Source organism: Polaromonas sp. JS666, assembly GCF_000013865.1.
Taxonomy (GTDB): domain Bacteria; phylum Pseudomonadota; class Gammaproteobacteria; order Burkholderiales; family Burkholderiaceae_C; genus Polaromonas.
Genome location: NC_007948.1, coordinates 450,806 through 560,387 on the forward strand (window position 1 = coordinate 450,806; position 109,582 = coordinate 560,387).

Consider the following 109,582-nt stretch of genomic DNA (forward strand, 5'->3'; position numbering starts at 1 on the left):
GTCCTTCATCGAGTTGTATTTGAGGTTCGCGTCCAGCCCGTGCGCCACGGCGTTCTGGCCCACGCCGGTCTGGATCAGCGTGTAGCCGTCAGGTGTCAGCCTGGAGGCGCGGTCGGTACCGATGGTGCCGCCCGCACCGGCAACGTTCTCGACAATGAACGGCTGCTTGAGGATTTTGGTCAGCTCGTCAGCCAGCATCCGGCCCATCACGTCGCTGGTTCCGCCTGGCGGAAACGGCACAATGATCTTGACCGGTTTGGTCGGGTAGTCTGACTGGGCGTGAACCACCCCGGTCATTGCTGCAAAACTGATAGCTGCCTGTGCAATCAGGGCGAGGGCCAGACGGCGATTTTTCATGTCATTGTCTCCTTGGTCGGGTTAAAAACTCAGTTATCCGGTGCTGTGATTTCGGGTGGGTAGCCCAATACTGTTCATTTAAGTTATTCACCCTGAATCGGAATGTCGGAATGACCAAAACCTTGACTTGTCATTGCGGGCCTGACCCGCGATCCATGGATCCCGGATCAAGTCCGGGATGACAAACCAGGGGCAAGGGCTTAACTGAACCATATTGTGGGTAGCCTGGCAAGACCTGCATTCAATGTCGCGAATGGCCGTTCGCACGCTACGGGCGTGTGCCGACTTGCGCTTCTTCTCGGGTCCAGGCCTTGACCTGCCCGCTCAGGGTGAGGCCCAGGCCAGGCCTGGTCGGCACCAGCATCCGCCCATCCCTGATCTCGATGCGCTCATTGAACAGCGGCTCCAGCCACTCGAAATGCTCGACCCAGGGTTCGCGCGGGTAAGCCGCGGCCAGATGCACATGCAACTCCATCGCGAAGTGCGGCGCCAGCATCAACCCCGCGTGTTCGGCCAGCGAAGCGATCTTCAGGAAGGGGGTGATGCCGCCGACCCGTGGCGCATCGGGCATCAAATAGTCGGCCGCCCGATGGCGGATCAGGTCTCCGTGCTCGGCCGCGCTGGTCAGCATCTCGCCGGTCGCAATCGGCGTGTCAAACTGCAGCGCCAGCGCCGCATGGCCTTCATGGTCGTAGGCATCCAGCGGTTCCTCGATCCAGACCAGGTTGAACGGCTCGAAGATGCGGCACATGCGCTGGGCGGTTGGCCGGTCCCATTGCTGGTTGGCATCGACCATGAGGGGCACGGCGTCACCCAGGTGTTTGCGCACGGCCGTCACGCGGGCGATGTCCAGCGCGCCGTCCGGCTGGCCAACCTTGAGCTTGATGCCACCGATACCGCGCTCAATGGATGCCGATGCATTGACCATGAGCTGGTCGATGGGTGTGTGCAGAAAACCGCCCGAGGTGTTGTAGCAGCGCACCGAGTCGCGGTAGGATCCGAGCAACTTGGCCAGCGAGAGACCGGCGCGTTTGGCCTTCAGGTCCCACAACGCAACGTCAAAGGCGCCGATGGCCTGCGTCGACAGACCACTGCGTCCCGCGGAGGCACCGGCCCAGCAGAGCTTGTCCCAGAGTTTGGCGATGTCGCTGGGGTCCTCGCCGATGAGCGCCGGTGCGATCTCCCTGGCATGGGCAAACTGGCCTGGCCCGCCGGCCCGCTTGGAGTAGCTGAAGCCCAGACCCTGATGGCCACCTGCTGTCTCGATTTCCGCGAACAGGATGGCAATCTCGGTCATCGGCTTCTGGCGGCCGGTCAATACCTTGGCGTCGCTGATGGGTGTGGCGAGTGGCAGGTAGCAGGACGATATCCGGACCCAGGTGATGCGGTCGCTGGGCGTGGAACTGGTTGTCGTCTTCATGGACTCTTCAGGGGTGAGCGGGAACGTTCATTCGGCGTTCAGGTGTCAGTCGAGCTTCAACCCGGCTGTGGTCACCACGGCCGCCCGGTGCTTGTGCCCGGTCTCGAAGAAACGGGACATCAGGGTTTTCTCTCTTACAAAATGATAACGTTATCATTTTGAAGCGTGTTGATGAATGTATAAAACTCAAAACCGTGATCCCCGTTAACTTTTTAGCCTTGGCACTCCGAAATTTTCGAAGAAAAAGCACGCAACATGAATTAATGATAACGTTGTCATTTTTGGCCGTCAAGCACTCACTTTACCGGTTTATGAGGCTTTTCTGTGTTTAACCTGGAAACAGCAGTTGACCGCTCGCAAACTTCAGGAAAGCCGCATGCCCATTGACTTTCCCCTCTTCGATGGCGTTTACCTTCCGGGTGACAGCGCTATGCGCCCGATGGCACCATGCTCGGCGCGCCATGCTGCGTTGCTCCGCCTTGTGGGCAGCAGCCCACTGCGTTGTCACGCCTTGCCTGGCACGCCGATCACGGCGCACTCGGACGCATCCAACTGCCGTTTCCAGGTTTAATCGGACAATCGCCTGGCCATGCCTGCCCCTGCCCTGACTCACTCTCCTGGCTTTAAAGCCGCCACCCTTCATGATGTCGCCCGGGAAGCCGGCGTCTCGCTGATCACCGCATCGCGAGCGCTGAGCAACCCGACGCTGGTGTCCGACAAGACGATCGAACGTGTGCAGAAGGCCGTCGAGGCCACGGGCTACATTCCCAACCTGCTGGCTGGCGGACTCAAGTCCAGGCGCAGCCTGATGGTGGCCGGGCTCGTGCCCACGATCTCGGTCGCCCAATTCCTGCCCACCGTGCAGTCGCTGACCGAGGCGCTGGACGCCGACGGCTACCAGCTCATCCTGGGGCAGACCGGTTACAACCGTTCCCGCGAGGACGCCTTGCTCAACACCATGATCAGCCGCCGGCCGGATGGCATCGTGGTGACGGGTCTGGTGCATTCGCAGGCTGCCAGGGAAAGGCTGCGCCGCCTGGGCATCCCCATCGTCGAGACCTGGGACCTGAGCGATCGCCCCATTGACATGCTGGTGGGTTTTTCCCACCTGAAGGTTGGCAGCGCAGTCGCGGGCTACTTTCTGGGCAAGGGCTGGCATCGGCTCGGGATCGCCACTGGCGATGACCATCGCGGCTCGTTGCGGCGCGAGGGTTTTCTGGCAACCGTCGGCCATGAGGTGCCGACCGCAGTGGTGCCCGCCCCGAGCAACCTGGCGCTGGGACGGCGGGCGCTGGCCGAACTGCTGCAGCAGGACCCAAAACTCGAGGCCGTCTACTGCAGCTCGGACCAGCTGGCGCAAGGCGTGCTGGTCGAGGCGCAGGCACGGGGCCTGCGGGTCCCCGAGGACCTGGCGGTCTGCGGTTTTGGCGATGCAGACTTCGCGGCCCACCTGCAGCCCTCGCTGACCACGGTGCATGTCGACGGTGCCGCCATCGGCAGACTGGCTGCGCGGCTCATCGTTGCACGCTGCCGGGGGGAACCCATTGCAGAACGCGTCATCGATGTGGGCTTTCGCATTGTCGAGAGGCAGTCAACCGGGGGCGGTGCCAGCCAGGCTTGATGTTTTCTTCGGGTTGACGCCTCAGCTCAGTACAGGGAGGGCAAGCTGTGGTACGGATCAGGTCAGGCTCTTGCGCAGCCAGTCCGCGAAGGCCGCACATTCCCAGCGGTCCATGGTGCCGGTACGCCAGCACAGATAGTGGGCGTGCGGGCTCGGAACGTTGCGGCCGAAGACCGCGTTGTTGCCCAGGCGCACCAGCGAGCCATTGTCCAGCCAGGGTGCGCCCAGCTTGAGGCGGATGAGTGCGATGCCCATGCCCGCCGCGGCCGCATCGCACATGAGGCCGATGTCATTGAACTGGGAGCCGTCTTGCGGCTCGGGCCAGTCCAGGTTGTTGGCGACAAACCAGGTGCGCCAGGGCTCCAGCGGGGAGCGCAGCAGGCTCTCGCCTTCCAGGTCTTCCGCCGCTTCAAAGGGACCGTGCTCGCGTACAAAGGCCGGCGAGGCCAGCGGGGTGACGTCGTCATGGGCCAGGCACACATGTTCCATGTCGGCATAACGCCCGGTGCCGAAGCGCACGATCAGGTCGGCATCTTCGGCCACCACATCCAGCAGGGGAATCGAGACCTGCAGGGTCAGGTCAATCTCGGGATAGGCCTCGGTGAATTGCCGCAACCGTGGAATCAGAATCGAACGGGCAAACGTGGGCGTGATCGCCAGCCGCAGCTTGCGCTTGCCGGTTGTGCCATTCTGGCCGGCGGTGCCGGGAAACTTCTGCAGCGTGGCGAGGCCCTCGCGCACATGCGCCAGGTATTCGCTGCCTTCGGTGGTCAATGAAAAATCAGCCCGGCCAAACAGCTTGGTGCCGATGATTTGCTCCAGCTGCTTGACCCGGTGGCTCACGGCGCTGGGTGTCACGCAGAGTTCCTCGGCCGCCTGGGTCACGCTGCGCAGCCGTGCCAGCGCTTCAAACGTCAGCAGGCACTGAATCGGTGGAATTCTCGCCGGCGCGGCCATGGTGGTTACTTGAAAATCACGGTCTTGTGGCCGTTGAGCAGCACGCGATGCTCGCTGTGCCACTTGACGGCGCGCGCCAGCACCTGGCTTTCGGTGTCGCGGCCCATGGCCGTCAGGTCTTCGACGGTCTTGCTGTGGTCCACGCGCGCCACGTCCTGTTCGATGATCGGGCCTTCGTCCAGGTCGCCCGTCACATAGTGGGCGGTCGCGCCTATCAGTTTCACGCCGCGGTCATGCGCCTGGTAGTAAGGCTTGGCGCCCTTGAAGCTGGGCAGGAAGGAGTGGTGGATGTTGATCGCGCGGCCAGCCAGTTTGCGGCACAGGTCGTTGGAAAGGATCTGCATGTAGCGCGCCAGCACCACCAGCTCGGCGCCCTCCGACTCGATGATTTCCAGCTGCTTGTCCTCGACCTGGGCTTTGCTCGCGGCGGTCACCGGGAAATGGTGAAAAGGAATGTTGTAGCTGGCCGCCAGCTGGTAGAACTCCCGGTGGTTGGACACGATGGCGCGGACGTCCAGCGGCAGCAGGCCCGACTTGCAGCGAAACAGCAGGTCGTTCAGGCAATGGCCTTCCTTGCTGACCATGATGACGGTGCGCATCGGTTGCGTGGTCGCGTGCAGTTTCCAGTTCATCTGGAAGGGCTCGGCAAAGCCCTTGAGCTGCTGCGACAGCTCCTCGTGCGTCAGTTGGTCGCAGGCAAACTGCACCCGCATGAAAAACAGGCCCGTGTCATGGTCGTTGTACTGGGCGGCTTCTTCAATGTTGCCGCCGTTCTGCAGCAAAAAACCGGAAACGGCGTGAACAATGCCCCTACGGTCCGGGCAGGACAGGGTCAGGATATATGCGTGGTTCATAGGGGATGAATTGTCGCAGGCTCCGCCACCGATCGCCTGATCCGGCCGGAATCCCGGGTGCCGGGGAGGCGCAAAAGTACCGGATGCAAGATTACACCTTTACCCACCCACATCCCTCATCCCGACGCAGGAGACCCCGCATGGCTTGCCAGGGCTTCCACATGGAGCAGCAGTGGCTGCCATCATTGTGGAGCCGGTGTCGGGCAGCGCCGGCTGGTACCTGCCACCCAAAGGAGCCTCAATGGCTTGCCCAACGTGATCGGCATTCGCAGTCTCGGCCTGGCCGGCGCCGTGGAATCCTCGCGCATTGCACGCAGTGAGAAGCGTGGGGGTTAGTCACTCGCGCAGGCTGCGTAGCAGTCCGTATCCCCGTCGTTTTTCGTTTGTAAGATATTCTTGCATGACCACAAAAATAATTTGTTCACGCAGGGAGGCCAGATGCAGAACTTTTTTGCGAAAAAACTCCGGGAGCTATTGATCCTGTCATTTGCCTGTGCTGCATTCACTGTGCAGGCTGACGAATGGCAGGCCGAGCGCTATCCGTGGGATATGCGGCCATTTTTCTGTAGCTATAAGAAAAATGTCGAAACGGAATTATGTAAGGCGGACAATTGGCCCAGCTACGAGGTAACAAGAGAGCGCTTGAGATCTCTTCGATGGACTGGACGATTCGCGTTACTGGAGCGTGCTCTGACCGAACTTGCCACGTCGGAAGAACTACTCCCCAATGGTTTCAATAAGGCCACTGCTGTGCATTGGACCCTGGAAGAGCTTGTGCAGGATCACAGGAGGGCTGCAATTATTGGAGGGGATCCGCTTGCCTTGTGGAAGTCAGTAGTTCCACAATCCAAATTTTTGTTGCTTACCGATGCCATGTTGCTGCATAGACGGGCCTGGGAGCTCCGTGGAGGTGCCGCGTCAACGGTATTGCCAGAATCCGGGGAGCTCTTCGCACTGAGGCTGGGAGATGCTGAGAAAAAGCTCATGCAGGCACCACCGTCTTTGAAAGATACGGCGGTGTGGCACCTGATTCTTTTGAAGATTGCGATTGAGGGCCGTGGCGTGGAAAGCGACCCGCAAACTGTTTTCTTGAATGCAGTCAAGCGTTGGCCGAAATCTGCTGATTTTTACATGGAAATGATCTCGTACCTGAGTCCTGTCAGGGGTGGCAGTTGGGCGGCGGTGGAGGCATTTATCGACCATTCCAGCCGGCAATTGGAGTCGACCGAAGGCATGTCCTTTTACGCCCGGCTCTACGCTTCCATTGGTAATGAGGTTACGCGGGGACAAACGGCCATGGATTGGGTCAAGATGAGAAGAGGCTTCGACGACTGGATCGCTCGGGATTCACGTGCCAGCGTGAAAAATCTCTATGCGAGCTATGCCTGTTTTGCCAGGGACAAGTCAACCTTTGGCAAGGCGATAGGCCAAATACTCAAACAAGAATTACTACCAGGCCAATGGCTTGCAGGGCACTCATATGAGGCATGCGCTCGGTGGGCTGGAATTTAATGCTGATGCGGCCTCGGACAGGCTGGTGTATTCCGTTTTGGTGATCTCTCGCGATTCGGATCCAAGTGCTCCCAAGTGCTCATGAAGTTTTGTTGGACGCGATTCTGAGGTTGTTTGCTTCCAGATGGAATGGCGGTGTGCATTTCATTGGTATGCCGCTGGGTTAATGAATAAATCAAAAATAAGTCGTTCACGAGGGGAGTCCAGATGCCTAATATTTTCCTGAGAATAATCCGGGAAATTTTGATCCTGTCATTGGCTTGCGGGGCTGCCGCGGCGCAGGCCGAACGATTGCCGGCTGAGCGCTATCCATGGGATATGCGGCCCCTGAAATGTAATTTCGAGGAAGGCGTCGAATCATTTTTTTGCAAGGCGAACGATTGGCCTGATTTCGCGGTGACAAAGGATCGTTTACGGATGCTCGGCCAACAAGGTCAATTTGCTTTGCTGGAGCGCGCTCTGCGCGAGCTTGCGACCTCGGAAGAATTGTTTCCCGGTGGAGTTAATAAGGCTGCCGCCGTGTATGGGACCCTCGATGAGTTCGTGGATGATCACCGCGGCAAAATTGAGGAAAGCTCACTTACCAAGTGGAGATCTGCCTTCCCACATTCAGATTTCATATTGCTTGCGGATGCCTTGGCGCTACACGCAAAAGCTTGGAGTGCACGCGGAGAGGGGGTCGCATCGACCGTGTCGCCAGAATCTTGGGAGATCTTTGCGAAGAGCCTCGGAGAGGCTGAAAAAAAGCTTATGAGCGCACCACCGTCTCTGAAAGACACGGCGGTGTGGCACCTGATTCTTTTGACGGTTGCGCTTGAAGGGCGTGGCGTGAAAAGCGACCCGCGAACTGTCTTTTTGAATGCAGTCAAGCGATGGCCTCGATATCTCAGTTTCTACCGGCTGATCGCTTCGCGCCTGGTTCCCAAATGGGGGGGCAGTTGGGAGGCGGTGGACGCATTCATCGACCATTCCAGCCGGCAATTGGAGTCGACCGAGGGCATGTCTTTTTACGCCCGGCTCTACGCTGCCCTGGGTGACGCAGTTGTAAAGGAGAGGACGGCCATGAATTGGACCAGGATGAAAAGAGGTTTTGACGACTGGATCGCTCGGGATCCGAATGCCGTCCTGAAAAATCTGTATGCAAGTTATGCGTGTTTTGCGAGAGACAAGTCAACCTTTGGCAAAGCGATGAGCCTAATCCCCAAACAAGAATTAAGCCCTGACTCCTGGCTAGACGGGTATTCGTATGAAGCGTGCATTCGCTGGGCGGGAATTTAGGGTTTGTTCTGCCGGGACAGTTCGAATAGGCTGTTTCAGGAGGACCCCGTGGGCATGCCCGGTTTTATCCAGGTTAGGTAATCCGGCCGTCCCTCCGTGATGGTCGTTGCACGTGCGCAGATCGGGTCTGTCAACGCATCCTGAATTCGGCGCAATAGTCTTTCTCGGGCGCCGGCCGTGCGGGCCAAATCGCATCAAATTTTGCTATGTGTTCAGTGGCGTTCCGCAGTGTTTCGGCAAGGAGGCCGATAGACTTACTACTGAGGTTCGAGGGCAGGTGCTGCGGCACACCCAGGTGGCGGTCCACATGGCCGCTGCCGGCCAGCAACACCACCACCTTGCCGGGCAGTGCCGCCTGACTCAAGGTATGGGCCATGGTGATGTCCCTGGCAATCTGGACGCGCGTCATCGGCGTGATCTGGCTCTCGGGCAGCAGGTTGCAATGGCCAAGGCGAATCAGCTGCTGCTGCGCCTTCAGCGCCGGGCCGGGCAATTGAACGTCGAGCTTGCTGTCGTCCATGCTGCCTTGCATCTGCGCGCGCGGCAGGTTGGCGCCCAGCACCGGCACGCCGGCGCGCACGGCTGTCATCACGGCCGGTCCGTACGCCGTCCAGGGCCAGGCCTTGTCGTTCCATTTCAGCGCATGGCGTGTCTGTTCTTCGGAGGCGCTGGGCTGCAGAGCGGCGGTGCTCACCCCGGCATCGGCCATTTCCAGCGCCAGGGCCCCCAGCAGGCCGCGTGCCGCCAGGCGTGCGACGACCTGCTGCGCTATCTGCTGGTGTTCTGCGGCATCGTGTTGTTCGCCGATCAGCAGCGCATCGATGGGCAGCAATGCATCAAGGCGGGCGACCGTGGCTGCGGCAGCACTGCCACTGGGGGGCTGGAGGATGGGCGCTTCCGGCGGGCCGGGGCGGCTGGCGCAGCCACCGGCCAGCGCCATGGCGGCGACGCAGATCAGTGCACCGGGGAAGCCTGACAACGCTGACAAGGCTAGCAAAGGGACATGAAGCATCGGTGGATACTAATGCCTTCGGCCCGGCTCCGCCCGGCATGCTTCCAACTTGTCATTTTCCGCTTACACGTCCATGCTTCCTGACGCTGCCAAACGCCTATTGTCCTTGCTTCGATCTCCGCCGGTGTGCGTCATTGGGACGCTCCTGATCGCCTGGGCCGCGGCCGCTCTGTGCGTCATGTTGCGCACGCCCCTGCCGTGGATGATCGGGCCCTTGCTGGTGACTGCCATCATCTCCATGCTGGGCGGTGCCACGGCCAGCTGGACGCCGCTGCGCGATGCCGGCCAGTGGATCATTGGCTGCGCGCTGGGGCTTTATTTCACGCCGCAGGTGGTCGCGCTGGTGGCCGGTTTGTGGTGGGCGATTGCGCTCAATATTGTCTGGGCGCTGGCATTGGGATGGATCTTTGGCGCCTGGTTGCACCGTGTGCACCATGGGCCCGGGCCGCTTCATGTGTCGGGCCTGAGCCGCATCACCACCTACTTCGCCGCACCCATAGGCGCGGCCTCGGAAATGACCCTGATGGGCGAGAGCCACGGCGCGCAGACGGACTTGGTAGCGTCGGCGCACAGCCTGCGCGTGCTGCTGGTGACGCTGATCATTCCTTTCGGCTTTCAGTGGGCCGGGTTGCACGGGCTGGATACGACGCTCCCCGGTGTCCGGGACGTTCACTTCCCGGGGCTGGCACTGCTGGCCGGACTGACCGGCATCGGCTGCTGGACCATGCTCAAGCTCAAGCGCACCAACCCCTGGTTCATCGGTGCGCTGGTGGTGTCGTTGCTGCTGACCGCCTGCGGTTTCACGCTGTCAGCGCTTCCGCAGTGGATGACCAATGCCGCACAACTCGTGATCGGCATCAGCCTGGGCGTGCGCTTTACCCGCAGTTTTGTGCATCTGGCGCCGCGCTGGCTCGGTTCTGTGGCGCTGGCGACTGTCGGGATGATGGGCTTGTGCGCCGGCTTTGCGTGGATGCTGGCCCGGTTCAGCAACCTGCATTGGGCCACGCTGCTGCTGGGGACTTCGCCGGGCGGCATTGCCGAGATGGCTATCACCGCCAAGGTGCTGCAACTCGGCGTGCCGGTGGTGACGGCGTTTCACGTCACGCGGCTGGCGGCGGTGCTATTGCTGGCCGAGCCGATGTACCGCTGGATGTACCAGAAGCGACCGGCGGCGCAGGCTGAAAGCCCACCCGCTGAATGAGAAGAAAAGGGGACAGAGGGCGACCCTGAGGGCTCCTCAATCCAGCAGGGGCCGCGGAACCGGCTTCGCCGGGCCGCAGGCGCAGCGGCCCCCTCGGGGGGCAGGGAGCTACACGCAGTGAGCGACCGTGGGGGCCCTAGTGCAACGATATCGGCGTATTGGCCAGCCCGCTGTAGCCTTCGAGCGTGTCTTCGATTTCTTCCTGGGTCGGTGTTTTTTGCGCCCAGGCACTCAGGCGCTGCTGGAACATTTCTGCCCACGAGCCGTCGAGGTATACCTCTTTGCCCGACCGTTTGTCCACGATTTCAAAGCCGTGGCGCGCCAGCTGGGGAACGGCGGGTGCCGGCGCAGATTCTTCGGGCGCGTTTGCGTGAATCTGAACCACCACAAAAGAGTCGGAGTCGTAAAGCATGTGCATGGTGATGTCCTTTGCCCTTTTACATAGCAACGTTGGTGCCAGGTTTCAAGAGGACAGGGTAAGCCGCAATACGCCGCATAGGCAGGCAAGAAGTCACGCTACGGCGTTTTATGGCAACTTGCGCAGCGGTTTTCAGAATTTATTCACGGTATTGAGCTGCTGGTCCACAAAATCGCCGTTGTACTGGGTTATTTTGCTGCGCACCGGCAGGTAGCCCAGTGAGGGCGCGTACCAGACTTCCACTTTCTGATCGTATTCACGGCGCGGCTGGCGCGTGAGCCTGAGGGCGACGATGTCCCCAAAGGGCAGGCTCACGCTTTCCTCTGCCTCCACCAGAAAGGTCCAGGTATCCGCGTCGCGCGGGCCCACGGTATACAGCGAAATGCTGGAGCCCACCGGAAAGCTGGCCGGGCTGCCGGCCAGCATGCCGCCCAGCTGTAAAAACACGCTCACCCGGTCCTGGGCACCCTTGATCCAGGGGACGGCGGGCGTATTGGCGCTGAAGGTGATCCGGGCTTTGTCGGCCTCGAAATGGGCGGCGACTTCGCTTCTCGATTTGTCCGAAAAGCGCGTGGGCGCCAGCCCCCCGGCGTCTACCTGGCCAGTGCTGGCCATGCTGCGCGAGCCCAGAAACAGCGCGCTCACGGTCATGCGGGCGTCATAGCTGCCGCCCGCCTGATGCCAGCCGAGTTCGGCGTTCGCGTGGTAGGTCATGCCCTTGGCCTGACCGGTCATCTTGTAGGCCAGCCTGACGCTGGGCGGCAGGGCTATTGCGGTCACCGGTGTCTGGCTGGCGCCGGCGGGTGGCGGTGGCGCCGTGGCCTCCGGTGGTGTATTGGCCGTTGAATTCGATGCGGTGGCTGTATCGGCCGCCGGGAGCGGCACGCTGTCCGCGCTGGGCGCGGCAGGAGATTCGCTGACCGCGAGTGAGTCGGGAGCTTGAGGAGCGACAGAATCAGTAGCCGGCTGCGCAGGTGAATCAGCGGCTACGGCCTCATTTTCTTGAACAGGAACAGGAGGCCTTTTGGGTTTGACCGGGGCCTTGACCACGGGCTTGACCGCAGGAGGCGCTGCTGGCGGGGGAAGCACCTTGGACGGTGGCGGGACCTCAATGCTGCGTGTGACAAATGCCGGCGCGGCGCGGCTGCGGGTGGATGCCGGGTCCGTTTCCGGGCCAAACCGGTCGGGCGTCGTTCGCAGCAGCAGCGTGTGTACGGCGAGCACCAGCACGGCCAGCATGCCCAGCGCTCGCCGGGGGGGGGCAGTGCGCGAAACCCCCGAAGCCACCCCTGGTGCTGCCAGCACGCTGTTCATGCCCCTGTGAACCCCAGATCGCTGGAAAGTTGCCGGGCGGCTGCCGCCAGTGGTCGGGCCACCGCACCGTCCCAGGCCGGATCAAACGTGGCCAGCGAGCCCAGCGCCACCATGCCCAGCGCCAGATGGCCGTCGGCATCAAACACCGGCGCACAGAAACCGGCCACGCCGGGCAGCAGGGTGTCCACGACGCGTGCCAGGCCGCGCTGGCGCACCTCGTCCAGCAGCGCGGTCGCTTTGGCCATGCTGGTGGGCAGATCCTTGCGCCCCAGCTTCTGGGTGCGTGCCAGTTCGTCCTTGAGCAAGGCGGCCAGCCGGTTTTGCGACGCATGCTGGTTCAGCATGAAGGCCGCAAAGCACAGGCCCGTGGCCGATGACAGCAGCGGCATCACGTCGCCCAGGCGCAGGTTGACGGTGACGGCCTGGGGCGACTCCTCCCAGTGAACGATGGTCGGGCCCTGATTGCCCCAGACCGCCAGTGCCAGGGTCTGGCCAATGTGCTCCATCAGCGGCTGCAGGCGTTGGCGTGCCAGCTTCACGCTGTCAAGCCGGGAAAGGGAAGCGAGCCCTAACTTGAGCGCGGCTGGCCCCAGGTCGTAGCGCGTGGAGCCGGCATCCTGCGTGACCAGCCCGAGGCGCTGGAAGCTCACCAGATAGCGGTGCGCTTTGGCCGCGCTCATGCCCGCCGCCGCCGCCAGGTCGCGCAGCATCAGCGGGCCGGGTGCTGCGGCCAGCACCCCCAGCAGGCTGAACCCAACTTCCACCGACTGAATGCCCGCGCGCTGGGGCGGCAGATCGGTGAGTGGCGCAGCAGGCGGCGCGGCGAGCGGGGTGTCGAGGGAGCCAGGAGGAGCGTTCATGAAAGTGAGAGAATTTCGAATTACATTTAGGTAAACTGATTTCACTTATCGTAACGCGAAACAATGATTTTCAGGTTTTGAGGCGTTCCCCGGGCTGCGGCAGGGTGCCGCGAAGCGTCGGAGCCCTTCAGGGACGGCACAATCCAGTGTGCTTTTTGCGATGCAACACTGAAGAAAACCCGCCAGCCACCCAATCAGGATATTGATGAAACTCGCCACTTACAAAGACGGTTCCCGCGACGGCCAGCTCGTTGTGGTGTCGCGCGATCTTGCCACCGCCCATTATGCGACGGGCATTGCCAGCAAACTGCAGCAGGTGCTGGACGACTGGAACTTCCTGTCGCCCCAGCTGCAGGACCTTTACGAAACACTCAACAACGGCAAGGCGCGCCACGCCTTCCCGTTTGAGCCGGCGCAATGCATGGCGCCGCTGCCGCGCGCCTACCAATGGGCCGACGGCTCGGCCTTCATCAACCATGTGGAGCTGGTGCGCAAGGCCCGCAATGCGGAAGTGCCTGCCTCCTTCTACACCGACCCGCTGATGTACCAGGGTGGCAGCGACGACTTCGCCGGCCCCTGTGACAACGTGGTGGTTGCCAGCGAAGAGTTCGGCATCGACTTTGAAGCCGAGGTCGCCGTGATCACGGCCGACGTGCCCATGGGCGCCACGCCCGAGCAGGCGCTCGAAGGCATACGCCTCGTGATGCTGGCCAACGACGTGTCGCTGCGCAACCTCATACCCGACGAGTTGGCCAAAGGCTTCGGCTTTTTCCAGAGCAAGCCGGCCACGGCCTTCAGCCCGGTCGCGGTGACGCTGGATGAACTGGTGTTCAACGGAGAAAATGCCTGGGACAAGGGCCGCCTGCACATGACGCTGCAAAGCACCTGGAACGGCCGCAAGGTCGGCATGTGCGAGGCCGGACCCGAGATGACCTTTCACTTCGGGCAGCTGATTGCCCACATCTGCAAAACCCGCAATGTGCGCGCCGGCAGCATTGTGGGTTCGGGTACCGTGAGCAACAAGGACTGGAGCCATGGCTACAGCTGCATTGCCGAAAAGCGTGCGATTGAAACCATCGAGGACGGCAAGCCCAAAACGCCGTTCATGAAGTTTGGCGACACCATCCGCATCGAGGTCAAGGGCAAGGATGGGCTGTCGGTGTTTGGTGCGATTGAGCAGAAGGTTGCGCCGCTGCGTTAACCCGATTCAACCTGAAATCCCCGCCGGGGGAGGGGCGGGTTTACGGCTGGCCGAGCTGCGCCACAAAGAGTTTCAGGCCGCGCAGCAGCATTTCCACCGAGATGGCCACCAGGATCAGGCCCATCAGCCGTTCAAAGGCCATCATGACGCGGTCGCCCGCGATGCGCTGAATCCGCTCGGACAGTACCAGCACCACCGCGCAGACCACCATGGTCACGCTCAGCGCGGCAATCCATTCCAGCCGCCGCGCCGGCGCCTGCGAGACCAGCAGCATCACCGTGGCCAGCGCCGAGGGGCCGGCCAGCCCGGGGATGGCCAACGGCACGATCAGCGGCTCACCCTGCAGGGGCGCGGCCTCCGGCTGGGCCGAGGGGAAAATCATGCGCAGCGCGATCAGGAACATCACCACGGCGCCGGCGATTTGCAGCGACAGGTCGCTCAGGTTCATCAGGCGCAGAAAGCCGTCGCCGACAAACATGAAGGCCAGCAGCAGCAGGAAGGCAATCAGCACCTCCCGCAGGACGACGCGCATGCGGCGCTCGGGGGCCACGCCGCGCAGGGCGTTGACAAAGATGGGAATGTTGCCCAGCGGATCCGTGATCAGCAGCAGCAAGACGGTGGCTGAAGCAAAGGTATAGGCCATGGCGGCAGCGCGGTGAGTGGCTGAAGATCAGGGAGTGAACCGGGGCATCACAGTCACGCTCAGCTGGCGTAAAGCGCCTCCAGCGAGCGGAAGCCCTTGATCTCGATGGGGTTGCCAAACGGATCGCAAAAAAACATCGTCCATTGCTCGCCGGGCTCGCCCTCAAAGCGCACCTGTGGCGCCAGCACGAATTCGGTGTGGGCCGCCTGCAGGCGCTGGGCCAGGGCCTGCCAGTCCGGCAGGGCCAGCACCAGTCCGAAGTGGGGCATGGGCACCAGCTTGTCGCCCACATGGCCGGTGCGCTCTGTTTTGAACGGCTCGCCCAGGTGCAGCGAAATCTGGTGGCCAAAAAAGTCGAAGTCGACCCAGGTGTCGGTAGAGCGGCCCTCGGTGCACCCCAGGACGCCACCATAAAAGCTGCGTGCGAGGTCCAGGTCCCTGACATTGAAGGCAAAGTGAAACAGGCTTTTCATGGCGCCAAGCTTAGCAGGCGGGTGGAGTTTGAGGCCGATCGTCCAGTGTCCCGGTCGCCGTCCCGCCGTACAAAAATCGGTTGACGTGCCGCCATGACGTTGCACAATGAAGGCGCATCCTGGCCTCATTTCATGAGGCTCATGGCATGGCAACTTATCCGGACCCGCAACAGTGCCCAACCTGGCAGGAGACAACCATGAGTGACGCAGACAACAATTCTTTTGCCGGCTTCGGCAAGCTTGTGCCCGGTTTTGACTTCCTGCAAAACCTGGCGAAACAGGCGGCGGACAGTGCGTCGCAAAGCATTCCGCAGTTGCCCAAGCTGGGGAGTTGGGTCGCACCCACGCTCAATGTCGAAGAGCTGGACAAGCGCATCGACGAGCTCAAGGCCGTGCAGTTCTGGCTCGACCAGAATGCCACCGCACTCAAGGCCACCATCCAGGCGCTGGAAGTGCAGAAGATGACCCTGGCGACGCTCCGGGGCATGAACTTCAACATGGGCGACATGGCCAACGCCTTCAAGCTCAAGGTAGCCGACGGTGTGGCCGACAAGGCCAAGACTTTTTCCGGGCTGGAGATTCCGCCTTCGGCTTTTAACGGCCATCAGGCGAATGCACAAGCCAGCGAAGACACGGCGGAAAAAGCCAGGGCCAAGGCCAAGGCAAAAGCCAAAGTGGCGGCAGCCAAATCTTCCGATGCGACTGCTGCCGCGGGCGGTGTGGTCGACCCGATGCAGTGGTGGGGCGCCCTGACCCAGCAGTTCCAGACCATTGCAGCGGATGCAATGAAAGATGTCGCCCGAAAGACCGCCGTGGACACCACCAAAAACATGGCCGCCGGGCTGGCCAAGGATGCGGTGAAAACGGCCACCGACATGGCCACGGGTCTGGCCAAAGGCATGGCTGAAAGCGCCGGGAAAACGGTGGCCGGCGGGGCGCGTGCCGCCATGAACACCGCGCTGCGCAGTGCCCAGGACTGGCCTACACCGGCCTCCATGGCGTCGTCGGCTGCGCAATCCCCGTCAGGCCCCAAAGCCAAAACGCCGGCGCGCAAGACCGCGCGCAGTACGGTCCGAAAAACCACACCTTGAACGCCTTGAATTCGTCTGCCGGGATCCCATGAAGCTTTTTCCCTATGGCCATGCCACCCATCCGCAATGGCAGATGGCGGCCGGCCTTGTGCTCGCCCAGTTGCGTGCCCACATGACCTTGCCCGGTTATGCCCGTGCGCCCACACTGGCATTGCTCTACATCACCGATCATTACGCCGTCCATGCGCAGGACATCCTCGATCACCTGAGCGCCGAGCTGCCCGACATCACCGACTGGAGTGGCACGGTGGGCGTGGGTATCGCGTCGAACAACGTCGAGTATTTTGACGAGCCCGCGCTGGCGGTGATGCTCTGCGAACTGCCGCACGACCAGTACCGCGTGTTTTCCGGCGTGTCGCCCTTGCCCCCGGCGGCCAGCGGCCGCTTCAAGGCGCATACCGCGCTGGTGCATGCCGATGCCGGCACCCCCGACGTTGCAGAACTGATTGACGAGATGGCCCAGCGGACCGAGAGCGGTTACGTCTTTGGCGGTCTGGCGTCGAGCCGCTCCAGCACGGTGCAGTTTGCCTTCAGCGGCCACGGCAACGTCAAGGGGCACGGCGCGGCCGGCGGTGTGTTCAACGGCGGCCTGAGTGGTGTCGCGTTCGCGCGCGACCCATCGGGCGGCATGGTCCTGATGTCGCGCATCACGCAGGGCTGCCAGCCCGTCTCGGCAAATCACGACATCACCGCCTGCGAGAGCAATGTGGTGACCGGGCTGGACGGCCAGCCGGCACTGGATGTGATGCTGGAAGATCTGAAAGTATCGCTGGACCAGCCGCGCGAGGCCCTGGCCCGGGTGCGCACGACGCTGGTGGGCCTGAGCCGCCCCGAAGACAGCCTGCATGATGCCCGCAGCCGGCGGGCGGGGCAGTTTGGCGCGGAAGTGGTGGTGCGCCACGTGATCGGACTGGACCCGGCGCGCAAAGGTATCGCGATCGCCGAAGTCCCCCACGTGGGCATGAAGCTGGCTTTTTGCGAACGCAATGCGCAGGCCGCGCGTGCCGACCTGATTCGGGTCTGCGCCGAAATCCGCGAAGAGCTGGAGCCTGAAGAAGTCACGCTGGATGTCGCCAGCGCCCTCGGCGGTGTGCCAGCCGACGCCGCGCCGCACCCGGCCCGGCGAATCGCCGGCGCCATCTATGTCAGCTGCTCGGGTCGCGGCGGCCCGCACTTTGGCGCGCCCAGTGCCGAGCTGCAGATCGTGCGGCGTGCGCTGGGCGATGTGCCGCTGGTGGGGTTTTTTGCGGGCGGTGAAATCGCGCGCCACCACCTGTATGGCTACACCGGCGTGCTCACGGTGTTCGCCGCGGCGGACTGAGCGTGTGAGCGTGCTGGGGAAACCTGGGTTCAGTTTTCACTCAGTGTTTCGGTTCAGCGCTGCTACGTCCCCTCGGCGCGCATTCGTCGGCGAGAGGTGTTGGAAGCGGACTCCTCAAGTCGCTCAGCAAGCCAGACCTTGATAACCGACTGCCGGGTGACGCCGAGCTTGCTGGCTTCCCGGTCCAGCGAGTCAATCATCCACGCAGGGAAATCGACATTCACGCGCTTTTGCACCTGCAGCACACGTTTTGCTTTGGATAAATCCAGAGAAGCCGTGATGTCCACGCCCTCGTCAAACTGTTGCTCAAAAGTTTTAGCTTTCATACAGTGCTACCTCCTCGGTTCGCGCACGACGGACAGAAATAAGTCGAATATTGGCACCCCTGTAGGTGACCACCGCTGACCAGTGTTTGCCATTGATAAGCCCGATCACCAGATACCGGGGCTCATCCTCCGTTTTTGCCGGAATCTCCAATAGCCGTGGATCATTCCATAGAAGCTGCGCATCAATAAAGTTGATGTGGTGCTTTAAAAAGTTGGACTCGCTTTTGGATTCGTCAAATTCGAAGGAGTTCATGGTATAGAAATTATACCTTTATTGGTGTTTTTCTGCGGCCATCCAAGCTGCTAACGTCGGTTTTTCCAGCCAAACCCCTCAGCGCAGCAACGAGACGCACCAATCGACAACTGACGCTGATGCCCGGCTCTACCGCAAGGGCAAGACAGGCAGCGAGCTTCGCGTCATGGGCCATACCGGTGGATTTGCGGGGGCGTGTCGGTGAACTACCACGCGCTCAACGACTTTCGTGCCGGCAACGAAGTGCTGATGGACGAATTGCTCACTGACAACGTGGCCGCATTGGCCGCCGTGGGTGCGATCAGCCTGGAGCGGGTGGCGCAAGACGGCATGCGCGTGCGCGCCGACGCCGGTGCGGCCTCGTTTCGCCGCCAGGCCAGCCTGGACGAACACCTGAGCCAGGCGCGCGAGTGGGTGCAGACGATCAAGACACAGGCCCAGACAGCCCCCGGCCTTGCCAAGTGTCAGGCGCAGGCGGCCCAGCTGCGTGCCGCCCAAGAGCGAGAGCAGCGCATCCAGGCGGCACTGGAGCAACTGCCCGAAGTGGCCGCGGCCAAGAAGCGCAACGGTGGCAAGGCCGAAGACGCCAGAGCGAGCACCACCGACGCCGACGCACGTGTCATGAAGATGGGCGACGGCTGCTTTCGACCCGCCTTCAATGTGCAGTTCGCCACCGAGTGCGAAGGCCAGGTCATCGTCGGCATGGACGTGGTCAACGCCGGCAGCGACATGGCCCAGCCGGCACCCATGGCCCGGCAACTCAGCGCCTCAACGCCGCAGCGCCGCAAACGCCTCAAATTCCCAGCTCCGCATGGCCAGCAGCAAGGTGTAGCCCTCGCGGTCCTTGTCGGCCAGTTTCTGGTCGGCCTGGTGTTGCTGGGCAAAGTCTTGCGCCACGCGCTGCATGCGTTCCAGAAACGAGGGTGCCAGGCTGCGGCTGATGGAGCCGTGCACCAGCAACAGGCCTTCACCGGCGCCATCGAAGCCGCCTGAAAAGTAATCGAGCAAGGCGTTGTCGCGGAAGTAATCCATCACCGGGCCGTGCGGCCGCCAGCGGAAGGTCTTGGCGAGTTTGAGCCGGTAGCGGTTCATCGGCTTGAGTTCGATGATGCCGATGCGGTCCAGCTGCGCCAGATACTTGATGCACTCGGCCTCCGACAGGCGGTAGCTGTCCGTCATCTGCTCCAGCGTCCACTGTGACAGCACGCAAATCGCCGCCAGCAAAAGCTTCTTGTCGGCCACCACCGCCTTTTCCTGCACTTCCGTGAGTTCCGCCAGCAGCGGCTGGGTATCCGCGACGCGCCTGGCCAGTTCGGAAAAGTCCAGTTTCAGGGCGCGGCAAATGGCATCGATGCGCGACAGCGGCATGTCGCCCTTGGCCAGCATGCGCTTGACGCTGGACTCGGCCATGCCGAGGGCGCGGGCCAGATCGGCATAGGTCATCTGGGCGGCCTTGAGTTCCTTCTTCAGGACTGTGACCAGGTCGGCGCTTGTGCTCATTGGAAAAGCTCCTTGGGAAAACTCTCTGGTATTGATTATCGATACTTCTGGTCGTAGAAATTCAGTTTGTATCGATACCTGGAAAGATTTTCAGCTTGTGCGCTCAGACTGCGCCCACTTATATTGAACCTAGAAACAGCAGTTGACCGCTTGCAAACTTCAGGAAAGCCGTATGCCCATTGACTTTCCCCTCTTCGATTGCGTTCACCTTCTGGGTGACAGCGCTATGCGTCCGATTGCACCATGCTCGACGCGCCATGCGGCGTTGCTCCGCCTTGTGGGCAAGAGCCCACTGCGTTGTCACGCCTTGCCTGGCACGCCGATCACGGCGCACTCGGGCGCATCCAACTGCCGTTTCTAGGTTGAAAGAACTTCCACCATGTTCCAACTTGAAAAACCCGAGCGCCTGCTGTGGGGCGCTGTGCTGGTGTTGCTGCTCGCGGCCGTCGCCGGGCCGTTTGTGGCAGAGCCAGCCCACGCGCATGACCTTGCCGATCAGCGAGCGTGGGGGCGTATTCCCTTCACGCTGAATGTGCTGAGCAACCTGCCGTTTGCGCTGTGGGGTGCGGCGGGCCTGGGCTGTCTTGTGTGGCGGCGTCGGGCTACCGGGCCCGTTGGCCTCACAGCGCGGCACGGCCTGGCGGCCCTGTTCTTTACCGGCCTGCTGGCCACGGCGGCAACTTCTGCGTGGTACCACTGGCAGCCCGATGACCTGGGCCTGGCGGTGGACCGCTTGGGCATGGCCGTTGCTTTTGCCGGCTTGCTGGGGCTGGCCGCTGCCGAGCGCGTCAGTGCCCGTGCAGGTCTCGCCCTGGGCGCGGCGATGCTGGTGCTGGGGCCCTGCGCCGTCGGAGTCTGGCTGAGCTCGGGCAATGCGCTGCCGTGGGGCCTCCTGCAGTTCGGCGGCATGGGCCTGATTGTCTGGCTGGCCTGCCTGCCGCCGCTGGCTGATGAGATTCCCATGGCGTCAGGGGATTCGCCCATTCGCTGGGCGACAGTCGTTGCCATATATGCGTTGGCAAAACTCTTTGAGTTCGGAGATCAGCTGGTCTTTGACTGGACGGGCCACCTCGTGTCGGGCCACAGCCTGAAACATGTGGTGGCGAGTTGTACCGCGTGGCCGGTGGTGGCTGCGCTGATACCCACGCGGAAAACCAAGGCAGAATCCCTGCAGATCACCGCCTGAGCCAACAGGATCTGCCGCCGGGGGCCATGCCTTTTGCCACGGCTACACCGCCAGCCATAAAACGAACTGAGGAGTCCCGCATGAGTGTTGATACCAGCGCCCTGGTAGCCCCGCCGGCCGCCCACGAGCACCCGAACCAGTTCGCGCTGCTCAAGCAGCGCCGCTTCGCGCCTTTTTTCTGGACGCAGTTTTCGGGGGCGGCCAACGACAACCTGTTCAAGTTCGCCTTCACCGTGATGGTGACCTACCAGCTCAGTGTGAGCTGGCTGCCGCCGGCACTGGCGGGGCTGGTGATCGGGGCGCTGTTCATCCTGCCTTTCCTGCTGTTTTCGGCCACCAGCGGGCAACTCACCGACAAGTTCGAAAAAACCCGCGTGATCCGCTTCGTCAAGAACCTGGAAGTGGTGATCATGCTGATCGCGGCGGCCGGGTTCATGAGCAACAACGCCAACGTCCAGGTGCCCGTGCTGTTGGGCTGCACGTTCCTGATGGGGCTGCATTCGACAATCTTCGGCCCGGTCAAGTTCGCCTACCTGCCGCAGGCGCTCAATGAGCGCGAGCTGACCGGCGGCAACGGCATGGTCGAGATGGGGACTTTTGTGGCCATCTTGCTGGGCCAGGTCGTGGGCGGCCTGATGGTGGCCGTGCCCCAGGTCGGGCCGGACTATGTGGCCATCGCCTGCGTGTTGCTCGCCCTGGTCGGCCGGGCTGTCTCGCAGTTCATTCCGCTCACGCCAGCGACAGACCCGGGCCTCAGGATCAACTGGAACCCCGTGACGGAAACCTGGCGCAACCTCAGGCTCGCCCGCGACAACGTGGTGGTGTTCCGCTCCATGCTGGGGATCAGCTGGATGTGGTTCTTTGGCGCGGTGTTTTTGAGCCAGTTCCCGAGTTTTGCCAAAGAGGTGCTGCACGGCAACGAGCAGGTGGCGTCTTTGCTGCTGGTCGTGTTCTCCATCGGTATTGCCACCGGGTCGCTGTTGTGCGAAGTGCTCAGCAAGCGACACGTTGAAATAGGACTGGTGCCGGTGGGCGCCATCGGCATGAGCGTGTTTGCGGTGGATCTCTACTTCGCATCGCGCGGCCTGCCTCCGGCGCCCGTCATGAGCGTGGGCGCGTTCATGCTGCATCAGGCGCACTGGCGCGTCATGATCGACCTGGCGCTGCTGAGCCTTTTCGCTGGCCTGTACAGCGTGCCCATGTATGCCTTGATCCAGCTGCGCAGCCCACCCACCCACCGGGCCCGCATCATCGCGGCCAACAACATCCTCAATGCGCTGTTCATGATCGTCAGCGCCATCCTGGCTGGCGCGCTGCTCAAGTCCGGATTCAGCATTCCGCAGATCTTCCTGCTTGTGGGGCTGGCCAATGCGGTGGTGGGGTTCTATATCTTCCTGCTGGTGCCGGAATATCTGTTGCGCTTTATCGCGCTGGTCGCGTCGCGCCTGGTCTACCGCTTCAAGATACAGGGCGATGACAACATCCCGGCGCAGGGCGCTGCCGTGCTGACCTGCAACCACGTCAGCTTCGTCGACCCGGTGCTGCTGATGGCTGCCAGCCCGCGGCCGATTTATTTCCTGATGGACCACCGCATTTTCAAAATGCCGGTGCTGGGCTGGCTGTTCCGGCTGGCCAAGGCGATTCCGATTGCGCCGCGCGCGGAAGATCCGGTGGCCTATGAAGCCGCGTTCGAGGCGGCTGCCAGGGTCCTGCGCAATGGTGATTTGCTGGCCATCTTCCCCGAGGGGGGCATCACCAGGGATGGCGAGCTCCAGGTGTTCAAGGCCGGCATCATGAAAATCCTCGAGAACGCCGAGCGCGATGGCCTCAGCGTGCCGGTCATTCCGATGGCTTTAACCAACCTGTGGGGCTCATTCTTCAGCCGGGTGGAGCAGGTGCGCGGCGAACAGGTGGCGATGGTGCGGCCCTTCCGGCGCGGTCTTTTCAGCCGGGTCGGCCTGAATGCAGGGCCCGCCATCGCGCCTGCCGACGTGCAACCGGAAGCGCTGCGAACACGCGTGGCCGCTCTCATGGATGCCTGAAAGTATCAAAAACTGATACCGAGAGACCATTTCATGGTAACTGTATCGGTATCTGCGTGAAGTTTTGGGGCGCCGCGGCACATTACATGCACCGCAACAACCTCAAAGGTTTTTTATGCAGACGCTGATACACCGTGACTCCAGGCCCTGGCAACTGCAGGTCTGGGTTTCTTTCCTGATCGCTGTTTTCCTCTGTGCCGTGGGGCTGTCGTACCTGCCCGGCCAGGACCTGGACCGCGCCTTCATGGTGATGGGTTACTTGTTCTGCCTGTCGGCGGCTTTCGTGCTGGCCAAGCATGTGCGTGACCACGAGAACAGCCGGGCCGATACGCCGATGTTCAGGCTGGTGGTGTGGGGCGGCTTCTTCCTGGCCATGTCACTGACCGGCTGGGGCTTGTGGCGCATGGAGATCAACGAAACCTACAAGGCCTTCCTGGGCGTGAGCTGGCTTTACCTGATCACCTGCAGCTTCACGCTGGCCAAGACCCTGCGCGATAAACACGAAGCCGATTTGAGCGAAGCCCGGATGGCGGCCGGCCGCCAGTCGCGTGGCGGTGCGGACGCTGGCTGAACCGGCTGACTGCCGGCAACGACATCAACTTCAACTCAACATCGATCTTCTGGAGCGATTCATGAAAAGCAAATTAGCGAGTCTTTTGATAGCTGTCAGCACCATGCTGATGGTTGCTGCCGTCCCCCTCCGCGCCAATGCGCAGTCGGAGGTGGCGGCCCTGAGCGCGGTCTCGGCCCTGCCGGTGGCCTCGGTGGTGGTTGGCGCCAGCGTGGCCGCCGGCGCCGTGGTGGCCGTGCCCGTCATGCTCTCCACCGCAGGCGCCGTGCTGGTGGTCAAAACGGTGGAGAGCACCGCGCGCGGCACCGTCTACGTGCTGGAAAGCGCTTCCGATGGCGCCCGTGCCAGCATTGAGGTGGTGGGCCAAGGCCTTGCCGGTGCGTCCCTGGTGGCCGGGACCGCGCTGACTGTCAGTGTGATTGGCGCCGGTGTGGTGTTGTCCGCCGCAGGTGAGGCGATTGCCTTCCTCCCCAACGCGCTGGGCCGCGCCTTGCTGCACAACGAGCGCCTGACCCACTGACCTGCCGACCCAGGTAACCATCAAGCAAGCCATCAAGAAAGAGAAGGCCCATCATGAATTGCCCAACGAGTTGTCTCACGAATCACCTGGGTGTCGGCTTGCTGGCGGCGGCCTTGCTGGCCGCGCCTGCCGCCCATGCGGGCCGCTCCTGCGAAACCGGAAAACCCACCACCCGCACGGTCGAGCGCGGCCTGACGCTGGCCGGGAAAACGCTGGCCTCGCTCAATGCCAGTGGCCAGAAAGTGGTGGTGCTGGCGCGCGCCGGGCAGGACCTGAGCAAGTATGGGGTGCGCTACTCGCACCTGGGGCTGGCCTACCAGCAAAGCGATGGCCAGGGCGGCAGCACCTGGCGCGTGCTGCACAAGCTCAACGAGTGCGGCACCAGCGGATCGGCCATTTACCGCCAGGGGCTCGGTGAGTTCTTTCTGGACGATTTATGGCGTTTTGAAGCCGCCTGGCTGCCGCTCACGCCCGAGGCGCAGGCGCGCCTGCTGAGCCTGCTGCAGGACCCGGGCCGTGCGCTCAGCCTGCACCACAAGCCCTACAGCATCGTGAGCTACGCCTGGGGCCGCAAGTACCAGCAGTCCAACCAGTGGGCGATTGAAACCCTGGCCGCCGCCATGGAGCCCGGCGTCAACTCGCGCGAGCGGGCGCAAGCCTGGCTGCAGTTCAAGGCCTATGAACCGGCGGTGCTCAGGATTGGCCCACTGACGCGGCTGGGCGGGCGCCTGACTGCCGCCAATGTGGCGTTCGACGACCATCCCAATGACAAGCGCTTTTCCGACCGCATCGAGACCGTCACCGTCGACTCGGTGTTTGACTGGCTGCCGCGGGCGCAGCTGGCGGCACCGGGCCAAACCCCGACAATCGTCAAACTTTAATCTTGTCATTCGGTCCGACTGCTTCAAACAAAAAGGAACCCATCATGAGCAAAGGTTTGCGACTCTCCGAAAAATGGTTTCACCGCGGCCTGTGGCTGGTGGCGCTGGTGTTTGCCGGTTTCCTGATCGGGCTGGGCGGCACCGTGGTAGGCGATCTGCCCAAGGTGGAAAAGCGGCTCTCGCTCGACGACTTCATGGACCCGGCCACCACGACTGCCCTGCGCACGGCGATCAAAACCGCCACACGTGCCGAGCAGGACGCCCAAAGTGCTTTGGAGCAGGCGCAGCTCAAGCGCCGCGCCGCGCAGGCCGATTCGGCGGCGGCCCGCGACACCTTCAACAACTGGCTGGCCACGCGCCGTGCCACGCAGCTGGCCGACCAGGACCCCGAATTGATCGAACGGACCCGGGCGCTGGACGCGCTGAAAGCCCGCGAGCGCGCCACCGGCGTCGCCGTGGAGGCGCAGCAGCAGGCCGCGCTGGACGCGCGGCAGGCGGCCGCACGCGAACGCGGCAAACTCGCCGAACTGCAGGAAGTGGCCCAAAAGCTGCTCAATGCCGAATACCGCCGCGTGGAGTTGCGCGTCTTTTTGTACCGCCTGGCGCTGACCTTGCCGCTGCTGGTGGCCGCCGGCTGGCTGTTTGCGAAAAAGCGCAAGAGCACCTACTGGCCCTTTGTCTGGGGCTTCATCATCTTTGCGCTGTTCGCGTTTTTCGTCGAGCTGGTGCCCTACCTGCCCAGCTATGGCGGCTATGTGCGCTACATCGTCGGCATTGTGGTGACGGCGCTGGTGGGGCGGCAGGCGATTATTTCGCTCAATCGCTACCTCGAAAAACAGAAACTCGCGGAGCAATTACCCGACGCACAGCGCCGCGAAGAGCTGAGTTATGACACGGCGCTGACGCGGCTGTCCAAGGCTGTGTGCCCGGGATGCGAGCGGGCGGTAGACCTCAAGAACCCGGAGATCGATTTTTGCCCGCATTGCGGCATCGGCCTGTTCGACCACTGCTTCAAATGCAGCACCCGCAAGAGCGCTTTTGCCAGGTTCTGCCACGCCTGCGGTGCCAGCGGCGAGCAGGCCAGGCCCGCGCCACCGGTGGCCTCAGCGGCCTGAGCCTCTGAAGCCGGACTCAGAGGCTTAGAGTTTTTCGAAGCGACGGCATTTCCTCCCTCGCCCCTTTGGGGAGAGGGAGGAAATCGAAAAACCCTCACTCTCTCAGACCGGGCGGCCGAAGAATGGGTAGGCCGGGTCGTTGTAGCCCGGGCTGGAGGCGTGGCCGGGCACCACCAGGCCGTTGATGAAGGCCTCGTCGTCCGGCGTGAGCTTCAGCTCCGTGGCGGCGTACACGTCTTCCAGGTGCGCCAGCGTGCGCGGGCCGACGATCACGGAGCTGATCAGGGGGTTGGTCAGCACCCAGGCTGCGGCGAATTGCCCGGGGACCAAGCCCTTTGCTTCGCAGTGCACCTTGATTTTCTGGGCGATCACCAGCGATTCCTCGCGGAACTCGGTTTCCAGAATGCGTTTGTCGCCGCTGCCGGCGCGCGTGCCCTCGGCCGGCGGCTGGCCGGGCGGGTACTTGCCCGTGAGCACGCCGCGCGCCAGCGGGCTGTAGGGCACGACGCCCAGCCCGTAATGGCCGCAGGCCGGCAGGATTTCCACTTCCGGCCCGCGGTTGAGCAGGTTGTAATAAGGCTGGCACACGGCCGGCGGCGGCACACCCAGCTCTTTGCAGAGGCGCGCGACCTCGGCAATGCGCCAGCCGCGGAAGTTGGACAGGCCGAAGCTGCGGATCTTGCCCAGGCGGATCAGGTCGCCCAGCGCACGCACCGCTTCTTCGAGGTTGGCCTCGTGGTAGTCGCGGTGCAGGTACAGGATGTCGAGGTAGTCGGTTTGCAGCCGGGCCAGAATCGCGTCGGTTTCCTGCATCAGCCAGCGCCGCGAGTAATGGCCTTCGTTGACGGCCTCGCTGACCGGGTTGCCCAGCTTGCTGGCCAGCACCCAGTGGTGGCGCTGGCCGGCGAGCAGCTTGCCGACGTCTTTTTCCGATTGGCCCTTGTTGTACACGTCGGCCGTGTCGATGAAGTTGAGCCCCTGCTCGCGCGCCGAGGCCACGATGCGCGCCGCCTCGTCAAAAGGCGTCTGCTGGCCGAACATCATGGTGCCCAGGCAGAGGGTGGAGACTTTGAGGTTGCTGGTTCCGAGGCGGCGGTATTGCATGGTCAGTTCCTTGTTGAAAAAAAGGTGGGGCGCCAGACGGCGCTCAGGGTGTGAGCCGTTCGACCAGGTACTCTTTGGCATACAGGTAGGTCTCGGGCGTTCTGAAGACGGCCAGCAGGCCTTCATTCGCGTCCTGCCGCGAGCGCAGGTCCCAGCGTTCGTCGACGATGCGGCACGCGTCACAGGGTTTCTGCCCGACCCGGCGCTGCACCAGGGCATAGCGCGTGCTGTTGAGCAGGGCGTTGACATCCTGGTAGTCCACCGGTTGCGCCGCGAAGTAGGGGACAATTTTTGCGCCGGGAATGATGAACTCGTAACGCTCAAAGTGACCGTTGAAGTTGCTGGGGACAGACACGGCCTGGCCTTTGAGCAGGGCGTTGGTCTCTGCGCGGAAGTGGCCGATGTCTCCGTTGAACGGCGCGGTGGCCCAGGCCAGCGCAAACAATACGGCGAACCCGGCCGCGGCGGCAATCGGGCGGGTCAACTCTTTTTGGGCCATGCCGATGACGCAGGCTGCGGCGAGGGCTGCCAGGAACAGCCAGAACAGCGGCGAATAAAGCCAGCCGGTTTGCGTGGCGCGCACCGCACCGAATCCGATCAGGCCCATGGCGAGGGCGCCCAGCAGGCAGAGCGCCAGGGCGATGCTGAACCAGAGGCGCGCAATGCGGCTCCAGTACAGCGCCATCAGGATCGCGAGGGCTGGCATGGCCGGTATCAGGTAGCGGGCAGACCGCTGGTTGGGCAGGAGGAACACCAGCGCCAGCGCCAGCAGCCAGAGCCACAGGACTTTTTCGGCATCGCTGACGGGCACACCCTGACGGTAACTGCGCCAGGCGGTCCAGATGCAGCCGACCGCGACGGGCAGCAAAAACCCGGCGTTTGAAAAGTAGCCCGTGATGATCGTCAGAAACCCGCCGCTGCCGCGCAAAGCAACCTTGAAGTAGCCGGGTGATGACTTGAATTTTCCGGCGTTTTCGCCAACCACAAACTCGCGCCACACCTCGCCCGGTTGCGGGTCAACGGCGAACCACAAGCCAAACACCGCCAGGGCGATTGCGCAGATGGCGGCGACCTTGATGGTGTCGATGACGATGCCGCGCCGGAAAATCTGCCAGGGGGCTTGCCGGGCGCCCAGCACCTGGTAGCACAGCGCCAGGCCGAAGCCGACCGGCACCACCATGGTGAAGGATTTGTAGAGGCAACCGATGCCGATGGTGATTCCTGCGAGCAGTGGAAACTTCCAGCGCGAGGCCAGCAGTTTTGCCGGGGACCAGGCGAGGGCAAAAAACACACCGAACAGCCAGAAGGTTTCGGGCGCGCTGGTGAGGTAGGGCCGGCCATAACGGTAGCTGCTCAAAAAAGAGAGATAAGCCAGCGCAGCAATCGCGCCCAGGGTGATCGCCCGGCTGCTGCGGTCCGCGGCCGTCGCGGCGCCGGGGCTTGCCTCCGGGGCGGGCGTGGCCTCACTGCGAACCACCTTCCAGGTCAGCAGGCCCACCATGAGCGCAATCGCCCAGGAATAGACCACGCTGGGCAGGCGCAGGTTGAGCAGCGTCCAGTGCTCGCCCCAGCCGCCCGCCGCCATCGCCTGCCAGAACAGCAGCGGTGGCTTGGTGTTGCGCATGAAGTCGTAAGAGCTGACCAGCGGCAGCCACCGGCCGGTTTCCGCCGTCAGGCGCGCGATGTGGGCGTACACCAGCTCATCGCCGAGGCGGGGAATATGGTCGCCGCCCAGGCCAAACAGGTAGCCCAGCGCAACAGCGACGGCAAGCGCTATCCAGAGGAAGTGGGCGGGAAGGCGGGGCTTCAGTGGCTCAGGGCTTGTCATGGACATCGGCAGGTGGCGTTGTGGCAGCGTTGGGCGGCTGAATTTTCGCGCGCCGGCGGAACGTCATGCGGTCGTTGGCGACAAAATTGCACACGCTGGCCACCACGATGGCCACCAGGTTGGCCAGGATGTAGTGCAGGTAGATGGCCAGCCATTTGGTCAGCAGGGACTGAACAACAATCGACAGGCCCGCCGCCATCACATATTTGAAGAACAGGAACAGCGCTGAATGGTGGACCTCGTGCTTGCGGTCCCGCCAGGTCAGGCGCCGGTTCCAGTAAAAGTTGCTGATGGTCGCGCAGGTGATGGCCAGTGCAATCGAGTAATTGAGCCGCGAGTGGAAGTCTGCGATGAAGGTGAGCAAAAACTCCTGCGCGACATACAGCACGGCGATATTGATCACCGTGCCGCTGGCACCCACCGCGCCAAACTTGATGAAACGCCAGCGCGCCATGGGCTGAAGCCGTGGTGGCAGGCGGCTGATCAGCGCCTCCGCAAGGGATCGCAGTGTTCCCATCAGGCCGTCACCGGAGTTTCGGCCAGGCATTCCCGCGCCTTGGCCAGCACGGTGGCGGGCGCAATGACCTTGAGGCACTGGTTGTCGCCGTCGCAGTAGGAGGAGCGGTGGTTGTATGCGGTCAGGCAGGGCGAACAGGGCCACTGGCTGTAAAACGAATGGCACTTCGGTGTGTGCGGCGCGTAGAGGGCTGGCGTTTCAGGCCCGAACAGCATCAGCGTCCAGATCGGCGTCAGTGCCGCGAACTGCCCGGGTCCGCCATCGTTGGTCACCAGCAGGCGCGCCACATGGAACAGCGCCAGCAGCTCGGAGATCGATCGGGTGTAGCCCGTCAGGTCAATCACCGGCCCGGCCGGGTAGGCCTGGTTCACGTTGGCGACCAGTTGCTGCGCCAGTGCCTGGTCGTCTTTCAGGCCAATCACGGCCACCGCGCAGCCATCGGCCACCAGGCCTTCGCACAGCGTGGTGTACGACGCCAGTGGCCACGCGCGGATGGGCAGAATGCCGCCGCCGGGGTAGACGAGTACCAGCGGCTTGCCGGCGATGGCCGGAAAGTCCTGCGCCAGCCGCTGCGCAATACCCTGCACCAGGGCGCCGTCCAGCTGTACATGCGGCGGGGGCTTGTTGGTGCCCACCATCGGCAGCTTTGATTTCGGTACCGCCGTGGAGTCGATGGCTCGCGCAAGCGCCAGAAACTGCGCGCTGATGTGGTGATAGGGGTTGTAGGGCACGGGCCGGTTGATGTGCGAGCCGCGGTACAGGCCTTCCTGCGTATGGCGGTGAAAGCCCACGCGAACAGGCGCACCACTGGCAAACGACAGCAGGCTGCTGATGCGCGAAAACAGTTCGCAGTCGATCGCCACGTCGACCCGCGCGCGGCGCAGTTCGGCAATCGCTTTCCACAGGCTGGACAGCAGGCCCGACAGCGACTTGTCATGCACCGTGTGCACATGCGCCGGGTCAACGACCTTCATGAGGTCGAGGATTTCACGGTTCTTCCTGAACAGCAGGGCATGCAGCTCGGCGCCGGGATAGCGTTGCTTCAGCCGCGCAAACATATCGTGCGCCAGCACCAGGCTGCCCATTTCGGACAGCAGGATCACCACGATCGCTCGTGGCGCGGTGGTGGCGGCCACCTCGCGGGACGGCCCCCGCAAAGCCCTGGTCACCGCATTCAGGCCAGAGACCGCGGCACACAACGGGATGCCGACCCAGCGGTCAATCCATCGTTGCAGCTGGATGTTCATCGCTCAGACGCCTCTCAGCCGGTCGGTCCGGAAGCGCGCGGCGAACTCGCCGAACCGTCCCGCATCGAGCGCATCGCGGATTTCCTGCATCAGGTTCAGGTAGTAATGCAGGTTGTGGATGCTGGCCAGCATCGGGCCCAGCATTTCACCGCAGCGGTCCAGGTGGTGCAGGTAGGCCCGCGAAAAGCCGCCCGACGTGCTGCCGTCGGGCATGGTGCGGCCCTTGCAGGTGTAGCAGGTGCAGGTGGTGTCCAGCGGTTGCTCGTCGGCCTTGTGGCGCGCGTTGCGGATTTTCAGGTCGCCAAAGCGCGTGAACAGGTGGCCGTTGCGCGCATTGCGTGTCGGCATCACGCAGTCAAACATGTCGATGCCGGCGCCCACACCCTCCACCAGATCCTCGGGCGTGCCCACACCCATCAGATAGCGCGGCTTGTCGGCCGGCAGGCGATGGGGCGTGTGCGCCATGATGCGCTGCATTTCTTCCTTGGGCTCGCCCACGCTGACGCCGCCCACCGCGTAACCGGGCAAGTCCAGTTCTACCAGGGCCTCCAGCGATTCGTGGCGCAGGTTCTGGTACATGCCGCCCTGCACAATGCCAAACAGTGCGTTGGGGTTTTCCAGTTTGTCAAACTCGGCCACGCAGCGCTTGGCCCAGCGCAGGCTGAGCTCCATCGAGCTGCGCGCCTCGCTTTCGGTCGTGATGTGGCCCTTGGTGTCGTAAGGGGTGCACTCGTCAAACTGCATCACGATGTCGCTGTTGAGCACCGTCTGGATCTGCATGGAGATTTCCGGTGTCAGGAACAGCTTGTCGCCATTCACCGGCGAGGCAAACTTCACGCCTTCCTCGGAGATCTTGCGCATGTCGCCCAGCGACCAGACCTGAAAGCCGCCGCTGTCGGTGAGTATCGGTTTGTCCCAGCTTTCGAACCGGTGCAGGCCGCCAAACTGTTTCATCACGTCCAGCCCGGGGCGCATCCACAGGTGAAAGGTGTTGCCCAGGATGATCTGGGCGCCCATCTCGTGCAGCGACTGCGGCATCACGCCCTTGACGGTGCCATAGGTGCCGACCGGCATGAAGATGGGCGTTTGCACGACGCCATGGGTGAGCGTTAACTGGCCGCGCCGGGCATGCGAGCCGGGGTGGGCATTGGCCCCTTCGCCGGTCCTTGCGTCGGTCTTCAGAACTTCAAATTCGAGCATCTTGTGATTGTCGCAGGTGTGTTCAGGCGCTTGCGCGTGGGGCTTTGCGCGCCAGCAGCATGGCATCGCCATAGCTGAAAAAGCGGTAGCGCCCGGCAATCGCATGCTGGTACAGCGCCATGATGTGTTCATAGCCCGCAAAGGCGCTGACCAGCATCATCAGCGTGCTTTTGGGCAGGTGAAAGTTGGTCAGCAGCAGGTCCACCACGGCAAATTCAAAGCCCGGCGTGATGAAGATGTTGGTGTCGTCGCAGGCCGGACCGAATTTGGCGTGGGACTCCAGTGCCCGCACGGTGGTGGTGCCCACGGCGACCACACGGCCGCCGCGCGCCTTGCAGGCGGCAATCGCCTGCTGCGTGGCGGCCGGCACCTCAAAGCGCTCGAAATGCATGGTGTGGTCGGCTATTGTTTCGGTCTTGACGGGCTGGAAGGTGCCCGCGCCCACATGCAGGGTCACGCTGGCGCGCGCGATGCCGCGCGCCTCCAGCTGCGCGAGCATGGCTTCGTCAAAGTGCAGGGCGGCGGTGGGTGCGGCCACGGCGCCGGGGTTTTTTGCAAACACCGTCTGGTAGCGCAGTTCGTCCTCGGCAGAGTCGCTGTGGGTGATATAGGGCGGCAGCGGCACATGGCCATGCTGCGCCATCAGCGCATAGGGGTCGCTGCTGAAGCGAAAGCGGTACAGCGGCCCATCCTCCTGCGGCCAGCGGCCCAGCAGGGTGGCGGTGAAGCCGCCGTCCATCTGCAGCACGGCGCCGGGTTGGGGCTTTTTGCTGACCTTCATGTGCGCGGCGACTTCATGACTGGCGTCGGCGAGGGCGGGCAACACCCGCTCGATCAGCAGTTCCAGCCGCCCGCCGGTGGATTTTTGGCCGAACAGCCGCGCCTTGACCACCTGGGTGTCATTGAACACCAGCAGGTCGCCCGGCGTCAGCAGGTCGGGCAGGTCGGCGAAGCGGCGGTCTGTGGCGGGGCTGCTCCGTCCATCGAGCAGGCGCGAGGCGCTGCGCTGGGCGGCGGGGTGCTGGGCAATGAGTTCTTCGGGCAGTGCGAAATCAAAATCACTGAGGCTGAAATGCGTCTTCATAAACCTAGAAACCGCAGTTGGATGCGCCCGAGTGTGCTGCCCGCGCGGCGCCAGGCAAGGCGTGACAACGCAGTGGGCTGTTGCCCACAAGGCGGAGCAACGCCGCATGGTGCTGTGCGGGTGGCGCAATCGGGTGCATAGCGCTGTCATCTACAAGGTGAGTGCCAGCGAAAAGGAGAATGACGGTATTCAAGCGGATTTTTAGATGTTTGCAAGCGGTCAACTGCGGTTTCTAGGTTGACGGCACAATTGTCCCATGTCGCCACCCGGTGCTCCTGCCCGAAAAGCCGCCACCTTCGAGGAGATGGCCGGGGACAGGGGTGCGCCCAAAGCCCAGGTTGAAAAACCCCAGGCCAAATCCCCCGCACAAAAGGCCCTCGAAAAACTGGGTCTGCGCCGCGACATTGACCTGGCCCTGCATCTACCCCTGCGCTATGAGGATGAAACCCGCATCGTGCAGCTGCGCGATGCGCGGGACGGCGATATGGTGCAGATCGAAGCACAGGTGACGCACAGCGAAGTCACGTTTCGGCCGCGCCGCCAGTTGCGGGTGACGGTGGACGACGGCAGCGACACCTGCGTGCTGCGCTTCCTCAACTTCTACCCCTCGCACCAGAAGACCCTGAGCGTCGGTGCCCGGGTGCGGGTGCGCGGCGAGATCCGGGGCGGCTCCTTCGCGGGAGGTTTTGGCCGCGAGATGGTGCACCCCAGCTTCAAGCTGGCGGGCGGCGAACTGCCCGGCGCGCTGACGCCGGTGTACCCGACAGTGGCCAGTTTGCCGCAGGCCTATCTGCGCAAGGCCGTGCTCAGCGGCCTGGCCCGCGCCGACCTCAGTGAAACCATCCCCCAGCAATTTTTGAATAAAAACCTGCCGCAGCCCCTGTCGGATTTGCGGGAAGCGCTGCAGTTTTTGCACCACCCCACGCCGGATGTGATGCTGTCCACACTGGAAGACCGCAGCCATCCGGCGTGGCAGCGGCTGAAGGCCGAGGAACTGCTGGCCCAGCAGCTGTCGCAGCTGCAGGCCCGCCGCGGGCGTGCCGCCATGCGTGCCCCGGCCCTGGGCGGCCAGTCGATGCGCAACCCCGCAGCGGATGATGGGGCGAGCCTGCAGGGGCCACACTGCACCCTGCACGAGCAGCTGCTGGAGCGTCTGCCCTTTCGGCTGACGCCGGCCCAGCAGCGTGTCTGCGCAGAGATAGACGCCGACCTGCAGAAAAGCATTCCCATGCACCGCCTGCTGCAGGGCGACGTGGGCTCCGGCAAGACCGTGGTGGCGGCGCTGGCAACGGCCCGCTGCATGGGTGCCGGCTGGCAATGCGCGCTGATGGCGCCCACCGAAATCCTGGCCGAGCAGCACTTTCGCAAACTGATCGGCTGGCTGGAGCCGCTGGGCATCAGGACCGCCTGGCTCACCGGCAGCCAGAAAGCCAAAGAGCGGCGCGAGGCGCTGGCGCTGATTAAAAGCGGCGAGGCGGGCCTGGTCATTGGCACGCACGCCGTAATCCAGGACAAGGTCGAGTTCAAAAATCTCGCGCTGGCCATCATTGACGAGCAGCACCGCTTTGGCGTGGCGCAGCGGCTGGCATTGCGCAGCAAGATGACTGAGGGCGGGCAGGAACCCCATTTGCTGATGATGACCGCCACGCCGATTCCGCGCACGCTGGCCATGAGCTACTACGCCGACCTGGACGTCTCGACGATTGACGAGCTGCCACCCGGCCGCACCCCCATCGTGACCAAGGTGGTGAACGATGCCCGGCGCGACGAAGTGATTGAGCGCATACGCGGCCAGCTTCTAGAGGGCCGGCAGGTCTACTGGGTCTGTCCGCTGATTGAAGAGAGCGAGTCAATCGACCTGATCAACGCCACCCAGACGCATGAAGCCTTGAGCGCGGCCTTGCCGGGTGTCGGGGTGGGCCTGTTGCATTCGCGCATGCCGGTCGCCGAGAAAAAAGCCGTGATGAGCCTGTTCACCGAGGGCGTGATGGGCGTGCTGGTCAGCACCACCGTGATCGAGGTGGGGGTGGATGTACCCAATGCCTCGCTGATGGTGATCGAGCATGCCGAGCGTTTTGGCCTCTCCCAGCTGCACCAGCTGCGCGGCCGGGTCGGCCGGGGCGCAGCGGCGTCAGCCTGCGTGCTGCTGTATTCGACCGGCGACGCGCCGCGGCTCGGCGAGACGGCGCGGGAGCGCCTCAAGGCCATGGTCCAGACCCATGACGGGTTTGAAATCGCCCGGCGTGATCTGGAAATTCGCGGTCCCGGTGAATTTCTGGGGGCCCGCCAGTCGGGCGCGCCCTTGCTGCGGTTTGCCGACCTGGCCACCGATACCCAGCTGCTGGCCTGGGCGCGGGGGGTAGCGCCGGTGATGCTGGATCAGCATGCCGGGCTGGCGCAGCGGCATATTTTGCGGTGGTTGGGGGGGAAGGCTGAGTTTTTGAAGGCTTGAGTTGACGATTAGCGTTGGCTCAACGGATGGCCGCCGTAGGTGGCCAGTCCGCTGGAGTAGCTTGTTTGCCTAGTAGAAGTCGACATACCTTGCCCAAAAAGTACCAAGATACCCAAGGATGCCAGACAGCAAAACCGACAACGCAATGCCATCGCCAAGCCAATGCCAAATAAGCGCCAACAATAGCCCAGAAAAGCAACCAACGGCGATGCGCACAAAAGGTCGGTCGGTGGTTTTGACTTCGGACCCACCATCGAACGCAAAGATCGTCCCGAGCAACAGGCCAATGCACGCGAAGCTCGCAATGAATTGGATGGCACCGCCAAGTGAATGACCGCGACTGACGACTTGGAGCAAGGCGTAAGCCGCTCCGAGAATGGCGAATGACCCTGCGATCAGGAGACCGCCGAGTAGCTGCCTTGAAGGTGCTTTCATGAGTCCTAACGATTAGAGGCGTTTATCTGCCGCGAAGCCAAGCTGATGGAAACCAAGAGCACCTCCTGCGGCAGATAAACCTTGTTGGACTGAAACGCTGGCCGGGATGGCCGAGGGTGGTGGCATAGGGGTTTGTCATCTTCACCCTGTCTGCCTGAGCAAATTATGACTGGGGTTTTGGCATTTGTTGCTGCGACCCATGCCCCAATGGCGTGAGTCGGTATGGCCCATGACGGCGGGCCGAATTTGAGTGAAAACCTTGGTTTCAGGCGTCGGAACGGCAGTTAACCCGTTAGATATGAGCGTGAGTGGCGACTGAATTTGTAGCGTCATCGGGGTTCCGGGTTGGGCTTGTTGAGGTTGTTTCTGGTCTGGGTGGGTTGCCCTTCACTACCAGGCCGGGTCTCGCCCCGGCGGGCGACTCACTTTCTCTTGCGTCGCCAAGAGAAAGTAAGCAAAGAGAAGGCGACCCGCAGTCTGGGTCCCTTCGCTGCGCTACGGGCAACCTGCGCTGCGCCAGAAAAGCGGGGGTCCGCGCAAACTCGCCTGCGGCTCAAACAGCGCGCGGCCCTGATCCCGCGTTTCTTGCGCAGCACAGGCCCAGCCAGGACGGGCTTTGGGGGGGATCGGAATCGGAATCGGAATCGGAGAGCAGAACGCGCGAAGCGCGTTCTGCGGAATTTGGCTGTTGGTATTTGTTTCCCCCATCCCTTCGGGCTGCGCTGATTCAGAAACATCCGTCCTCAATGGCTATTGCACCAGGTGCTATAAATGACTAAAATTCGTCAATGAAACGAGTCTTCAAAACCAAGACCTTTGACCGCTGGGCGCGCAAGGTGGTGAGCGATCTGCTGCTTTGCCAGGCCGCCAGCGAGATAGAGCAGGGTTTGTTTGAGGCGGATTTGGGTGGCGGGGTGTGCAAGAAGCGCGTGGCGGTGCCCGGGCGGGGTACAAGTGGATCGACCCGTACCCTGGTGGCCAAGAAGCACAGGAGTGCCATTTTCTTTCTGGCCGGGCGTGAGAAGAGCCAGCCGGGGTCTGATTTTTCGGACAAGGAAGTGGATGCCACGAAAATCATCGCGTCTAGACTGCAGGCTGCAGACGCTCAAAAACTCGATGAACTGCTTGCGGCTGAAATCCTGAAGGAGATTTGTAATGGCAAATAAAAAACCAACTGAAAAGAACCGCGTTCTGGACGAGATGATGGAGATGGCGCAGGCCCTGCAAGGGCACGAACTTATCTCCAAACAAGACATGGCCAAAATGAAACTCATCTGCCAGAGTCCGCCCGAATACACCGCCGAAAAGGTCACGGCCATTCGAGTGGGAAGGGCAAAGGTCAGCCAATCGGTGCTGGCGTCCATCTTGAACGTGAGCGTTTCAGCCGTTCAAAAGTGGGAGTCACCCAGTTCAGGCAAGCACCCCAGTGGCGCTGCGGCCAAACTGCTTCAGCTCATTGACAAAAAGGGCCTGGAGTCCATTCTTGCTTGAAGCGGGGCGCGCCGCGCTCAACGCAAACCCGGTCCCGCTTCCCCCAAGCAAAAAGCAGACAATAAGCCCATGACGCTGACCGAACTCAAATACATCGTCGCCGTGGCCCGGGAAAAGCATTTTGGCAAGGGCGCCGAGGCCTGCCATGTCTCGCAGCCGACGCTCAGCGTCGCCATCAAGAAGCTCGAGGAAGAGCTGCAGGTCAAGCTGTTTGAGCGCAATGCCAATGAAATTACCGTCACGCCGCTGGGCGAAGAGATCGTGCGCCAGGCGCAAAGCGTGCTGGAGCAGGCCGAGAACATCCGCGAAATTGCCAAGCGCGGCAAAGACCCGCTGGCTGGCGCCTTGCGGTTGGGGGTGATCTACACCATAGGCCCCTACCTGCTGCCCGACCTGGTGCGTCAGGCCATCGCCAAAACACCGCAAATGCCGCTGATGCTGCAGGAAAACTTCACCGTCAAACTGCTGGAGGAATTGCGCACCGGCGAGATTGACTGCGCTATCCTGGCCGAGCCGTTTCCCGACACCAACCTGGCGATTGCGCCGCTCTACGACGAGCCCTTCATGGCGGCCGTTCCCAGCGCCCACGCGCTGGCCGCGCGCATCAGCGTGTCTGCCGAAGAGCTCAAGAAGGAAACCATGCTGCTGCTGGGCAACGGGCACTGCTTTCGCGACCATGTGCTGGAGGTCTGTCCGGAGTTCGCGCGCTTTTCCAGCAGCGCTGACGGCATCCGCAAGAGCTTTGAAGGCTCGTCGCTGGAAACCATCAAGCACATGGTAGCTGCGGGCATGGGCATCACGCTGGTGCCGCGTCTGGGCGTGCCCAAGGAAGCGCTGCTCGAGGCGCCGGTGGCCAAAAAACCCGCCAAAGGCAAGGCAGCGATGGCGGCCGCAGCGGCTGCCGCGCAGCCCAACTTCATCAAATACCTGCCGTTTGAAGGGCACGTGCCCAGCCGGCGCGTGGTGCTGGCCTGGCGCCGCAGCTTCACGCGCTATGAAGCGATTGCGGCGTTGCGCAATGCCATTTACGCCTGCGAGTTGCCGGGTGTCACACGATTGTCCTGATGCAACGATGAGCCTCTCCCAACCTGGAATTTCGCAAGCGGTGCCCACCGTCGGGCGCTATGCTTTTTTCTCGATCACAGCCCCGGCTGCCGCGCAGCCGGCGGTCCTGCGCCAAAGCCTGCAGCGCCTCGCTCCGCTGGTGGACGGCCAGGCCGTGGTGGCTGCCTTCGGCGCCAGGCTGGTTGCGGCCCTGGGCGGAACAGTCCCGGGCCTGCGCGACTTTCCGGTCCTTTCGGAGGGTGCTGTGGAGGTTCCGGCCACGCCGACCGCGCTGTGCCTGTGGCTGCGCGGCAGTGACCAGGGTGACTTGGTGTTGCTGACGCGGCGACTGGAAAAGGCGCTGGCGCCGGCCTTTCACCTGGATCGCGTGATCGAGTCCTTTCGCCACGGCCGGGGGCCGACCGGCCACGGCCGCGACCTCACGGGCTACGAAGATGGCACCGAAAACCCGGAAGGCGAGGCGGCCGATGCCGCCGCTTTCGTGCAGGGCCTGGGCGCGGGACTCGACGGATCGAGTTTTGTCGCTATCCAGCAGTGGCTGCATGACCTGGATGCGTTCGAAGCCATGAGCCGGGCCGAGCAGGATAACACCGTGGGCCGGCGACGCAGCGACAACGAAGAACTGGAGGACGCACCCGAATCGTCCCACGTCAAACGCACCGCACAGGAAAGCTTTCAACCCGAGGCTTTTGTGCTGCGCCGCTCCATGCCGTGGGCGCTGCATGCGCCGGGCGGCAGCAAGGTCGGTTTGGTGTTTGTGGCGTTTGGCTGCTCGTTCGATGCGTTTGAAGCGCAGATGCGCCGCATGGCGGGGCTGGACGATGGCATTGTGGATGCGCTGTTTCGTATCTCCAGACCGGTCAGCGGGGCCTACCTGTGGTGTCCGCCCATGCAGGCTGGCCGGCTCGATCTGCGGCAGCTCGGCTTGTGATGCTGCGCCGCAAACTGGGTCTTTACCTTGCGCTGATCCGCTGGAACCGTCCGGCGGGCTGGCTGCTGCTGCTCTGGCCTACGCTGTCGGCGCTATGGGTGGCCTCGCACGGCTTTCCGGGCTGGCACTTGCTGACGGTGTTCACGCTGGGAACCATCCTGATGCGCAGCGCGGGCTGTTGTGTCAACGATGTGGCGGACCGGGACTTTGACCGGCATGTCAAGCGCACGGCCCAGCGGCCGGTCACCAGCGGCCAGGTGTCGGTGCGGGAGGCGCTGGTGCTGGGTGCCGTGCTGGCCCTGCTGGCGTTCGGCCTGGTGCTGACCACCAATGCCGCCACCATCGCCTGGTCCTTTGCTGCGCTGGCCGTGACGCTGGCGTACCCCTTTGCAAAGCGTTATGTGTCCATGCCGCAGGCGGTGCTGGGCGTGGCTTTCAGTTTTGGCATTCCGATGGCATTTGCCGCCGTGCAGTCCCGCGTGCCGCTGCTGGCCTGGGTTCTGCTATTGGGCAACCTGTGCTGGGTGATTGCCTACGACACCGAGTACGCCATGGTGGACCGCGACGATGACCTGAAGATAGGCATGAAAACCTCGGCCATCACGCTGGGGCGGTTCGATGTGGCGGGGGTCATGCTCAGTTACCTGGTGTACCTGTCGGTTTGGGCTCTGGCCCTTGCCGACATTCCGCAAGCAGCTATTTATTGGATGGCAATCGGGCTGGCAGGGCTGCAGGCGCTGTGGCATGGCTGGCTGATCCGCAAGCGTGAGCGCGACGATTGCTTCAAGGCGTTTCGTCTCAATCACTGGCTGGGCTTCACGGTGTTTGCCGGTATTGCCCTGTCCTATCTGGCAGCTTGAGTCCGGCTGACCAGCCTGCATTGAAAAAGAAAAAGCCCGCGCGCGGCGGACCCGGTATCAGGCTGGTTGTTTGAACACGATCAGGCGGCGCCGAACTCGTCACCCAATTCGCCAGCGCGTTGCCGGGCGGCCTCGATGGCCTGCATGAACTGCTGCTTGATGCCTGCCTGCTCCATCGAGGTGAGGGCCGCATAGGTGGTGCCGCCCTTGGAGGTGACGCGGGCGCGCAGGACTTCGAGCGGCTCGTCCGATGCGTGGGCCAGCGCCGACGCGCCGACGAAGGTTCCCACGGCCAGCTTGCGGGCCTGCTCGGGTTCCAGGCCCATGTCCGTGCCGGCCTGGATCATGGCCTCAAGGAAGTAAAACACATAGGCTGGCCCGGAGCCGGACAGCGCGGTCACGGCATCCAGCTGCACTTCGTCGTTCAGCCACAAATACTCACCGGTGGTCTGGATCACGCGTTCGACCGCCGCACGGTCCGCGGCGGTGGCGGCGGGGCGGGCAAACAGGGCCGTCATGCCCTTGCCCACCAGTGCCGGCGTGTTGGGCATGGAGCGCACCACGCGCTCGGTGCCCAGCCACTGCGCAATGCTGTCCGAGCGGATGCCGGCGGCCACGCTCAGGTGCAGGGCGGCCTGGGTGTGGGCGCGGGCTTGCGCTGCCGCCTCCTTGAAGGTCTGGGGCTTGACGGCCCAGACGACCAGGCCGGCGCTGCTCAGCGAAGCGCCCGGGGCGTCGCTGACCGCCACGCCGAACTGCTGCACAAGCCTGGCCCGCTGCTCGGCAAAAGGTTCCACCACCTGGATCTGCCCGGCCGGAAGGCCCTGCTTGAGCAGGCCGCCAATGACGGCGCTGGCCATGTTGCCGCCGCCGATGAAGGCGATGTGTTCGTTGCTGCCTGGGTTTGGGGTGCTCATGTTCGTGTCGCTCGCTTTAGTTCGGCGGCGTTGAAGTTTCCGCCCGAAAACGAATTGTCGCCGACCCGGCAGGCCCGGGCTTACGGAAGCACCGTCTGCCTGACGGCATGCTCCCACCGATTCATCAACGCCGCCGCGCTGTCGGCGCCCAGGGTAGGCAAAAACGTCCGCTCCGCGCGCCACATGCCGGACAGCTCGTCCGTGCTGCGGTACACCCCGCTGGAAAGGCCGGCCAGGTAAGCCGCGCCCAGGGCCGTGGTTTCAATCACCGCCGGTCGCAGCACCGGAATGCCCAGCAGGTCGGCCTGGAACTGCATCAGCAAATCATTGGCGCACGCCCCACCGTCAACGCGCAGCTCGGCCAGGGGCGCCGCACCGCTGCTCACCGCATCCCGGCTCATGGCCTGCAGCAGGGCGGCACTCTGGTAGGCAATGCTTTCCAGCGCGGCACGCGCAATATGGGCCACAGTGGTGCCGCGGGTCAGCCCGGTGATGGTGCCGCGGGCATCGGGTTTCCAGTAGGGGGCGCCCAGGCCGGTGAAGGCCGGCACCATCATGACGCCGCCGGAGTCGGGCACGCTTTGCGCCAGCGCCTGCACCTCGCCGCTGCCCTGGATGGCGTGCAGGCCATCGCGCAGCCACTGCACCACCGCACCGCCGACAAACACGCTGCCCTCCATGGCAAATTCGGGGTGCGCCGTGGTTTGCGCGGCGCTGGTGGTCAGCAGGCCGTTGTGCGAGGTCTGGAATTGCGTGCCGGTGTGCATCAGCATGAAGCAGCCGGTGCCATAGGTGTTTTTGGCCATGCCTGCCTTGAAGCAGGCCTGGCCAAACAGCGCACTTTGCTGGTCGCCGGCGACGCCGCCGATCGCTATCGCGTGGCCCAGCAGCTCGGGCCGGGTTTCGCCGTAGTGCGCGCTGGACGGCAGCACCTGGGGCATGAGCGAAGCGGGAATGCCCAGCAGGTCCAGCAGCTCGGCGTCCCACTGGTTGGTGCGCACATTGAACAGCATGGTGCGCGAGGCATTGCTGACGTCAGTGGCGTGCAGCGCGCCGCCCGTCAGTTGCCACATCAGCCAGCTGTCGATGGTGCCAAAGGCCAGCTCGCCGCGTTCGGCCTGCGCGCGCACGCCGGGTACGTTGTCGAGCAGCCACTTGAGCTTGGTGCCCGAAAAATAGGCATCAATCAACAAGCCGGTCTTGGACTGGATCAGCGCTTCCTTGCCCTGCTCGCGCAGTTGCGCGCAGGTCGCTTCGGCGCGACGGTCCTGCCAGACGATGGCGTTATGGATGGGTTGGCCGGTCGCGCGGTGCCACACCACCGTGGTTTCGCGCTGGTTGGTGATGCCCAGGGCGCGAATGTCGCTCGCTTTCAGTCCCGCTTTGCCGAGCGCTTCGCGCGCCGTGGCCAGTTGGGTGCGCCAGATTTCCATCGGGTCATGTTCGACCCAGCCTGGTTTGGGATAGATCTGGGGCAGCTCCTGCTGGGCCTGGGCCACGATGTGGCCCAGCTCGTCAAACACAATGCTGCGGGAGCTGGAGGTGCCCTGGTCAAGGGCGAGCAAATAAGTCATGGCTTCAATCGGCGGGGGTAGGGGCTTGATGGGGCTGACGGATCTGATGCTGCCTCAGGCGTGGGCTATTTCACAGATCACATTGGCCTCTTCCAGCAGGGCGGGAAAAGGTTCGGGTGGCGCCTTGTCGGTGAACAGCCTGTCTATCTGGGACAGCTGGGCCAGCTCGACCATGGCCGGGCGGTTGAATTTGCTGCTGTCGGCGGCCAGCCAGACCTCGCGGGCGTGCGCAATGATGGCCTGGGCCACCTTGACCTCCCGGTAGTCGAAGTCGCGCAGGGAGCCATCGGGCTCGATGCCGGAGATGCCAATGACGGCAATGTCCACCCGGAACTGGCGTATGAAATCGACCGCTGCCTCGCCCACGATGCCGCGGTCGCGCGCACGCACCACGCCGCCGGCCACGATGACTTCGCAGTCGGGATTGCCGCACAAAATCTCCGCCACATTCAGGTTGTTGGTGATGACCCGCAACCCCTTGTGATGCAGCAGGGCCTTGGCAACAGCCTCGGTCGTGGTGCCGATGTTGAGGATCAGCGAGCAGTCGTTGGGCACGCGTTGGGCCACGGCACGGGCAATGCGCGCCTTGCCTTCGGCGCTGAGGCTTTTGCGTTGTTGGTGCGCAATGTTCTCGACGGTGGAGCTGGGCACCCGCACGCCGCCATGAAAGCGTGCCAGCAAACCGGCATCTGCCAGGCGCTGCACATCGCGCCGCACGGTCTGCAGGGTGACACCCAGCTTGTCGGCGAGTTGCTCAACAGAGGCCGCGCCATGGGCGCGTACGAAGTCAAGAAGCTTGATTTGCCTGGGGTTGGAGTTCACGGGGGTACGCATGACAAGAGTTTTTCACACTCTATATCGAAACAAAAGGAAAAGACTAAGGGAAAACTATTAGACAAAACGATCACAAAAGAACAACAATAGAGCCAATTCGAACTTTGACGAAAACCATGCGAGGGGTGTCTTTGTTGTTTGCCATTTCATTTTTTCAGGACGTGGCGTTCGTTGCCAACGTGCTGCGCGGGCCCGTTTTGTTCCGGGTGGCGTGATGCAGCTGGCACTTGACCACATCAGCAAGAAAGTCGGCGCGGAGCACTGGTTGTACGAGTTAAGTCTGGCACCGCGCAGTGGCGAGGTGACGGTGCTTTTGGGCGCCACGCAAGCCGGCAAGACCAGTCTGATGCGCATCATGGCGGGGCTGGATGTGCCCACCAAAGGCCGGGTGCTGGTGGACAACGCCAACGTCACCGCAACGCCGGTGCGCGAACGCAATGTCGCCATGGTGTACCAGCAGTTCATCAACTACCCGTCGCTCAAGGTGTTTGACAACATCGCATCCCCGCTCAGGCTGCGCGGCGAGCCCAACATTGACCAGCAGGTGCGCAGCCTGGCCGGGCGGCTGCATATCGAGATGTTTCTGGACCGCTTGCCGGCCGAACTTTCCGGCGGCCAGCAGCAGCGCGTGGCCCTGGCGCGGGCCCTGGCCAAGGGCGCGCCCCTGATGCTGCTTGATGAGCCGCTGGTGAATCTGGACTACAAGCTGCGCGAAGAACTGCGCGAAGAGTTGACGCAGTTGTTTGCCGCCGGCGATTCGACCGTGATTTACGCCACCACCGAGCCCGGCGAAGCCTTGCTGCTGGGCGGCTACACCGCCGTGATGGATGGCGGTGAGCTGCTGCAGTACGGGCCAACGGCAGAGGTGTTTCATACGCCCCAGTCGCTGCGGGTGGCGCGTGCCTTCAGCGACCCGCCGATGAACCTGATTGCCGCGCTGCCGGTAGGGCAGGGCGTGCAACTGGTGGGCGGGCCGGTGCTCAGGATGGCTGTGCCGTCCGTGTCGGCACAGCGCCTGGCGACGCTGACGGCAGGCATTCGCGGCAGTGCACTGCGCATCGAGGAGCGCGCGGGCGATGTGGTGCTTGCGGGCAGGGTCGAACTGGCAGAGATCTCCGGGTCTGACACCTTTGTGCACGTCGCCACGGCGGCCGGTGAACTGGTGGCTCAGCTGACGGGCGTGCATTACTTTGATCTGGGGGTGCCGCTGACGCTGTACCTGGATCCCGCCCAAGCCTATGTGTTTGATGCGGCCGGTGCGCTGCTGGTCGCGCCCGGGCGCAAGGGGGGGCGTTGAATGGCGCGTATTGATCTTGATCTGGCCCATGCCTACCGGCCCAACCCGCGCCAGGACAGCGACTACGCGCTGCTGCCGCTGAAGATGAGCTTTCGCGATGGCGGTGCTTATGCGCTGCTCGGCCCTTCCGGCTGCGGCAAGACCACCATGCTCAACATCATGTCGGGCCTGCTGGTGCCTTCGCAAGGCAGCGTCAGGTTTGACGGCTTGGACGTGACACGGGCCTCGCCCCAGCAGCGCAACATTGCACAGGTGTTCCAGTTCCCGGTGATCTACGACACCATGACCGTGGCCGAGAACCTGGCTTTTCCCTTGCGCAATCGCAAGGTGGCGGAGGCACAGATAAAAAAACGCGTGGGCGAGATTGCCGAGATGCTCGACATGAGCGGCCAGCTGAACCACCGCGCGTCCGGCCTGGCGGCCGATGCCAAGCAAAAAATCTCGCTGGGGCGTGGCCTGGTGCGCCCTGACGTGTCGGCGGTGTTGTTTGACGAACCGCTCACGGTGATTGACCCCCACCTGAAATGGCAGCTGCGGCGCAAGCTCAAGCAGATTCACCACGAACTCAAGCTCACCTTGATTTATGTGACGCATGACCAGGTCGAGGCGCTTACCTTCGCCGAGGAAGTGGTGGTCATGACGCGGGGCCGGGCCGTGCAAACGGGTTCGGCCGATGCGCTGTTTGAAAAACCAAGCCACACCTTTGTCGGGCATTTCATTGGTTCGCCCGGCATGAACTTCTTGCCCGCCGTCGTGCGGGCCGGGGTGCTGCGTGTGGCGGGGCAGGTGCTGGTTCTGCCAGCCGACCGGGCGCTGCCGGACGGTGACCTCAAACTGGGTGTGCGCCCCGAGTATGTGGTGCAAGCGCCGCCCGGCGACCCGGCTGCGCTGCCCTTCAAAGTGACGCTGGTGCAGGACATCGGTACCCATGTGATGCTGACGGCCACGATTGGCGAGCACACGCTCAAGGCGAGGCTCAAGCCGGAGGCCGAGGTGCCGCAAGCCGGTCAGCAAGTCTGGCTGCAGGTCATGGGGCCGCACACCTGTTTTTATATCAACGAAGAATTGGTGGCCGCATGAGCGCAGCGCAGAACCGCTTCAAGCAAGCTCGCATCCCCTCGGGGGGCAGCGCAGTACACGCAGTGACAAGCGTGGGGGTAAATCCATGAGCACAACAACCAAACCCGTGAACCAGAAGGCCTGGCTGCTGGTGTTGCCCGTCATCATCTGCGTGGCGTTCTCCGCGATTTTGCCGCTCATGACGGTGGTGAATTATTCGGTGCAGGACATCATCTCGCCGGAGCGGCGCGTGTTTGTCGGCACCGAGTGGTTTGCCGCGGTGATGCGCGACGAAGACTTGCATGCAGCACTGTGGCGGCAACTGACTTTTTCACTGGCCGTGCTGGCCGTGGAGATTCCGCTGGGCATTGCGCTGGCGCTGTCGATGCCGGCGCAGGGCTGGAAAGCCTCCCTGGTGCTGGTGCTGGTCGCCCTGTCGCTGCTCATCCCGTGGAATGTGGTGGGCACGATCTGGCAAATCTATGGCCGGGCCGACATCGGCTTGCTGGGCGCGATGCTGCAGAAGATGGGCTTTGACTACAGTTATACCGGCAACGCCAGCCATGCCTGGGCGACGGTGCTGATGATGGATGTATGGCACTGGACGCCGTTGGTGGCCTTGCTGTGTTACGCCGGTCTGCGCTCCATTCCCGATGCGTACTACCAGGCGGCGCGCATCGACGGCGCCAGCAAATTCGCCGTGTTCCGTTACATCCAGCTGCCAAAAATGCGCGGGGTGCTGATGATCGCCGTGCTGCTGCGCTTCATGGACAGCTTCATGATTTACACCGAGCCCTTTGTGCTGACGGGCGGCGGGCCAGGCAATTCAACGACCTTCCTGTCGCAGTACCTCACGCAAAAGGCCGTCGGGCAGTTTGACCTCGGTCCCGCAGCGGCCTTCTCGTTGATTTACTTTTTGATCATCCTGCTGCTGTGCTTCATCTTGTACAACTGGATGAAGCGCGTGGGTACCCAAGAGAAAGAAGGTGAACAATGAGCGCAGCGCCGGGCCGCCCCGAGCAAGCTCGCGCCCCCTCGGGGGGCAGCGACGACAAGAAGTGCAGAGCGTGGGGGCAACATGTCTAAGCCAAAATTCCAGGCGCGGACGCTGTTCCTGATCGCCTACATCGTCTTTGCCCTGCTGCCCATCTACTGGATGGTCAACATGAGTTTCAAGACGAATGCCGAAATCGTGTCGAGCTTTTCGTTTTTCCCCCAGCATTTCACCTGGGACAACTACAAGACCATCTTCACCGATCCATCCTGGTACTCGGGCTACATCAACAGCCTGATCTATGTGGCCATCAACACGGTGATCTCCATCACCGTGGCCCTGCCTGCCGCCTATGCGTTTTCACGTTACAGCTTTCTGGGCGACAAGCATGTGTTTTTCTGGCTGTTGACCAATCGCATGACGCCGCCGGCGGTATTCCTGCTGCCCTTCTTCCAGCTCTACACCACGGTCGGGCTGATGGATACGCACATCGCCGTGGCGCTGGCGCATCTGCTGTTCAACGTGCCGCTGGCGGTGTGGATTCTGGAGGGTTTCATGAGCGGCATCCCGCGTGAGATTGATGAGACCGCCTACATCGACGGCTACTCGTTTCCCGGGTTTTTTGTCCGCATTTTCCTGCCGCTCATCAAGGCCGGGGTTGGCGTGGCGGCCTTCTTCTGCTTCATGTTCAGCTGGGTGGAACTGCTGCTGGCGCGCACGCTGACCAGCGTCAATGCCAAGCCCATCGTCGCCACCATGACCCGAACTGTTTCGGCGTCGGGCATGGACTGGGCGACGCTGGCGGCGGCCGGTGTGTTGACCATCGTGCCGGGCGCCATCGTGATCTGGTTTGTGCGCAACTACATCGCGAAGGGTTTCGCGATGGGCAGAGTGTGACTCTCCCCGAAGCGCCTTTGGCGCCTCTCCTCAAGGGGCGACGCCTGCAGACCGGCAAAGCCGGATCGGCGGCGTCAGCTTGGGCAGGCACGACCTTTGCCTTCGTATTGGACAGTCTGGAGGATGGATATGTTTGAGTGGATGGCCTGGACGACACCGGTCGCGGTATTTTTCAGCTGCATCGTTCTGATGCTGGTTGGCATGACGGCCTGGGAGCTGAGGTCTCCGACACGTCTGGAGCGCGGCTTTTTGCCGATGGAGACCACGCGCGGTGACCGTTTATTCATCGGTCTGCTGAGTGCCGCGTATGTGAACCTGATTTTTGTGGGCATCAGCGGCAAGCTGGCCGGCTGGTTGAACCTGGAGGCAGACCCTTCGATCTGGATCAGCTTTGTTTTTTCCATGGCCTTGCTGGCATTCATCATGCGCAAGGGGTAGCGCTTCGGCGGCTAGAAAAAGGAATCCGGCTCATGTTTCCCCGGAGCCGAACAAGCCTTCATCAACGGGGAGTGAACCAATGAGGAGACAAGAGTCATGAAGATGCGTAACACACGTCGGACGGCACTGGCACTGGCCGCTGCCTGCGCAATGGCCGGGCCCGGCTGGGCAGACGAAGCCGCCGCCAGAAAATGGATTGACGCTGAGTTTCAGCCATCCACCCTGAGCAAAGACAAGCAACAGGCGGAGATGAAGTGGTTTATTGATGCCGCCAAAAAGCTGCAGGCCAAGGGCGTCAAGGAAATCTCGGTGGTGTCGGAAACCATCACCACGCACGAATACGAATCGAAGACGCTGGCCAAGGCCTTCGAGGAAATCACCGGCATCAAGGTCAAGCACGACCTGATCCAGGAGGGTGATGTGGTCGAGAAGCTGCAGACCTCGATGCAGTCGGGCAAGTCGATTTATGACGGCTGGGTTTCCGACTCCGACCTGATCGGTACCCACTACCGCTACGGCAAGATCATGAACCTGACCGACTACATGGCCGGCAAGGGCAAGGACTATACCAACCCTGGGCTGGACCTGAAGGACTTCATCGGCACCAAGTTCACGACGGGTCCTGACGGCAAGCTTTACCAGTTGCCCGACCAACAATTCGCCAACCTCTACTGGTTCCGCGCCGACCTGTTTGCGCGTCAGGACCTGAAAGACAAGTTCAAGGCCAAGTATGGCTACGACCTGGGCGTGCCGCTCAACTGGAGCGCTTACGAAGACATCGCCGAGTTCTTCAGCGTGGACGTGAAAACCATCGACGGCAAACCCATCTATGGCCACATGGACTACGGCAAGAAAGACCCGTCGCTGGGCTGGCGCTTCACCGACGCCTGGCTCTCGATGGCCGGGACTGCCGACATCGGCGCGCCCAACGGCTTGCCGGTTGATGAGTGGGGCATCCGCGTGGCAGCAGACAAATGCACACCGGTCGGCGCTTCGGTTTCACGCGGTGGTGCCACCAATTCGCCCGCAGCCGTTTATGCGCTCACCAAGTACGTCGACTGGATGAAGAAGTACGCGCCCAAGGAGGCCACCGGCATGACCTTCGGCGAAGCCGGGCCGGTGCCGGCGCAGGGCCAGATTGCCCAGCAGATCTTCTGGTACACCGCCTTCACGGCCGACATGACCAAGCCGGGCCTGCCGGTGGTGAATGCCGACGGCACGCCGAAATGGCGCATGGCACCCGGCCCGAACGGTCCGTACTGGAAGCAGGGCATGCAGAACGGCTACCAGGACGTCGGCTCGTGGACCTTCTTCACCAACCACGACGCGGACCGCACCGCCGCGGCCTGGCTGTACGCGCAGTTCATCACCTCGAAGACCACGTCGTTGAAGAAGACGATCGTGGGCCTGACGCCGATCCGCGAGTCCGACATCCAGAGCAAGGCCATGACCGACATGGCGCCCAAGCTGGGCGGCCTGGTCGAGTTCTACCGCAGCCCGGCACGCGTGGCCTGGTCGCCCACCGGCACCAACGTGCCCGACTACCCCAAGCTCGCGCAGCTCTGGTGGAAGAACGTGGCCGAAGCCGTGACCGGTGAAAAGACACCACAAAAAGCCATGGACAACCTGGCCGAAGAAATGGACAACGTGATGGGTCGTTTGCAGCGTGCCGGCATGGCCAACTGTGCGCCCAAGCTCAATCCTAAAGGTGATCCGGCCAAATACCTGAGTGACAAGGCGGCACCGTGGGCCAAGCTGGCTAACGAGAAGCCAAAAGGTGAAACCATCAACTATGACAAGTTGCTGCAAGCCTGGAAAGACGGAAAAGCGCGTTAATCCGAAGGGCTTGGGGCGTCGATTTGCAGCCGACGATTCCCAAGTCCGACAGGCTCCCCCGGGTGTGGGGCACCCCGAGGCCCGGTTGCTGCTCGATGCAGCAAGCTGCTGTTGGCGTGGCCCGGACAGGCTCCCCCGGGTGTGGGGCACCCCGAGGCCCGGTTGCTGCTCGATGCAGCAAGCTGCTGTTGGCGTGGCCCGGACAGGCTCCCCCGGGTGTGGGGCACCCCGAGGCCCGGTTGCTGCTCGATGCAGCAAGCTGCTGTTGGCGTGGCCCGGACAGGCTCAAGACACACTGAAAACGGGGTTTTATGACAACGGGTTATGACGACGGACGATGCAGCCCATGACGACTGAATCCTTGCCGGCACCGGCACCAACGCGGCGCCATGACCTGATCGCCCGGCTGGCTCAGCCCTGTCAGTATGACCTCGCCATCATCGGCGGCGGCGCCACCGGCCTGGGCGTGGCGCTTGATGCCGCGGCGCGCGGGTTTTCTGTCGTGCTGGTCGAATCGCACGACTTTGCCAAAGGCACCTCGTCGCGGGCTACCAAGCTGGTGCATGGTGGTGTGCGCTATCTGGCGCAAGGCAATATTTCATTGGTGCGCGAGGCCTTGCACGAGCGCACCACGCTGCTGGCCAATGCGCCGCACCTGGCGCAGCCCCTGGCTTTTGTCATGCCTTCTTATAAGTTCTGGGAGGCGCCTTTTTATGGTGTGGGCCTGAAGATGTACGACGCCCTGGCCGGCAAGGCCGGGCTGGGTCCCACCGAGTTCCTGAGCCGGACCGAAACCCTGGACTGCCTGCCGACGGCGCAGCCGCAGGGCCTCAAGGGCGGCGTCAAGTACTGGGACGGCCAGTTTGACGATGCGCGCCTGGCCCTGGCGCTGGCCCGCACCGCCGCCCGCCAGGGCGCGTTGCTGGTCAACTACTGTGCCGCCACGGGCTTGATTCATGAAAACGGCAAACTGGTGGGCCTTCACGCGCAGGACCAGGAAACAGGCCGCCTCTTTGAGATCAAGGCCAAATGTGTGGTGAATGCGGCGGGTGTCTGGGTAGACCAGCTGCGCCTTCAGGACGGGCAGGCCATAGGTCGCGAAACCCAGCCCATGGTCGCCCCCAGCCAGGGCGTGCATATTGTGGTGGACCGGTCGTTTTTGCCCACCGACCACGCCATGCTGATTCCTAAAACGGCTGACGGCCGGGTGTTGTTTGCCGTGCCCTGGCTGGGTAAAACCATTCTGGGGACCACCGATACGCCGCGTCATGATCTGGCCCGCGAGCCGCTGCCGTTCAAGGAAGAGGTTGATTTCATCCTGCGCGAATCGGCGCGCTACCTGAGCCGCGCGCCTGGCCCGACCGACATCAAAAGCATCTGGGTCGGCCTGCGCCCCCTGGTCAAGCCGTCTGATGACCATGCGGAGAGAACCCAGGCCCTGTCGCGTGAGCATACGGTGCTGGTCAGCAACAGCGGCCTGGTCACGGTGACAGGGGGGAAGTGGACCACTTACCGGGCCATGGCGGAGGATGTGATGGAGACATGCTTCGCCGCGGGCTTGCTCCCGAGGCGTGCAGGTACCGCGACCGCCCACCTCAAGTTAGTGGGTGCTCAGGACCTGGGCCGTAAAATCAGTGACGCACCGGGTGTTCACCTATACGGGAGTGAGGCCGCGGTTGTGCAGGGCCTGCCGGGCGCCGCCCATGAACTCGGGGGGGGGCTGACGGAGGCCATGGTGCGGTTTGCGGCCCGCTACGAGTACGCGCGTTGCGTGGAAGACGTGCTGGCTCGCCGCTCCCGCCTGTTGTTCCTGGACGCGGCCCTGGCCCGGTCGCTGGCGTCAGAAGTGGCCGTATTGCTTCAGCAGGAAAACGGGGTGGACCCGCAACTGGAGGCATTTTTGGCGCTTTGCGGCCAGTACCTCAGCTTGCCCGACTGAAGCCGGCAGACCTGCGCCATCCGGCCGGCCCCATCATCACAGCAGCACCCAAAAATGGCTGATTGCTACTGTTTTGATAGCAATGTACCTCGGTGGCTAATGGATAAAGACGCGATTTTCTGTGAATTTTTTCACGGGCTTCGTGCCGCTTCCGGTGCTGCGGGCGCTTTCTGAATAGGCTGCCCGGAGGGCCCGCCGACCCTGGCATGGCGTCGCTTCAAGGATTTGTGGGGTAATTTTCACGTGAGGCAGTTGACAGCGCCTGGCAATTTGGCCATAATCGTGGGCTTCGCTATGAAAAAGGCGAAGAATTCTGCCCAGCGGAAGCATTGCAAGTGGTTTGTGATGTGGACGACGGGCCCAAGACTGACTGGGTTGTGGCTTGCAAGATCCGAGGATCGTGCAATGCGGCTTTCTGGTGCAAGTTGGGACTAAATTTAAATGATTCAAACGCAATCCAAACTCGATGTTGCTGACAACACGGGTGCCAAATCCGTGATGTGCATCAAGGTGCTGGGCGGATCCAAGCGCCGGTACGCCAGCGTTGGTGACGTCATCAAGGTGAGCATCAAAGAAGCCGCTCCGCGTGGCCGCGTCAAAAAAGGCGAGGTTTACAGCGCTGTGGTCGTTCGCACCGCCAAGGGCATCCGCCGCGGCGATGGCTCGCTCGTCAAATTCGATGGCAACGCGGCAGTGTTGCTTAACGCCAAGCTGGAGCCTATCGGCACCCGCATCTTCGGACCAGTGACGCGCGAGCTGCGCACTGAGAAGTTCATGAAGATCGTGTCCCTGGCTCCTGAAGTTCTGTAAGGACGCCCCATGAACAAGATTCGCAAAGGCGACGAAGTCATCGTGATCGCAGGTCGCGATAAAGGCAAGCGCGGCACGGTTTCGCTGCGCAAGGACGACAGCCATGTGCTGGTGGACGGGATCAACCTGGTGAAAAAACACACCAAGCCCAATCCTCTCAAGGGCACCACCGGTGGCATTGTCGAGAAAAGCATGCCGATTCACCAGTCCAATGTGGCCATTTTCAATGCTGCAACGGGCAAGGCGGATCGGGTTGGTATCAAGTTGTTGGCAGACGGCAAGAAAGTGCGCGTCTTCAAGTCCAGCGGCGACGAAATTAAGGCTGCATAAACATGGCACGCTTGCAAGATCAATACCGCGAAAAAATCGCGCCCAGCCTGATTGAAAAATTTGGCTACACCTCGCCCATGCAGGTTCCGCGCATCACCAAGATCACGCTCAACATGGGTGTGAGCGAGGCTGTTGCCGACAAGAAGGTCATGGACAACGCGGTGAGCGACATGACCAAGATTGCCGGCCAGAAGCCCGTCGTCACGAAGGCCAAGAAGGCTATCGCCGGTTTCAAGATCCGCGAAGACCTGCCCATTGGCTGCATGGTGACGCTGCGCGGCGTGCAGATGTATGAGTTCCTCGATCGTTTCGTGACCGTGGCCCTGCCGCGCGTCCGTGACTTCCGCGGTATTTCCGGTCGGGCCTTTGATGGCCGCGGAAACTACAACATCGGCGTGAAAGAGCAGATCATTTTCCCTGAGATTGAGTACGACAAGGTCGACGCCCTGCGCGGTCTCAATATCAGCATCACCACAACGGCCAAGACCGATGAAGAGTGCAAGGCGCTCCTCACCGCCTTCCGTTTTCCGTTCAAGAACTGAGGCGGGACATGGCAAAACAAGCTTTACTGCAACGTGAACTGAAGCGCGAGAAACTCGCGGCCAAGTTCGCCAAAAAATACGCTGAACTCAAGGCGACGTCCAACGACGCCAAGCGCTCCGATGAAGAGCGCGCGCTGGCCCGTCTTGAGCTGCAAAAGTTGCCCCGCAACGCCAATCCGACTCGCCAGCGCAACCGCTGCGCGATCACGGGTCGCCCACGCGGTACGTTCCGTCAATTCGGTCTGGCTCGCGCCAAGATTCGCGAGTTGGCTTTTGCTGGTGATATCCCTGGTATCACCAAGGCAAGCTGGTAAGCAATAGGAGAACCGCAAATGAGTATGAGTGATCCTATCGCCGACATGCTGACGCGCATCCGGAATGCACAGATGGTTGAAAAAGCCGTTGTGCTGGTGCCGTCGTCAAAAGTCAAGGTTGCCATCGCGCAGGTATTGAAGGATGAGGGCTATATCGATGGCTTCTCCGTCAAGACCGACGACGGCAAGTCCCAACTGGAAATCGCCCTGAAGTATTACGCAGGCCGCCCCGTGATTGAGCGCATTGAGCGTGTCAGCCGCCCGGGCCTGCGTGTCTACAAAGGTCATGGCGCCATCCCCCAGGTCATGAATGGCCTCGGTGTGGCAATTGTCACGACGCCCCAGGGTGTCATGACGGATCGCAAGGCGCGCGCTACCGGCATCGGTGGTGAAGTGCTGTGCTACGTGGCCTAACGGCGGCATTGAGGAGAAACTGAAATGTCTCGTGTAGGAAAAATGCCGGTTACCCTGCCCCAGGGCGTGGACGTGGCAATCAAAGACGACCAGATTAATGTCAAGGGCGCCCTCGGTGCCCTGGCGCTGACGCAAAACGCGCTTGTCACCATCAAGAATGATGCCGGCAAGCTGACTTTTGCGCCTGCCAACGACTCGCGTGAAGCCAATGCCATGAGCGGGACGATGCGCCAGCTCGTGAACAACATGGTGACGGGCGTGACCAAGGGCTTTGAGAAAAAGCTCAGCCTGATCGGTGTGGGTTACAAGGCCCAGGCGCAAGGCGCCAAGCTGAACCTGACCGTGGGTTACTCGCATCCTGTGATCATGGACATGCCTGCTGGCATCACTGTCGCAACCCCAACCCCCACCGAGGTGGTGATCAAGGGTTCTGACCGTCAGCGTGTAGGCCAGATTGCCGCGGAAGTGCGTGCAGTTCGTCCTCCCGAGCCTTACAAGGGCAAGGGCATCCGTTATGCGGATGAGAAGATCACGATCAAAGAAACCAAGAAGAAATAAGGAGCTGCATCATGTTGACCAAAAAAGAGCAGCGCCTTCGTCGTTCACGTCAGACCCGGATCCGCATCGCCACGCAAGGTGTTGCCCGTCTGACCGTGAATCGCACCAATCTGCATATTTACGCCAGTGTCATTTCTGGCGACGGCACCAAGGTTTTGGCCGCTGCATCCACCGCAGAGGTGGAAGTGCGCAAGGAAATCGGCGCTTCGGGTAAGGGTGGAAACGTTGCTGCTGCGCAGGCCATTGGCAAGCGTATTGCCGAAAAGGCAAAAGCAGCAGGTGTGGAAAAAGTGGCGTTTGATCGCGCCGGTTTTGCGTACCACGGCCGCGTCAAAGCGCTGGCTGATGCGGCTCGCGAAGCTGGTTTGCAGTTCTAAGCAGACTGGAATTAAGTATGGCTAAGTTTCAAGCAAAATCGCAAAACGACGCTCCAGACGATGGTCTGAAGGAAAAGATGATCGCGGTCAACCGCGTCACCAAAGTGGTGAAGGGCGGCCGTATTCTCGGTTTCGCCGCACTCACTGTGGTTGGTGACGGTGACGGCCGCGTTGGCATGGGCAAGGGCAAGTCAAAAGAGGTGCCTGCAGCTGTACAAAAGGCCATGGAAGAAGCGCGCCGCAACATGACCAAGGTCTCGTTGAAAAACGGCACCATCCACCACAATGTATTCGGTCACTGGGGTGCCGCCAACGTCATGATGGCGCCGGCTCCCAAGGGTACCGGCATCATTGCCGGCGGCCCGATGCGCGCTGTTTTTGAAGTGATGGGCATCACCGACATCGTGGCCAAGAGCCATGGTTCGAGCAACCCTTACAACATGGTGCGCGCCACGATGGATGCACTGAACAATTCCACCACAGCCTCTGAAATAGCGGCCAAGCGTGGTAAATCGGTCGAAGAAATCTTCGGCTAAGGCAGCATTGAAATGACCAAAGAAGCCAAAGTAAAAGTCCAGCTGGTTCGCAGCCCGATTGGCACCAAGGAATCACACCGCGCAACTGTGCGCGGCTTGGGCCTGCGCGGTGTCAACAGCGTCAGCGAATTGCAGGACACGCCCGCGGTGCGCGGCATGATCAACAAGATCAGTTATCTGGTCAAGGTTATCTGAGCGGAGACTCAACATGGAATTGAACGGAATCAAGCCTAGCCTGGGCGCAAAACATGCCAAACGACGTGTCGGTCGCGGCATCGGTTCGGGCTTGGGTAAAACGGCTGGACGTGGTCATAAAGGCCAGAAGTCACGCGCTGGCGGGTATCACAAAGTGGGCTTCGAGGGCGGTCAAATGCCCATGCAGCGCCGTTTGCCCAAGCGCGGCTTCAAGTCGCATCTGCTCAAGTTCAACGCCGAGGTCACCCTGAGCGCGCTGGAGCAGCTCGGCCTGGCCGAAGTGGATCTGCTGGCGCTGAAGACCGCCGGCCTGGTGGGCCAGCTCGCCAAGAACGTCAAGGTCATCAAGTCGGGTGAACTGTCCAAGGCTGTCAAGCTGAACGGCATTTCTGCCACGGCGGGTGCCAAGGCCATTATTGAAGCCGCCGGCGGCTCCGTCGCTTAAATACCTGACTGGATAAATCAGTGGCAACCAGCTCGGCTCAAATTGCGAAAACCGGCAAGTACGGTGATTTGCGCAACAGGCTTGTGTTTTTGCTGCTGGCCCTGGTGGTGTACCGCATTGGCGCGCACATCCCGGTGCCGGGCATTGACCCTGGCCAGCTGAAAGAGCTGTTCAAGGGCCAGCAAGGCGGCATATTGAACCTGTTCAATATGTTCTCCGGTGGCGCCCTGTCGCGATTCACGGTGTTTGCCCTGGGCATCATGCCGTACATCTCGGCCTCCATCATCATGCAGCTGCTCACCTATGTTGTTCCAACATTCGAGCAGATGAAGAAGGAAGGTGAAAGCGGTCGTCGCAAGATCACGCAATACACGCGTTATGGAACTCTGGCGTTGGCGCTGTTCCAGTCGATGGGTATCGCGGTAGCGCTGGAGAGCTCGCCTGGCCTGGTTCTGGTGCCTGGTTTTGGTTTCCGGATGACGGCGGTGTTCAGTCTGACCGCAGGTACGATGTTCCTGATGTGGCTGGGTGAGCAGATTACCGAGCGCGGTTTGGGCAACGGTATTTCGATTTTGATTTTTGCTGGTATTGCGGCCGGATTGCCAGGTGCCATGGGTGGCCTGCTGGAGCTGGTGCGTACCGGGGCCATGAGCGTCCTGGTGGCGATCGTGATCGTTGCTGTGGTCGTGCTGGTGACGTATTTTGTGGTGTTTGTCGAGCGGGGGCAGCGCAAGATTCTGGTGAATTACGCGCGCCGCCAGGTGGGCAACAAGGTGTACGGTGGACAGTCTTCGCACTTGCCGCTGAAGCTGAACATGGCAGGCGTGATTCCTCCGATCTTCGCCTCCTCCATCATCTTGTTGCCGGCCACCGTGGTTGGATGGTTTAGTTCGGGTGAGAGCATGCGCTGGCTGAAAGACATCGCCGGCACGCTGACCCCGGGCCAGCCCATTTACGTGATGCTGTATGCCAGCGCGATTGTGTTCTTCTGCTTTTTCTACACGGCCCTGGTGTTTAACAGCCGTGAAACTGCGGATAACCTGAAGAAGAGCGGGGCGTTCATTCCAGGCATCCGTCCGGGTGACCAGACGGCGCGGTACATCGACAAGATTCTGGTTCGCCTGACGCTGGCCGGTGCGGTGTACATCACGTTTGTGTGCCTGCTGCCAGAGTTCTTGATTTTGAAATACAACGTGCCGTTTTATTTTGGCGGCACGTCGTTAATGATCATTGTGGTGGTCACCATGGATTTCATGGCCCAGGTACAGAATTACATGATGTCGCAACAGTATGAGTCGTTGCTGAAAAAGGCGAATTTCAAGACGTCACTGGGCGGTTAACTGGGTATTTGATGGGATATGTCTAAAGACGATGTGATTCAGATGCAGGGGGAGGTCGTTGAAAACCTTCCCAATGCAACTTTCAGGGTGAAGCTGGAAAATGGACATGTTGTACTTGGACACATCTCGGGGAAAATGCGCATGCACTACATCCGCATTCTTCCCGGTGACAAGGTGACGGTTGAGTTGACGCCATACGATTTATCGCGAGCACGAATTGTGTTCCGTGCCAAGTAAGCACAGAGTGAAAGTTTAGGAGAAAGAAATGAGAGTTTCAGCTTCGGTCAAGAAAATTTGCCGCAACTGTAAAATCATCCGCCGCAAGGGCGTTGTACGCGTGATCTGCACGGATCCGCGTCACAAGCAGCGCCAAGGCTGATTTTCAAGAGATTTAGAGGACGCACATGGCACGTATCGCTGGTATCAATATTCCGCCGCAGCAGCACGCCGAAATCGGCTTGACTGCAATTTTCGGCATAGGTCGCACACGCGCTCGCAAGATTTGCGAAGCATGTGATATCGCCTATTCGAAAAAAATCAAAGATCTGACTGACGGCGATCTGGAAAAAATCCGTGACCAGATTGCTCTGTTCACCATCGAGGGCGATTTGCGTCGTGAAACCACGATGAACATCAAGCGCCTGATGGACATCGGTTGCTACCGTGGTTTCCGCCATCGTCGCGGCCTGCCCATGCGTGGCCAGCGCACCCGGACCAATGCCCGTACCCGCAAGGGTCCGCGCAAGGCCGCTGCTGCTTTGAAGAAATAATTGAGAGGTCGTCATGGCAAAATCACCAAGCAATAACGCCGCACAGCGCGTTCGCAAGAAAGTACGCAAGAACGTGGCGGATGGCATTGCCCACGTCCACGCTTCTTTCAACAACACGATCATCACCATCACGGATCGCCAGGGCAATGCCTTGTCCTGGGCTTCTTCCGGTGGTCAGGGTTTCAAAGGTTCGCGCAAGTCGACGCCTTTTGCAGCGCAGGTTGCATCCGAGGTGGCTGGCCGCGCTGCCATTGAGCAGGGCATCAAGAATCTTGACGTTGAAATCAAGGGCCCTGGTCCCGGACGCGAATCTTCCGTCCGTGCATTGGGCGCGCTGGGCATCCGGATCAATTCGATTGCCGACGTTACCCCGGTTCCCCACAACGGCTGCCGCCCACAAAAGCGCCGCCGCATTTAATAGCCTTGCCTGCTCTGGTTGATTGCCTTGCAGTCAGCCAGGTCAGGCATTTTTTATCAAGCCCACCGCCGTTAGGTTCACACCGAAGGCTCCTGCAGCAATGCAGCAGATGACACAAGGACACTCAAGTGGCACGCTATCTCGGCCCCAAGGCCAAACTATCCCGCCGTGAAGGCACCGACCTTTTCCTGAAGAGCGCACGTCGCGCCATCAGCGACAAGGCCAAATTTGATTCGAAGCCTGGCCAGCACGGTCGTACTTCGGGTACCCGTACTTCCGACTTCGGCCTGCAGCTGCGCGAAAAGCAGAAGGTCAAGCGCATGTACGGCGTGCTGGAGAAGCAGTTCCGCCGCTATTTCGAGGAAGCCGATCGCCGCAAGGGCAACACCGGCGCCAATCTGCTGTTCATCCTCGAATCGCGCCTGGACAACGTCGTGTACCGCATGGGCTTCGGCTCGACACGCGCCGAAGCGCGCCAGCTGGTTTCACACAAAGCCATCACGGTGAACGGCAATTCGGTCAATATTCCTTCTTACATGGTCAAGACCGGTGATGTGATCGCCGTACGTGACAAGTCCAAGAAGCAGACTCGCGTCACCGAGGCGCTTGAGCTGGCAAAACAGGTCGGACTGCCTGCCTGGGTCGATGTGAACGCCGACAAGGGCGAAGGCGTCTTCAAGAAGGTGCCCGATCGCGACGAATTTGCAGCCGACGTCAACGAATCGTTGATCGTCGAGTTGTACTCGCGCTAATTTTTCGTTCCTGCGATACGGGGCACCGTATCGCCAGGGTGTGCTTCGCCGGCCTTATCGGTGTAACGAACCGAGGGTATTGAGAGGAAGACTGCATGCAGACCAATTTGTTGAAACCTAAAACCATCAATGTGGAGCAGCTTGGCGCGAATCGCGCCAAGGTGACTCTGGAGCCATTCGAGCGTGGCTACGGCCACACGCTGGGCAATGCCCTGCGCCGTGTGTTGTTGTCCTCCATGGTTGGCCATGCCGCCACTGAAGTGACCATTGCCGGCGTTCTGCATGAGTACTCGTCCATCGACGGCGTGCAGGAAGATGTCGTCAATATCCTGTTGAACCTCAAAGGTGTGGTGTTCAAGCTCCACAACCGCGACGAAGTGACCCTCAGCCTGCGCAAAGACGGCGAAGGTCCTGTGACCGCGGCCGATATCCAGACGCCGCACGATGTGGAAATCATCAACCCTGAACACGTGATCGTGAATCTGTCGCACGGCGGCAAGATCGACATGCAGATCAAGGTTGAGAATGGCCGTGGCTATGTGCCGGGCACCATGCGTCGCTATGGCGATGAGTCGCCAAAATCCATCGGCCGCATTGTGCTGGACGCTTCGTTTTCCCCGGTCAAGCGCGTGAGCTACACCGTCGAAAGCGCCCGCGTTGAGCAGCGCACGGACCTGGACAAGCTGGTCCTCGAAATTGAAACCAATGGTGCAGTGACCGCTGAGGATGCTGTCCGCGCATCGGCGAAGATTCTCGTTGAGCAGCTGGCTGTGTTCGCTCAGCTGGAAGGCAATGAACTGGCGGCATTTGATGCACCGGTGCAGCGCAGCTCGCAGCAGTTTGATCCCATCCTGTTGCGCCCTGTCGACGAGCTTGAGCTCACGGTGCGTTCGGCAAACTGCCTGAAAGCAGAAAACATTTACTACATTGGCGATCTGATTCAGCGCACTGAAAATGAGCTGCTCAAGACTCCCAATCTCGGACGGAAATCTCTTAACGAGATCAAGGAAGTGCTGGCTTCCCGCGGCTTGACTCTGGGCATGCGCCTTGAGAGCTGGCCACCTGCAGGCCTGGACAAACGTTAATTTGTAAAACTGACCATCTTCGAAGAGATGGCGCACGGGCAGTACCTGATACGGCTGCCTGATTATTAAAAAGGAAATCACCATGCGACACGGACACGGACTACGTAAACTGAACCGCACCAGCGAGCACCGCCTCGCCATGCTGCGCAACATGATGAACTCGCTGCTTCAGCACGAAGTCATCAAGACCACCCTGCCAAAGGCCAAGGAATTGCGCCGTGTGGTGGAACCGATGATCACGCTGGCCAAAGAGCCAACGGTGGCCAACAAACGTCTGGCCTTCGATCGCCTGCGCGACCGCGACATGGTGGTCAAGCTGTTTGCAGAATTGGGTCCGCGCTACAAGGCCCGTCCTGGTGGCTACACCCGTATTCTGAAGATGGGCTTTCGCGTTGGCGACAATGCACCCATGGCTTTGGTCGAGTTGGTGGATCGTCCTGAAATAGAAGACACTACCGCTGACGCGGCGAAGGCAGAGTAAGGTATAATAGAGACATATCGCGCGGTGGAGCAGCCTGGTAGCTCGTTGGGCTCATAACCCAAAGGTCGTAAGTTCAAATCTTGCCCGCGCAACCAACATCCAAGCCGTCAAGGCTGGTAGCAAACGCCCACTTCATGTGGGCGTTTTGCTTTGTGCCCACTCTGTGCCCATATCGTGCCCAGCCTGTGCCACAAAATTTCTCAAAATTCAGCAGTGACCATTGGCTATTTCTGTAGGTAGCCGTGTCACTGACCGACTGATGAGCGTTTCTGGTCGTAGGGGGCGGTTCGGTTCAAGTTCCGACAGACCTTATTTCAAAGGCGTCTTTTTGCGGTGTCTGCGGTGGTGGTCTCGACAGGGGCCATGTTTTCGATGACTTTGGCTACTTATGTAGAGTCCGACAGACTTTGTTCCCACGTTTCAACGTCAAAGGAATGTATTTGCCCAGGAATTTCAGCAGCTCAAGACTCGTTCGCTTGCTCAGTGATTTGGCCTCCGTGGATGTTGAGGCGTCGAGGCAGGACTTTGCGGAACGATTGGGCCTGTGGTTGGACGTTTTCGATGGCATCACGCTCCATGCGGCGCACCAGTCGATCAAGACGGTTGACGAAGAGAAACCATCGGATCGGCTGCTGGCCAGAACCTTCGCTCTGGAAGAAGAATTTCATCGGGTGCGAACAGCCCTGGTGAAGGCCATCACGGCAAGCAGTGCATCCCCTGCCAGCGGAACGGAAACGGACGCTGGGTATGCACCGTATCACCAGCGTTATCTCGACCAACAACGCCACATGGCATTGAGGATTGATGCATTGCGTGCCCATGTCCGGCAAGCCATCGCGAAGGTATCTCCCCAACTCGGGCAGCTGGCAACCTTCGATGCTGTGATGGAGCAGATGTTCGGTGGTCGGGAGCAAAAACTGCTGTCAACGGTGCCTGTGCTGCTTGAGCGACGTTTCGGGCACTTGCGTAAAACCCGTCAGCTCGGGCTCGACGCTGCGCAGCAGCAGGACGCCCTGGCTTCGTGGCGACAACCGGGCGGGTGGCTGGACGTCTTCGGCAAGGAGGTGCAGGAGGTCTTGCTGGCGGAACTGGAGGTCCGGCTGCAGCCGGTCGTGGGATTGATTGAAGCATTCAGCAACGAGGTTAAGACGTACCAATGAACAGGATTTTTTTTGCAGTCGCCTTCGCCATCGGTCTGATGACCGTGACCTGGGTGGGGTTGGGGTTTGTCGGTTCGAGCTGGATGGCCCTGGTCATGACGGCGGTGATTGCCGGGGTTTATTTGCTGGGCGCGTTCGAACTCAGACAGTTTCGCGCTGCCACAGCCTCGCTGGCGGCGGCGCTTGCCGACATTCCTCAGCCGCTGCCGGACATCGGCGTCTGGCTAGTCGGCGTACCCCCTTCCCTGCAAAATTCCGTGCGTTTGCGGATCGAGGGCGAACGGGTCGCCTTGCCGGGCCCTGCGTTGACACCGTACCTGGTGGGGCTGCTGGTGATGCTGGGGATGCTCGGTACCTTCCTGGGCATGGTCGTGACCTTCAAGGGGGCCGTGTTCGCTCTGGAGGGCTCGACGGATCTTCACGCCATCCGGTCGGCGCTAGCCGCACCGATCAAGGGCCTGGGGCTTGCATTTGGCACCTCGGTGGCCGGGGTGGCCGCGTCGGCCATGCTGGGCCTGCTGTCGGCCATCAGCCGCCGCGAGAGGGTAGACGTCGCGCGGCAGCTGGACTCCCGTATTGCGACCGTCTTTCGGCCGTTTTCGCTCGCCCATCAGCGTCAGGAAACCTTCAAGGCGCTGCAGGTGCAGGCGCACGCCTTGCCCGACGTGGTCGACAAGCTGCAGACCATGATGGAGGGAATGGAACGCCGGAGCCAGCAGTTGAACGAGCAGCTGCTGGGCAGTCAGGCGCAGTTCCACCGTGAGGTGAGCGTCGCCTACACCGGTCTGGCCGACACCGTCGGGCAGTCCCTGAAAGACAGCCTGACGGCCAGCGCAAGGGTGGCGGGCGAGAGCATCAAGCCCGTGGTCGAGGCGGCGATGACGGAAATTGCGCAGGAATCGAAGCGCCTGCACGAGCGCGTGAGCGACGCAGCGCAGACGCAGTTGACGGGCCTCTCGGCCCAGTTCAGCGCCACCGCCCGAGCCGTGTCCGAAACCTGGACGACGGCTCTCCAGAACCATGCGCGGACCAGCGAAAGCCAGGTCAATGGCCTGGACCGGGCACTGGCGGCCTTCACGGACACCTTCGAGCAGCGCTCAGGCGTGTTGCTGGCCACGGTCAACGAGGCCGTGTCCAGGTCGCAATCGGACCAGGCCTCGTCGGATCGGCAGAGGCTGCAGGCCTGGACGCAGGCGCTGGAGTCCATGGCGGCCACGCTGCACGGCGAATGGCAGCGTGTCGGGGCGCAGTCGCTCGCCCAGCAGCAAGCAGTCTGCCTGACGCTGGAGAAAACCGCCGGTGAGATTACCGAACGCGCCAGCCATCAGGCGAGCCGGACCCTGGACGACATTGCACGACTGTCGACCCACTCGGAGGAGCTGATTCGTTCGCGCATCGACTCCGAGGCCGACTGGATGCAGCAGCACGGCGACCGCATGGACCAGCTGGCCAGTGTGTGGCGCACGGAACTCGATGCGCTCAGGGAAGAAGAGGCAACGCGCGGCAACGCCGCCGTCGAGCGGCTGGGCGAACTGCAGGCGGCACTGGCCAGTCATCTGGCCACGCTGGGCGCCGCGCTGGAAACACCCATGACCCGGCTTATGCAAACGGCCTCTGAAGTGCCCCAGGCCGCTGCGGAAGTGATTGCGCAATTGCGGCAGGAAATGACCCGGCTCACCGAGCGAGACAACCTCGCGCTCGAAGAGCGCACCGGCCTGGTGGAACAAATCAGGGCGCTGCTCCAGACCATCCACCAGGCCTCGGGTGAACAGCGTGCGGCGATCGAGTCGCTGGTGGGTTCGGCGGCAGCTGTGCTGGACAAGGCCGGCAGCCAGTTTGCTGAAACGCTGGGGGCACAGGCCGGCAAGGCGGAGGACATGGCGGCGCACCTCACCGGCAGCGCGGTCGAGCTGGCTAGCCTGGGCGAATCCTTCAATCATGGCGTCCAGCTTTTCAACGCGACCAACGAGAAGCTGATTGAAAGCCTGCAGCGCATGGAGGGCACCATGAACCAGTCCATGGCGCGGAGTGACGAACAACTTGCCTACTACGTGGCGCAGGCGCGCGAGGTCATCGACCTCAGCATCACGTCGCAGCAGGGCATTGTCGAAGACCTGCGCCAGCTCCACAGCAAGCAAGCCTCGCAGTCCGAGGGAGTCGCGGGATGATCGACCTTGACGAAAGGGGCGACGGCATGGAGCAGACCGCGCCGGTCTGGGCCGTTTTCGGGGACCTGATGTCGGGCTTGCTGGGCGCTTTCGTGCTGATCCTGGTCGGGGTGCTGGTGGTCCAGATGGACCTGATGGCCAACCTGGAGGCGGAGGTGCAAAAGCGCCGGGTGGAGGAGCAGCGCCGCATCGCCCTGGAAAAGGCCCTGGCCATTCCGCTGGCAACGGGCCGGGTCACGCTGAACAACGGACGCATTGGCATCAGTGGCAGCGTATTGTTCCCCCTGAACTCGGACCAGTTGCGTCCCGACGGCCGGCTGCTGTTGAAGAGTCTCGTGCCCCCGTTGCAGGTGTACCTGGGTGAGCGCGATGAACTGTTGATGGTGAGCGGTTTTACCGACGACAAGCCCATCCAGGAGGGCAACCAGCGCTTTGCGGACAACCTGGCGCTGTCGGCCCAGCGTGCCCTGACGGTGACCCGTGCCCTGATCGAAGAAGGCATGCCGTCGTCCCGGGCCTTTGCCGCGGCCTTTGGCGCAGAGCAGCCGGTGGCCTCCAACACGGATGAAAAGGGACGCGCGCTGAACCGGCGCGTGGAAATGGCGCCGGTGCCCAAGTCCGCCAATGTGAAACCCTCCACCCCTTCCGCCCATGAGTGAGTCGGGTCGCGCCGAAATGCCGCATTCGCAGCGGGATGGAGAAAAGTCGCTGCTGTCGTGGCATGCGTCCTTGCGAAACGAAGGAGCCCAGCGCCTCGATCCCGCGCGCTTTCATTACCTGGAGCTGCTGTCGCAGCGTATGGACACAGCGCCAGGCGAGGTGCGACGCATCCTGGAAGGCAAGCTCAAAATTGCGCTGGCGGACTATGGCGAACGCTTCAGGCAGGCGCAGAAGGCGGCCAGCGACGAGTTGGCGAGCCTGTCAGCCAAGCATCCGGACCTGGCCCGTGAACTGCAGCGGCTTTTCGCGGCAGGCGATTACGGGGGCATGCGCCGGCTGGGCGCGCAATCGGCGTTCACCAGACCCTGCGCGCCGCTGGCCCAGCTGAACCAGTACATCCAGAACGTGAAGCAGGACGCCATCGATCGCCGCCTGGGGAGCGGTCCTGGGAGCAGTCTGGTCAGCGACATGGAGGCCGTTTCTGAAATGGCGAGCGTTCGTCGCTTCAGGGAGGTGTGGTCCAGGATTGCTGCCGAAGACCAGGTGGACCAAGCCGTCGGGCGAGGGCCTGTCAACGCCGGCCCGCTGAATTCGCACATGCTTGTGCTTCGTTCCCTCGCGTTGATGCGCAAGCTGTCACCCGACTACCTGCGGCGCTTTCTGTCGCATGTGGATACCTTGCTGTGGCTCGATCAGGCGAACCAGAAATACACGCCGGTGAAGGCGAAACCGGCGCGTCGAAGCCGGCAAAAGAAATGAAGGCGAGTCGCATGTGACCTGGGTCCTGCTGCCTGTCGTGGCCGACCTGAAGTCCGGTTTCGCTGCTGCATTGCAGTCGGTCAACGCAGAATCCGCCGATGACGCCTTTGCAGCGAAATCGGCCTTACGCCCTAAGCTGAAGACTCGGGCTGGAGAGACCAAGTCGAGGCCGCTTCATTGATGGCGCCCCTTGCCGGCACGCCGCAATGTCTCTGCCCTGGCGGCTATTCCAGCGTGAATCCGATCTTCATTGAAACCTGCCAATGCGCGACCTTGCCGTCGACCACATGGCCACGCGTCTCGGTGACGGTGAACCACTGGATGTTGCGCACCGTCTCATGTGCCTTGGCAATGGCGGTGCTCACGGCATCTTCAATGCTGGTGGCGGAGGAACCGGTGAGTTCAAGCTGCTTGTAAACATGGCTGCTCATGTGTCGCTCCCAGGAGTTGATCGGTCTGTCAAAGCTTAAGGGTTTTGTATTGGAACCACAAGCATGAGGCCGTGAGTCAGTGCCGGCGCTGCAGACGCAAAAAATACCGAGCCCAATCGATGAAGGCAAGCGAATCTACCCATGCATGCCGGGGTGGCCCTTCATCGATTGGGCTGCTTTCCGATCGCGTCGCGGCTTCCTGGCCCCAATACGGTTCAGTGAAGCCCTTGCCCCCTGGTTTGTCATTCCGGACCTGATTCGGGATCCATGGATTGCGGGTCGGGCCCGCAATGACAAGTCAAGGTTTTCGTCATTCCGATTCAGGGTGAATAACTTAAACGAACCGTATTGCGGCTAGCGCCGTCGGAATCGCTCCTTCAGACGCTCGTGCTCCTGCGGCAAATAGGCGAGAGTCTTGTTCGCACAAAAGCGGGCGACGCAGCCCAGAAGCACGAACATCATCACCGCGGCCGTGAAATGGATTGGCGGCTGACCTTGCTGGCTTGCCTGGATGGCAGCCAGCAGGGAGAATGCGCAGACCTGCGCATTGTTCAGGCGCTCGGGAACGAAAGCGACCAGCAGCCCGCAAACTGCGGCCGCGTTCAACGCAATCGCCTCAAGCGTATTGCGCGAGGCCGTGGCCGAGGGACCAATTCTCTTTCGCGACCTCGACCAGGCTCACGAACACGTCCTCCGGCCGGATGCCGGGGCTTTCGCCAAGCAGCTCCGCGATCCGCCGGAACAGCGCTTTCTTCTGTTCCACGGTGCGGGTGTTGTTCGCGGTGATCTGGATAAACACGAGATCGTCGCTCCGGGCGACGCCAAGATAAGACGCGCCGTAGCGGAAGTTCGCCGCGTCATGCTCACTGATGCTCATGAACTGGTCGTCCTCGGGCACGTTGAAGGTTTCGCGCATCGCGCAGTAAAGGCTGTCGAAGATCGCCTGCCGGTAGGCTTCCGGCTTTCCGGCGCGCAGTGAGATATGAAGCAGTGGCATCGGGAGTCCTTTCCATGTTGTGCTGGCTTCATGTTATCTATTTTGATATGCTATTGATACTTATATCAGTGATAATGAATGAAAATGATGGAGCGCCCCCTCGACCTAGATGCCATCGAGGCTTTCATCCGCATCGCCGAGCTTGACAGCTTCACGCGCGCGGCTGAAGCCATGCGGACGACGCAGGCCGCGGTCAGCTTGAAGCTGAAGCGGCTCGAAGAGAGGCTCGGCTGCCGGCTCGTCGAGCGGACGCCCCGGCACGTGCAGCTTTCGGCGCAGGGCGCAGCCTTCCTTGAACACGCCCGCGAGCTCCTGGAGGTACACGATCGCGCGCTCGCCGTATTTGCCGGAGCCCGGCAGCGCCTCACCATCGGCATCAGCGACCATGTTGCGGGGCCGGAGCTCCCCGCGCTGATCGCGCGCATGAACGCGCAAGACCCGCAGCTGTTGATCGAAATCCGGATCGGATCGTCGGGCGACCTGCTTCAAAGCTTCGACCGGCGGGAACTCGACACGGTGATCGTCCGCCTGCATGTCGGGCGCAGCGACGGGGAAATTCTGACCGAAGAAAAATTCGGCTGGTTCGCAGCGCCAAGCTGGCAGCATCGCGCGGGCGAGCCCCTGCCGCTTGCCACGCTGGCCGAGCCCTGCGGCGTGCGTGCGATGGCCGGGCAGTTTCTCGATGCGGCAGCCGTGCCCTGGATAGAAATTTTCGTCGGCGGCGGCGTTGCGGCAGTCGCGGCGGCCGTCATGGCCGGGCTGGGCGTTGCTGCATTGGCTCCGCGCATGCTGCCATTTGGCGCAGTTGACGTGGGCCCCAAGCTCGGGCTTCCCGATTTACCGCGCTTGCCGGTTCTGCTTCACTCAAGGGTCAAGGACGGCCGGTCGCGCGATGCGCTTGCCGCGCTTTCGGCTGCCTTCAGGAGCGCGGTGCGCGGCTAGCCAACGCTCCCAGCGCGACTGCTTTCGGCGCGTCGAGGGCCCAGAGCGGCGACTTGAGACTTCGACGCGCCGGTCCGTCCCGGATCGTCGCTGGCGCAGGCAGCTGGTGCCACGGCTGTCCAGCTCCGCAGGGAGATTACGCTGCGGGAAGTCAAAGTCGCCCACCAGGTGCTGGTCACCACGCTGCTCGATCATCGACGGGTCAGCAAGGCCGATCTCTCGGCGCTGTACGCGCGTCGATGGAACGTCGAGCTGGACCTGCGCAACCTCAAGACCACCACAGGCATGGACGTACTGAGTTGCCAGACGCCGCAGATGAACGAGAAACAGCTGTGGGTTCATCTGCTGGCCTACAACGTGATCCGATTGCTCATGGCACAGGCTGCCTGCAATGCAGACGTAGACCCGCGCGGCCTGAGCTTCAAGCACACGGTGCAACTGTGGACGGAGTGGGTGGCGCGAGGCCTTTCTGCCACGAAGGATTGCCAGCCGCTGTTCACGTTGATCACCCAATGCCGGGTCGGCCATCGGCCCGGTCGCATCGAGCCGCGAATGCGAAAACGAAGGCCCAAACCCTACCCGTGGTTGAAGGTGCCGCGCGCCCAGGCTCGCCGGCAAGTCCAGAAGCACGGCCATCTGCGGCAACCATAGAAGAATCGCTCAGAACAGGAAATGCAAGCTCATTCTTTTCTGCTGTGCTCAGGGAGTTGTCCGGTATCTGGGGTGAGATGGCTACCAACGTTGCGCCAAGGCTAGTCAGTTCGGGCAGTTGCTTTTGCCATGCACGCAGCTCCAGGTTGCAATACGGGCATCAACCTCCCCGATAGAAGATGGCGACCACAGACCCTTTTTTCCACAGGCATTCAAGGCTGACCATGTCGCCTTTTGCACTGGGCAGATTCACGCTTGGTGCGTTGTCTCCTGCTTTCTTCGCGCTGAATTCAATGCCAGTCTCTTTGAGTTTGGCAGTTGCACCCTCCATCATGGCGACGCGCTCTGGGGCGACACGGCTGGCGAAACCCGCTTTGTAGGCTGCGAGTTTGGTGGAGAGTGATGTTTCGGTTTGCATGTTGATTGCCTGGTTGTTGAATGAAGTAGAAATTGGTTGAACTAGCGCTTGCTTGCGCCAGTGACTGCAAAGAGCAGCCCAGCCATGACTATCAGCAGCCCAATGACTTCGAAGGTTCCTGGGGTATGCCCCAGAATGGGCCAAGCCATCAGCGCTGCGAGACCGGGCGCCAAGGCGGGAAACACAGCCGCACGCGCTGGCCCCAGGATGGAAACCATCTTGGCGTAGGTGAACAGTGTGCCGGTCCCGGCAGGGAGCCCCTGAATCAGCGCTTCTGTCCAAAACACCTCACTGCTTGTTGCGAGAAGGCCCTTTGCCCCAGTTACCCAGAAGTAACACGGAACATGGGTCACAAGTGCTGAAAATGCGATGACCGATGTGGCGAGCAAAGTGTCAAGCCGATGCTTTCTAAGCAGCACGCCAAAGCCTGCCCACAAAGTTCCTGCCGCGATGAACATGGCATCTCCCAACAGCGACCGACTTGTGAAAGTTGCTGTGTCGATCCCTGACACCAACACGAGACCGAGCAGGACAACAGCGATGCCCAAAGCCCTTCAGCGCGTGATGCGGTCTTGCAGAACCCAAGCGCCAATCAACATACCCATCACGCTCATGGCTGAGAAGGGGAATACGGCGGCGTGGCTGGATGGCGCGAACTGAAGCGCGCCGAACATGAGCAAGCCAAAAGGCGTTCCAGCCAACAGTGACACGGCGATCCAGACGCGCCATTGTTCGGTCAAAACGGTTCGCTGGCTGGCAAATGCCTTCACCAGCAGAGGCAGCATGGCAAGTCCCGCCACTCCAAAGTGCAGCGCCGTCAGATCGGGCGACGAGAGCCCTCGCGCAATGCCCCATCGTGCATAGACGGTGTAGAACGCGCCGATGCTGGCTGCCAACAAACCCACGGCAATCCCCGCTGCAAGTTTTGCCGTTTCACCAGTTGGCGATGTAGGCGAATGGGGCAGTAAGGTATTTTGCATGGTGCGCTCCAGTGGTGGGCCGATTAGTCGAGCTTGGGGGCGGCAGGAAAATCCACCGGGACTTGGGTCGTCGAGTGCAAATAGTTGCTCACGGTTTTGTCGCCAATGATCACAATGGCATCGACCAGGTTTTCCTTCGTCCAGCCAGCAGCAAAGAACGCAGTGACAAGGGTTTGGTCGACGTGGCCACGGTTTTGGGTGATGCCTTTGGTCAAGCGCGCAAGCGCGTCGAACTTGCCGTCGAAGCTGGCATGGCCATGGCGGATTTCGAGGATCTGCTCATCGGTGAAGCCGTTCATCTTGCCGAGCATGGTGTGCGCGGCCAAGCAGTACTCGCATTCGTTGACCTGGCTCACCACGAGGTTTACCACCTCGCGAGCTTTGCCCGATACGCTGCTCTTGGCGTTTTGGAACGCCATATAGCTGGCCAGCGCGGTCTCGGAGTGGGCAAAGGTGGCGTAGAGATTTGGCACCATGCCGAGAGCTTTTTTGAGGTTGTCAAAAATGGCTTGGTTGGCGGGGGACACTTTTTCGCGGGTGGGAACGTTGATGGTGGTCATGATGATTTCCTATTGGTTTGATAAAAACAGTGAAGTGAAACTTGAGAATCGGGTTTATTGAATGGTGAAACCGCCATCCACAGCGATGGACTGGCCGGTGAGGTAAGGGGCTTTGGAGGAAGCGACGAAGATGATCGTTTCAGCGATTTCATCCACAGTCGCGGCCCTCTTTGCCGGAACCCCCGCCATGAATCCGGCTTTGACGCTTTCATCTCGACCCACAAATCGGTCGAGCATGTCGGTCTGGACCGGCCCTGGCGCTACGGCGTTGACGCGAACACCGAAGGCTGCGCCCTCCAAAGCGGCGCTTTTGGTCAGACCTTCTACCGCATGCTTGCTCGCGACATAGACCGATGCGCCTGCCATGCCAACTTTCCCCGCGATGGAAGAGAGGTTGACGATGGAGCCGTGGCCCTGGGCCTGCATGGCGCGAATTTCATGCTTCATCGACAGCAGCGTGCCCAGCACGTTGGTCGAAAACGTCGCGTGAACGTTTTCTGTGCTTTGCTCGGTGATCGGACCCAATGCGCCTTCGGTGCCAGCATTGTTGATGGCAATGTCAAGCTGGCCAAACAGGCTGACAGCCTTTTCAACAAGGCTTCTGACTTCAGCTTCGTTAGCGACATCCGCCTTGATGAATTCTGCCTTTGCGCCGAGCGTTCGTAGTTCGGCTGCTAGAGACTGACCGGCCTCTTCACGCCGTCCGCTGACGACAACATTGGCGCCTTGCTTGGCGAAGGCGATGGCTGTGGCTCGGCCGATGCCGGTCAGAGCGCCGGTGACTAGGACTGTGGGTTGGTTCATATCGACTCCTTGGTGGGTTGGGTTGCTAGGAGCCTCAACTGTGACTGATTCCAAAGAGTTGATATAGACTGGTTTTGGTTGTATCAATTAGTAGATAATGGAATATATGGAGGTGTCATGGACAAGCTGTCTGCAATGAAGACTTTTGTGCGTGTGGTCGAAGCTGGCAGCTTCTCGGCGGTGGCAGACGAGATGCGCGCGACTCAAAGCGCTATCAGCAAGCAGGTTGCGGCTTTGGAAAAAGAGTTGGGGACCAAGTTGCTGATCAGAACGACGCGGTCGCTTTCCTTGTCGGAAGAGGGCGAGCGCTATTTCGAGCAGGCACGTAGGCTTGTTGGCGAGATCGCCGAGGCCGAGTCGGATTTGCGCAAAGGGGAAGGCCGGCTAAGTGGTTGGTTGCGAGTGGCCGCCTCGGTAGGCTTTGGTCGTCTCAAACTCATGCCTTTGGTGAAGGCATTCATGGATACTCACGCCGGTGTGAAAATCGACCTGCGGCTGCATGATGGTTTTATCGACCTGATTGAGCAGGGAATCGACATCTCGGTGCGCATAGGCGAACTGCCTGACAGTGGGCTGATCGCTCGTCGCGTAGGCACCTCGCAACGAATGCTCTTGGCGCATCGCGATTACTTAAGAAGCTTGCCCAAAGGCGTCAAGGCACCAGTGAATCCAGAGGACTTGTCCAATCACAACTGCGTTGTATATACCGAGCTAGCCACCCGTAATCTATGGGCCTTTGAAGCCGGGGCCGGAGCTTCTGAACCGCTCGGAACTGTCAAGGCGGTTCGGGTGGGGGGCCGCATACAAACGAACAGTAGCGAAGTGATCCGCTCTGCTGTGACAGCTGGGATGGGTATTGGCTATTCGCCAACTTGGCTTTTCGAGTCCGAGTTGGCACGTGGTGAGGTGGTCCGTGTCATGCCTGACTGGCAGTCGCCTCATTTGCCGATTCATATGGTGAGCCCGCCTGAGCGTAAACATTCGGCGAAGGTCAAGGCGTTCGTCGAGCACGTTGCATTGGAGCTGACGAGTGGAAAATAGGCGTAAGCGTCATCCCAGCACCGTTCTTGCCTGCTGAGGGATGCACTGAGAGCATGGCCTGCATGACAACACCTGCAGGCACTCCCTCCGAATCCGCCGTCACACAACCAGCACCGATACTGGTGCTGGACCGCAAGAGCAACGGCCACGCCATCTACGACCCCGAGGCCAAACGAGCCTTGGCGCAGCAGTGCCTGCAGCCCGGCGTATCGGTGGCGGCCACAGCTCTGCGCGCCGAGCCTGCCGACGTCATTCAGGTTGCTCGGCACCCGCGAGAGATAACCTAGAGTGTCTTCGCAACGGACTCTAAACGGGCCGCCAGGCGCGGTGCCGCAAAATCGAGAAACACCCGAAGCTTCAGAGGAACGAGCCGGCTGCTTGGGTATACAAGGCTAACTGGCGTTGGCAGCGCCTCAAAATCTCTGAGTACGGGGATCAACAGTCCTGATCGCACTGCATCTTCAGCCTGATACGACGTCGCCTGGACCAGCCCAAGTTCCGCTACGGCGGCTGTAATGGCAGATTCAGGTGTAGTGGTTGTCAGGCGAGCGCGAATCGGAAACATTGCCTCTAGGCCGCCCTCTCGAAACAGCCAGGCTTTATAAGGCCCCAAGCTAGTCCAGGAAATGCAGCTGTGTCGCACGAGTTCCGAAGGGTGCTTCGGCATGCCGCGCGCTTTGAGATAGCCCGGGGCACCAAAAACAATCATCTTGATTTCTCCCACCGATCGAGCAACCTGACCGCTATCGGACAGCGTGCTGATGCGCACGGCTAAATCAAGATGCTCACCGACCAGATCAACCATGCGATCAACGAGCAAGAGACGAAGGTCGATATCAGGGTAAGCGCGAAGAAACTCTGTCGCGACAGGCTGCAAGTGCTGCCTGCCGAAACCCACAGGGGCCGTTATGGACAGCTCACCTTTTGGCGATCGGTACTCACCAACAACCGTTTCTTCGGCATCCTTTAGATACTCAAGAATATGCTGGCACGCTGCGAAGTAGCCAATACCGCTTTCGGTCAGCACTATCTGGCGCGTCGAGCGATGGAATAGACGCACACCCAGTGATGTTTCGAGTTCCGCGACCCTGCGGCTGAGGGTGGCCAATGGCACACCGATTTCTCGGCTCGCCGCCGAGAAGCCTCCAGCACGCGCGACCGAGACAAACGCCGTGATCGATTCTATCTTGTCCATACCTTCTCGGAACTCGGAAAAGTGATTATCAAATGTCCCGGCTTATCAAGCAAGCCAAGAAGATCCATCATTACACCACGCAAAAAAAGCGCCATTCTCAACTGACGAAAAGGATTTCCGGATGTCACGACTTCACACTCCCGCTTCAATCGGAGCTTCGCCTGTTGCTGCACAGGCTGCGCTTAATGCGATCGACAAGCAACTTGGATTGGTACCTAACCTGTTTCGCGTCGTTGCAAACAGCCCGGCTGCGTTACAAGGGTACGTTGATTTCAACAGCGCGGCGTCTAAGGGGAAACTCAGCGCCCAAACACGCGAACGCATTGCATTGGCAGTTGCAGAGATCAACGGCTGTGGCTACTGCCTAGCAGCCCATACCTACTTGGCAGGCAACGTCGCCAAGCTCGACGAGGCTGAGATTGTCGCCAACCGTAAGGGCGCATCGAATGATCCCAAGGCTGATAAGGCTGTGCGATTCGCCGCGCAGGTGGTGCATAACCGCGGCCATGTGAGCGATAACGAACTGGCGACGGTACGCGAAGCCGGCTATGACGACGCCGAGATTGTCGAAATAGTGCTTGCCGTTGCGCTCAATACCTTTACCAACTACCTCAACGAGGTAGCTGGAACCCAGATTGATTTTCCAGCCACTGCACCTCTGGTTGCAGCGTCCTGAGAACGATCTGCCCATTTGCCAATCGACCCATTTTTAAGAACACAGATTATGCTGAACCCTGCACTCCTAAACCTCCCGTCCACTTCATACCATTTCACGGAGGTGGAAGGGCTCAACGTGTTTTATCGAAGCGCCGGAGACCCTTGCGCGCCGACCATTGTTTTGCTGCACGGATTTCCGTCGTCATCACACATGTTCCGGGATTTGATTCCGCTCCTCGCCGATCGCTTTCACGTCATCGCACCCGACTACATCGGATTCGGCTATTCCGATGCGCCATCTGCGCAGGAATTTGAATACAGTTTTCGGCATCTCACGGAAATCGTCCAGAGTCTGTTGGGGAAGTTCGGGATTGAAGCGTACTACCTCTACATGCAGGACTACGGCGGGCCGATCGGATTACGCCTGGCCACTGCTCATCCCGAACGTGTGCTCGGCTTGGTGTTTCAGAACGCAAACGTGTACATGGAGGGCGTGAGTCAGGCAGCCGCCGACGTATTCATGCCGCTGTGGCTGCGGGGAGACGAAACTGGCGCACGGCAGATGCTATTGGCACAAACAACTCGGTTCCAGTACACGCAAGGTGCCCGCAACTCAGCCTCGCTGAATCCAGATGCGTGGACACACGATCAAGCCCTGCTTGATCGCCCCGGCAGTGCGGACAGGCAGATGGCGCTGTTCAAGGACTACCAAACCAATGTAGCCCTCTACGAAGAATGGCAGGCCTATTTTCGTCAACGCCAACCCAAAAGCCTGGTGGCCTGGGGCAAGGGGGATCCGTTTTTTGGGGTGCCCGGTGCTGAGGCATTCAAGCGTGACCTGACAAACCTCGAAGTGCACTATTTCGACGCAGGTCATTTTGCGCTCGAAGAGGACTGCCCGGCAATCGCAGCGCTGATCAAGCGTTATTTCTGACATTTGTACTAGCAGGAATACCAGTTATGAATAGGAAACTATCCAAGCTTGTTGTTGCGACGCTCCCGATCGCCCTTACGGTAGTACTCGGCGCACAGGGAGCAGCGCAAGCCCAGGTACAGTTTTCGGGCAAGGTGCTTCCGCTGGAACTGGCGCAAGAGGCCGCCCAGGAAGCGCTGCGCAGTTGTGAGGCAAGCGGCTACCGCGTGTCTGTTTCGGTTGTTGATGTCGCTGGTGTGGAGCGCGCCTTCCTTCGCGGGGATCACAGCACTATTCACACCCGAGAAACCGCCTATAAAAAGGCTTATACGATTGCGTCACTGGGACCAATATTCGCAAGCATCAGCACGGGCCAGTTGACCGAAAGGATCAGCAAGACACCGACAGGACCAGCATTGTCAACTGTATCCAACATCATTCTGTTGGCTGGAGGGGTAGCCATACGCCACAACGATGAAACGATCGCGGCTATAGGCGTCGGAGGCGCTCCAGGTGGAGCACTCGACGAGGTTTGCGCACACGCTGGTGTGGTTCGAATCCAGGAGCGTGTCAACGCATTGCATCAATAGTCAAAAACACCGCTTCGAGTTTTGACGATATACACCGCGTCCGTCGTCCCGTGAACAAAGCGTCCCGAAAACGGCATTCGAGGCGATGGTTTCGAAGAGTCGGTCTGGCCTGATTGCTTGATAGTGCACATGCAGTGTACTTTCGATGATTTTTATGTTGAAAAACCTGGAGATGACATTTTTTGTAAGAACAACCTGCAGACTCCGACCAATTTTTAAGCAACGTAATAACGCGCTGCTCATGCGGCGCCAATAGATCCATCATGCAGATATTAGCCCGCAGCTTTGTTGAAAAACCTCTTTGAAATCCGGAAATTATTATGAAAATTCGCAACACTATTTCGATCCTCGCCGCTTCTATTGCAATGTCCTCAGCTTTCCTTGCGCATGCACAAAATACCCAAAAGATGGACGAAAAAACCAACATGGAAATGACGAAAAGCGATCAAGATGGAAAGCACATGAAAGCCGAAACGATGAAAATGGCAGAAGGTAAATCTGACAAGATGACCAAAGACGGCATGGGTCATGTGAATCAATCGGCTGACGTGTTCAAGGACCTCTATCGGGGCCGTTAAGCCGAGCCGGTAAGGTGCTATGGCTGAAAGTGTGGCTGCCATATTGCAAATGTGGTAGCCATCAGCACTCATGGTCATCTTTCGGCGTGAGAGTCGGGGGTCCCCCTGTTGCATCTGCAACTAGGTTTTGCATATTCAACAGCTAATCACGCCCACATTTACGGGGCCAGCGTTCGGTTCAATGCATAAACGCACATACAGAAACGGTTTACGTCAGCGCTTTCGGGTCTCTGAAAATTGAATCGGGTTGCCGTCCAGCGAAACGCTGACAGCTGAAACTGTAGCGCTAGACGAACTGGTTGATGTGCTGCAACAGCTGTTTGACGCTGGTAGGGGTTGCCCATGTTGTGGTGGACGGGCCCCAGGGGTTTAGCAACTGCGTGCCGCCCGTCTGGGCTATCACCAGCACCAAGCTGGCGGTTGTGAGGCTGCACGGACGTAATGCCGAGACCTGGAACATAAAGGGCGTGACCGTGGCTTCTGACCGGTTTAACTTACGACAACCCAGAGCACGAACTGCAGCAGCTGGTGCCTAGCATTCTTGATCTGGAACGTAGAGCGGAGCTGGTGCAGGTGCAGGTGCAGGTGCAGGTGCAGGTGATTTTTAACAACAACTACGAGGACCAGGGCCAGCGGAATGCAACAACTTTGATGAACATGTTGCATTGATGCGGCACCCGTTAGGTGCGCACACGTGAATGCCGGCTTAGGCATCAGGCTCTAGCCCCGATCACACTAGAATTTACCCATGGCTCGTAATCGCCCAGCTTCCTCCTGGGGTCACCCTCTGTTTCGATGGGCGCTTGCCTTGGTGGGTGTAGCCGCGGCTGTGGCCACCTTGGCAGTGGTGGTTGCCACCGCCATGCAGCGCAGCCTTGTGTGGTGGGAAATGACCGCGATTGCCCTGGCAGCCCTGATTGTGGCGGCGGTTATTAAACGTAGCAACGTGCAGAAGGCCAGACGACGCGCCATTGATATGCGTGACTCAGCGCTGTGGTGAAAGCCACTTGCTAAGCTGGCGTCGCTGCCCAGGCTGCACCAACAAAAGCCGGGGGCGAAAGCGGAGCACGGCTGTTTTTCAACGATCGACGACTTTACGACATCGCATCTTGTGCTGGCGCGGAAGGGTGGCCGTGCGCGCAGACCTACGTCGAGAGAATCCAGCGCACCCTGTCGGCCATCATCTTGAAGGGTCGAGGGTCCGGCGAGTTTGAACAAGCGACCCCTGTCGACGAGACGTGCGCGGGATCATGCAGGTGCTTCAACCCTTCATGAATCCCGTAATGCTTCGGTACAACCTCGACGGCTTGTCTGCCGCTGCGGATGCCCCGGCCAATCTGGTGCTTCGGAGTCTCGCCCATAGGAGCCGGTTTAAAACTAAGAGGCTCGTTTGTTACATAGCGGCAGGCCGCTAGGGAAAGCGAACGCTCTCTAAGCGCCATGTATGAGTTTGTCCGCCAACCTTCGAATTAACGGCGAAGCCAGCACGACAACTGGTAGCATAAAAAGCCACGACAATACCCAAGATTTCAACCAGTGCAGCATGTAGGCTTCCAAGCTGGTAGAGCCTACGCTTGAAATGCCAGTAGCCACCGCGCAGGTCAGCCCCGATTGGAGGACACCGTAGACCAAATGAGCGAAATTTTTGGGGATTTTTATCACGGTTTTTCAGCTTACAGTGAATGTTCAAAGTAGATTGCGGTCATAAGAGTCGGTCTTGCCTTTCTTTATGCCAATCCCAAGCACAACGTCGAATGCTAGCCGCTGATCATGGCGCTGACTGAGGCAACTCCCCGCGCACTAGTTATTTCATTTTATGCAGCCTCGTCTACCGGCGAAAAACGCGAGGCAAGCACGCCCACATCGCTGACCACGATGTCGGGCACGACACCCAGTTGATCAAACACGCCATTGCTGCGATTGATCCAGCATACCGGGTAGCCAAAATACTTGGCGCCCGTCGCATCCCATGAGTTACATGAGACGAACAGAATTTCTGATTCACCCAAGTGCAGGGTATCCATCGCAAGTTCATAAACTTTCTGGTGCGGTTTGAACAGCCGCACTTCGTCAACGCTGATCAAGTGATCGAAGGAGTTGGTCAACCCCGAATTGCCCACCACCTGGCGGATGGAATGGCGCGAACCGTTGGACAAAATGGCGGTTTTCAGCCCTGCGGCCCGCAACTGCTGAAGCGCCTGTGGAACATCCGCGAAAGGGGTCAGACTCAGGTACTCCGAGCACAGGTGTGCTTCACCGTCTGCATCGAGCGCCAGACCTAGACTGCCACAGGTGTAGCGCAACGCATCGAGGGTGGCGCTCTCGAAGTCTTGGTACTGGCCCATCAGCGTTCTCATCCATGTGTATTCAAGTTGCTTTTGGCGCCACATCTTGCTGACCATCTCGCCCTGGCCGGGGAAGATGCGCTCGCAGGAGGTGCGGACAGAGTAAACGTCGTACAAGGTACCGTACAGGTCAAAAACAACGGCTTTGATGGCATGCATACTGTTCTCCAAAACTTTTAAAAATCAATCGATGGCTATGGCGGTCTGGGCCTTGAACAGTACCTGGTCAAAGTGGGCTTCAAGCTTGGCATTCCTGCCGCCCAGCAGGGTCCCGAGGTAGGCACCCAAAAAGCCCAACGGCATGCTCGCAATGGCCGGATTAACGATGGGAAACATCGCTTCCTTGCCCATGAAAGCCGGGCCAATGAGTGCCAGCCCGATGGCGGATATCAAACCCACGCCGACGCCGCCTATGACACCGCCGGTGTTGAAGCGCCGCCAGAATAGCGACAGCACGACGATGGGGAAATTGGCACTCGCCGCGATCGAGATCGCCAGAATCACCAGCACCGCCACGTTCTGGCCTTGCGCCAGCAAACCCAGAACCGTAGCCACAATGCCGATGCCGATCACCGAGACGCGGGCGACCCTGACCTGCTCTTTTTCACTGAGCACGCCCTGCTTGATGACGTTGACGTAGAGGTCATGAGCGATGGCTCCCGAGGTGGCGAGTGTCAAGCCTGCCACCACCGCCAAAATGGTGGCAAAAGCCACAGCTGCTACGAAGGCCAGAAAAATCTGTCCGCCCAAAGTTCCGACCCCACCGCCCAGGTATTGCGCCAGCAGGGGGAGCGCCAGATTGCCACCCTTGTCAGCCGCGCGTATGGCGTCCTGCCCCACCAGCAGGGCCGAGGCAAAACCAATCAGTGTGGTGACAAGAAAAAATCCGCCCGCGAGAAACATCAGCCAGATGACCGATTTGCGCGCCGTTTTTGCATCTGGCACGGTGTAAAAGCGGGTCATGATGTGCGGCAGGCCGGCGGTGCCCAGCACAAAACTGATGCCCAGAGAGAATGCATCCAGTGGGTGCTTGAAGAAATTTCCTGGCGACAATATTTTGCTGCCGTACTTGGCCTCCATGCCGTCAAACAGCGCCACCGGGTTGAAGCCAAATAGGGCCAGTATCCACACCACCAGCACGACGGCGGTAGAAATCAGCAGCACCGCCTTGATAATTTGCACCCAAGTGGTGGCCAGCATGCCACCAAAGGCCACATACACAATCATGCCAATGCCGACAAACACCACAGAGGCGCTGTAGGGAATGTCCAGCAGCAATTTGATCAACACACCGCCACCGGCCATTTGCGGAATCAGGTACGCTAGGTTAACCACAATGGTACCGACCACTGCCGCCACCCGGGCTTGCGGGCGTTGCATGCGGTAGGCAATCACGTCGCCCAGTGTGTAGCGGCCGGTGTTGCGCAGCGGCTCGGCGACCAGCAACAAGATGGTCATGAAAGCCACCAGCGCACCCAGCGCATACAGTGCGCCATCCCAGCCAAACAACGCGGACAGGCCGACAAAGCCCAGAAAAGCGGCGGCACTCATCCAGTCTCCGGCCAGTGCAAAGCCGTTTTCTACCGCCCCCAGATTGCCCCCCGCCGCGTAAAATTCGCTGGTAGTTTTGGTGCGTTTGGCGGCCCAGTAAGTCACTGCAAGGGTGATGCCCAGAATGAACAGAAATATGCCCAGCGTGATGAATTTCATGCTTGCCCCCTGCCGTGCGCGAGCTCATGCACCGCCCGGGACGCCATCACGTCGAAATCACGGTTGGCAATGCGCACGTAGATCACACCCATGATCCAACACATGAAGTAGCAGCACAGCACCAGCAAGTAGGCCATGTTGAACGCACCGCTGATTTTCTGTGTCATGAAGCCTTTGGCATAACCGGCCAACAAAGTCATGCCCATGAACAGGCCGAAGTACATCAGCACCATCGGCACCAGCAACTTCTTTTTGGCAGCCATTAACTAGCGGAATGCGGGCAGATTGACGGCGTTTTGCCAATACCTCGCGTCTCGGGCTGCAATACTTTGATCGTTTGAACTCATCTTTGTCTCCTTTTATAGGGATCACCTTTACGGGATTTCACGGCGCCTGTTGCCAGGACGCCCCTATATTGCAGGGACTGTGCCAAGGAAATTCTTTATTGAAATCAATGGCTTGAATGCAGTCTGCCGTTTTTTTTGTGAAGATTTGATGCGTTTTTGATATCAACTGAGTCACTAAAGACTCGGTTACGCGGCGTGCAGAGGCGCCTCGCGTACCAGGATTGCCCTGCATGAGCTCATTCAAGCGAACTTGCTACGTGAAAACCCTTTGTTTTGGCCTATGGCGATTTGCTTCGCGTGGCTCTTGCCCTATGCTTTGCGGGGCTTGATTCAATTTTGAATCAAGCCGCACCGAGCAAGGCAACCCACCATGCAGACTCACGAGAACATATCCACGTCCGATTCCTTGTCGAGCAAGACCGAAATCAGCGAGTTGCTGCATTTGCGACAGCTTTGCAAAGACTTCGAGGAAATTTATCGCAACTCGTTTGACGGCATTTTTGTGGCCGATGGCAAGGGCATCACGCTGATGGTCAACGAGGGCTGTGAGCGCAACTACGACCTCAAGGCTGAGGAATTGGTAGGTCACCACGTTTCAGAATTTGAAAAAAAGGGGTGGATACGTCCGGTGATTGCAACCCGTGTGGCGGCCGAGCGAAAACGCATTTCTGCCATGCAGCACACCCACACTGGGAAAACCATCATGGTCACGGGCATTCCCTTGTTCGACGACCAGGGCGCGGTGCGCAAAGTCATCATCAACTCGCGCGACACCACCGAGCTGGTGCAGTTGCAGGAGGCATTGCTGCGCACGCGCGAGGATTTGCAGCGTGTTGAAAACGAGATGAAAGAGCTACGTCTGCAAAACCTCAAACCCGATGGTGTGGCGCTCAAAAGCCAGAGCATGCAGCGCTTGTCCAGCTTGGCATTGCGAGTAGCCAAAGTGGATACGGCGGTGCTGATCAGCGGCGAATCGGGGGTGGGCAAGGAGGTGCTGGCGCGACAGATTCACAAGGAAAGTCAGCGTAGCCAGGGACCTTTGATCAAAATCAATTGCGGCGCCATTCCACGCGAGTTGCTGGAGTCGGAATTGTTTGGCTACGAGGGAGGGGCGTTCACTGGCGCACTCAAGCAGGGCAAGGTAGGCCTGATAGAAACCGCCCACCACGGCACCCTGTTTCTGGATGAGATCGGCGAACTGCCGATGAACCTGCAGGTCAAGCTGCTCCAGACGCTGCAAGACCATACTGTGGTGCGTGTGGGCGGCACTCGGGTCGTCCACGTCGATCTGCGGGTGATTGCGGCAACCAATCGCGACTTGCAAGTCATGGTGGACAACAACCAGTTTCGCAGCGACCTGTACTACCGCCTGAACGTGGTTCCATTGAGCGTGCCGCCCCTGCGCTTGCGCAAGGAAGACATTTTTCCGCTGACAGAGCATGCGCTCGACGAGTTAAATGCCTCATACAGTTTCAACAAGCGATTTTCCGAACGCGCCTTGAAGTCTTTGCTGACGTACGAGTGGCCTGGCAATGTGCGCGAGCTGCGCAATATCGTCGAGCGCCTGGTGGTGACCACGCCTACGGACCTGATTGACGTGATCGACTTGCCGGAATATCTAATAGCACCAGTGGACCAGGCCTTCGCAGACCCGCTTGAGTACCGCGCCAAAGTGGCTCAATTTGAAAAGCAACTTGTCGCAGAGGCGCTCAAGAAATATGGCAATACACGCGCCGTGGCCAAGCAGTTAAATCTCAGCCAATCCACTGTGGTTCGCAAGCTGAACGCAGCATGACAAGTTATTTGCGGTCGCCCAAGACTATTCTCCAGAATATCGGGGGGGGTGATGCTACGGCTGATTCAGGCCGTGTGTATTGGTTGCGCAAAACCACCCAAATTATGATGACGGCAATGCAAGCCCGGCCACGGCGACTTCCACGATGCGTTCGAGCGTGCGGCGACCCGGTTTGGTCTTGGCCAACACGTTCATACCCTGCACCACGGCGACCAGGTAACCAGCTGCTTCAGGCCCGACGTCCGGTCGCAATTCGCCGGCGGCGCGGGCACGTGTCAACGCTGCCGCAAAGGTCGTTTCCAGTCGGGCTAGATGCAGTTGAAACAACACGGCCAACTCGGGATCGCGTGACGCGAACTCGACCAAGGAATTTGTCATGAGGCAGCCCCAACGCCGCTTGCCGTCAATCATGGCGTCCACTAGGTGCTCGAAATAGCCGCGTATGCCCTGCAGACCCGAGGGGGCGCTGTTGATCCTCTCCAGAGCCTGCATTGACACGGTGTCCATGTAGCGGTGCAGCGCCTGGCGAAAAAGGTTTCGCTTATCACCGAATGCGGCATAAATGCTGCCGGGCCCGAGGTTCATGGATCGACACAGGTCCTGCATCGGTGTCGCTTCAAACCCCTGGTGCCAGAAGGTATCTGTTGCGGCATCCAGCGCCGTATCGGTGTCAAATTCCCGTGTTCTTCCCATGCAAAAAATTATAGTTTATGTATTCAATAAATAGCTTAATGAAATGTTTAATGGATAAATTTATAAGCTATTGACACGCAATTTTCTCACTCTATACTCCATTAATTCTTGATTGATCGTTCATTAATTGGAGAAAAAATGCGTATCGCTGTCATGGGAACCGGTGGTGTGGGTGGTTATTTCGGGGCGCGTCTTGCCAAGGCCGGCCATGACGTGAGCTTTGTGGCGCGTGGCCGGCAGCTTGCGGCCATCCGGGACACGGGCTTGCGTGTGGAAAGTCCTCTCGGCAACCTGCACCTTAAGAAGGTCAGCGTTACCGATACACCCGCGGACATAGGGCCGGCTGATATCGTGCTGTTTGGCGTCAAACTGTGGGATACGGCCGAGGCCGCTGAGGCCATCAAGCCGCTGATTGGCGAACATACGGCCGTGGTGTCATTCCAGAACGGTGTCGTCAAGGACGACATCCTTCGCCAGACTCTGGGCGAGGCCCATGTCATAGGCGGCGTCTGCTATATCGCGGCGACGATAGCCGAGCCCGGCCTCATTAGGCATTCGGGCGCGATGCAAAAGCTGGTGTTCGGAGAGTATGACGGCACAAGCACTGCACGTGTGGCCCGTTTTCGCGATGCCTGTGTTGAGGCCGGCATTGATGTGGAAATCAGTGACCGCATCGGTCAGACGATATGGGAAAAATTTGTATTCCTGGTCGGCCTGTCGGGCACCACGACCGTCACGCGAACACCCATAGGCACGGTGCGTGCCAACGAACGTGCACGCGCCTTTTTGAGGGACGTCATGGATGAGGTGGTGCGAGTCGCACGGGCTGACGGCGTGCAAGTGGCCGAAGACTACGCAAATAACCGCCTGGCTTTTTGCGACCAGCTACCGGCGACGATGACTTCCTCCATGCACGGGGATATTGAGCGCGGAAGCCGTCTCGAAGTGCAGTGGCTCAGCGGCGACGTGGTGCACAGGGGCGCCCGCCTCGGGGTGGCCACGCCCTGCAATCGGGCCATCCTTGATATTCTGTCTGTGCACAGTGAGGGGCGTACTGCATGAGCCCGCAACATCTCACGGTGCGGGCCATTGAAGCAACACTGGTGGTTGTACCCATGCGGCGGGCACTTGGCACCAGCGCCATGCGGGTGACACAGGCACCACTGCTGCTATTGGACTTGCAAACAGAAGAAGGCATTACGGGCCGTGCGTACCTGTTCTGCTACCTTGAAGCGGCCGGCGCGGCCGCTCTTGCGCTGGTACGCGACATCAACGCCGAGCTTGTGGGGAAAACGGCAGCGCCCGCCGCGGTGCGGCGTGCGCTGGAAGCGCGGTTTCGCCTCCTGGGCGCACGCGGTATCGTGTCCATGCTCATGGCGGGGATTGACATCGCCTGTTGGGACGCGCTGGCCATTTGCGCCGGGCTGCCACTTGCAACGCTACTGGGCGCCCAGCCCAGGCCTATCCCCGCCTACAACAGCAACGGCCTGGGTTTGCTGGACGCGCGGGCCGCGGCCGATGAGGCCCTGGAACTGGTCAGTGAGGGGTTTCATGCCATCAAAATGCGCCTGGGGCGCCCGCTGGCCAAAGACGACTTGGCCGCCGTGCGGGCTGTCAAGCAAGCCCTACCAGCCGGGATTGCGCTGATGGCCGACTTCAACCAGGCGTTAAGCCGCAACGCTGCTGTCGAGCGATGCCAGCAGCTTGATGATGAGGGCCTGTACTGGATTGAAGAACCGGTTCGCCATGACGATTACGCCACCAGTGCCGAACTGACCGCCTTGCTGCGCACACCCGTCCAGATTGGGGAAAACTTTGCCGGCCCTCGTGCCATGGCCCAGGCACTGGCGCAGCGCGCCTGCGACTTTGTCATGCCGGACCTGGAACGCATCGGCGGCGTGAGTGGCTGGATCGATGCCTCGGCGCTTGCCAATGTTGCTGGCATTGAATTTTCGTCGCACCTGTTTCCCGAAGTCAGTGCGCACCTGCTGGCAGGCACGCCTACAGCACACTGGATCGAGTACGTCGATTGGGCCGACGCCATTCTGCAGGAGCCGCTGAAAGTGGTGGACGGCTGCCTGTCAGCGCCCGACCGGCCTGGCAACGGCCTGTCTTGGGATCTGGGCGCCGTGAAGCACTACCAGAAAGTGTGAGTCGTGAGGCCCTTGTCGAGGAACACAGGATGAAGCCTTCCAATCGCCCACGGTCGGCCCGACTCATGCACAGCGGAGTCAGCAGGCATATGAACGGCGCTGGGAGTAGGTGGTCCATGCGGGGTCGAACGGGCTGGCGTCGCGGTGAACCCTTACGTAGCGGCTGATCGGCAGCCTTGCTGCTCGGAAGGGCACGCACGGCCTTGCCGGCGGGTCGCCCGTGGCCTGGCAAGCAAGTTCCAGTCATGCAGACCAAGATGGCCGCCGCGCAGTCTTTTTTCGGCTCTGTCCCATTGACAGTCAAGCCGGCCGTACGACTATGCTGAGCGCTTTGACTGAAAAGGTCTGAAACGAGATGGTGGTTACCAAAGGGATGCGCTTTCCTATCGACGTCATACTGGTGTGCATTCGTTGGTACGCAGCCTATCCGCTGATCTACCGCCACTTGGGGGAAATATTGGAAGAGCGAGGCGTGTTTGTCGACCATTCTTCAATCAACCCGCTGGGCGATCCGGTTTCTTCCATTGCTTGAGAAAGTGTTCCGCAAGCACAAGCGTCGAGTAGGCGGGAGCTGGCGCATGGATGAAACGTACATCAAGGTCAAAGGCGCCTGGAAATATCTCGACCGCGCCGTGGACAAGGAAGGCAAGACAGTCGACTTCCTGCCGGCGGCCAAGCGTGACAAGGCCGCAGCCATGCGCTTCTTTGACAAAGCCGTGCCTGCCAACGATCTTCCTCAGAAGGTCACCATGGACAAGAGCGGCGCCAACAAGGCGGCCAACTGTCACAGCAGAGCGGATCACTTCGCTACTGTTCGTTTGTATGCGGCCCCCACCCGAACCGCCTTGACAGTTCCGAGCGGTTCAGAAGCTCCGGCCCCGGCTTCGAAGGCCCATAGATTACGGGTAGCTAGCTCGGTATATACAACGCAGTTGTGATTGGACAAGTCCTCTGGATTCACTGGTACCTTGACGCCTTTGGGCAAGCTTCTTAAGTAATCGCGATGCGCCAAGAGCATTCGTTGCGAGGTGCCTATCTGATTGACTTTGAAGACTTCGGCATGGAAGCTGCCTGGCGCATCGAGGTTCCGGACTTTCCCGCGTTCCTGATGATCGACGACAAGGGCAACGAGTTCTTCGATAAGCTAACCCCATCGGCACAAGCCGTCCGGTTCATCGAGCAGGGGCCCAAGGCGCGATAAGACGGGTCGCTCCTCACGCGGCAGGCAAGGCCGGCCGTCTGGAAGCGGCTTGACCGAGAGGGGCCGACATAATGAGCAGCACCATGCCCCTGACCCGCGACGTGGGCGAATTCGAGGAGTCCCTCATACGGGCTTCGCTTCCTTGCGTGCTTCTTCTAGAAGTTGCTGGATCACTTGCTCCGATTTCTCGTACTCACCTTCACCGAAATGATGAAAGCGAATGCGGCCCTTGGCGTCGACGAAATAGTGCGCCGGCCAGTAGTTGTTCGAGAAGGCTCGCCAGATTGCGAAATTGTTGTCAATCGCGACCGGGAACGAGATATCCAGCCGGTTCACCGCGTTCTTGACGTTGTTGATGTTCTTTTCGAAGGCGAACTCTGGCGAGTGCACACCCACCACAACCAAGCCCTGGTCCTTGTACTTGCGGTGCCACTCGCGCACATGTGGCAAAGCGTTCAGGCAGTTGACACATCCGAAGGTCCAGAAGTCAACCAGCACGACCTTGCCGCGCAGCGCTTCGGCAGTGAGCGGTGTCGAATTGAGCCATTCGACCGCACCCGACAGCGGAGGCATCGACCCCTGAACCGGCAAGGGCGGTAACTTCGCGACAGTCACGCTGTCAGAGCGCACGGTCATGAAGCCGCGCCGATCCAGAGTGGCTGCCTGCAGAACCGCAGCCGGTGCCTGAGCGGCACGCTGCGGACGGAGCCGCTCGATGAGGTTCTTTTCCATGGTTGTGCTGCCGCCACCCAACGAAAGCTGTGCGAGTACGCCGGTATCAAGCCCGAGCGCAATCGCGGTGACGCCTGCCAAGACGGCGAATCCAAGGCCCTTGCGAAACCACTCACCAATACCCAGTGATCGCTTCATGGCGGCAAAGACCCTCCCGCCAGCCAGCAGCACAAGCGCCAGCGAAGTCACAGCACCGGCTGCGTAAGCCAGCAGCAGCAAGGATGTCCGAACGCTTGGGCCTTCGATGGCCGCGCCAGTCAAGACGAGGCCCAGGACCGGTCCAGCGCAGGGAGCCCAAAGCAGGCCTGTTGCGATGCCCAGCAGGAACGAAGGGCCGGTCGGATTCGCGCCCTTGTCGGTCCGCTGCATGGCCGCGTTGGACAGCCGCGATCCCATCGTGACCAGCGGTCGGGTCACGCGTTCAGCGATACGGGGCGCCACGAGCGCCAGGCCCATCGTCGCGAGCAACACGATGGCGACGATACGACCGTATTCGTTGGCCTGTACTGCCCAATCGCCGGCGACCGCCCCGAGCGTTCCAACACCGGCGAACGTGAGTGCCATCCCCGCGAGCAGGGGCAGACCGCTCTTTACGAATGGCTGATCGATCCGTGCAAAAACAAATGGCAGGACCGGCAGGATACAGGGCGCGAGGATGGTCAGCGCTCCGCCCAAATACGACAAGATGAACAAGATCATGATGGAACCTTTGAGGAAGCGCCTGAGAGCAACTTACTTCTTCATTTCGTCCTTCTTCATGCCATCCTTCGCCATCGCGTCGTGCGACATCGCATCTTTCTTCATTCCGTCCTTGGCCATGGCATCTTTGCCCATGGCATCCTTCTTCATGCCATCCTTCGCCATCGCGTCGTGCGACATCGCGTCTTTCTTCATCCCGTCCATGGCCATGGCATCTTTGCCCATGGCGTCCTTCTTCATTTCGTCCGCGGCGAAGGCCGAGACAGAGCCAATGGCCATGCAGGTTGCGAGCAGAGTTGCGGTGAGCTTATTCATTGTGAATTTCCTTCGTCAGTGGGTTGAGTAAGTTGAGTGGCAAGAGTTGCCGATTTGCCAGGGCCGCCGAGCTTGCTCAGCTACCTCCGAACCAGTTGTAGCCCTGGTCTTCCCAGTAGCCGCCAGGGTAGGTGTTGGTGACAAAAATCGCCTGGATATGTTTGGGGTTCTTGTAGCCCAGCTTGGTGGGCATGCGCAGCTTCATCGGAAAGCCGTATTTGGGGGGGAGCGGCTGCCCGTCGTAGGTGAGCGCCAGCACGGTTTGCGGGTGCAGGGCGGTCGGCATGTCGATGCTGGTGAAGTAGTCGTCGGCGCACTTGAACCCGACGTATTTGGCAGTCAGGTCAGCACCAACCCGACGCAGAAAGCTGGCAAACGGCACACCGCCCCATTTGCCAATCGCGCTCCAGCCTTCGACGCAGATGTGGCGGGTGACCTGGTCTACCTGCGGCATGGCGCGCAGCTCTGCAAGCGCCCATTTGCGCTTGTCGGCGACGAGGCCGGTGACCTCCAGGCGGTAGCTGCTTTCCTCGATCTGGCGCACTTCGCTCTCGCTGTAGTAGGCATTGAAGGGGAAGGGGCGCGTGATCATCGAGTCGGGGTAGGTGGGGGCCAGGCGGTTGGGGTCAAACAGCCAGCCTTGCACCTTGTCATTCATGCGGGAAATCCGCATCAATGCCGTGTCTATGCTGGCTTCATCCACCAGCGTGCAACCCGTGAGCATGGACAGGCCGCCGAGCGTGAGCGAGCGGCGCAGGAAGTCGCGGCGGGCGGGCTCCTTGATGCGACTGGCGTGGCTGATTCGGCTCACGGCTTCCTTGAGCACGGCGTCGCCGTCAATGGCCAGGCGGGGAGGGGTTTTGATCATCACGTCAGGCTCCTTAGCGGCCGCGAACCATGTACAGCAGCGTGCGCGGCACCAGCGCCACCATCACCAGGTGAACCGCCACAAACGCGGCCAGTGCGGCCATGGCGAAAAAGTGCACCAACCGGGCGCCTTCGTAGCCACCCATCAGCTCGCGCAGCAGCGGGAATTGCACCGACTTCCAGAGCACCAGGCCAGAGATCACCAGCAGGACGCTGTCGACCATCACAAACAGGTAGGCCAGGCGCTGCACCATGTTGTAATGCCGCGGGTCGGCATGGGCGAGCCGGCCCTTGAGCGCGGCCTGCAGATCGGCCAGCAGGGCCCGGGGAGAGAGCGGAAAGAACTTGCGCAGCAGGCGGCCGGTGGCGAGGTTGAAGGCCAGGTACAGCAGGCCATTGACGCCCAGCACCCACATGGCGGCAAAGTGCCATTGAAGCGCACCGCCGAGCCAGCCCCCGAGTGTGAGTTGCCTGGGGATGTTGAAAGGGAAGAATGGCGCCGCGTTGTAGAGGCGCCAGCCACTAGCACCCAGCACCAGCACGGCGAGGGCATTCAACCAGTGCGTGATGCGCATCCATACGGGATGGATCGGTGCTTTGTCCTGGTGCTCTGGGCCGCGATTCATGGAACGAATTATCGAGAGCATGCAATGACCGATTCATCACAAAGAGTTCAATTAATCGTGACAACCTCAAGGGCGATATCGCGGGATAATCCATTCCATGGAATCCGCTAAGCGCGTTTTGATCGTCGAGGACGATACCCACATTGCGGAACTGCTCCGTATGCATCTTCAGGACGAGGGCTACGCCGTCCAGCATGCGGCAGATGGGAATGCCGGCCTGCGCGAGCTCGAACGCGGCAGTTGGGATGCGCTCGTGCTCGACCTCATGCTGCCAGGCGTCGATGGTCTCGAAATCTGTCGCCGAGCCCGAGCCATGACGCGCTATACGCCGATCATCATCACCAGCGCGCGCTCGAGCGAGGTGCATCGCATCCTGGGGCTTGAACTCGGTGCCGACGACTACCTGGCCAAGCCGTTCTCCGTACTGGAACTGGTGGCGCGGGTTCGAGCGCTGCTGCGGCGTACCGACGCGCTCGCGCGGAACGCGCGCATGGAGTCGGGCCTGCTCGAACTTGGAAACCTGCGTGTCGATCCCGTGGCACGGGAGGTGCAAGTGGAAGGTAAGTCCGTCGAGCTGACGCCACGCGAGTTTGACCTGCTTTACTTTTTCGCGCGGCACCCCGGAAAGGTGTTTTCGCGGCTGAATCTGCTCAATCAAGTATGGGGCTACCAGCACGACGGGTATGAACACACGGTCAATACCCACATCAATCGGCTTCGCATGAAGGTCGAGGCGGATCCAACGGAGCCGCGGCGTATCCTCACGGTGTGGGGGCGCGGCTACAAGTTGGCGATATCGGCCATGGAGGAGAGCGGCGAATGAGCTTCAGAGGCACCCTCTCGCAACGTCTATCCGTAGTGTTTTCGGTCCTGCTGCTGGCTTGCTGCAGTGCATCGGCGTGGCTACAGATAAAGGCAAATGGGCGCCATGATCAGGAAGTGACCCAGCGCCTCTCCAACGGCCTTGCAGCACACATCGCAGACAACGCTGCGCTCGTGGAACGCGACGGACTCAACCCGGAGGCCGTGCACGATCTGTTCGACAAACTGATGGCGGTCAATCCTAGCGTTGAGGTCTACTTGTTGGATCTGGACGGTCGCATTCAGGCTCAGGCCGCACCGCCTGGGCACTTGAAGCGTGACCGGGTCGACGTCGCGCCCATCCGACGCCTTCTCGAAGGCACACCCTTGCCGATCGTCGGCGACGATCCGCGAGGTGATGGCGTGCAGAAAGTGTTCAGTGCGGCACCCTTGCGCGTCGATGACCGCGATGTCGGCTATGTCTACGTCGTGTTGTTCGGCGAGGACCGTGATGCGGTGGCTGCCAACGTCGCGGCGAACAGTGTACTCAGGACCACCCTGTGGTCGATGGCTCTCGTGGCGCTGCTAGGCCTGCTGGCCGGACTGGCGGCCTTTCACCTGATCACCCGGCCGCTGCGCGATCTCACCGGTGCGGTGCGCAAATTCGAGAAAGACGGCGTGGTGTCGCTGCACGAGGCGGGGCCGGCCCTCGAACGGGCGGGCCGGGGCAGCGACGAAATCGCCACACTGGGACAGGCCTTTGCGCAGATGACACAGCGCATCGCGGCGCAGTGGCGCGAACTCACGGCGCAGGACCAGCAGCGGCGCGAACTGTTTGCCAACATTTCGCACGACCTGCGCACACCGCTCACCTCTCTGCACGGTTACCTCGAAACGCTGCTCATCAAGGCCGACGCCCTGGACCCCGGCGAACGCCGCCGCTACCTCGAGATCGCGTTGGCGCAAAGCCGTAAGGTCGCGCGGCTGGCGCAGGAATTGTTCGAGCTGGCGCGTCTGGAGTACGGCGTCGTCAAGCCCGACAAGGAGACTTTCGCCCTGGCCGACCTGGTGCAGGACGTGTTCCAGAAGTTCGAATTGGCGGCAGAGGCGCGGCACCAACGTCTGGTGCCGGACATTGCACCAGGCCTTCCCGTCGTTACAGCCGATCTCGGCATGATCGAGCGCGTGCTGACCAACCTGCTGGACAACGCGATCCGCCACACGCCCGAGGGCGGCGAGATCGTGGTGCAGCTACGACAAGACCGGGAGTCCGTGTGCGTCGAGGTCAGCGACACCGGACCGGGCATTCCCGGCGAGTTACAGAAGTCGCTCTTCACCCGACCCGCGTTTTCGTCGGCCGGCGGCCGCAGCGGCGGACTCGGACTGGTCATTGTGCAACGCATACTTCAGTTGCATGGCAGCGACATTCGGCTGCTGCAGCGTGCCGAGAAAGGTGCCGTATTTTTCTTTCAACTCACATGAGAGTCACCGCTCGCGCAAGACTCCTTGTCCGTCTAGTGCACCGCCCGCCTCGATGCCCACGTGCCTCTTTTTGCACCATGGCACCGAAATTGAACCCCCCCACTGGGCTTCCCAGCCTACCGAGGACCTGACGCGACTCGCACGACTTAGTGAGCGCTCGCCTTCCGTACGACAGTATCCTCCGGCGAGAGCACCCTTCCGTCCTTGGCCCGTACCTCAAGCTTCCGAATGGGCTTGCCGTCCGCCCTGTCGACCAGCTTCGTGCGTGCCTGACCAGACTCAAAGAAATAGTCGTCACCCCATTGGCGCAGGCTAGCTACGACGTAGAACAGATCGCGACCCTTGACTGTCAGCACGTACTCCTGGAACGCGCTCCCATCAGAGGCCGGTGCCAGCTCGAGAATGCCGTTGGCCACGAGGGCCTTGAGTCGGGTTGCGAGGATGTTTTTGGCCAGGCCAAGGCTCTTCTGGAACTCGCCAAAACGACGCAGCCCGTCCAGCGCGTCCCGAACTATCAGAAGCGACCACCAATCGCCGATGACATCCAGAGAGCGCGCAACTGGGCAATCTGCACCCTCTAGGCTAGTTCGCTTCACCATGTAGCTTTTCTGTGATAAACATAATTTTCGCGCCGAAGCGCCGTAACTCAAGTGCTGGCACTCCGCTCGCAGCAGCCCTCGCCACATTCGTAGCAGAGATGTTCCCGCGAATCTCCCTGTGAGGCTGATTTAGGGCCAACCATTTCCCTCTTCGGGCTCCGGGTTTTGCACACTAGTTGCATCATAAAACTATCTTACCTATAATTCCACTAGTTTCATAATGCAACCACATTGCCGCATACCTCCAATGACGATCCAGCAATCCGTTGCACTCAATGACATGGCTGTCATGCCCGCCCTTCCGAGGCGCACGCTTCTGCTGTTTGCACTGACGAGTGGTCTTAGCGTTGCCAATATCTACTATTCGCAGCCCTTGATCGAAAACATCGCTCGGGACCTCGGAATGTCCCCAGTGTTCGCCGGTGTTGTCGTCACCGTTACGCAGTTCGGATACGCGATAGGCTTGCTGTTTCTGGTACCGCTGGCCGAACTGATCAATCACCGAAGGCTGATCGTCGGCCAATTGCTGTTATCAGCGCTGGCTCTTGTCGCGGTGGGCATCGCCAGCAGTGTGACTGTGCTGCTCTTGGGCTTCGCCATGATCGGCTTGCTGGCGGTTGTCATCCAGATATTGGTAGCTCTGGCAGCGGCTGTCTCCTCTCCGTCCGAACAAGGTCGAGCGGTGGGTGCGGTGACCAGCGGAGTCGCTCTTGGAGTCATCGCAGCACGCTCGATAGCAGGCCCGCTGGCCGCACTCACCAGCTGGCGCACTGTATTCGTAGTCTCGGCCGCACTGACTTCGCTGGCCGCTTATGCCATGGCCAACTCACTGCCGCGCCGCAGTACATTGGGAAAGACGCGCTCGTACTGGACGTTGCTACGGTCGGTAGTCACGCTTTTGTTGGAGGAACGTCTATTGCACGTACGCGCTGGACTTGCACTCTTGGTCTTCGCTGCTTTCGGCGTCTTGTGGAGTTCGTTGGCACTCGAATTGAGTGCGGCACCTTTGTCGCTGTCGCAGGCCGCTATAGGCCTGTTTGGCTTCGCTGGTGTCGCAGGTGTCGCCGGTGCTGCTTCCGCAGGCTTATTGGCCGATCGTGGCTGGGGCCAGTGGACTACAGGAATTGCGCTGACCCTGATGTTTCTCGCCTGGTGGCCGCTCAGCCGCAATCAACTACCGCTCTGGACGCTCATCGTCGGAGTGGGTGCCCTGGACATGGGTGGGCAAGCTGTGCATGTCGCGAGTCAGAGCTTGCTCTTTCGAGCACTGCCGCAGGCTCGAAATCGAATACTGGCGGCGTACATGCTTTTCTACTCCGTTGGGACTGGTGTGGGCGCGCTGGCTTCGACGGCGGCGTTTGCATGGAGCGGATGGCGAGGTGTGTGTCAACTCGGCGCTGCAATCAGCGCGACGGCACTTCTGTTCTGGGCTGCGACTCTGAGAGAAAGCCGACGCAATCGCGTCGTCAGTCCCGGATAGGCCAATTATTCAAAAACATCCAACCGTTGCGCCAGTCAGTTCGGTCGCAGCCTCGATCACGTCGGATCACCCCTTCCATTTCACCTCAGGAGTTTCCAATGGCCCTTTTCTGTTCTCTGCTCACCCGTTTCGGCGGACGTGCAGGTGCCTTGCCCCGCTGTGTGCCGCAACAGCTGACGTGAGGAGCAATAGATGTCCTCGCCCACGTCATCTCAGCAAACTAACTCGACGGACCAGGGAGCCAATTCCCACCGCCGCCAATTTCTCAACCTGACTGCCATTGGTTTGACTGGAGCCGCAGCGCTTGCAGCATACCCATTGGTATCCGCAGCTTCTTCTACAACGTCGGCCATTAACTCGAAAGGAACCCCCATGTCGACCTCAAACCTCCAGAACGCCAGCGCAAACGCACCACGCGCAAGCTTCCACTCCGTGGAAGCTGATGGTGTCAAGGTCTTCTATCGCGAGAGCGGTCCGGCCCAAGCGCCGGTGATTCTTCTCCTACACGGCTTTCCAGCGTCGTCACACATGTTCCGCGAGTTGATCCCGCGTTTGGCATCCAAATACCGTGTTATTGCGCCGGACCTCCCGGGATTTGGTTTCACGTCGGTACCTGATACCAGGCACTACGCTTACTCGTTCGATTCGTTGGCACGGACTACAGAGGCATTCGTAGAGGCTTTGGGACTCAAACGCTACGCCCTGTATGTTTTCGACTACGGCGCGCCAGTGGGCTTCCGACTGGCACTTGCTCACCCAGATCGGGTGACCGCCATCGTTTCCCAGAATGGCAATGCCTATGAGGAGGGTCTTGGTGAGGCGTGGGCACCGTTCCAACAATACTGGGCGGCCCCCAACTCCGAAAACCGAAAGGCGCTGCTCAGTGCCTTGACATTGGAGACGACGCACTGGGCTTATACACACGGGCTCCCCAATCCGCAAGCAGTGGCGCCGGAGTCTTACCAACTCGACGCGGCCCTGATGGCTCGCCCGGGCAACTCCGAGGTTCAGCTCGACCTGTTCCTGGACTACGCCTCCAACCTGAAGCGCTACCCGGCGTTTCAGGCCTACTTCCGCGAGGTGAAACCGCGCCTGCTGGCGATCTGGGGCAAGTACGACCAGTTGTTCATCCCTGCCGGCGCCCATGCTTTCAAGCGCGACAACCCCAACGCCGTTGTCAAGCTCCTCGACGCCAGCCATTTCGCGCTGGAGACGCACGTTGAAGAGATTGCGGCCGAGATGCACGTTTTTCTGCGGAGCTAGCCCAGTGTCGCTGTGGGCTGCGCCGAGGCTGCCAGAAACTCCATGGCCGCCGAGGTGCCGCTCTCGCGCAGACGCACGCCTGCGAGTTTCAGGCCCATCTCACAGCCCGCAAGCGCGGCCAGCAGGGTGAGGTCATTGCATTCGCCGAGATGGCCGATGCGGAACATGCGGCCCTTCACCTTGCCGAGCCCCGCGCCCAGCGACATGTTGAAGTGCTGGTAAACGATTTGCCGTACCCGGTCGGCATCCACACCCTCGGGCATCATCACGCCCGTCAGCACCGGGGAGTAGACCGCCGGATCGGCGCACTGGATTTCCAGCCCCCAGGCCTCTACGGCATTGCGGCAGGCCTTGCCCAGGCGTTCGTGGCGGGCAAAAACCTGGGGCAGTCCCTCGGCCGAAATCATGTCCAGCGCCTCGCTCAGGGCATACAGCAGGTTGGTATTCGGCGTGTAGGGCCAGTAGCCCGTCTGATTCATTTCAACAATCTCGTCCCAGGCCCAGAAGGACTTGGGCAGCAGGGCATCGCGGCTGGCGGCAACGGCTTTGGGCGACAGCGCGTTAAAGCTGATGCCCGGCGGCAGCATCAGACCCTTTTGCGAGCCGCTGATGGTGACATCGACACCCCATTCGTCATGGCGGTAGTCGGCTGAGGCCAGGCCAGAAATGGTGTCGACCAGCAGCAGGGCGGGATGCTTGGCCGCATCGATGGCGCGGCGCACGGCCGCGATGTTGGAGGTGACGCCGGTGGAGGTCTCGTTGTGGACCACGCAAACAGCCTTGATTTGATGCTGCGCGTCGTTGCGAAGCCGTTGCTCGATCATGTCGGCCTGCACGCCGTTTCGCCAGCCCTCGGTGCCCGGCAGGCCGATGAATTCCGGCTTCAGGCCCAGCCGCAGCGCCATCTTGTTCCAGAGACTGGCGAAGTGGCCGGTCTCGAACATGAGAACGGCATCTCCCGGGCTCAGCGTATTCACCAGTGCAGCCTCCCACGCGCCGGTGCCGGAGGCGGGATAGATGACCACGGGGTGGCGCGTCTTGAAGATGTCCTTGATGCCGGAGAGCACCTTGCGCCCGAGGGCGCCGAATTCGGGTCCGCGGTGGTCGATGGTGGGGTAGCTCATGGCGCGCAGCAGGCGATCCGGCACCGGGCTGGGTCCGGGGATTTGCAGGAAATGGCGTCCGGCGGGATGGAAATTCAGGTTCATCAGGGTTCTCCTTCAATAAATTGCATACAATTTATTGAGACTGTACGAGCCTTGAAGCTATAAGAGAATGGGCTTGTTGGCTGAAGTAGTCTGAACTTTTGTATGCATAATACAAAAATAGCCGAACCAGATAAGGGCGGGGCACCCCTCGCTCAATGAATGCGCGCGGAATCGGAGTCCGGGCGAGAGATGGCAGCAGGGCCGACCCCTGCCGCGTGGGTGGGCGGAGCGCTGCGGGCAGCGTGGGCGCGGGGGTACGCCGGGTCAGCTGCCGAAAATCGCCTCGAGATCCGCTTCCCCGGCGGTGCTGTCGAGCTTGAGGCTGTGCTCGATGTGGTGCAGGTGATCCAGCATGAGTTTTTCGGCGCGTACCCGGTCGCGCTTGGCGATCGCGTCGACGATCACCGTGTGCTCGTCGGCACGGCAACTGCTGGCCGTGGGCGCGTCGTACAGGAAGATGATGAGGCAGGTGAGCATGCAGAGTTCGCGCATGCTTCTGGCCAGTGCCGAATTGCCCGCAAGCTCCGCTGTCAACGTGTGGAATTCGCCGGACAACCGGATCACGGTGCGCTTGTCTTCGCGCCGGCGGGCATCGAGCTCCAGTTCCTGGTGTTGCCGCAGGCGGGCAATTTTCTCCGGGGTGAGGGTGTCGATCAGGCGCTTGAGCACGGCGGGCTCGATCAGCCGGCGCGCCTCGAACACGTCCCGCGCCTGCTCGATGGAGGGCTTGGCCAGGTAGGCTCCGCGCTGTGGGTAGAGCTCGACGATCTGCTCGTGCGCCAGGCGGGCCAGCACCTCGCGGATGCGCGCCCGGCTGGTACCAAAGATGTCGGCCAGCCTTTCCTCGCCCAGCTTGGTGCCGGGGTGCAGGCGGTGTTCCAGAATGGCGACATAGATCCTTTCATAGATCGCATCGATCGTGTTTTCCCGGTCGAGGCGGCTCGTGGACTGGCGCGTGCTGGTCATGTCGGTCTGATTGGTGGAGGAGGGTGACTGCATTCTATCGAGTGCATCTTCACCCGAAGGTGTCACGAGCATTGGAAAAGCCTCCCCCACCCGGTGATGTTGGCTGATGGAACGCCGGCAGCGCGCAGCATGCCCCAGACGGTGGTGCTCACGGTGTCCAGCAGCGGGATGCCCAGTTCTTCTTCTACCTGCTGCGCCATCGGTGCGGCGCGCAGGTTGGTGCAGAAGGTGGTGATGGCCTGCGGGCCCTCCGCCGCAACCTCGCGCATCAGCGCCAGCAGCCTCGACGGCTCGACCCCGGCGAAGTCATGGTTGACGCGGATCCCCAGATGGCGCTCCGCCACCACTTCGATGCCGAGCGCGCGGTAATTGGCCATGATGCGCTGCTGCACATCCGCGGTGTAGGGCGTCACCAGCGCCAGCTTGCGCACGCCCTGCAAGGCCAGCAGTTCATTGAGCGCCAGCACAGCCGTGGTGGCGGGGATGCCCGTGCGCTCACGGATGCGCTCACACAGGCGGTGGTCGGCATCGAAGCCCAACCAGCCCGAGGATGTGCCGCTCCAGCCAATCACATCGACCTTTGCGTCGGCCAGCAGCTCGGCCGCCGCCAGGATTTTGCTGTCGTCAAACTGGCCCAGCGCCTGTGCGTCCAGTGAGATTTCGGTCACCCTGAAGCGTGAGAAGTGTGCGCTAACACCTGGAATTTCAACCGCAATGGCGCTGGTCAGCGGCTCCAGGGCGGTATTGGAAGAGGGGGTCAATACGCCGAGGCGCACTGGCTGGGTCATGGCTGTCTCCGGTTAGAGGGTTGCTGGCAAAGGATAGGGCATTGGCGCGTCCACTGCGAATGATTATGAACTTTATCGCAATACTGTCGACATTAGTGTTAACACTACTGTCTGCAAATGAATTATGGCGGATATTACGCACATGTGCTGAGAGGTTCCAATGAGCCGGCCCGGAATTTGCAGAGACAACCTTAATCCTGATTCAAAAATGACGATGCACCAAAACAACTTAATGCAAAACATGTCGACAATTATGTTTGCACTAAAGATGACATTTATTCACCGCCTTGGTGCGCCCGAGGTTGCGGCATGAGCCGCGCGCCGTTTGACCTGGTGATCCGGAATGCATGTGTTGCCACGGCCAGCGACACCTTCAAGGCCGATATCGGGGTACTCGACGGACGGATATCGCAATTGGGCGTGGGCCTGGACCGGGGTGAGAAGGAAATCGACGCGGCTGGCCGCATCGTGACCCCCGGAGGCGTGGACGCGCATTGCCATCTGGACCAGCCGATGGCGCCGCCGGTGCGCATGGCCGACAACTTTGACACCGGCACGCGTGCCGCGGCCTGCGGCGGGACCACCACCGTGATTCCGTTCGCGGCGCAGGAAAAAGGCCAATCACTGCGGGCCGCCGTGGCTGACTACCACCAGCGTGCCGATGGGCGCGCGCATGTCGATTACGCCTTCCACCTGATCGTCAGCGACCCGACACCGGAAGTCCTGAACGTGGAGCTGCCGGCGCTGATCGCCGAAGGCTACACCTCGTTCAAGATCTACATGACCTACGACGACCTGAAGCTTGACGATGGCCAGATTCTCGACGTGCTGGACGTGGCGCGCCAGCATGGCGCCATGGCCATGGTGCACGCGGAGAATGCCGATTGCATCGAATGGCTGACGAAGCGGCTCGAAGCCGCCGGGCGTACCGCGCCGCGCTTTCATGCGCATGCGCGGCCCATGCTCGTCGAGCGGGAAGCGACACACCGGGCGATCGCGCTGTCGGAACTGGTGGATGTGCCGATTTTGATCGTGCATGTGTCGGGCCGTGAAGCGGTTGAGCAGATCCGCTGGGCGCGTGCCCAGGGCCTCAAGGTGTTTGCCGAAACCTGCCCGCAGTACCTGTTCCTGACCGCCGAGGATCTGGGGATGGACGACAGCTACCGCGGCGCGCGCTGTGTCTGCAGCCCCCCGCCGCGCGACAAGGCCAACCAGGAGGTGATCTGGAATGGCCTCAACGATGGCCTGTTCACCCTGTTCTCGTCCGACCATGCGCCGTTCAACTACGAGGGCACCGAGGGCCGCAAGCCCGGTGGCGAGGAAGTGAGTTTCCGCCACATCCCCAACGGCCTGGCCGGCATAGAGACGCGCATGGCGCTGCTCTATTCCGAAGGCGTGCTCGGCGGGCGTATCACGCTGCAAAAATTCGTTGAACTGACTGCCACCAACCCGGCCAAGGCTTATGGCCTGCATCCCCGCAAAGGCACGATCGCCATTGGCGCCGATGCCGACCTGGTGATCTGGGATGAACGCGAGTTCGTGCTGCGCAACACGCAGCTGCATCATGCGGTGGACCACACGCCCTATGAAGGCATGACCCTGAAAGCCTGGCCCGGGCTCACGCTGTCGCGCGGCGAGGTGGTGTGGGACGGCCGGGACTTCCATGGCCGGGCCGGTCGCGGCCAGTTCCTGGCCTGTGGCGCGCCCTCGCTGATGCCGTCGCGCCACGTCGGGAGGCCGGCATGAAGCTGCTGCTGATCAACCCGAATATCTCGGAGAGCGTGTCGGAGCTGATCCGCAGCGAAGCGCAACGCAGCGCTTCGGCAGGCACCGAGATCAAGGTGCTGACCGCGCCCTTCGGCGTGGCCTATATAGAAACGCGCTTCGAGGCGCTGATCGGCGCCTACGCCGCAGCCCAGCTCGCGGCCGAGCATCACGCCCACTACGACGCTGTGGTGGTCGCGGCCTTCGGCGACCCGGGGCTGACGGGCTTGCGTGAAGCCCTGCCGGTGCCGGTGACCGGGCTGACCGAAGCCGCGTTGGCCAGTGCCTGCCTGCTCGGCAACCGCATCTCCATCATCGCCATCTCGCAGCGCATCCAGGCGTGGTACCGCGAGGTGGTGCAGTCCTATGGCCTGGGCTCCCGGCTGGCCAGCATCCGGGCGCTGGACCGGCCGCTGGCCAGCATAGGCCAGGTGCAGGGCGAGCACGCTCACGCGCTGAAGGCGCTGGCCGAACGCGCGGTCGATGAGGATGGGGCCGATGTCATTGTGCTGGCCGGCGCGCCGCTGGCGGGGCTGGCACGAGCGCTCAAGGGCCAGCTGCCGGTGCCCGTGGTCGATGGCGTTTCCAGCGCGGTCCGCCACGCCGAAACCCTGGCCGCACTGCAACCGGGCACCGCCCAGCGCGGCAGTTTCGCGCCCCCGCCCGTCAAACCAAATCGCGGCCTGCCGCCCGCCATCGCCCGGCTGCTCGACCGGGCAAGCTGATTCTCTCCACCTATTTTGTCCTTCCTCCACTCACGAAAGATCATCATGAACCAGCCCTCCCGACTGCCCCTGATCACCCGCCTGGCCGCCGCTGCGGCCCTGACGCTGGCCTCTGCCATGCTGCCCGTCGCGGCACAGCAGAAGCTGCAGATTGCCGGCAACTTTGCCTCGGAGCACCCGAGCAGCGTGGCGGTCGAACAGGTGTTCAAAAAAGAGGTTGCACGCCTGACCAACAACCAGCTGCAGGTCGATGTGTTTCCCGCCATGCAACTGGGCGGCGCCAAGGAGAACGTCGACGCCGTGCGCTCCGGCACACTGGCGCTGACCTGGGTCGGCGCCGCCTTCCTGTCGCGCATCGCGCCTGAACTCGAGGCGGTCAGCCTGCCCTTCGTGTTCGCAAACCGGCAAAGCGCGTTTCGGGTGATTGACGGTCCGGTCGGCGATGCCATCGACAGGAAGCTGGGCGACAAGGGCTTCATCTCGCTCGGCTGGATGGAGCTGGGCATGCGCAACGTCACCAACAGCCGGGGGCCGATCAAAAGCATGGCCGACCTCAAGGGCCTGAAGATCCGCCTGCAGCCCAACGAGACCCACCTGGCCACGTTCCGGGCGCTCGGCGCCAACCCGGTGGCGATGGACGTCAAGGAGCTGTACTCGGCACTCGAGCAGCGTGTGGTGGATGCGCAGGAGAACCCGTACACCGTGATCTCGGCCGCGCGTTACAGCGAGGTGCAAAAACAGCTGTCCAACAGCGGGCATTTCTTTGACCTCATTGCCGTGGTCGCGAGCAAAAAAGCCTTCGAGCAGCTCAAGCCCGAATACCAGAAGGCCATACGCGAAGCGATGACCGCCACCATTGCCTTTCAGCGCAAGCTGGCCGCCGAGGACGAGGCCAAGCGCCTGGCCGAACTGAAGGGCAAGATGACCTACACCGAAATCACGCCTGCCGCGCTGGAGGAAATGCGCCGCGCGACCGCCCCCGTCATCGAGGACGTGAAGAAGCGTGCCGGCGCTGACCTGGTGAACCAAGTGCTGGCCGAAGCCGCCAGGCGCTGACCCGGCCGGCACGCAAGGAGACCGCTATGACAACGGAAACAATCGCGCTTGAACCGGTCGTGCCCGCAGGCTGGGCCGGGCGCGCACTCGACGGGCTGAACCGGCTCATCACCGGCGTGCTGCTCGCCACGGTAGCGGTGATGGTGAGCGTCGTGTCGGCGCAGGTTGCGCTGCGCTATGGCTTGAATCGCTCGATCGACTGGGCCGACGAGATCGGACGCCTGGCTTTCGTCTGGTCCATCTTTCTGGCGATCCCGCTGGGGGTGCGCCAGGGCGCGCATATTGGCATCGACATCATGGTCGACAAGTTGCCAGCCCGCTGGCGCGGCGCGCTCAAGCGGGCCGGCGCGGCCCTGTGCGCCGCCATGATGTTTGCGATTGCCTGGGCGGCCTTCCGTGTGGCGCGCGAGCAATGGGATGAACTGATGGCGACGGTGGACTGGAGTGTCGGCTGGTTCATTGTGCCGGTGGGCCTGGGCGCGCTGCTGAGCGCGCTGCACCTGGTGCGCATCGTCATCGCGGGTGCGCCTGTGCAGGCGCTGGGGAGTGCCGAATGAGTCTCGCCGTCGTCATTGCCTTCATGCTGCTGGCCCTGCTCGGGCTGCCGATCGCCTTTGCGATGGGCGTGGCCGCGCTCGGCGCCCTCTGGTACAGCGGGGTGGATTTTTCGATGGTGCCGCAGCGCATGATGCACGCCGTCAACTCCTTTCCGCTGATGTCCATCCCCTTCTTTATGCTGGCCGGCGAGCTGATGATCAAGGCCGGCATCGTTGAGCGGCTCATCGCGCTGGCCAACACCATGGTCGGCCGGGTGCGCGGCGGCATGGCGCATGTCACCATGCTGTCGGGCGCGGGCCTGGCTACCGTGTCCGGTGCTGCCGTGTCGGATGCGAGCGCGCTGTCGTCGATGCTGGTCCCCTCGCTGACGAAAATCTACGACAAGGGTTTCGCCACCGCCATCGTCGCGGCGGCAGCCAACCTCGGGCCCATCATCCCGCCTTCCGGCGCGATGATCGTCTACGCCTTCATGGCCGGCTCGTCTGTGTCGGTGGGCGGCATGTTCATGGCCGGCGTAGTGCCGGGCCTGCTGATCACCTTCGGTTTCATCGCGCTGTGCTCGTGGATCGCCACGCGCCGCGGCTGGGCCGCCACCGGTGAGCCCTTCCGGCTGGCCACCGTGCTGGCCGAGCTGCGCCGGTCGCTGATTGTGCTGGCCATGCCGGTCCTGGTGATCGGTGGCATCGTCGGCGGCGCCTTCACCGCCACCGAGGGCTCGGCGATCGCGGTGGTTTACTCCACGGCGCTGGGCTTCTTTGTCACCCGCACGCTCAAGCTGGCCGACCTGCCCGGCATCGTGGTGCGTGCAGCCATCACCTCGGCCATGGTGGGCGCGCTGATCGCCTTTGCCTCCATCATCACCTACCTGATGACGGTAGACCTGCTGCCGCAGCAACTCTCCGAATTGCTGCGCAGCCTCACCACCAGCCCGCTCGTCTTTCTGGTCCTGGTCTCGGTGTTGTTGTTCGTCGTTGGCATGTTCCTGGAGTCGAACGCGGCCTACATCATGCTGGTGCCGCTGCTGCATCCGATTGCGCTGCAATACGGCATTGATCCCTTGCACTTCGGATTCCTGTTCGTGCTCAACCTCGTGATCGGCATGCTCACGCCGCCCGTCGGGGTGGTGCTGTTCGCCGTCTGCGGCATCACCGGCGTGCGCATGCGCGAGCTGGTCAGCAACCTCTGGCCCTTCATCGTGCTGATGTACGGCGTGCTCGTGCTGTGCATGCTGGTGCCTTCCTTCGTCACTGCGCTGCCGCACGCGCTCGGCTACTGAATTCATTTCCCGCGACCTGTCGCAATCTTTCATCAACTTTTAACCACTGGAGCTCACCATGTCATACCGTTCCCGCTTCAAGATTCTTGCCGCCGTGGCCGCGCTGGCCGCGACGCTGGTTCTGCCTGCGCACGCCCAGGAAAAAATCAAGTTCAAGGCCATCGGCCAGCCCCTGGCCACCGGCCTGATCCAGAAGAACAAGGAGCAGCCCTTCTTCGAGAATTTCGCCGCCAAAACCGGCCTGCCGATCGAGGTGGACTACAAGCCCATCGACACGCTGGGCATCAAGGACACCGAGCAGCTTCGGGTCATGAAGGCCGGCCTCTTTGACATCGTGTCGCTGCGGGTCTCGCAGAACTCGCGTGATGAGCCCACCATCCTCGGTCTGGATCTCGTCGGCGCCAGCCCCGACTACGCCACCGGCCGCAAGGTGGCCAAAGCCTATTTCGACACGGTGGACGCACGCCTGCAGCAGCAATTCAATGTCAAGCTGCTGGGCGTGTGGCCGTTCGGCCCGCAGATCCTCTTTTGCAAGAAGCCGATCGCCAAGCTGGCCGACATCAAGGGCATGAAGGTCCGCGTGTATGACCAAAACCTGGCCAAGTTCATCGAGCTGGTCGGGGGCACACCGGTGCCGGTGTCATTCGCTGACACCCACCAGTCGCTGTCGCTGGGCGTGGTCGATTGCGCGATCACCGGTCCGAGCTCCGCCAACTCGGCAGGCTGGCCTGAGGTGACCACGCACCAGCTGCCGCTGGGATTCCAGATGGCGCTCAATGGCTATGCCATTTCCCTGAAAGCCTGGAACCAGCTCAAGCCTGACCAGCAGGTCAAATTGAAGGCGGCGTTCGACAAGCTCACCGACGAGATCTGGACCTACTCGGAGGAGCTATTCCAGGACGCGCTGAATTGCAACGCCGGCAAGGACCCCTGCACCACCGGCAAGAAGTTCAAACTCGTCAACGTGGCCGTGACGCCGGCAGATGGTGAACTGGTGCGCAGCGCAGTCACCAAGGTTTCGCTGCCAACCTGGGCCGAAGTCTGTGATAAATCCAACCCGGGCTGCTCCCAGAAGTGGCACGCCCAGGTCGCACCGGTGCTGGGTCTGAAATGAGCGGGAGTACCATTCTCAACCGGGGCCGGCCGGCCCCGGCACCTCAAATAAAGGCGGTCGACATGAAAGACCATATCGAACGGGTACTGGCCGCAGTGTTCGGCGGCATTTTCCTGCTGCTGGCCTGCGTGGTGGCCGTCGAGACCATCTCCCGCAAGGTGTTCAACGTGTCGCTGCAGGGTGCTGACGAGCTGGGCGGCTATGCCCTGGCCGTGGGCTCGACCATCGCCTTCAGCCTGGCACTGATGGGGCGCAATCACATTCGGGTGGATGTGTTCCATGAGCGCTTTCCCCGCGCCATGCAGGCCTTCCTGAACTGGTTCTCCATCGTCACGCTGGCCTCCTTTGGCACGTTCGTGGCCTGGATTGCAACCAAGGTCATCACCGACACCCTGCAGTACGGCAGCACGGCGCAGACACCCTGGGCCACGCCGCTGATCTGGCCGCAGGCGGTCTGGTACGCCGGCCTGGTGATTTTCGCCATGGTGTCTATCGGCTACGCGCTGCGCGCCAGCTGGCTGCTCCTGACAAAGCGTGTCGACACGCTGAACCATGACTTCCATCCGAAGAGCGCCAAGGAAGAGCTGAAGGAAGAGCTCGATGACCTGGCCCAGCGCCAGTCCACAGAACAGGGAGCACAGCCATGAGCATCGGACTGTTTGGAATTGCATTCGTCGTGATGCTTGGCATGATGCTGGTCGGCATTCCGATCGCCGTCTCGATGGCGGCGGTGGGGATCGTGGGGGGCATCGCCGCTTACGGCATCCCCTTCATGGACTCGATCGCGCCCGTGGTCTGGGGTGTGCACAACGAGAACCTGCTGACCTCGATCCCGCTGTTCATCCTGCTGGGCGAGTTGCTGCTGCGCTCGGGCATTGCCGATCGCATGTACATTGCCCTGTCGGCCTGGCTCGGGCGCCTGCCGGGCGGCCTGCTGCATACCAACATCGGCAGTTGCGCGCTGTTCGCCGCGACCTCCGGTTCGTCGGTGGCCACGGCGGCTACCGTGGGTACCGTTGCGCTGCCGTCCCTGCAAAAACGCGGCTACCCCATGCGCGCCTCGCTGGGCACGCTGGCAGCGGGCGGCACCCTGGGCATCCTGATCCCGCCCAGCGTGAACATGATCGTCTACGGCTCGCTGACCAACAACTCGATCGGCAAGCTCTTCATCGCCGGCATCATTCCCGGTCTGATGCTGACGGGCTGCTTCATGCTCTACATCGCCGTGTCGTCGCTGATGAGCGGTAACGCCATGCGTGAGCCCAAGGTGCCGATGGCCGACAAGCTGCGCTCGCTGGTGCATCTGGTGCCGCCCATGGTCGTGTTCGGCATCGTGATGGGCAGCCTGTACTTCGGCATTGCCACCACCACCGAAAGCGCGGCGCTGGGCGTGATCGCGGCCCTGGGCTTTGTGGTGCACTCGGGCAAGATGAGCCGCGAACTGCTGCGCACCTGCTTCATCTCCACGGCGCGCGTCAGCGGCATGATCCTGCTGATCATCACCGCAGCCTTCATCCTCAACCTGACCATCAGCCTGACCGGCGTCGCCGAGGCGATGACCAAGTGGGTGGCGGGCCTGGGCCTGTCGGCAACTGGGCTGATCCTGGCGCTGATCGTGTTCTACCTGATTCTCGGCATGTTCATGGATGTGCTGTCGATGCAGGTGGCGACCATCCCGATCACCTACCCGATCGCTACGGCGCTGGGCGTGGACCCGATCTGGTTCGGTATCTTCATCGTGCTGATGTGCGAGCTGGGGCTGATCACGCCACCGGTGGGCATGAACCTGTTCGTGGTGCACGGCATCCGGCCCGACAAGGGCGGCATCGAGGACGCGATCTGGGGGGCGCTGCCCTACGCCCTGATCATGATCCTGTTCACCTTGCTCATCATGGTGTGGCCGCAGATTGTCACCTGGCTGCCGGCCCACATGTGAGGACTGAACACGAATGATAGACAAGGACTTGTGGCGCCTGGGCGCCGTTGAGCTGGGTCAGCGCTTTCGCGAGCGCTCCCTCACGCCGCTGGCGGTGGCCCAGGCCTGCCTGGCACGGCTGGAAGCGGTGAACCCGCGGCTGAACGCGGTCATTGCACGGCGTGACGAGCAGTTTCTGGCGGAGGCCAAGGCCGCCACGGAGCGCCATGCGCGCGGACAGCCGCTGTCCGCGCTGGACGGCATTCCGCTCACCGTGAAGGACAGCCTCTACCTGGCCGACCTGCCGACCACCTGCGGCACGGCGGCGCTGCGCGAGCACCGGCCCGGCCACGACGAGCTGGCCGCCGCGCGGGCCCGCGCCGGTGGTGCCCTGATCATCGGTAAGACCAATGTGCCCGAGTTCGCCAATGACGGCTACACGGCCAACCCGCTGTTCGGCGTTACCGGCAATCCCTGGGCTCCGGAGCTCACGCCCGGCGGCTCCAGCGGCGGTGCGGTGGCCGCCGTGGCCGCCGGCATTGCGCCGCTGGCGATCGCGCAGGACGGCGGCGGCTCGATCCGCCGCCCGGCCTCGCACACCGGGCTGGTCGGCCTCAAGCCCTCGCTCAGCGCCTGGCCGCGCGAGCACGCGCTGCCCGGCCTGCTGCTGGACTTTGACTGCATCGGCCCGGTGGCGCGCACGGTGGCCGACGCGCGCTTGCTGTTCGAAGCCCTGCGTGGTCCCTCGCCGGCGGACCGTTCCTCGATGGCGGCGGCCTGGGCAGCGGCGCAGCCCCGGCCTGCGGGCTCGCTGCGCGTGCTCTACGTCGAGCGGCTGAACGCGAACCCGCTGGACCCGCAGATCGCCGCCAGTTGCCTTCACGCCGTGCAGCGACTCGCTGCGCTGGGCCACCGCGTCGAGCCTGGCGAGTTGCCGCTGGACGTGCGGTTCATGACCGAGGCGTGGCCGCAAATCGGCCAGGTGGGCCTGGCCGCGATGTTTGACCAGCATCCCGATTGGGAAGCCCAGGCCAGCCCCAAATACCGCGAGGCAGCCGAGGCAGGCCGTCGCGTCTCGGGCTCGCGGGTTTGGCAGATCATGGAAGGGGTGAGGCGCCTGCGCCGCGAAAGCGCCGCGCTGTTCGAGCGTATCGACGTGGTGGTCATGCCCGCTGCCGCCGCGCTGCCCTGGCCGGCTCACGAGCCCTATCCGTCTGTCATCGACGGCCAGCCCGTTGGCCCGCGCGGCCATGCAGCCTACACCGGTTGGGTCAACGCGGCCGGCCTGCCGGGCCTGGCCGTGCCCTGCGAGCCGTCACGCGAAGGCCTGCCCATCGGCATGCAAATGATTGGTGCTTACGGCGCCGATGATCAGCTGCTCGATCTCGGCGCCAGCTACGAGGCGGCGCATCCATGGAGCGGGCGCTGGCCTGCCCTTTAAGACAGTTAGTTAACAATTTCAATACATCCAAAGAGACAACACCATGCAAAGACGTCATTTCATCCAGGCAACCGGCGCAGGCGCCGCAGTGCTGGCCCTGCCTGCGCTGCGCGCGCAAAGCTGGCCCTCGGGGCCCATCCGCATCGTCGTTGGTTTTCCGCCCGGCGGCGGGGCCGATGCGCTGGCCCGCGTGGTGGGCCTGAAACTCAGCGCCCTGTGGAACCAGCCCGTCGTCATCGAAAACAAGGCCGGTGCGTCCGGTACCCTGGCTGCCGAATACGTGGCCCAGCAGGCGAGCGACGGCACCACCTTGCTGCTGACCACCATCAACAGCCATGCCCTGGCGCCCGCCGTGCTGCCAAAGCTGCGCTACCACCCGGAGCGCGACTTCGTGCCGGTGGCGCTGCTGGGCCTGACGCCCAACCTGCTGATCGCCGGGGCCGTCCAGCCGGCCAGGACCGTGAAGGACCTGGTGGCCTTGTGCAAAGCCAAACCGGGCGTGGTCACCTTTGGCTCGGCCGGGCCTGGCACCGCCCAGCACTTCGCGCTGGAGCTGTTCAAGCTGCGCGCCAGGGTCGATGCGCTCCACGTGCCCTACAAAGGCAGCGGGCCGCTGTTGACCGACCTGGTCGGCGGGCAGATCCAGTACAGCTTTGAAACGATGACGGCCGCGACGCCCCACGTCAAGAGCGGGCGCGCCATCGCGGTGGCACAAACCCGCAGCAAGCGCGTGAAGGCCTATCCCGATGTGCCCACCATGCAGGAGCAGGGCTTTGCCGGCTTTGAAACCTTCAACTGGTACGGCATTTCCGGCTCAGGCAAGCTGCCGGCGCCCATCGCGTCGCGCATGAACAAGGACATCAACA

120 protein-coding genes, 1 tRNA gene and 4 pseudogenes (2 of these 125 cut by a window edge) are annotated in these 109,582 nt (G+C 61.3%); 79 read left to right on the forward strand and 46 right to left on the reverse strand.

The window, feature by feature from the left end:
- Window positions 1-357, reverse strand: the 5' portion of a protein-coding gene (locus BPRO_RS02155; protein ID WP_011481405.1) for a Bug family tripartite tricarboxylate transporter substrate binding protein. 627 nt of this gene lie to the left of the window's left edge; the window shows 357 of its 984 coding nt (coding positions 1-357); its start codon is at window positions 355-357; the stop codon falls past the left edge of the window.
- A 268-nt stretch (window positions 358-625) separates the two neighbouring features.
- Entirely contained in the window at window positions 626-1,777 is a 1,152-nt protein-coding gene (locus BPRO_RS02160; protein WP_011481406.1) for an L-talarate/galactarate dehydratase, read from the reverse strand.
- A gap of 589 nt (window positions 1,778-2,366) precedes the next feature.
- Here BPRO_RS02160 and BPRO_RS02165 point away from each other — a divergent pair.
- Entirely contained in the window at window positions 2,367-3,398 is a 1,032-nt protein-coding gene (locus BPRO_RS02165; RefSeq protein WP_011481407.1) for a LacI family DNA-binding transcriptional regulator, read from the forward strand.
- 57 nt (window positions 3,399-3,455) lie between these two features.
- Here BPRO_RS02165 and BPRO_RS02170 read toward each other — a convergent pair whose 3' ends face one another.
- Complete coding sequence (locus BPRO_RS02170) at window positions 3,456-4,355, reverse strand: LysR substrate-binding domain-containing protein (protein WP_011481408.1); 900 nt, start codon at window positions 4,353-4,355, stop codon at window positions 3,456-3,458.
- Between the two features lie 5 nt (window positions 4,356-4,360).
- Window positions 4,361-5,209: a formyltetrahydrofolate deformylase gene (gene purU, locus BPRO_RS02175; protein ID WP_011481409.1), complete on the reverse strand. Its 849-nt coding sequence runs from the start codon at window positions 5,207-5,209 to the stop codon at window positions 4,361-4,363.
- A gap of 396 nt (window positions 5,210-5,605) precedes the next feature.
- Between purU and BPRO_RS02180 the strand changes: the two genes are divergently transcribed.
- Together BPRO_RS02180 and BPRO_RS02185 are read left to right on the forward strand one after the other, a co-directional pair.
- Window positions 5,606-6,721: a DUF4034 domain-containing protein gene (locus tag BPRO_RS02180; protein ID WP_232291479.1), complete on the forward strand. Its 1,116-nt coding sequence runs from the start codon at window positions 5,606-5,608 to the stop codon at window positions 6,719-6,721.
- A 207-nt stretch (window positions 6,722-6,928) separates the two neighbouring features.
- Window positions 6,929-7,999 carry a DUF4034 domain-containing protein gene (locus BPRO_RS02185; RefSeq protein ID WP_011481411.1) on the forward strand — a complete coding sequence of 357 codons (1,071 nt, stop codon included), beginning with the start codon at window positions 6,929-6,931 and terminating at the stop codon, window positions 7,997-7,999.
- 130 nt (window positions 8,000-8,129) lie between these two features.
- On the opposite strand, the gene BPRO_RS02190 is transcribed toward BPRO_RS02185, so the two are convergent.
- Window positions 8,130-9,011, reverse strand: a complete 882-nt coding sequence (locus BPRO_RS02190) for a ChaN family lipoprotein (protein ID WP_011481412.1) — start codon at window positions 9,009-9,011, stop codon at window positions 8,130-8,132.
- A 178-nt stretch (window positions 9,012-9,189) separates the two neighbouring features.
- Here BPRO_RS02190 and BPRO_RS02195 point away from each other — a divergent pair, with 178 nt between their 5' ends.
- Window positions 9,190-10,212 carry an AbrB family transcriptional regulator gene (locus tag BPRO_RS02195; protein ID WP_232291480.1) on the forward strand — a complete coding sequence of 341 codons (1,023 nt, stop codon included), beginning with the start codon at window positions 9,190-9,192 and terminating at the stop codon, window positions 10,210-10,212.
- A gap of 136 nt (window positions 10,213-10,348) precedes the next feature.
- On the opposite strand, the gene BPRO_RS02200 is transcribed toward BPRO_RS02195, so the two are convergent.
- The 3 genes from BPRO_RS02200 to BPRO_RS02210 all read right to left on the reverse strand — a co-directional run bounded on the left by BPRO_RS02200 (window position 10,349) and on the right by BPRO_RS02210 (window position 12,738).
- The gene (locus BPRO_RS02200) at window positions 10,349-10,630 is read right to left on the reverse strand and encodes a BTH_I0359 family protein (protein ID WP_011481414.1); all 282 of its coding nucleotides are present in this window, start codon (window positions 10,628-10,630) and stop codon (window positions 10,349-10,351) included.
- A gap of 132 nt (window positions 10,631-10,762) precedes the next feature.
- Window positions 10,763-11,944 carry a DUF3108 domain-containing protein gene (locus tag BPRO_RS02205; RefSeq protein ID WP_011481415.1) on the reverse strand — a complete coding sequence of 394 codons (1,182 nt, stop codon included), beginning with the start codon at window positions 11,942-11,944 and terminating at the stop codon, window positions 10,763-10,765.
- Window positions 11,941-12,738, reverse strand: a complete 798-nt coding sequence (locus BPRO_RS02210) for an IclR family transcriptional regulator (protein ID WP_041389142.1) — start codon at window positions 12,736-12,738, stop codon at window positions 11,941-11,943. The genes BPRO_RS02205 and BPRO_RS02210 overlap by 4 nt, the downstream gene beginning before the upstream one ends.
- A gap of 271 nt (window positions 12,739-13,009) precedes the next feature.
- Here BPRO_RS02210 and BPRO_RS02215 point away from each other — a divergent pair, with 271 nt between their 5' ends.
- On the forward strand, window positions 13,010-14,005 hold the full coding sequence (locus tag BPRO_RS02215; RefSeq protein WP_011481417.1) for a fumarylacetoacetate hydrolase family protein: 996 nt from the start codon (window positions 13,010-13,012) through the stop codon (window positions 14,003-14,005).
- Window positions 14,006-14,045: 40 nt separating this feature from the next.
- Here BPRO_RS02215 and BPRO_RS02220 read toward each other — a convergent pair whose 3' ends face one another.
- Window positions 14,046-14,648 carry a MarC family protein gene (locus BPRO_RS02220; protein WP_011481418.1) on the reverse strand — a complete coding sequence of 201 codons (603 nt, stop codon included), beginning with the start codon at window positions 14,646-14,648 and terminating at the stop codon, window positions 14,046-14,048.
- Window positions 14,649-14,707: 59 nt separating this feature from the next.
- Window positions 14,708-15,121, reverse strand: coding sequence for a VOC family protein (locus BPRO_RS02225; RefSeq protein ID WP_011481419.1), 414 nt, complete (start codon window positions 15,119-15,121; stop codon window positions 14,708-14,710).
- Window positions 15,122-15,318: 197 nt separating this feature from the next.
- On the opposite strand from BPRO_RS02225, the gene BPRO_RS02230 reads away from it, so the two are divergent.
- Both BPRO_RS02230 and BPRO_RS02235 read left to right on the forward strand, forming a co-directional pair.
- Window positions 15,319-16,212 (forward strand): PhaM family polyhydroxyalkanoate granule multifunctional regulatory protein, encoded by an 894-nt coding sequence (locus tag BPRO_RS02230; protein WP_041388248.1) that lies wholly within the window; start codon window positions 15,319-15,321, stop codon window positions 16,210-16,212.
- A 28-nt stretch (window positions 16,213-16,240) separates the two neighbouring features.
- On the forward strand, window positions 16,241-17,533 hold the full coding sequence (locus tag BPRO_RS02235) for an FIST signal transduction protein (protein WP_011481421.1): 1,293 nt from the start codon (window positions 16,241-16,243) through the stop codon (window positions 17,531-17,533).
- 62 nt (window positions 17,534-17,595) lie between these two features.
- On the opposite strand, the gene brnA is transcribed toward BPRO_RS02235, so the two are convergent.
- On the reverse strand, window positions 17,596-17,859 hold the full coding sequence (gene brnA / locus BPRO_RS02240) for a type II toxin-antitoxin system BrnA family antitoxin (RefSeq protein WP_011481422.1): 264 nt from the start codon (window positions 17,857-17,859) through the stop codon (window positions 17,596-17,598).
- Window positions 17,849-18,112, reverse strand: coding sequence for a BrnT family toxin (locus tag BPRO_RS02245; protein WP_011481423.1), 264 nt, complete (start codon window positions 18,110-18,112; stop codon window positions 17,849-17,851). Before BPRO_RS02245 ends, brnA begins: the two co-directional genes overlap by 11 nt.
- A gap of 171 nt (window positions 18,113-18,283) precedes the next feature.
- On the opposite strand from BPRO_RS02245, the pseudogene BPRO_RS29260 reads away from it, so the two are divergent.
- A pseudogene (locus BPRO_RS29260) lies at window positions 18,284-18,886 on the forward strand (IS5/IS1182 family transposase); the annotation flags it as partial.
- Here BPRO_RS29260 and BPRO_RS02250 read toward each other — a convergent pair.
- Entirely contained in the window at window positions 18,881-19,612 is a 732-nt protein-coding gene (locus BPRO_RS02250) for a helix-turn-helix domain-containing protein (protein ID WP_011481425.1), read from the reverse strand. The pseudogene BPRO_RS29260 and the gene BPRO_RS02250 sit on opposite strands and share 6 nt — an antisense overlap.
- Before the next feature lie 379 nt (window positions 19,613-19,991).
- Here BPRO_RS02250 and BPRO_RS02255 point away from each other — a divergent pair, with 379 nt between their 5' ends.
- The 6 genes from BPRO_RS02255 to BPRO_RS02280 all read left to right on the forward strand — a co-directional run bounded on the left by BPRO_RS02255 (window position 19,992) and on the right by BPRO_RS02280 (window position 25,927).
- Window positions 19,992-20,798 carry a hypothetical protein gene (locus BPRO_RS02255; RefSeq protein WP_011481427.1) on the forward strand — a complete coding sequence of 269 codons (807 nt, stop codon included), beginning with the start codon at window positions 19,992-19,994 and terminating at the stop codon, window positions 20,796-20,798.
- 80 nt (window positions 20,799-20,878) lie between these two features.
- Window positions 20,879-22,840 (forward strand): MFS transporter, encoded by a 1,962-nt coding sequence (locus BPRO_RS02260; RefSeq protein WP_011481428.1) that lies wholly within the window; start codon window positions 20,879-20,881, stop codon window positions 22,838-22,840.
- Window positions 22,841-22,955: 115 nt separating this feature from the next.
- Window positions 22,956-23,411: a YiaA/YiaB family inner membrane protein gene (locus BPRO_RS02265; protein WP_011481429.1), complete on the forward strand. Its 456-nt coding sequence runs from the start codon at window positions 22,956-22,958 to the stop codon at window positions 23,409-23,411.
- A 61-nt stretch (window positions 23,412-23,472) separates the two neighbouring features.
- Window positions 23,473-23,931: a hypothetical protein gene (locus BPRO_RS02270; protein ID WP_011481430.1), complete on the forward strand. Its 459-nt coding sequence runs from the start codon at window positions 23,473-23,475 to the stop codon at window positions 23,929-23,931.
- A gap of 53 nt (window positions 23,932-23,984) precedes the next feature.
- A complete protein-coding gene (locus BPRO_RS02275) occupies window positions 23,985-24,812 on the forward strand; it encodes a DUF2145 domain-containing protein (RefSeq protein ID WP_011481431.1) in 828 nt (275 codons plus the stop codon).
- 44 nt (window positions 24,813-24,856) lie between these two features.
- Window positions 24,857-25,927 (forward strand): zinc ribbon domain-containing protein, encoded by a 1,071-nt coding sequence (locus BPRO_RS02280; RefSeq protein ID WP_011481432.1) that lies wholly within the window; start codon window positions 24,857-24,859, stop codon window positions 25,925-25,927.
- Window positions 25,928-26,029: 102 nt separating this feature from the next.
- Here the strand turns inward: BPRO_RS02280 and BPRO_RS02285 are convergent, their stop codons facing one another.
- Genes BPRO_RS02285 through queA form a run of 6 tightly spaced genes read right to left on the reverse strand, consistent with a single transcriptional unit; the run spans window position 26,030 to window position 32,907 of the window.
- Window positions 26,030-27,031 (reverse strand): aldo/keto reductase, encoded by a 1,002-nt coding sequence (locus tag BPRO_RS02285; RefSeq protein ID WP_011481433.1) that lies wholly within the window; start codon window positions 27,029-27,031, stop codon window positions 26,030-26,032.
- A 43-nt stretch (window positions 27,032-27,074) separates the two neighbouring features.
- Window positions 27,075-28,859, reverse strand: a complete 1,785-nt coding sequence (locus BPRO_RS02290; RefSeq protein WP_041388250.1) for an ArnT family glycosyltransferase — start codon at window positions 28,857-28,859, stop codon at window positions 27,075-27,077.
- Complete coding sequence (locus BPRO_RS02295; protein ID WP_011481435.1) at window positions 28,846-29,376, reverse strand: GtrA family protein; 531 nt, start codon at window positions 29,374-29,376, stop codon at window positions 28,846-28,848. Before BPRO_RS02295 ends, BPRO_RS02290 begins: the two co-directional genes overlap by 14 nt.
- A complete protein-coding gene (locus BPRO_RS02300; RefSeq protein ID WP_011481436.1) occupies window positions 29,376-30,623 on the reverse strand; it encodes a glycosyltransferase family 9 protein in 1,248 nt (415 codons plus the stop codon). Before BPRO_RS02300 ends, BPRO_RS02295 begins: the two co-directional genes overlap by 1 nt.
- Window positions 30,624-30,626: 3 nt before the next feature.
- Window positions 30,627-31,823 carry a tRNA guanosine(34) transglycosylase Tgt gene (gene tgt / locus BPRO_RS02305; protein WP_011481437.1) on the reverse strand — a complete coding sequence of 399 codons (1,197 nt, stop codon included), beginning with the start codon at window positions 31,821-31,823 and terminating at the stop codon, window positions 30,627-30,629.
- A gap of 22 nt (window positions 31,824-31,845) precedes the next feature.
- A complete protein-coding gene (queA, locus tag BPRO_RS02310) occupies window positions 31,846-32,907 on the reverse strand; it encodes a tRNA preQ1(34) S-adenosylmethionine ribosyltransferase-isomerase QueA (protein ID WP_011481438.1) in 1,062 nt (353 codons plus the stop codon).
- A 256-nt stretch (window positions 32,908-33,163) separates the two neighbouring features.
- On the opposite strand from queA, the gene recG reads away from it, so the two are divergent.
- Window positions 33,164-35,359 carry an ATP-dependent DNA helicase RecG gene (gene recG / locus BPRO_RS02315; protein WP_011481439.1) on the forward strand — a complete coding sequence of 732 codons (2,196 nt, stop codon included), beginning with the start codon at window positions 33,164-33,166 and terminating at the stop codon, window positions 35,357-35,359.
- A gap of 69 nt (window positions 35,360-35,428) precedes the next feature.
- Here the strand turns inward: recG and BPRO_RS02320 are convergent, their stop codons facing one another.
- The gene (locus BPRO_RS02320; RefSeq protein ID WP_011481440.1) at window positions 35,429-35,794 is read right to left on the reverse strand and encodes a hypothetical protein; all 366 of its coding nucleotides are present in this window, start codon (window positions 35,792-35,794) and stop codon (window positions 35,429-35,431) included.
- A gap of 788 nt (window positions 35,795-36,582) precedes the next feature.
- Here BPRO_RS02320 and BPRO_RS02325 point away from each other — a divergent pair.
- The 5 genes from BPRO_RS02325 (at window position 36,583) to ubiA (ending at window position 40,141) form a co-directional block, all read left to right on the forward strand.
- Window positions 36,583-36,960, forward strand: coding sequence for a type II toxin-antitoxin system RelE/ParE family toxin (locus BPRO_RS02325; protein WP_011481441.1), 378 nt, complete (start codon window positions 36,583-36,585; stop codon window positions 36,958-36,960).
- On the forward strand, window positions 36,950-37,285 hold the full coding sequence (locus BPRO_RS02330; RefSeq protein WP_011481442.1) for a helix-turn-helix domain-containing protein: 336 nt from the start codon (window positions 36,950-36,952) through the stop codon (window positions 37,283-37,285). The genes BPRO_RS02325 and BPRO_RS02330 overlap by 11 nt, the downstream gene beginning before the upstream one ends.
- A 69-nt stretch (window positions 37,286-37,354) precedes the next feature.
- Window positions 37,355-38,350, forward strand: coding sequence for a LysR substrate-binding domain-containing protein (locus tag BPRO_RS02335; RefSeq protein WP_011481443.1), 996 nt, complete (start codon window positions 37,355-37,357; stop codon window positions 38,348-38,350).
- Window positions 38,351-38,357: 7 nt separating this feature from the next.
- Window positions 38,358-39,281, forward strand: a complete 924-nt coding sequence (locus tag BPRO_RS02340; protein ID WP_011481444.1) for a Dyp-type peroxidase — start codon at window positions 38,358-38,360, stop codon at window positions 39,279-39,281.
- Complete coding sequence (ubiA, locus tag BPRO_RS02345; RefSeq protein ID WP_011481445.1) at window positions 39,281-40,141, forward strand: 4-hydroxybenzoate octaprenyltransferase; 861 nt, start codon at window positions 39,281-39,283, stop codon at window positions 40,139-40,141. Before BPRO_RS02340 ends, ubiA begins: the two co-directional genes overlap by 1 nt.
- A gap of 80 nt (window positions 40,142-40,221) precedes the next feature.
- Here ubiA and proC read toward each other — a convergent pair whose 3' ends face one another.
- The 3 genes from proC to BPRO_RS02360 form a co-directional block, all read right to left on the reverse strand.
- The gene (proC, locus tag BPRO_RS02350) at window positions 40,222-41,058 is read right to left on the reverse strand and encodes a pyrroline-5-carboxylate reductase (RefSeq protein ID WP_011481446.1); all 837 of its coding nucleotides are present in this window, start codon (window positions 41,056-41,058) and stop codon (window positions 40,222-40,224) included.
- Between the two features lie 80 nt (window positions 41,059-41,138).
- Window positions 41,139-42,632, reverse strand: coding sequence for a glycerol kinase GlpK (gene glpK, locus BPRO_RS02355; RefSeq protein ID WP_011481447.1), 1,494 nt, complete (start codon window positions 42,630-42,632; stop codon window positions 41,139-41,141).
- A 54-nt stretch (window positions 42,633-42,686) separates the two neighbouring features.
- The gene (locus BPRO_RS02360) at window positions 42,687-43,454 is read right to left on the reverse strand and encodes a DeoR/GlpR family DNA-binding transcription regulator (RefSeq protein ID WP_041389149.1); all 768 of its coding nucleotides are present in this window, start codon (window positions 43,452-43,454) and stop codon (window positions 42,687-42,689) included.
- 226 nt (window positions 43,455-43,680) lie between these two features.
- Between BPRO_RS02360 and BPRO_RS02365 the strand changes: the two genes are divergently transcribed.
- The 30 genes from BPRO_RS02365 (at window position 43,681) to BPRO_RS02505 (ending at window position 66,040) form a co-directional block, all read left to right on the forward strand.
- Complete coding sequence (locus BPRO_RS02365; protein ID WP_011481449.1) at window positions 43,681-44,763, forward strand: ABC transporter ATP-binding protein; 1,083 nt, start codon at window positions 43,681-43,683, stop codon at window positions 44,761-44,763.
- Window positions 44,764-45,843, forward strand: coding sequence for an ABC transporter ATP-binding protein (locus tag BPRO_RS02370; RefSeq protein WP_011481450.1), 1,080 nt, complete (start codon window positions 44,764-44,766; stop codon window positions 45,841-45,843).
- Between the two features lie 85 nt (window positions 45,844-45,928).
- On the forward strand, window positions 45,929-46,819 hold the full coding sequence (locus BPRO_RS02375; RefSeq protein ID WP_011481451.1) for a carbohydrate ABC transporter permease: 891 nt from the start codon (window positions 45,929-45,931) through the stop codon (window positions 46,817-46,819).
- 81 nt (window positions 46,820-46,900) lie between these two features.
- The gene (locus BPRO_RS02380) at window positions 46,901-47,713 is read left to right on the forward strand and encodes a carbohydrate ABC transporter permease (protein WP_011481452.1); all 813 of its coding nucleotides are present in this window, start codon (window positions 46,901-46,903) and stop codon (window positions 47,711-47,713) included.
- A gap of 129 nt (window positions 47,714-47,842) precedes the next feature.
- Window positions 47,843-48,151, forward strand: coding sequence for a DUF2160 domain-containing protein (locus BPRO_RS02385; RefSeq protein WP_011481453.1), 309 nt, complete (start codon window positions 47,843-47,845; stop codon window positions 48,149-48,151).
- Between the two features lie 96 nt (window positions 48,152-48,247).
- On the forward strand, window positions 48,248-49,987 hold the full coding sequence (locus tag BPRO_RS02390; RefSeq protein WP_011481454.1) for an ABC transporter substrate-binding protein: 1,740 nt from the start codon (window positions 48,248-48,250) through the stop codon (window positions 49,985-49,987).
- A 346-nt stretch (window positions 49,988-50,333) separates the two neighbouring features.
- Window positions 50,334-51,926 carry a glycerol-3-phosphate dehydrogenase/oxidase gene (locus BPRO_RS02395; RefSeq protein ID WP_041389151.1) on the forward strand — a complete coding sequence of 531 codons (1,593 nt, stop codon included), beginning with the start codon at window positions 50,334-50,336 and terminating at the stop codon, window positions 51,924-51,926.
- 441 nt (window positions 51,927-52,367) lie between these two features.
- Window positions 52,368-52,736, forward strand: a complete 369-nt coding sequence (rplN, locus tag BPRO_RS02400; protein ID WP_007869247.1) for a 50S ribosomal protein L14 — start codon at window positions 52,368-52,370, stop codon at window positions 52,734-52,736.
- A gap of 9 nt (window positions 52,737-52,745) precedes the next feature.
- On the forward strand, window positions 52,746-53,066 hold the full coding sequence (gene rplX / locus BPRO_RS02405) for a 50S ribosomal protein L24 (protein WP_011481456.1): 321 nt from the start codon (window positions 52,746-52,748) through the stop codon (window positions 53,064-53,066).
- Window positions 53,067-53,068: 2 nt separating this feature from the next.
- The gene (gene rplE / locus BPRO_RS02410; RefSeq protein WP_011481457.1) at window positions 53,069-53,608 is read left to right on the forward strand and encodes a 50S ribosomal protein L5; all 540 of its coding nucleotides are present in this window, start codon (window positions 53,069-53,071) and stop codon (window positions 53,606-53,608) included.
- Window positions 53,609-53,616: 8 nt separating this feature from the next.
- A complete protein-coding gene (gene rpsN, locus BPRO_RS02415; protein ID WP_011481458.1) occupies window positions 53,617-53,922 on the forward strand; it encodes a 30S ribosomal protein S14 in 306 nt (101 codons plus the stop codon).
- Between the two features lie 18 nt (window positions 53,923-53,940).
- Window positions 53,941-54,336 (forward strand): 30S ribosomal protein S8, encoded by a 396-nt coding sequence (gene rpsH, locus BPRO_RS02420; protein WP_011481459.1) that lies wholly within the window; start codon window positions 53,941-53,943, stop codon window positions 54,334-54,336.
- Between the two features lie 24 nt (window positions 54,337-54,360).
- A complete protein-coding gene (rplF, locus tag BPRO_RS02425; protein ID WP_011481460.1) occupies window positions 54,361-54,894 on the forward strand; it encodes a 50S ribosomal protein L6 in 534 nt (177 codons plus the stop codon).
- Between the two features lie 11 nt (window positions 54,895-54,905).
- The gene (gene rplR, locus BPRO_RS02430; RefSeq protein ID WP_007869273.1) at window positions 54,906-55,271 is read left to right on the forward strand and encodes a 50S ribosomal protein L18; all 366 of its coding nucleotides are present in this window, start codon (window positions 54,906-54,908) and stop codon (window positions 55,269-55,271) included.
- 17 nt (window positions 55,272-55,288) lie between these two features.
- On the forward strand, window positions 55,289-55,807 hold the full coding sequence (gene rpsE / locus BPRO_RS02435; RefSeq protein WP_011481461.1) for a 30S ribosomal protein S5: 519 nt from the start codon (window positions 55,289-55,291) through the stop codon (window positions 55,805-55,807).
- A 12-nt stretch (window positions 55,808-55,819) separates the two neighbouring features.
- Window positions 55,820-56,002: a 50S ribosomal protein L30 gene (gene rpmD, locus BPRO_RS02440; RefSeq protein WP_011481462.1), complete on the forward strand. Its 183-nt coding sequence runs from the start codon at window positions 55,820-55,822 to the stop codon at window positions 56,000-56,002.
- A 13-nt stretch (window positions 56,003-56,015) separates the two neighbouring features.
- Window positions 56,016-56,447, forward strand: coding sequence for a 50S ribosomal protein L15 (gene rplO / locus BPRO_RS02445; protein ID WP_011481463.1), 432 nt, complete (start codon window positions 56,016-56,018; stop codon window positions 56,445-56,447).
- Between the two features lie 20 nt (window positions 56,448-56,467).
- Window positions 56,468-57,787 (forward strand): preprotein translocase subunit SecY, encoded by a 1,320-nt coding sequence (gene secY, locus BPRO_RS02450; RefSeq protein WP_011481464.1) that lies wholly within the window; start codon window positions 56,468-56,470, stop codon window positions 57,785-57,787.
- A gap of 18 nt (window positions 57,788-57,805) precedes the next feature.
- Entirely contained in the window at window positions 57,806-58,024 is a 219-nt protein-coding gene (infA, locus tag BPRO_RS02455) for a translation initiation factor IF-1 (RefSeq protein WP_007869286.1), read from the forward strand.
- A 28-nt stretch (window positions 58,025-58,052) separates the two neighbouring features.
- Window positions 58,053-58,166, forward strand: a complete 114-nt coding sequence (gene rpmJ, locus BPRO_RS28325; protein ID WP_011481465.1) for a 50S ribosomal protein L36 — start codon at window positions 58,053-58,055, stop codon at window positions 58,164-58,166.
- Window positions 58,167-58,191: 25 nt separating this feature from the next.
- On the forward strand, window positions 58,192-58,557 hold the full coding sequence (gene rpsM / locus BPRO_RS02460) for a 30S ribosomal protein S13 (protein ID WP_011481466.1): 366 nt from the start codon (window positions 58,192-58,194) through the stop codon (window positions 58,555-58,557).
- Window positions 58,558-58,570: 13 nt separating this feature from the next.
- On the forward strand, window positions 58,571-58,975 hold the full coding sequence (rpsK, locus tag BPRO_RS02465; protein WP_007869288.1) for a 30S ribosomal protein S11: 405 nt from the start codon (window positions 58,571-58,573) through the stop codon (window positions 58,973-58,975).
- A gap of 128 nt (window positions 58,976-59,103) precedes the next feature.
- Window positions 59,104-59,727 carry a 30S ribosomal protein S4 gene (rpsD, locus tag BPRO_RS02470; RefSeq protein WP_011481467.1) on the forward strand — a complete coding sequence of 208 codons (624 nt, stop codon included), beginning with the start codon at window positions 59,104-59,106 and terminating at the stop codon, window positions 59,725-59,727.
- 95 nt (window positions 59,728-59,822) lie between these two features.
- Window positions 59,823-60,812: a DNA-directed RNA polymerase subunit alpha gene (rpoA, locus tag BPRO_RS02475; RefSeq protein WP_011481468.1), complete on the forward strand. Its 990-nt coding sequence runs from the start codon at window positions 59,823-59,825 to the stop codon at window positions 60,810-60,812.
- Between the two features lie 82 nt (window positions 60,813-60,894).
- On the forward strand, window positions 60,895-61,293 hold the full coding sequence (rplQ, locus tag BPRO_RS02480; protein WP_011481469.1) for a 50S ribosomal protein L17: 399 nt from the start codon (window positions 60,895-60,897) through the stop codon (window positions 61,291-61,293).
- Between the two features lie 18 nt (window positions 61,294-61,311).
- Window positions 61,312-61,388: transfer RNA gene (locus BPRO_RS02485), tRNA-Met, on the forward strand.
- 381 nt (window positions 61,389-61,769) lie between these two features.
- The gene (locus tag BPRO_RS02490; protein ID WP_198140973.1) at window positions 61,770-62,453 is read left to right on the forward strand and encodes a DUF3348 domain-containing protein; all 684 of its coding nucleotides are present in this window, start codon (window positions 61,770-61,772) and stop codon (window positions 62,451-62,453) included.
- Window positions 62,450-64,621: a DUF802 domain-containing protein gene (locus BPRO_RS02495; protein ID WP_011481471.1), complete on the forward strand. Its 2,172-nt coding sequence runs from the start codon at window positions 62,450-62,452 to the stop codon at window positions 64,619-64,621. The genes BPRO_RS02490 and BPRO_RS02495 overlap by 4 nt, the downstream gene beginning before the upstream one ends.
- Entirely contained in the window at window positions 64,618-65,280 is a 663-nt protein-coding gene (locus BPRO_RS02500; RefSeq protein WP_011481472.1) for an OmpA family protein, read from the forward strand. Before BPRO_RS02495 ends, BPRO_RS02500 begins: the two co-directional genes overlap by 4 nt.
- A 70-nt stretch (window positions 65,281-65,350) precedes the next feature.
- On the forward strand, window positions 65,351-66,040 hold the full coding sequence (locus BPRO_RS02505; RefSeq protein WP_198140974.1) for a DUF2894 domain-containing protein: 690 nt from the start codon (window positions 65,351-65,353) through the stop codon (window positions 66,038-66,040).
- Between the two features lie 224 nt (window positions 66,041-66,264).
- Here the strand turns inward: BPRO_RS02505 and BPRO_RS02510 are convergent, their stop codons facing one another.
- From BPRO_RS02510 to BPRO_RS02520, 3 genes are all read right to left on the reverse strand, one after another.
- The gene (locus tag BPRO_RS02510) at window positions 66,265-66,471 is read right to left on the reverse strand and encodes a dodecin (RefSeq protein ID WP_011481474.1); all 207 of its coding nucleotides are present in this window, start codon (window positions 66,469-66,471) and stop codon (window positions 66,265-66,267) included.
- Between the two features lie 354 nt (window positions 66,472-66,825).
- Complete coding sequence (locus BPRO_RS02515) at window positions 66,826-67,077, reverse strand: hypothetical protein (protein WP_041388255.1); 252 nt, start codon at window positions 67,075-67,077, stop codon at window positions 66,826-66,828.
- 10 nt (window positions 67,078-67,087) lie between these two features.
- A complete protein-coding gene (locus BPRO_RS02520; RefSeq protein ID WP_011481476.1) occupies window positions 67,088-67,468 on the reverse strand; it encodes a tautomerase family protein in 381 nt (126 codons plus the stop codon).
- Between the two features lie 84 nt (window positions 67,469-67,552).
- Here BPRO_RS02520 and BPRO_RS02525 point away from each other — a divergent pair, with 84 nt between their 5' ends.
- Window positions 67,553-68,410 carry a LysR family transcriptional regulator gene (locus BPRO_RS02525; RefSeq protein ID WP_041388257.1) on the forward strand — a complete coding sequence of 286 codons (858 nt, stop codon included), beginning with the start codon at window positions 67,553-67,555 and terminating at the stop codon, window positions 68,408-68,410.
- Between the two features lie 132 nt (window positions 68,411-68,542).
- Window positions 68,543-69,061: pseudogene (locus BPRO_RS02530) on the forward strand (transposase); the annotation flags it as partial.
- Window positions 69,062-69,110: 49 nt separating this feature from the next.
- Here BPRO_RS02530 and BPRO_RS30820 read toward each other — a convergent pair.
- From BPRO_RS30820 to BPRO_RS02555, 6 genes and pseudogenes are all read right to left on the reverse strand, one after another.
- Window positions 69,111-69,206: pseudogene (locus BPRO_RS30820) on the reverse strand (AhpC/TSA family protein); the annotation flags it as partial.
- 15 nt (window positions 69,207-69,221) lie between these two features.
- Window positions 69,222-69,479: a hypothetical protein gene (locus BPRO_RS30355; protein ID WP_049764063.1), complete on the reverse strand. Its 258-nt coding sequence runs from the start codon at window positions 69,477-69,479 to the stop codon at window positions 69,222-69,224.
- Between the two features lie 41 nt (window positions 69,480-69,520).
- Window positions 69,521-69,937, reverse strand: a complete 417-nt coding sequence (locus tag BPRO_RS02540; protein WP_157045709.1) for an EamA family transporter — start codon at window positions 69,935-69,937, stop codon at window positions 69,521-69,523.
- Between the two features lie 96 nt (window positions 69,938-70,033).
- Window positions 70,034-70,459 (reverse strand): EamA family transporter, encoded by a 426-nt coding sequence (locus tag BPRO_RS02545; RefSeq protein WP_011481480.1) that lies wholly within the window; start codon window positions 70,457-70,459, stop codon window positions 70,034-70,036.
- A 23-nt stretch (window positions 70,460-70,482) separates the two neighbouring features.
- Window positions 70,483-71,019, reverse strand: coding sequence for a carboxymuconolactone decarboxylase family protein (locus BPRO_RS02550; protein ID WP_011481481.1), 537 nt, complete (start codon window positions 71,017-71,019; stop codon window positions 70,483-70,485).
- 54 nt (window positions 71,020-71,073) lie between these two features.
- Window positions 71,074-71,823 carry an SDR family NAD(P)-dependent oxidoreductase gene (locus tag BPRO_RS02555; RefSeq protein ID WP_011481482.1) on the reverse strand — a complete coding sequence of 250 codons (750 nt, stop codon included), beginning with the start codon at window positions 71,821-71,823 and terminating at the stop codon, window positions 71,074-71,076.
- 117 nt (window positions 71,824-71,940) lie between these two features.
- Between BPRO_RS02555 and BPRO_RS02560 the strand changes: the two genes are divergently transcribed.
- Together BPRO_RS02560 and BPRO_RS02565 are read left to right on the forward strand one after the other, a co-directional pair.
- Window positions 71,941-72,864 carry a LysR family transcriptional regulator gene (locus BPRO_RS02560; RefSeq protein ID WP_011481483.1) on the forward strand — a complete coding sequence of 308 codons (924 nt, stop codon included), beginning with the start codon at window positions 71,941-71,943 and terminating at the stop codon, window positions 72,862-72,864.
- 62 nt (window positions 72,865-72,926) lie between these two features.
- Window positions 72,927-73,151, forward strand: coding sequence for a hypothetical protein (locus BPRO_RS02565; RefSeq protein WP_157045710.1), 225 nt, complete (start codon window positions 72,927-72,929; stop codon window positions 73,149-73,151).
- On the opposite strand, the gene BPRO_RS02570 is transcribed toward BPRO_RS02565, so the two are convergent.
- The gene (locus BPRO_RS02570; protein ID WP_011481485.1) at window positions 73,148-74,059 is read right to left on the reverse strand and encodes a LysR substrate-binding domain-containing protein; all 912 of its coding nucleotides are present in this window, start codon (window positions 74,057-74,059) and stop codon (window positions 73,148-73,150) included. The two genes, BPRO_RS02565 and BPRO_RS02570, sit on opposite strands and share 4 nt — an antisense overlap.
- A gap of 121 nt (window positions 74,060-74,180) precedes the next feature.
- Between BPRO_RS02570 and BPRO_RS02575 the strand changes: the two genes are divergently transcribed.
- The 6 genes from BPRO_RS02575 (at window position 74,181) to BPRO_RS28335 (ending at window position 77,797) form a co-directional block, all read left to right on the forward strand.
- Window positions 74,181-74,735 (forward strand): carboxymuconolactone decarboxylase family protein, encoded by a 555-nt coding sequence (locus BPRO_RS02575; RefSeq protein ID WP_011481486.1) that lies wholly within the window; start codon window positions 74,181-74,183, stop codon window positions 74,733-74,735.
- A gap of 48 nt (window positions 74,736-74,783) precedes the next feature.
- Window positions 74,784-75,650, forward strand: a complete 867-nt coding sequence (locus BPRO_RS02580; protein ID WP_011481487.1) for an alpha/beta fold hydrolase — start codon at window positions 74,784-74,786, stop codon at window positions 75,648-75,650.
- 26 nt (window positions 75,651-75,676) lie between these two features.
- Complete coding sequence (locus tag BPRO_RS02585; RefSeq protein ID WP_011481488.1) at window positions 75,677-76,219, forward strand: GlcG/HbpS family heme-binding protein; 543 nt, start codon at window positions 75,677-75,679, stop codon at window positions 76,217-76,219.
- A 320-nt stretch (window positions 76,220-76,539) separates the two neighbouring features.
- Window positions 76,540-76,797, forward strand: coding sequence for a hypothetical protein (locus tag BPRO_RS02590; RefSeq protein ID WP_011481490.1), 258 nt, complete (start codon window positions 76,540-76,542; stop codon window positions 76,795-76,797).
- Between the two features lie 528 nt (window positions 76,798-77,325).
- Window positions 77,326-77,466: a hypothetical protein gene (locus BPRO_RS29390; protein WP_011481492.1), complete on the forward strand. Its 141-nt coding sequence runs from the start codon at window positions 77,326-77,328 to the stop codon at window positions 77,464-77,466.
- Between the two features lie 79 nt (window positions 77,467-77,545).
- Window positions 77,546-77,797 carry a hypothetical protein gene (locus BPRO_RS28335; RefSeq protein ID WP_011481493.1) on the forward strand — a complete coding sequence of 84 codons (252 nt, stop codon included), beginning with the start codon at window positions 77,546-77,548 and terminating at the stop codon, window positions 77,795-77,797.
- 431 nt (window positions 77,798-78,228) lie between these two features.
- Here BPRO_RS28335 and BPRO_RS28340 read toward each other — a convergent pair whose 3' ends face one another.
- From BPRO_RS28340 to BPRO_RS02605, 4 genes are all read right to left on the reverse strand, one after another.
- Window positions 78,229-78,459: a DUF2798 domain-containing protein gene (locus BPRO_RS28340; RefSeq protein ID WP_011481494.1), complete on the reverse strand. Its 231-nt coding sequence runs from the start codon at window positions 78,457-78,459 to the stop codon at window positions 78,229-78,231.
- A gap of 152 nt (window positions 78,460-78,611) precedes the next feature.
- Complete coding sequence (locus BPRO_RS02595; RefSeq protein WP_011481495.1) at window positions 78,612-79,301, reverse strand: haloacid dehalogenase type II; 690 nt, start codon at window positions 79,299-79,301, stop codon at window positions 78,612-78,614.
- 24 nt (window positions 79,302-79,325) lie between these two features.
- Complete coding sequence (locus BPRO_RS02600) at window positions 79,326-80,852, reverse strand: solute symporter family protein (protein WP_011481496.1); 1,527 nt, start codon at window positions 80,850-80,852, stop codon at window positions 79,326-79,328.
- Window positions 80,849-81,115 (reverse strand): DUF485 domain-containing protein, encoded by a 267-nt coding sequence (locus BPRO_RS02605; RefSeq protein ID WP_011481497.1) that lies wholly within the window; start codon window positions 81,113-81,115, stop codon window positions 80,849-80,851. The genes BPRO_RS02600 and BPRO_RS02605 overlap by 4 nt, the downstream gene beginning before the upstream one ends.
- Before the next feature lie 454 nt (window positions 81,116-81,569).
- On the opposite strand from BPRO_RS02605, the gene BPRO_RS02610 reads away from it, so the two are divergent.
- Window positions 81,570-82,994, forward strand: coding sequence for a sigma-54 interaction domain-containing protein (locus BPRO_RS02610; RefSeq protein ID WP_011481498.1), 1,425 nt, complete (start codon window positions 81,570-81,572; stop codon window positions 82,992-82,994).
- Between the two features lie 102 nt (window positions 82,995-83,096).
- Here BPRO_RS02610 and BPRO_RS02615 read toward each other — a convergent pair whose 3' ends face one another.
- Window positions 83,097-83,687 carry a TetR/AcrR family transcriptional regulator gene (locus tag BPRO_RS02615; protein ID WP_011481499.1) on the reverse strand — a complete coding sequence of 197 codons (591 nt, stop codon included), beginning with the start codon at window positions 83,685-83,687 and terminating at the stop codon, window positions 83,097-83,099.
- 138 nt (window positions 83,688-83,825) lie between these two features.
- Here BPRO_RS02615 and BPRO_RS02620 point away from each other — a divergent pair, with 138 nt between their 5' ends.
- The 4 genes and pseudogenes from BPRO_RS02620 (at window position 83,826) to BPRO_RS02635 (ending at window position 87,041) form a co-directional block, all read left to right on the forward strand.
- A complete protein-coding gene (locus tag BPRO_RS02620) occupies window positions 83,826-84,749 on the forward strand; it encodes a 2-dehydropantoate 2-reductase (RefSeq protein ID WP_011481500.1) in 924 nt (307 codons plus the stop codon).
- Entirely contained in the window at window positions 84,746-85,840 is a 1,095-nt protein-coding gene (locus BPRO_RS02625; protein ID WP_011481501.1) for an enolase C-terminal domain-like protein, read from the forward strand. The genes BPRO_RS02620 and BPRO_RS02625 overlap by 4 nt, the downstream gene beginning before the upstream one ends.
- A 355-nt stretch (window positions 85,841-86,195) precedes the next feature.
- Window positions 86,196-86,619: pseudogene (locus tag BPRO_RS28345) on the forward strand (IS6 family transposase); the annotation flags it as partial.
- A 242-nt stretch (window positions 86,620-86,861) separates the two neighbouring features.
- The gene (locus BPRO_RS02635) at window positions 86,862-87,041 is read left to right on the forward strand and encodes a fumarate hydratase C-terminal domain-containing protein (RefSeq protein WP_198140975.1); all 180 of its coding nucleotides are present in this window, start codon (window positions 86,862-86,864) and stop codon (window positions 87,039-87,041) included.
- A gap of 123 nt (window positions 87,042-87,164) precedes the next feature.
- On the opposite strand, the gene BPRO_RS02640 is transcribed toward BPRO_RS02635, so the two are convergent.
- The 4 genes from BPRO_RS02640 to BPRO_RS02655 all read right to left on the reverse strand — a co-directional run bounded on the left by BPRO_RS02640 (window position 87,165) and on the right by BPRO_RS02655 (window position 90,280).
- Window positions 87,165-88,472: a cytochrome c biogenesis protein DipZ gene (locus tag BPRO_RS02640; RefSeq protein ID WP_011481502.1), complete on the reverse strand. Its 1,308-nt coding sequence runs from the start codon at window positions 88,470-88,472 to the stop codon at window positions 87,165-87,167.
- A 33-nt stretch (window positions 88,473-88,505) separates the two neighbouring features.
- On the reverse strand, window positions 88,506-88,787 hold the full coding sequence (locus BPRO_RS02645) for a pentapeptide MXKDX repeat protein (protein WP_011481503.1): 282 nt from the start codon (window positions 88,785-88,787) through the stop codon (window positions 88,506-88,508).
- 76 nt (window positions 88,788-88,863) lie between these two features.
- Window positions 88,864-89,655, reverse strand: a complete 792-nt coding sequence (locus BPRO_RS02650; RefSeq protein ID WP_011481504.1) for a molybdopterin-binding protein — start codon at window positions 89,653-89,655, stop codon at window positions 88,864-88,866.
- A 13-nt stretch (window positions 89,656-89,668) separates the two neighbouring features.
- Window positions 89,669-90,280: a cytochrome b/b6 domain-containing protein gene (locus BPRO_RS02655; RefSeq protein WP_041388266.1), complete on the reverse strand. Its 612-nt coding sequence runs from the start codon at window positions 90,278-90,280 to the stop codon at window positions 89,669-89,671.
- Between the two features lie 97 nt (window positions 90,281-90,377).
- On the opposite strand from BPRO_RS02655, the gene BPRO_RS02660 reads away from it, so the two are divergent.
- Both BPRO_RS02660 and BPRO_RS02665 read left to right on the forward strand, forming a co-directional pair.
- On the forward strand, window positions 90,378-91,103 hold the full coding sequence (locus BPRO_RS02660) for a response regulator transcription factor (protein WP_011481506.1): 726 nt from the start codon (window positions 90,378-90,380) through the stop codon (window positions 91,101-91,103).
- Complete coding sequence (locus tag BPRO_RS02665; RefSeq protein WP_011481507.1) at window positions 91,100-92,563, forward strand: sensor histidine kinase; 1,464 nt, start codon at window positions 91,100-91,102, stop codon at window positions 92,561-92,563. Before BPRO_RS02660 ends, BPRO_RS02665 begins: the two co-directional genes overlap by 4 nt.
- A gap of 146 nt (window positions 92,564-92,709) precedes the next feature.
- On the opposite strand, the gene BPRO_RS02670 is transcribed toward BPRO_RS02665, so the two are convergent.
- On the reverse strand, window positions 92,710-93,162 hold the full coding sequence (locus BPRO_RS02670) for a winged helix-turn-helix transcriptional regulator (RefSeq protein ID WP_041388268.1): 453 nt from the start codon (window positions 93,160-93,162) through the stop codon (window positions 92,710-92,712).
- A gap of 247 nt (window positions 93,163-93,409) precedes the next feature.
- Between BPRO_RS02670 and BPRO_RS02675 the strand changes: the two genes are divergently transcribed.
- Both BPRO_RS02675 and BPRO_RS02680 read left to right on the forward strand, forming a co-directional pair.
- On the forward strand, window positions 93,410-94,642 hold the full coding sequence (locus BPRO_RS02675; RefSeq protein WP_041388270.1) for an MFS transporter: 1,233 nt from the start codon (window positions 93,410-93,412) through the stop codon (window positions 94,640-94,642).
- A 372-nt stretch (window positions 94,643-95,014) separates the two neighbouring features.
- Window positions 95,015-95,905 carry an alpha/beta fold hydrolase gene (locus BPRO_RS02680; protein ID WP_041388272.1) on the forward strand — a complete coding sequence of 297 codons (891 nt, stop codon included), beginning with the start codon at window positions 95,015-95,017 and terminating at the stop codon, window positions 95,903-95,905.
- Here the strand turns inward: BPRO_RS02680 and BPRO_RS02685 are convergent.
- From BPRO_RS02685 to BPRO_RS02695, 3 genes are all read right to left on the reverse strand, one after another.
- Window positions 95,902-97,116, reverse strand: a complete 1,215-nt coding sequence (locus BPRO_RS02685) for a pyridoxal-phosphate-dependent aminotransferase family protein (RefSeq protein ID WP_041388274.1) — start codon at window positions 97,114-97,116, stop codon at window positions 95,902-95,904. The two genes, BPRO_RS02680 and BPRO_RS02685, sit on opposite strands and share 4 nt — an antisense overlap.
- Before the next feature lie 261 nt (window positions 97,117-97,377).
- Window positions 97,378-98,079, reverse strand: a complete 702-nt coding sequence (locus BPRO_RS02690) for a GntR family transcriptional regulator (RefSeq protein ID WP_081430561.1) — start codon at window positions 98,077-98,079, stop codon at window positions 97,378-97,380.
- Between the two features lie 62 nt (window positions 98,080-98,141).
- A complete protein-coding gene (locus BPRO_RS02695) occupies window positions 98,142-98,867 on the reverse strand; it encodes a maleate cis-trans isomerase family protein (protein ID WP_011481513.1) in 726 nt (241 codons plus the stop codon).
- A gap of 309 nt (window positions 98,868-99,176) precedes the next feature.
- Between BPRO_RS02695 and hydA the strand changes: the two genes are divergently transcribed.
- From hydA to BPRO_RS02745, 10 genes are all read left to right on the forward strand, one after another.
- Entirely contained in the window at window positions 99,177-100,613 is a 1,437-nt protein-coding gene (gene hydA, locus BPRO_RS02700; protein WP_011481514.1) for a dihydropyrimidinase, read from the forward strand.
- Window positions 100,610-101,356, forward strand: a complete 747-nt coding sequence (locus tag BPRO_RS02705; protein ID WP_011481515.1) for an aspartate/glutamate racemase family protein — start codon at window positions 100,610-100,612, stop codon at window positions 101,354-101,356. The genes hydA and BPRO_RS02705 overlap by 4 nt, the downstream gene beginning before the upstream one ends.
- A gap of 45 nt (window positions 101,357-101,401) precedes the next feature.
- Window positions 101,402-102,412, forward strand: a complete 1,011-nt coding sequence (locus BPRO_RS02710) for a TRAP transporter substrate-binding protein (RefSeq protein ID WP_011481516.1) — start codon at window positions 101,402-101,404, stop codon at window positions 102,410-102,412.
- Between the two features lie 26 nt (window positions 102,413-102,438).
- Window positions 102,439-102,969 (forward strand): TRAP transporter small permease, encoded by a 531-nt coding sequence (locus tag BPRO_RS02715; RefSeq protein WP_011481517.1) that lies wholly within the window; start codon window positions 102,439-102,441, stop codon window positions 102,967-102,969.
- Entirely contained in the window at window positions 102,966-104,246 is a 1,281-nt protein-coding gene (locus BPRO_RS02720; RefSeq protein WP_011481518.1) for a TRAP transporter large permease, read from the forward strand. The genes BPRO_RS02715 and BPRO_RS02720 overlap by 4 nt, the downstream gene beginning before the upstream one ends.
- A 58-nt stretch (window positions 104,247-104,304) precedes the next feature.
- Entirely contained in the window at window positions 104,305-105,360 is a 1,056-nt protein-coding gene (locus BPRO_RS02725; protein WP_011481519.1) for a TRAP transporter substrate-binding protein, read from the forward strand.
- A gap of 62 nt (window positions 105,361-105,422) precedes the next feature.
- Window positions 105,423-106,007 carry a TRAP transporter small permease subunit gene (locus tag BPRO_RS02730; RefSeq protein WP_041388276.1) on the forward strand — a complete coding sequence of 195 codons (585 nt, stop codon included), beginning with the start codon at window positions 105,423-105,425 and terminating at the stop codon, window positions 106,005-106,007.
- Window positions 106,004-107,296, forward strand: a complete 1,293-nt coding sequence (locus tag BPRO_RS02735) for a TRAP transporter large permease (RefSeq protein WP_011481521.1) — start codon at window positions 106,004-106,006, stop codon at window positions 107,294-107,296. The genes BPRO_RS02730 and BPRO_RS02735 overlap by 4 nt, the downstream gene beginning before the upstream one ends.
- Before the next feature lie 13 nt (window positions 107,297-107,309).
- Complete coding sequence (locus BPRO_RS02740) at window positions 107,310-108,716, forward strand: amidase (protein WP_011481522.1); 1,407 nt, start codon at window positions 107,310-107,312, stop codon at window positions 108,714-108,716.
- Window positions 108,717-108,759: 43 nt separating this feature from the next.
- A protein-coding gene (locus tag BPRO_RS02745) for a Bug family tripartite tricarboxylate transporter substrate binding protein (protein ID WP_011481523.1) crosses the window boundary here: on the forward strand, window positions 108,760-109,582 show its 5' portion. 155 nt of this gene lie beyond the right edge of the window; the window shows 823 of its 978 coding nt (coding positions 1-823); the start codon lies at window positions 108,760-108,762; the stop codon falls past the right edge of the window.

Coding starts and splice junctions, on each gene's coding strand:
- BPRO_RS02160 (WP_011481406.1), bottom strand. CDS start 1,777: ATGAAGACGACAACCAGTTCCACGCCCAGCGACCGCATCACCTGGGTC.
- BPRO_RS02165 (WP_011481407.1), top strand. CDS start 2,367: ATGCCTGCCCCTGCCCTGACTCACTCTCCTGGCTTTAAAGCCGCCACC.
- BPRO_RS02170 (WP_011481408.1), bottom strand. CDS start 4,355: ATGGCCGCGCCGGCGAGAATTCCACCGATTCAGTGCCTGCTGACGTTT.
- purU (WP_011481409.1), bottom strand. CDS start 5,209: ATGAACCACGCATATATCCTGACCCTGTCCTGCCCGGACCGTAGGGGC.
- BPRO_RS02185 (WP_011481411.1), top strand. CDS start 6,929: ATGCCTAATATTTTCCTGAGAATAATCCGGGAAATTTTGATCCTGTCA.
- BPRO_RS02190 (WP_011481412.1), bottom strand. CDS start 9,011: ATGCTTCATGTCCCTTTGCTAGCCTTGTCAGCGTTGTCAGGCTTCCCC.
- BPRO_RS02195 (WP_232291480.1), top strand. CDS start 9,190: ATGTTGCGCACGCCCCTGCCGTGGATGATCGGGCCCTTGCTGGTGACT.
- BPRO_RS02200 (WP_011481414.1), bottom strand. CDS start 10,630: ATGCACATGCTTTACGACTCCGACTCTTTTGTGGTGGTTCAGATTCAC.
- BPRO_RS02205 (WP_011481415.1), bottom strand. CDS start 11,944: ATGAACAGCGTGCTGGCAGCACCAGGGGTGGCTTCGGGGGTTTCGCGC.
- BPRO_RS02215 (WP_011481417.1), top strand. CDS start 13,010: ATGAAACTCGCCACTTACAAAGACGGTTCCCGCGACGGCCAGCTCGTT.
- BPRO_RS02220 (WP_011481418.1), bottom strand. CDS start 14,648: ATGGCCTATACCTTTGCTTCAGCCACCGTCTTGCTGCTGCTGATCACG.
- BPRO_RS02225 (WP_011481419.1), bottom strand. CDS start 15,121: ATGAAAAGCCTGTTTCACTTTGCCTTCAATGTCAGGGACCTGGACCTC.
- BPRO_RS02230 (WP_041388248.1), top strand. CDS start 15,319: ATGAGTGACGCAGACAACAATTCTTTTGCCGGCTTCGGCAAGCTTGTG.
- BPRO_RS02235 (WP_011481421.1), top strand. CDS start 16,241: ATGAAGCTTTTTCCCTATGGCCATGCCACCCATCCGCAATGGCAGATG.
- brnA (WP_011481422.1), bottom strand. CDS start 17,859: ATGAAAGCTAAAACTTTTGAGCAACAGTTTGACGAGGGCGTGGACATC.
- BPRO_RS02245 (WP_011481423.1), bottom strand. CDS start 18,112: ATGAACTCCTTCGAATTTGACGAATCCAAAAGCGAGTCCAACTTTTTA.
- BPRO_RS02250 (WP_011481425.1), bottom strand. CDS start 19,612: ATGAGCACAAGCGCCGACCTGGTCACAGTCCTGAAGAAGGAACTCAAG.
- BPRO_RS02255 (WP_011481427.1), top strand. CDS start 19,992: ATGTTCCAACTTGAAAAACCCGAGCGCCTGCTGTGGGGCGCTGTGCTG.
- BPRO_RS02260 (WP_011481428.1), top strand. CDS start 20,879: ATGAGTGTTGATACCAGCGCCCTGGTAGCCCCGCCGGCCGCCCACGAG.
- BPRO_RS02265 (WP_011481429.1), top strand. CDS start 22,956: ATGCAGACGCTGATACACCGTGACTCCAGGCCCTGGCAACTGCAGGTC.
- BPRO_RS02270 (WP_011481430.1), top strand. CDS start 23,473: ATGAAAAGCAAATTAGCGAGTCTTTTGATAGCTGTCAGCACCATGCTG.
- BPRO_RS02275 (WP_011481431.1), top strand. CDS start 23,985: ATGAATTGCCCAACGAGTTGTCTCACGAATCACCTGGGTGTCGGCTTG.
- BPRO_RS02280 (WP_011481432.1), top strand. CDS start 24,857: ATGAGCAAAGGTTTGCGACTCTCCGAAAAATGGTTTCACCGCGGCCTG.
- BPRO_RS02285 (WP_011481433.1), bottom strand. CDS start 27,031: ATGCAATACCGCCGCCTCGGAACCAGCAACCTCAAAGTCTCCACCCTC.
- BPRO_RS02290 (WP_041388250.1), bottom strand. CDS start 28,859: ATGACAAGCCCTGAGCCACTGAAGCCCCGCCTTCCCGCCCACTTCCTC.
- BPRO_RS02295 (WP_011481435.1), bottom strand. CDS start 29,376: ATGGGAACACTGCGATCCCTTGCGGAGGCGCTGATCAGCCGCCTGCCA.
- BPRO_RS02300 (WP_011481436.1), bottom strand. CDS start 30,623: ATGAACATCCAGCTGCAACGATGGATTGACCGCTGGGTCGGCATCCCG.
- tgt (WP_011481437.1), bottom strand. CDS start 31,823: ATGCTCGAATTTGAAGTTCTGAAGACCGACGCAAGGACCGGCGAAGGG.
- queA (WP_011481438.1), bottom strand. CDS start 32,907: ATGAAGACGCATTTCAGCCTCAGTGATTTTGATTTCGCACTGCCCGAA.
- recG (WP_011481439.1), top strand. CDS start 33,164: ATGTCGCCACCCGGTGCTCCTGCCCGAAAAGCCGCCACCTTCGAGGAG.
- BPRO_RS02320 (WP_011481440.1), bottom strand. CDS start 35,794: ATGAAAGCACCTTCAAGGCAGCTACTCGGCGGTCTCCTGATCGCAGGG.
- BPRO_RS02325 (WP_011481441.1), top strand. CDS start 36,583: ATGAAACGAGTCTTCAAAACCAAGACCTTTGACCGCTGGGCGCGCAAG.
- BPRO_RS02330 (WP_011481442.1), top strand. CDS start 36,950: ATGGCAAATAAAAAACCAACTGAAAAGAACCGCGTTCTGGACGAGATG.
- BPRO_RS02335 (WP_011481443.1), top strand. CDS start 37,355: ATGACGCTGACCGAACTCAAATACATCGTCGCCGTGGCCCGGGAAAAG.
- BPRO_RS02340 (WP_011481444.1), top strand. CDS start 38,358: ATGAGCCTCTCCCAACCTGGAATTTCGCAAGCGGTGCCCACCGTCGGG.
- ubiA (WP_011481445.1), top strand. CDS start 39,281: ATGCTGCGCCGCAAACTGGGTCTTTACCTTGCGCTGATCCGCTGGAAC.
- proC (WP_011481446.1), bottom strand. CDS start 41,058: ATGAGCACCCCAAACCCAGGCAGCAACGAACACATCGCCTTCATCGGC.
- glpK (WP_011481447.1), bottom strand. CDS start 42,632: ATGACTTATTTGCTCGCCCTTGACCAGGGCACCTCCAGCTCCCGCAGC.
- BPRO_RS02365 (WP_011481449.1), top strand. CDS start 43,681: ATGCAGCTGGCACTTGACCACATCAGCAAGAAAGTCGGCGCGGAGCAC.
- BPRO_RS02370 (WP_011481450.1), top strand. CDS start 44,764: ATGGCGCGTATTGATCTTGATCTGGCCCATGCCTACCGGCCCAACCCG.
- BPRO_RS02375 (WP_011481451.1), top strand. CDS start 45,929: ATGAGCACAACAACCAAACCCGTGAACCAGAAGGCCTGGCTGCTGGTG.
- BPRO_RS02380 (WP_011481452.1), top strand. CDS start 46,901: ATGTCTAAGCCAAAATTCCAGGCGCGGACGCTGTTCCTGATCGCCTAC.
- BPRO_RS02385 (WP_011481453.1), top strand. CDS start 47,843: ATGTTTGAGTGGATGGCCTGGACGACACCGGTCGCGGTATTTTTCAGC.
- BPRO_RS02390 (WP_011481454.1), top strand. CDS start 48,248: ATGAAGATGCGTAACACACGTCGGACGGCACTGGCACTGGCCGCTGCC.
- BPRO_RS02395 (WP_041389151.1), top strand. CDS start 50,334: ATGACGACTGAATCCTTGCCGGCACCGGCACCAACGCGGCGCCATGAC.
- rplN (WP_007869247.1), top strand. CDS start 52,368: ATGATTCAAACGCAATCCAAACTCGATGTTGCTGACAACACGGGTGCC.
- rplX (WP_011481456.1), top strand. CDS start 52,746: ATGAACAAGATTCGCAAAGGCGACGAAGTCATCGTGATCGCAGGTCGC.
- rplE (WP_011481457.1), top strand. CDS start 53,069: ATGGCACGCTTGCAAGATCAATACCGCGAAAAAATCGCGCCCAGCCTG.
- rpsN (WP_011481458.1), top strand. CDS start 53,617: ATGGCAAAACAAGCTTTACTGCAACGTGAACTGAAGCGCGAGAAACTC.
- rpsH (WP_011481459.1), top strand. CDS start 53,941: ATGAGTATGAGTGATCCTATCGCCGACATGCTGACGCGCATCCGGAAT.
- rplF (WP_011481460.1), top strand. CDS start 54,361: ATGTCTCGTGTAGGAAAAATGCCGGTTACCCTGCCCCAGGGCGTGGAC.
- rplR (WP_007869273.1), top strand. CDS start 54,906: ATGTTGACCAAAAAAGAGCAGCGCCTTCGTCGTTCACGTCAGACCCGG.
- rpsE (WP_011481461.1), top strand. CDS start 55,289: ATGGCTAAGTTTCAAGCAAAATCGCAAAACGACGCTCCAGACGATGGT.
- rpmD (WP_011481462.1), top strand. CDS start 55,820: ATGACCAAAGAAGCCAAAGTAAAAGTCCAGCTGGTTCGCAGCCCGATT.
- rplO (WP_011481463.1), top strand. CDS start 56,016: ATGGAATTGAACGGAATCAAGCCTAGCCTGGGCGCAAAACATGCCAAA.
- infA (WP_007869286.1), top strand. CDS start 57,806: ATGTCTAAAGACGATGTGATTCAGATGCAGGGGGAGGTCGTTGAAAAC.
- rpmJ (WP_011481465.1), top strand. CDS start 58,053: ATGAGAGTTTCAGCTTCGGTCAAGAAAATTTGCCGCAACTGTAAAATC.
- rpsM (WP_011481466.1), top strand. CDS start 58,192: ATGGCACGTATCGCTGGTATCAATATTCCGCCGCAGCAGCACGCCGAA.
- rpsK (WP_007869288.1), top strand. CDS start 58,571: ATGGCAAAATCACCAAGCAATAACGCCGCACAGCGCGTTCGCAAGAAA.
- rpoA (WP_011481468.1), top strand. CDS start 59,823: ATGCAGACCAATTTGTTGAAACCTAAAACCATCAATGTGGAGCAGCTT.
- rplQ (WP_011481469.1), top strand. CDS start 60,895: ATGCGACACGGACACGGACTACGTAAACTGAACCGCACCAGCGAGCAC.
- BPRO_RS02495 (WP_011481471.1), top strand. CDS start 62,450: ATGAACAGGATTTTTTTTGCAGTCGCCTTCGCCATCGGTCTGATGACC.
- BPRO_RS02500 (WP_011481472.1), top strand. CDS start 64,618: ATGATCGACCTTGACGAAAGGGGCGACGGCATGGAGCAGACCGCGCCG.
- BPRO_RS02510 (WP_011481474.1), bottom strand. CDS start 66,471: ATGAGCAGCCATGTTTACAAGCAGCTTGAACTCACCGGTTCCTCCGCC.
- BPRO_RS02520 (WP_011481476.1), bottom strand. CDS start 67,468: ATGCCACTGCTTCATATCTCACTGCGCGCCGGAAAGCCGGAAGCCTAC.
- BPRO_RS02525 (WP_041388257.1), top strand. CDS start 67,553: ATGATGGAGCGCCCCCTCGACCTAGATGCCATCGAGGCTTTCATCCGC.
- BPRO_RS30355 (WP_049764063.1), bottom strand. CDS start 69,479: ATGCAAACCGAAACATCACTCTCCACCAAACTCGCAGCCTACAAAGCG.
- BPRO_RS02540 (WP_157045709.1), bottom strand. CDS start 69,937: ATGTTCATCGCGGCAGGAACTTTGTGGGCAGGCTTTGGCGTGCTGCTT.
- BPRO_RS02545 (WP_011481480.1), bottom strand. CDS start 70,459: ATGCAAAATACCTTACTGCCCCATTCGCCTACATCGCCAACTGGTGAA.
- BPRO_RS02550 (WP_011481481.1), bottom strand. CDS start 71,019: ATGACCACCATCAACGTTCCCACCCGCGAAAAAGTGTCCCCCGCCAAC.
- BPRO_RS02555 (WP_011481482.1), bottom strand. CDS start 71,823: ATGAACCAACCCACAGTCCTAGTCACCGGCGCTCTGACCGGCATCGGC.
- BPRO_RS02560 (WP_011481483.1), top strand. CDS start 71,941: ATGGACAAGCTGTCTGCAATGAAGACTTTTGTGCGTGTGGTCGAAGCT.
- BPRO_RS02565 (WP_157045710.1), top strand. CDS start 72,927: ATGACAACACCTGCAGGCACTCCCTCCGAATCCGCCGTCACACAACCA.
- BPRO_RS02570 (WP_011481485.1), bottom strand. CDS start 74,059: ATGGACAAGATAGAATCGATCACGGCGTTTGTCTCGGTCGCGCGTGCT.
- BPRO_RS02575 (WP_011481486.1), top strand. CDS start 74,181: ATGTCACGACTTCACACTCCCGCTTCAATCGGAGCTTCGCCTGTTGCT.
- BPRO_RS02580 (WP_011481487.1), top strand. CDS start 74,784: ATGCTGAACCCTGCACTCCTAAACCTCCCGTCCACTTCATACCATTTC.
- BPRO_RS02585 (WP_011481488.1), top strand. CDS start 75,677: ATGAATAGGAAACTATCCAAGCTTGTTGTTGCGACGCTCCCGATCGCC.
- BPRO_RS02590 (WP_011481490.1), top strand. CDS start 76,540: ATGAAAATTCGCAACACTATTTCGATCCTCGCCGCTTCTATTGCAATG.
- BPRO_RS28335 (WP_011481493.1), top strand. CDS start 77,546: ATGGCTCGTAATCGCCCAGCTTCCTCCTGGGGTCACCCTCTGTTTCGA.
- BPRO_RS02595 (WP_011481495.1), bottom strand. CDS start 79,301: ATGCATGCCATCAAAGCCGTTGTTTTTGACCTGTACGGTACCTTGTAC.
- BPRO_RS02600 (WP_011481496.1), bottom strand. CDS start 80,852: ATGAAATTCATCACGCTGGGCATATTTCTGTTCATTCTGGGCATCACC.
- BPRO_RS02605 (WP_011481497.1), bottom strand. CDS start 81,115: ATGGCTGCCAAAAAGAAGTTGCTGGTGCCGATGGTGCTGATGTACTTC.
- BPRO_RS02610 (WP_011481498.1), top strand. CDS start 81,570: ATGCAGACTCACGAGAACATATCCACGTCCGATTCCTTGTCGAGCAAG.
- BPRO_RS02615 (WP_011481499.1), bottom strand. CDS start 83,687: ATGGGAAGAACACGGGAATTTGACACCGATACGGCGCTGGATGCCGCA.
- BPRO_RS02620 (WP_011481500.1), top strand. CDS start 83,826: ATGCGTATCGCTGTCATGGGAACCGGTGGTGTGGGTGGTTATTTCGGG.
- BPRO_RS02625 (WP_011481501.1), top strand. CDS start 84,746: ATGAGCCCGCAACATCTCACGGTGCGGGCCATTGAAGCAACACTGGTG.
- BPRO_RS02640 (WP_011481502.1), bottom strand. CDS start 88,472: ATGATCTTGTTCATCTTGTCGTATTTGGGCGGAGCGCTGACCATCCTC.
- BPRO_RS02645 (WP_011481503.1), bottom strand. CDS start 88,787: ATGAATAAGCTCACCGCAACTCTGCTCGCAACCTGCATGGCCATTGGC.
- BPRO_RS02650 (WP_011481504.1), bottom strand. CDS start 89,655: ATGATCAAAACCCCTCCCCGCCTGGCCATTGACGGCGACGCCGTGCTC.
- BPRO_RS02655 (WP_041388266.1), bottom strand. CDS start 90,280: ATGAATCGCGGCCCAGAGCACCAGGACAAAGCACCGATCCATCCCGTA.
- BPRO_RS02660 (WP_011481506.1), top strand. CDS start 90,378: ATGGAATCCGCTAAGCGCGTTTTGATCGTCGAGGACGATACCCACATT.
- BPRO_RS02665 (WP_011481507.1), top strand. CDS start 91,100: ATGAGCTTCAGAGGCACCCTCTCGCAACGTCTATCCGTAGTGTTTTCG.
- BPRO_RS02670 (WP_041388268.1), bottom strand. CDS start 93,162: ATGGTGAAGCGAACTAGCCTAGAGGGTGCAGATTGCCCAGTTGCGCGC.
- BPRO_RS02675 (WP_041388270.1), top strand. CDS start 93,410: ATGACGATCCAGCAATCCGTTGCACTCAATGACATGGCTGTCATGCCC.
- BPRO_RS02680 (WP_041388272.1), top strand. CDS start 95,015: ATGTCGACCTCAAACCTCCAGAACGCCAGCGCAAACGCACCACGCGCA.
- BPRO_RS02690 (WP_081430561.1), bottom strand. CDS start 98,079: ATGACCAGCACGCGCCAGTCCACGAGCCGCCTCGACCGGGAAAACACG.
- BPRO_RS02695 (WP_011481513.1), bottom strand. CDS start 98,867: ATGACCCAGCCAGTGCGCCTCGGCGTATTGACCCCCTCTTCCAATACC.
- hydA (WP_011481514.1), top strand. CDS start 99,177: ATGAGCCGCGCGCCGTTTGACCTGGTGATCCGGAATGCATGTGTTGCC.
- BPRO_RS02705 (WP_011481515.1), top strand. CDS start 100,610: ATGAAGCTGCTGCTGATCAACCCGAATATCTCGGAGAGCGTGTCGGAG.
- BPRO_RS02710 (WP_011481516.1), top strand. CDS start 101,402: ATGAACCAGCCCTCCCGACTGCCCCTGATCACCCGCCTGGCCGCCGCT.
- BPRO_RS02715 (WP_011481517.1), top strand. CDS start 102,439: ATGACAACGGAAACAATCGCGCTTGAACCGGTCGTGCCCGCAGGCTGG.
- BPRO_RS02720 (WP_011481518.1), top strand. CDS start 102,966: ATGAGTCTCGCCGTCGTCATTGCCTTCATGCTGCTGGCCCTGCTCGGG.
- BPRO_RS02725 (WP_011481519.1), top strand. CDS start 104,305: ATGTCATACCGTTCCCGCTTCAAGATTCTTGCCGCCGTGGCCGCGCTG.
- BPRO_RS02730 (WP_041388276.1), top strand. CDS start 105,423: ATGAAAGACCATATCGAACGGGTACTGGCCGCAGTGTTCGGCGGCATT.
- BPRO_RS02735 (WP_011481521.1), top strand. CDS start 106,004: ATGAGCATCGGACTGTTTGGAATTGCATTCGTCGTGATGCTTGGCATG.
- BPRO_RS02740 (WP_011481522.1), top strand. CDS start 107,310: ATGATAGACAAGGACTTGTGGCGCCTGGGCGCCGTTGAGCTGGGTCAG.